Annotated in this window: 108 protein-coding genes, 1 other RNA gene and 8 pseudogenes; 75 read left to right on the plus strand and 42 right to left on the minus strand. The window is 36.6% G+C overall.

What is annotated here, in order from left to right; genetic code table 11:
* The first annotated feature begins 755 nt into the window (after positions 1-755).
* The 6 genes from ACQKKK_RS15480 (at position 756) to ACQKKK_RS15505 (ending at position 6,654) form a co-directional block, all read left to right on the plus strand.
* Entirely contained in the window at positions 756-2,342 is a 1,587-nt protein-coding gene (locus ACQKKK_RS15480) for a phosphodiester glycosidase family protein (RefSeq protein ID WP_427617075.1), read from the plus strand.
* A 123-nt stretch (positions 2,343-2,465) separates the two neighbouring features.
* Positions 2,466-2,687: a hypothetical protein gene (locus tag ACQKKK_RS15485; RefSeq protein ID WP_427617076.1), complete on the plus strand. Its 222-nt coding sequence runs from the start codon at positions 2,466-2,468 to the stop codon at positions 2,685-2,687.
* 1,204 nt (positions 2,688-3,891) lie between these two features.
* Complete coding sequence (locus ACQKKK_RS15490) at positions 3,892-4,086, plus strand: toxin C-terminal domain-containing protein (RefSeq protein WP_427617443.1); 195 nt, start codon at positions 3,892-3,894, stop codon at positions 4,084-4,086.
* Between the two features lie 7 nt (positions 4,087-4,093).
* Positions 4,094-4,600, plus strand: coding sequence for a hypothetical protein (locus ACQKKK_RS15495; RefSeq protein ID WP_427617078.1), 507 nt, complete (start codon positions 4,094-4,096; stop codon positions 4,598-4,600).
* Positions 4,601-4,827: 227 nt separating this feature from the next.
* Entirely contained in the window at positions 4,828-5,079 is a 252-nt protein-coding gene (locus ACQKKK_RS15500; RefSeq protein WP_427617080.1) for a hypothetical protein, read from the plus strand.
* Between the two features lie 1,062 nt (positions 5,080-6,141).
* On the plus strand, positions 6,142-6,654 hold the full coding sequence (locus tag ACQKKK_RS15505) for a DinB family protein (RefSeq protein ID WP_427617082.1): 513 nt from the start codon (positions 6,142-6,144) through the stop codon (positions 6,652-6,654).
* Positions 6,655-6,971: 317 nt separating this feature from the next.
* Here the strand turns inward: ACQKKK_RS15505 and ACQKKK_RS15510 are convergent.
* A pseudogene (locus ACQKKK_RS15510) lies at positions 6,972-7,097 on the minus strand (AAA family ATPase); the annotation flags it as partial.
* 266 nt (positions 7,098-7,363) lie between these two features.
* Here ACQKKK_RS15510 and ACQKKK_RS15515 point away from each other — a divergent pair.
* From ACQKKK_RS15515 to ACQKKK_RS15555, 9 genes are all read left to right on the plus strand, one after another.
* Positions 7,364-7,750 (plus strand): VOC family protein, encoded by a 387-nt coding sequence (locus tag ACQKKK_RS15515; RefSeq protein WP_427617084.1) that lies wholly within the window; start codon positions 7,364-7,366, stop codon positions 7,748-7,750.
* Between the two features lie 134 nt (positions 7,751-7,884).
* Positions 7,885-8,772 (plus strand): virginiamycin B lyase family protein, encoded by an 888-nt coding sequence (locus ACQKKK_RS15520; protein WP_427617085.1) that lies wholly within the window; start codon positions 7,885-7,887, stop codon positions 8,770-8,772.
* Positions 8,773-8,797: 25 nt separating this feature from the next.
* A complete protein-coding gene (locus tag ACQKKK_RS15525) occupies positions 8,798-9,451 on the plus strand; it encodes a Vat family streptogramin A O-acetyltransferase (protein WP_427617087.1) in 654 nt (217 codons plus the stop codon).
* Positions 9,452-9,600: 149 nt separating this feature from the next.
* The gene (locus ACQKKK_RS15530; protein ID WP_427617088.1) at positions 9,601-10,146 is read left to right on the plus strand and encodes a DUF1697 domain-containing protein; all 546 of its coding nucleotides are present in this window, start codon (positions 9,601-9,603) and stop codon (positions 10,144-10,146) included.
* A 327-nt stretch (positions 10,147-10,473) separates the two neighbouring features.
* Complete coding sequence (locus ACQKKK_RS15535; RefSeq protein WP_427617089.1) at positions 10,474-11,031, plus strand: recombinase family protein; 558 nt, start codon at positions 10,474-10,476, stop codon at positions 11,029-11,031.
* Between the two features lie 411 nt (positions 11,032-11,442).
* Positions 11,443-12,138, plus strand: a complete 696-nt coding sequence (gene vanR / locus ACQKKK_RS15540; protein ID WP_427617091.1) for a vancomycin resistance response regulator transcription factor, VanR-F/VanR-M family — start codon at positions 11,443-11,445, stop codon at positions 12,136-12,138.
* A complete protein-coding gene (locus tag ACQKKK_RS15545) occupies positions 12,131-13,228 on the plus strand; it encodes an ATP-binding protein (RefSeq protein WP_427617093.1) in 1,098 nt (365 codons plus the stop codon). Before vanR ends, ACQKKK_RS15545 begins: the two co-directional genes overlap by 8 nt.
* A gap of 117 nt (positions 13,229-13,345) precedes the next feature.
* Positions 13,346-14,209, plus strand: coding sequence for a VanY-A/VanY-F/VanY-M family D-Ala-D-Ala carboxypeptidase (gene vanY, locus ACQKKK_RS15550; RefSeq protein WP_427617095.1), 864 nt, complete (start codon positions 13,346-13,348; stop codon positions 14,207-14,209).
* A gap of 57 nt (positions 14,210-14,266) precedes the next feature.
* A complete protein-coding gene (locus tag ACQKKK_RS15555; RefSeq protein WP_427617097.1) occupies positions 14,267-14,896 on the plus strand; it encodes a VanZ family protein in 630 nt (209 codons plus the stop codon).
* A 561-nt stretch (positions 14,897-15,457) separates the two neighbouring features.
* Here the strand turns inward: ACQKKK_RS15555 and ACQKKK_RS15560 are convergent.
* Positions 15,458-15,997 (minus strand): ECF transporter S component, encoded by a 540-nt coding sequence (locus ACQKKK_RS15560; RefSeq protein ID WP_427617099.1) that lies wholly within the window; start codon positions 15,995-15,997, stop codon positions 15,458-15,460.
* Positions 15,998-16,206: 209 nt separating this feature from the next.
* Here ACQKKK_RS15560 and ACQKKK_RS15565 point away from each other — a divergent pair, with 209 nt between their 5' ends.
* Together ACQKKK_RS15565 and ACQKKK_RS15570 are read left to right on the plus strand one after the other, a co-directional pair.
* On the plus strand, positions 16,207-17,055 hold the full coding sequence (locus ACQKKK_RS15565) for a pyridoxamine kinase (RefSeq protein ID WP_053346497.1): 849 nt from the start codon (positions 16,207-16,209) through the stop codon (positions 17,053-17,055).
* 318 nt (positions 17,056-17,373) lie between these two features.
* Positions 17,374-17,577, plus strand: a complete 204-nt coding sequence (locus ACQKKK_RS15570) for a hypothetical protein (RefSeq protein ID WP_427617101.1) — start codon at positions 17,374-17,376, stop codon at positions 17,575-17,577.
* A 119-nt stretch (positions 17,578-17,696) separates the two neighbouring features.
* Here ACQKKK_RS15570 and ACQKKK_RS15575 read toward each other — a convergent pair whose 3' ends face one another.
* Entirely contained in the window at positions 17,697-17,930 is a 234-nt protein-coding gene (locus ACQKKK_RS15575) for a helix-turn-helix domain-containing protein (RefSeq protein WP_061463132.1), read from the minus strand.
* A gap of 408 nt (positions 17,931-18,338) precedes the next feature.
* Between ACQKKK_RS15575 and ACQKKK_RS15580 the strand changes: the two genes are divergently transcribed.
* From ACQKKK_RS15580 to ACQKKK_RS15590, 3 genes are all read left to right on the plus strand, one after another.
* Positions 18,339-18,899 carry a DUF6037 family protein gene (locus tag ACQKKK_RS15580; protein ID WP_427617103.1) on the plus strand — a complete coding sequence of 187 codons (561 nt, stop codon included), beginning with the start codon at positions 18,339-18,341 and terminating at the stop codon, positions 18,897-18,899.
* 229 nt (positions 18,900-19,128) lie between these two features.
* On the plus strand, positions 19,129-19,401 hold the full coding sequence (locus tag ACQKKK_RS15585) for a hypothetical protein (protein WP_289316513.1): 273 nt from the start codon (positions 19,129-19,131) through the stop codon (positions 19,399-19,401).
* A gap of 73 nt (positions 19,402-19,474) precedes the next feature.
* Positions 19,475-19,924, plus strand: a complete 450-nt coding sequence (locus tag ACQKKK_RS15590; protein ID WP_412992315.1) for a hypothetical protein — start codon at positions 19,475-19,477, stop codon at positions 19,922-19,924.
* Between the two features lie 76 nt (positions 19,925-20,000).
* Here ACQKKK_RS15590 and ACQKKK_RS15595 read toward each other — a convergent pair whose 3' ends face one another.
* Positions 20,001-20,441: a hypothetical protein gene (locus ACQKKK_RS15595; protein WP_427617105.1), complete on the minus strand. Its 441-nt coding sequence runs from the start codon at positions 20,439-20,441 to the stop codon at positions 20,001-20,003.
* A 267-nt stretch (positions 20,442-20,708) separates the two neighbouring features.
* Positions 20,709-21,828 (minus strand): annotated as a pseudogene (locus ACQKKK_RS15600) (IS3 family transposase).
* Between the two features lie 182 nt (positions 21,829-22,010).
* Between ACQKKK_RS15600 and ACQKKK_RS15605 the strand changes: the two are divergent.
* Positions 22,011-22,583: pseudogene (locus tag ACQKKK_RS15605) on the plus strand (hypothetical protein); the annotation flags it as partial.
* 642 nt (positions 22,584-23,225) lie between these two features.
* Here ACQKKK_RS15605 and ACQKKK_RS15610 read toward each other — a convergent pair.
* A complete protein-coding gene (locus ACQKKK_RS15610) occupies positions 23,226-23,465 on the minus strand; it encodes a helix-turn-helix transcriptional regulator (RefSeq protein WP_331261503.1) in 240 nt (79 codons plus the stop codon).
* Between the two features lie 196 nt (positions 23,466-23,661).
* Between ACQKKK_RS15610 and ACQKKK_RS15615 the strand changes: the two genes are divergently transcribed.
* Positions 23,662-23,922, plus strand: coding sequence for a hypothetical protein (locus ACQKKK_RS15615; RefSeq protein ID WP_061463133.1), 261 nt, complete (start codon positions 23,662-23,664; stop codon positions 23,920-23,922).
* 511 nt (positions 23,923-24,433) lie between these two features.
* On the opposite strand, the gene ACQKKK_RS15620 is transcribed toward ACQKKK_RS15615, so the two are convergent.
* Complete coding sequence (locus tag ACQKKK_RS15620) at positions 24,434-25,495, minus strand: DUF3900 domain-containing protein (RefSeq protein WP_427617108.1); 1,062 nt, start codon at positions 25,493-25,495, stop codon at positions 24,434-24,436.
* Positions 25,496-25,883: 388 nt separating this feature from the next.
* Here ACQKKK_RS15620 and ACQKKK_RS15625 point away from each other — a divergent pair, with 388 nt between their 5' ends.
* Positions 25,884-27,182: a protoglobin domain-containing protein gene (locus tag ACQKKK_RS15625; RefSeq protein ID WP_427617110.1), complete on the plus strand. Its 1,299-nt coding sequence runs from the start codon at positions 25,884-25,886 to the stop codon at positions 27,180-27,182.
* Between the two features lie 315 nt (positions 27,183-27,497).
* On the opposite strand, the gene tatA is transcribed toward ACQKKK_RS15625, so the two are convergent.
* Positions 27,498-27,704, minus strand: a complete 207-nt coding sequence (gene tatA, locus ACQKKK_RS15630; RefSeq protein ID WP_427617112.1) for a twin-arginine translocase TatA/TatE family subunit — start codon at positions 27,702-27,704, stop codon at positions 27,498-27,500.
* A 340-nt stretch (positions 27,705-28,044) separates the two neighbouring features.
* Here tatA and ssrS point away from each other — a divergent pair.
* The 3 genes from ssrS to ACQKKK_RS15645 all read left to right on the plus strand — a co-directional run bounded on the left by ssrS (position 28,045) and on the right by ACQKKK_RS15645 (position 29,173).
* Positions 28,045-28,232: non-coding RNA, 6S RNA (gene ssrS, locus ACQKKK_RS15635), on the plus strand.
* Between the two features lie 527 nt (positions 28,233-28,759).
* Entirely contained in the window at positions 28,760-29,002 is a 243-nt protein-coding gene (locus tag ACQKKK_RS15640; RefSeq protein ID WP_427617113.1) for a hypothetical protein, read from the plus strand.
* Positions 29,003-29,173 (plus strand): hypothetical protein, encoded by a 171-nt coding sequence (locus ACQKKK_RS15645; RefSeq protein ID WP_427617115.1) that lies wholly within the window; start codon positions 29,003-29,005, stop codon positions 29,171-29,173. It abuts the gene before it with no gap.
* A 970-nt stretch (positions 29,174-30,143) separates the two neighbouring features.
* On the opposite strand, the gene ACQKKK_RS15650 is transcribed toward ACQKKK_RS15645, so the two are convergent.
* Positions 30,144-30,470, minus strand: coding sequence for a YnfA family protein (locus tag ACQKKK_RS15650; RefSeq protein ID WP_427617117.1), 327 nt, complete (start codon positions 30,468-30,470; stop codon positions 30,144-30,146).
* Between the two features lie 279 nt (positions 30,471-30,749).
* Between ACQKKK_RS15650 and ACQKKK_RS15655 the strand changes: the two genes are divergently transcribed.
* On the plus strand, positions 30,750-31,697 hold the full coding sequence (locus ACQKKK_RS15655; protein ID WP_427617119.1) for a DMT family transporter: 948 nt from the start codon (positions 30,750-30,752) through the stop codon (positions 31,695-31,697).
* 319 nt (positions 31,698-32,016) lie between these two features.
* Here the strand turns inward: ACQKKK_RS15655 and ACQKKK_RS15660 are convergent, their stop codons facing one another.
* Positions 32,017-33,102 (minus strand): MBL fold metallo-hydrolase, encoded by a 1,086-nt coding sequence (locus ACQKKK_RS15660; RefSeq protein WP_427617121.1) that lies wholly within the window; start codon positions 33,100-33,102, stop codon positions 32,017-32,019.
* Between the two features lie 296 nt (positions 33,103-33,398).
* Here ACQKKK_RS15660 and ACQKKK_RS15665 point away from each other — a divergent pair, with 296 nt between their 5' ends.
* On the plus strand, positions 33,399-34,145 hold the full coding sequence (locus tag ACQKKK_RS15665; RefSeq protein WP_427617445.1) for a type II toxin-antitoxin system SpoIISA family toxin: 747 nt from the start codon (positions 33,399-33,401) through the stop codon (positions 34,143-34,145).
* Positions 34,142-34,321, plus strand: coding sequence for a hypothetical protein (locus tag ACQKKK_RS15670; RefSeq protein ID WP_427617123.1), 180 nt, complete (start codon positions 34,142-34,144; stop codon positions 34,319-34,321). Before ACQKKK_RS15665 ends, ACQKKK_RS15670 begins: the two co-directional genes overlap by 4 nt.
* Before the next feature lie 284 nt (positions 34,322-34,605).
* Here ACQKKK_RS15670 and ACQKKK_RS15675 read toward each other — a convergent pair whose 3' ends face one another.
* On the minus strand, positions 34,606-35,565 hold the full coding sequence (locus tag ACQKKK_RS15675; protein ID WP_427617125.1) for a sensor domain-containing diguanylate cyclase: 960 nt from the start codon (positions 35,563-35,565) through the stop codon (positions 34,606-34,608).
* Between the two features lie 624 nt (positions 35,566-36,189).
* On the opposite strand from ACQKKK_RS15675, the gene ACQKKK_RS15680 reads away from it, so the two are divergent.
* On the plus strand, positions 36,190-38,757 hold the full coding sequence (locus tag ACQKKK_RS15680) for a DEAD/DEAH box helicase (RefSeq protein ID WP_427617127.1): 2,568 nt from the start codon (positions 36,190-36,192) through the stop codon (positions 38,755-38,757).
* 83 nt (positions 38,758-38,840) lie between these two features.
* On the opposite strand, the gene ACQKKK_RS15685 is transcribed toward ACQKKK_RS15680, so the two are convergent.
* Complete coding sequence (locus ACQKKK_RS15685) at positions 38,841-39,047, minus strand: YqaE/Pmp3 family membrane protein (protein WP_427617447.1); 207 nt, start codon at positions 39,045-39,047, stop codon at positions 38,841-38,843.
* A gap of 307 nt (positions 39,048-39,354) precedes the next feature.
* On the opposite strand from ACQKKK_RS15685, the pseudogene ACQKKK_RS15690 reads away from it, so the two are divergent.
* Positions 39,355-40,001 (plus strand): annotated as a pseudogene (locus tag ACQKKK_RS15690) (hypothetical protein).
* A gap of 93 nt (positions 40,002-40,094) precedes the next feature.
* Here ACQKKK_RS15690 and ACQKKK_RS15695 read toward each other — a convergent pair.
* From ACQKKK_RS15695 to ACQKKK_RS15705, 3 genes are all read right to left on the minus strand, one after another.
* Positions 40,095-40,409, minus strand: a complete 315-nt coding sequence (locus ACQKKK_RS15695) for a hypothetical protein (protein WP_427617129.1) — start codon at positions 40,407-40,409, stop codon at positions 40,095-40,097.
* Positions 40,410-41,056: 647 nt separating this feature from the next.
* Complete coding sequence (locus ACQKKK_RS15700) at positions 41,057-41,248, minus strand: DUF3934 family protein (RefSeq protein ID WP_427617130.1); 192 nt, start codon at positions 41,246-41,248, stop codon at positions 41,057-41,059.
* Positions 41,249-41,497: 249 nt separating this feature from the next.
* Positions 41,498-42,829 (minus strand): oligosaccharide flippase family protein, encoded by a 1,332-nt coding sequence (locus ACQKKK_RS15705; protein ID WP_427617132.1) that lies wholly within the window; start codon positions 42,827-42,829, stop codon positions 41,498-41,500.
* 399 nt (positions 42,830-43,228) lie between these two features.
* Between ACQKKK_RS15705 and ACQKKK_RS15710 the strand changes: the two genes are divergently transcribed.
* Positions 43,229-43,495 carry a hypothetical protein gene (locus tag ACQKKK_RS15710; protein ID WP_427617133.1) on the plus strand — a complete coding sequence of 89 codons (267 nt, stop codon included), beginning with the start codon at positions 43,229-43,231 and terminating at the stop codon, positions 43,493-43,495.
* Positions 43,496-43,750: 255 nt separating this feature from the next.
* Here the strand turns inward: ACQKKK_RS15710 and ACQKKK_RS15715 are convergent, their stop codons facing one another.
* The 4 genes from ACQKKK_RS15715 to ACQKKK_RS15730 all read right to left on the minus strand — a co-directional run bounded on the left by ACQKKK_RS15715 (position 43,751) and on the right by ACQKKK_RS15730 (position 47,809).
* Complete coding sequence (locus ACQKKK_RS15715) at positions 43,751-45,187, minus strand: amino acid permease (RefSeq protein WP_427617134.1); 1,437 nt, start codon at positions 45,185-45,187, stop codon at positions 43,751-43,753.
* A 385-nt stretch (positions 45,188-45,572) separates the two neighbouring features.
* Positions 45,573-46,526 (minus strand): arginase, encoded by a 954-nt coding sequence (gene rocF, locus ACQKKK_RS15720; RefSeq protein ID WP_427617135.1) that lies wholly within the window; start codon positions 46,524-46,526, stop codon positions 45,573-45,575.
* Between the two features lie 732 nt (positions 46,527-47,258).
* Entirely contained in the window at positions 47,259-47,504 is a 246-nt protein-coding gene (locus tag ACQKKK_RS15725; RefSeq protein ID WP_427617136.1) for a hypothetical protein, read from the minus strand.
* A 62-nt stretch (positions 47,505-47,566) separates the two neighbouring features.
* Complete coding sequence (locus tag ACQKKK_RS15730; protein WP_427617137.1) at positions 47,567-47,809, minus strand: hypothetical protein; 243 nt, start codon at positions 47,807-47,809, stop codon at positions 47,567-47,569.
* A gap of 181 nt (positions 47,810-47,990) precedes the next feature.
* On the opposite strand from ACQKKK_RS15730, the gene ACQKKK_RS15735 reads away from it, so the two are divergent.
* The 11 genes from ACQKKK_RS15735 (at position 47,991) to ACQKKK_RS15785 (ending at position 61,154) form a co-directional block, all read left to right on the plus strand.
* Positions 47,991-48,869, plus strand: a complete 879-nt coding sequence (locus tag ACQKKK_RS15735) for a hypothetical protein (protein ID WP_427617139.1) — start codon at positions 47,991-47,993, stop codon at positions 48,867-48,869.
* A 288-nt stretch (positions 48,870-49,157) separates the two neighbouring features.
* Positions 49,158-50,777, plus strand: coding sequence for an amidohydrolase (locus ACQKKK_RS15740; RefSeq protein ID WP_427617141.1), 1,620 nt, complete (start codon positions 49,158-49,160; stop codon positions 50,775-50,777).
* A gap of 101 nt (positions 50,778-50,878) precedes the next feature.
* Positions 50,879-52,111 (plus strand): Zn-dependent hydrolase, encoded by a 1,233-nt coding sequence (locus tag ACQKKK_RS15745; RefSeq protein WP_427617142.1) that lies wholly within the window; start codon positions 50,879-50,881, stop codon positions 52,109-52,111.
* 135 nt (positions 52,112-52,246) lie between these two features.
* Positions 52,247-52,447, plus strand: coding sequence for a DUF3311 domain-containing protein (locus ACQKKK_RS15750; protein WP_427617143.1), 201 nt, complete (start codon positions 52,247-52,249; stop codon positions 52,445-52,447).
* Positions 52,444-53,928, plus strand: a complete 1,485-nt coding sequence (locus tag ACQKKK_RS15755; protein ID WP_427617144.1) for a sodium:solute symporter family protein — start codon at positions 52,444-52,446, stop codon at positions 53,926-53,928. Before ACQKKK_RS15750 ends, ACQKKK_RS15755 begins: the two co-directional genes overlap by 4 nt.
* A gap of 73 nt (positions 53,929-54,001) precedes the next feature.
* Positions 54,002-54,868 carry a carbon-nitrogen hydrolase family protein gene (locus ACQKKK_RS15760; RefSeq protein WP_427617145.1) on the plus strand — a complete coding sequence of 289 codons (867 nt, stop codon included), beginning with the start codon at positions 54,002-54,004 and terminating at the stop codon, positions 54,866-54,868.
* Positions 54,869-55,385: 517 nt separating this feature from the next.
* Complete coding sequence (locus tag ACQKKK_RS15765; RefSeq protein ID WP_061463166.1) at positions 55,386-55,703, plus strand: DUF3870 domain-containing protein; 318 nt, start codon at positions 55,386-55,388, stop codon at positions 55,701-55,703.
* Positions 55,704-55,901: 198 nt separating this feature from the next.
* Positions 55,902-57,062, plus strand: a complete 1,161-nt coding sequence (locus tag ACQKKK_RS15770) for a DUF819 domain-containing protein (RefSeq protein ID WP_427617146.1) — start codon at positions 55,902-55,904, stop codon at positions 57,060-57,062.
* Between the two features lie 15 nt (positions 57,063-57,077).
* Positions 57,078-58,160: a dipeptide epimerase gene (locus ACQKKK_RS15775; protein WP_427617147.1), complete on the plus strand. Its 1,083-nt coding sequence runs from the start codon at positions 57,078-57,080 to the stop codon at positions 58,158-58,160.
* Positions 58,161-58,185: 25 nt separating this feature from the next.
* Positions 58,186-59,187 (plus strand): NlpC/P60 family protein, encoded by a 1,002-nt coding sequence (locus ACQKKK_RS15780; RefSeq protein ID WP_427617149.1) that lies wholly within the window; start codon positions 58,186-58,188, stop codon positions 59,185-59,187.
* Positions 59,188-59,354: 167 nt separating this feature from the next.
* Positions 59,355-61,154, plus strand: a complete 1,800-nt coding sequence (locus tag ACQKKK_RS15785; protein WP_427617449.1) for a S9 family peptidase — start codon at positions 59,355-59,357, stop codon at positions 61,152-61,154.
* A gap of 317 nt (positions 61,155-61,471) precedes the next feature.
* Here the strand turns inward: ACQKKK_RS15785 and ACQKKK_RS15790 are convergent.
* Positions 61,472-61,600, minus strand: a pseudogene (locus ACQKKK_RS15790) (formylglycine-generating enzyme family protein); the annotation flags it as partial.
* A 374-nt stretch (positions 61,601-61,974) separates the two neighbouring features.
* On the opposite strand from ACQKKK_RS15790, the gene ACQKKK_RS15795 reads away from it, so the two are divergent.
* Entirely contained in the window at positions 61,975-62,772 is a 798-nt protein-coding gene (locus tag ACQKKK_RS15795) for a DUF2935 domain-containing protein (RefSeq protein ID WP_427617151.1), read from the plus strand.
* Positions 62,773-62,971: 199 nt separating this feature from the next.
* Positions 62,972-63,205, plus strand: a complete 234-nt coding sequence (locus ACQKKK_RS15800) for a hypothetical protein (RefSeq protein ID WP_427617153.1) — start codon at positions 62,972-62,974, stop codon at positions 63,203-63,205.
* Positions 63,206-63,303: 98 nt separating this feature from the next.
* On the opposite strand, the gene ACQKKK_RS15805 is transcribed toward ACQKKK_RS15800, so the two are convergent.
* Entirely contained in the window at positions 63,304-63,459 is a 156-nt protein-coding gene (locus ACQKKK_RS15805) for a DUF4021 domain-containing protein (protein ID WP_427617155.1), read from the minus strand.
* Positions 63,460-63,769: 310 nt separating this feature from the next.
* On the opposite strand from ACQKKK_RS15805, the gene ACQKKK_RS15810 reads away from it, so the two are divergent.
* On the plus strand, positions 63,770-64,333 hold the full coding sequence (locus tag ACQKKK_RS15810) for a lysozyme family protein (RefSeq protein WP_427617157.1): 564 nt from the start codon (positions 63,770-63,772) through the stop codon (positions 64,331-64,333).
* Between the two features lie 607 nt (positions 64,334-64,940).
* On the opposite strand, the gene ACQKKK_RS15815 is transcribed toward ACQKKK_RS15810, so the two are convergent.
* From ACQKKK_RS15815 to ACQKKK_RS15830, 4 genes are all read right to left on the minus strand, one after another.
* Entirely contained in the window at positions 64,941-65,492 is a 552-nt protein-coding gene (locus ACQKKK_RS15815; protein WP_427617159.1) for a DUF402 domain-containing protein, read from the minus strand.
* A gap of 345 nt (positions 65,493-65,837) precedes the next feature.
* Entirely contained in the window at positions 65,838-66,245 is a 408-nt protein-coding gene (locus tag ACQKKK_RS15820) for a hypothetical protein (protein ID WP_427617161.1), read from the minus strand.
* Positions 66,246-66,822: 577 nt separating this feature from the next.
* The gene (locus ACQKKK_RS15825; protein WP_427617163.1) at positions 66,823-67,236 is read right to left on the minus strand and encodes a VOC family protein; all 414 of its coding nucleotides are present in this window, start codon (positions 67,234-67,236) and stop codon (positions 66,823-66,825) included.
* 94 nt (positions 67,237-67,330) lie between these two features.
* Positions 67,331-67,795, minus strand: coding sequence for a DinB family protein (locus ACQKKK_RS15830; RefSeq protein WP_427617165.1), 465 nt, complete (start codon positions 67,793-67,795; stop codon positions 67,331-67,333).
* A 387-nt stretch (positions 67,796-68,182) separates the two neighbouring features.
* On the opposite strand from ACQKKK_RS15830, the gene ACQKKK_RS15835 reads away from it, so the two are divergent.
* Together ACQKKK_RS15835 and ACQKKK_RS15840 are read left to right on the plus strand one after the other, a co-directional pair.
* Positions 68,183-68,365: a hypothetical protein gene (locus ACQKKK_RS15835; protein WP_427617167.1), complete on the plus strand. Its 183-nt coding sequence runs from the start codon at positions 68,183-68,185 to the stop codon at positions 68,363-68,365.
* Between the two features lie 248 nt (positions 68,366-68,613).
* Positions 68,614-68,994 carry a VOC family protein gene (locus ACQKKK_RS15840; RefSeq protein ID WP_427617169.1) on the plus strand — a complete coding sequence of 127 codons (381 nt, stop codon included), beginning with the start codon at positions 68,614-68,616 and terminating at the stop codon, positions 68,992-68,994.
* Between the two features lie 108 nt (positions 68,995-69,102).
* Here the strand turns inward: ACQKKK_RS15840 and ACQKKK_RS15845 are convergent, their stop codons facing one another.
* Positions 69,103-69,423, minus strand: coding sequence for a 2Fe-2S iron-sulfur cluster-binding protein (locus tag ACQKKK_RS15845; protein WP_061463177.1), 321 nt, complete (start codon positions 69,421-69,423; stop codon positions 69,103-69,105).
* Between the two features lie 311 nt (positions 69,424-69,734).
* Between ACQKKK_RS15845 and cdaS the strand changes: the two genes are divergently transcribed.
* The 23 genes and pseudogenes from cdaS to ACQKKK_RS15960 all read left to right on the plus strand — a co-directional run bounded on the left by cdaS (position 69,735) and on the right by ACQKKK_RS15960 (position 93,748).
* Positions 69,735-70,355: a sporulation-specific diadenylate cyclase CdaS gene (gene cdaS, locus ACQKKK_RS15850; RefSeq protein ID WP_427617171.1), complete on the plus strand. Its 621-nt coding sequence runs from the start codon at positions 69,735-69,737 to the stop codon at positions 70,353-70,355.
* 346 nt (positions 70,356-70,701) lie between these two features.
* Positions 70,702-71,448: a type I methionyl aminopeptidase gene (gene map / locus ACQKKK_RS15855; protein WP_427617173.1), complete on the plus strand. Its 747-nt coding sequence runs from the start codon at positions 70,702-70,704 to the stop codon at positions 71,446-71,448.
* A 234-nt stretch (positions 71,449-71,682) separates the two neighbouring features.
* Complete coding sequence (locus tag ACQKKK_RS15860; RefSeq protein WP_427617175.1) at positions 71,683-72,435, plus strand: PadR family transcriptional regulator; 753 nt, start codon at positions 71,683-71,685, stop codon at positions 72,433-72,435.
* A 110-nt stretch (positions 72,436-72,545) separates the two neighbouring features.
* On the plus strand, positions 72,546-73,793 hold the full coding sequence (locus ACQKKK_RS15865; RefSeq protein ID WP_427617177.1) for a GTPase: 1,248 nt from the start codon (positions 72,546-72,548) through the stop codon (positions 73,791-73,793).
* 117 nt (positions 73,794-73,910) lie between these two features.
* Positions 73,911-75,053, plus strand: a complete 1,143-nt coding sequence (locus ACQKKK_RS15870; RefSeq protein ID WP_427617179.1) for an acyl-CoA dehydrogenase family protein — start codon at positions 73,911-73,913, stop codon at positions 75,051-75,053.
* A 767-nt stretch (positions 75,054-75,820) separates the two neighbouring features.
* Positions 75,821-76,162 (plus strand): metal-sensitive transcriptional regulator, encoded by a 342-nt coding sequence (locus ACQKKK_RS15875; RefSeq protein WP_427617451.1) that lies wholly within the window; start codon positions 75,821-75,823, stop codon positions 76,160-76,162.
* 21 nt (positions 76,163-76,183) lie between these two features.
* Positions 76,184-76,390: a copper chaperone CopZ gene (copZ, locus tag ACQKKK_RS15880; protein ID WP_427617181.1), complete on the plus strand. Its 207-nt coding sequence runs from the start codon at positions 76,184-76,186 to the stop codon at positions 76,388-76,390.
* Between the two features lie 120 nt (positions 76,391-76,510).
* Positions 76,511-76,750 (plus strand): copper chaperone CopZ, encoded by a 240-nt coding sequence (gene copZ / locus ACQKKK_RS15885; RefSeq protein ID WP_427617183.1) that lies wholly within the window; start codon positions 76,511-76,513, stop codon positions 76,748-76,750.
* A 93-nt stretch (positions 76,751-76,843) separates the two neighbouring features.
* Positions 76,844-79,264 (plus strand): heavy metal translocating P-type ATPase, encoded by a 2,421-nt coding sequence (locus ACQKKK_RS15890; RefSeq protein WP_427617185.1) that lies wholly within the window; start codon positions 76,844-76,846, stop codon positions 79,262-79,264.
* 29 nt (positions 79,265-79,293) lie between these two features.
* Positions 79,294-80,172, plus strand: coding sequence for a hypothetical protein (locus tag ACQKKK_RS15895; RefSeq protein ID WP_427617186.1), 879 nt, complete (start codon positions 79,294-79,296; stop codon positions 80,170-80,172).
* Positions 80,173-80,193: 21 nt separating this feature from the next.
* Positions 80,194-80,526, plus strand: coding sequence for a (2Fe-2S) ferredoxin domain-containing protein (locus ACQKKK_RS15900; RefSeq protein ID WP_427617187.1), 333 nt, complete (start codon positions 80,194-80,196; stop codon positions 80,524-80,526).
* Between the two features lie 157 nt (positions 80,527-80,683).
* A pseudogene (locus ACQKKK_RS15905) lies at positions 80,684-80,893 on the plus strand (Lrp/AsnC ligand binding domain-containing protein); the annotation flags it as partial.
* Positions 80,894-81,092: 199 nt separating this feature from the next.
* A complete protein-coding gene (locus ACQKKK_RS15910) occupies positions 81,093-82,364 on the plus strand; it encodes an ATP-binding protein (RefSeq protein ID WP_427617188.1) in 1,272 nt (423 codons plus the stop codon).
* A 106-nt stretch (positions 82,365-82,470) separates the two neighbouring features.
* On the plus strand, positions 82,471-84,459 hold the full coding sequence (locus ACQKKK_RS15915) for an acetoacetate--CoA ligase (protein ID WP_427617190.1): 1,989 nt from the start codon (positions 82,471-82,473) through the stop codon (positions 84,457-84,459).
* A gap of 227 nt (positions 84,460-84,686) precedes the next feature.
* Positions 84,687-85,679: a thiamine pyrophosphate-dependent dehydrogenase E1 component subunit alpha gene (locus ACQKKK_RS15920; RefSeq protein ID WP_427617191.1), complete on the plus strand. Its 993-nt coding sequence runs from the start codon at positions 84,687-84,689 to the stop codon at positions 85,677-85,679.
* A 22-nt stretch (positions 85,680-85,701) separates the two neighbouring features.
* Positions 85,702-86,736 (plus strand): alpha-ketoacid dehydrogenase subunit beta, encoded by a 1,035-nt coding sequence (locus tag ACQKKK_RS15925; protein ID WP_427617193.1) that lies wholly within the window; start codon positions 85,702-85,704, stop codon positions 86,734-86,736.
* Between the two features lie 109 nt (positions 86,737-86,845).
* Positions 86,846-88,075 carry a dihydrolipoamide acetyltransferase family protein gene (locus ACQKKK_RS15930; RefSeq protein WP_427617195.1) on the plus strand — a complete coding sequence of 410 codons (1,230 nt, stop codon included), beginning with the start codon at positions 86,846-86,848 and terminating at the stop codon, positions 88,073-88,075.
* Between the two features lie 17 nt (positions 88,076-88,092).
* The gene (lpdA, locus tag ACQKKK_RS15935; RefSeq protein ID WP_427617196.1) at positions 88,093-89,475 is read left to right on the plus strand and encodes a dihydrolipoyl dehydrogenase; all 1,383 of its coding nucleotides are present in this window, start codon (positions 88,093-88,095) and stop codon (positions 89,473-89,475) included.
* Positions 89,476-89,512: 37 nt separating this feature from the next.
* Entirely contained in the window at positions 89,513-90,289 is a 777-nt protein-coding gene (locus tag ACQKKK_RS15940; protein WP_427617198.1) for an acetoin reductase, read from the plus strand.
* Positions 90,290-90,557: 268 nt separating this feature from the next.
* A complete protein-coding gene (locus tag ACQKKK_RS15945; RefSeq protein ID WP_427617199.1) occupies positions 90,558-92,444 on the plus strand; it encodes a sigma-54-dependent Fis family transcriptional regulator in 1,887 nt (628 codons plus the stop codon).
* A gap of 64 nt (positions 92,445-92,508) precedes the next feature.
* Complete coding sequence (locus tag ACQKKK_RS15950; protein ID WP_427617468.1) at positions 92,509-92,691, plus strand: hypothetical protein; 183 nt, start codon at positions 92,509-92,511, stop codon at positions 92,689-92,691.
* A gap of 16 nt (positions 92,692-92,707) precedes the next feature.
* Positions 92,708-92,830, plus strand: coding sequence for a hypothetical protein (locus ACQKKK_RS15955; RefSeq protein ID WP_427617453.1), 123 nt, complete (start codon positions 92,708-92,710; stop codon positions 92,828-92,830).
* 765 nt (positions 92,831-93,595) lie between these two features.
* Complete coding sequence (locus ACQKKK_RS15960; RefSeq protein WP_427617200.1) at positions 93,596-93,748, plus strand: YfhD family protein; 153 nt, start codon at positions 93,596-93,598, stop codon at positions 93,746-93,748.
* A 1,289-nt stretch (positions 93,749-95,037) separates the two neighbouring features.
* On the opposite strand, the pseudogene ACQKKK_RS15965 reads toward ACQKKK_RS15960, so the two are convergent.
* The 4 genes and pseudogenes from ACQKKK_RS15965 to ACQKKK_RS15980 all read right to left on the minus strand — a co-directional run.
* Positions 95,038-95,422: pseudogene (locus ACQKKK_RS15965) on the minus strand (recombinase family protein); the annotation flags it as partial.
* 24 nt (positions 95,423-95,446) lie between these two features.
* A complete protein-coding gene (locus ACQKKK_RS15970) occupies positions 95,447-95,731 on the minus strand; it encodes a nitrilase-related carbon-nitrogen hydrolase (protein ID WP_427617455.1) in 285 nt (94 codons plus the stop codon).
* Between the two features lie 68 nt (positions 95,732-95,799).
* The gene (locus ACQKKK_RS15975) at positions 95,800-96,711 is read right to left on the minus strand and encodes a VanW family protein (protein ID WP_427617202.1); all 912 of its coding nucleotides are present in this window, start codon (positions 96,709-96,711) and stop codon (positions 95,800-95,802) included.
* A gap of 26 nt (positions 96,712-96,737) precedes the next feature.
* On the minus strand, positions 96,738-97,628 hold the full coding sequence (locus tag ACQKKK_RS15980) for a hypothetical protein (protein WP_427617204.1): 891 nt from the start codon (positions 97,626-97,628) through the stop codon (positions 96,738-96,740).
* Between the two features lie 329 nt (positions 97,629-97,957).
* Between ACQKKK_RS15980 and yjcZ the strand changes: the two genes are divergently transcribed.
* A complete protein-coding gene (yjcZ, locus tag ACQKKK_RS15985) occupies positions 97,958-98,080 on the plus strand; it encodes a sporulation protein YjcZ (RefSeq protein WP_427617206.1) in 123 nt (40 codons plus the stop codon).
* Positions 98,081-98,599: 519 nt separating this feature from the next.
* Here yjcZ and ACQKKK_RS15990 read toward each other — a convergent pair.
* From ACQKKK_RS15990 to ACQKKK_RS16015, 6 genes are all read right to left on the minus strand, one after another.
* Positions 98,600-99,256 carry a DUF2238 domain-containing protein gene (locus ACQKKK_RS15990; RefSeq protein WP_427617208.1) on the minus strand — a complete coding sequence of 219 codons (657 nt, stop codon included), beginning with the start codon at positions 99,254-99,256 and terminating at the stop codon, positions 98,600-98,602.
* Between the two features lie 155 nt (positions 99,257-99,411).
* Positions 99,412-99,534 carry a hypothetical protein gene (locus ACQKKK_RS15995; RefSeq protein WP_427617210.1) on the minus strand — a complete coding sequence of 41 codons (123 nt, stop codon included), beginning with the start codon at positions 99,532-99,534 and terminating at the stop codon, positions 99,412-99,414.
* A 498-nt stretch (positions 99,535-100,032) separates the two neighbouring features.
* On the minus strand, positions 100,033-100,842 hold the full coding sequence (gene blaOXA, locus ACQKKK_RS16000; RefSeq protein WP_427617212.1) for a class D beta-lactamase: 810 nt from the start codon (positions 100,840-100,842) through the stop codon (positions 100,033-100,035).
* A 145-nt stretch (positions 100,843-100,987) separates the two neighbouring features.
* Positions 100,988-103,054: a peptidoglycan D,D-transpeptidase FtsI family protein gene (locus ACQKKK_RS16005; protein WP_427617213.1), complete on the minus strand. Its 2,067-nt coding sequence runs from the start codon at positions 103,052-103,054 to the stop codon at positions 100,988-100,990.
* Between the two features lie 257 nt (positions 103,055-103,311).
* Complete coding sequence (locus tag ACQKKK_RS16010) at positions 103,312-105,339, minus strand: penicillin-binding transpeptidase domain-containing protein (RefSeq protein ID WP_427617214.1); 2,028 nt, start codon at positions 105,337-105,339, stop codon at positions 103,312-103,314.
* Positions 105,340-105,355: 16 nt separating this feature from the next.
* Entirely contained in the window at positions 105,356-105,538 is a 183-nt protein-coding gene (locus tag ACQKKK_RS16015; RefSeq protein WP_427617216.1) for a hypothetical protein, read from the minus strand.
* A gap of 578 nt (positions 105,539-106,116) precedes the next feature.
* On the opposite strand from ACQKKK_RS16015, the gene ACQKKK_RS16020 reads away from it, so the two are divergent.
* On the plus strand, positions 106,117-106,503 hold the full coding sequence (locus ACQKKK_RS16020) for a BlaI/MecI/CopY family transcriptional regulator (protein ID WP_427617218.1): 387 nt from the start codon (positions 106,117-106,119) through the stop codon (positions 106,501-106,503).
* A gap of 1 nt (position 106,504) precedes the next feature.
* Positions 106,505-108,304: a BlaR1 family beta-lactam sensor/signal transducer gene (locus tag ACQKKK_RS16025; RefSeq protein WP_427617220.1), complete on the plus strand. Its 1,800-nt coding sequence runs from the start codon at positions 106,505-106,507 to the stop codon at positions 108,302-108,304.
* Positions 108,305-109,111: 807 nt separating this feature from the next.
* On the opposite strand, the gene pssA is transcribed toward ACQKKK_RS16025, so the two are convergent.
* A complete protein-coding gene (pssA, locus tag ACQKKK_RS16030) occupies positions 109,112-109,603 on the minus strand; it encodes a CDP-diacylglycerol--serine O-phosphatidyltransferase (RefSeq protein ID WP_427617222.1) in 492 nt (163 codons plus the stop codon).
* A 188-nt stretch (positions 109,604-109,791) separates the two neighbouring features.
* Complete coding sequence (locus tag ACQKKK_RS16035; RefSeq protein WP_427617223.1) at positions 109,792-110,385, minus strand: DedA family protein; 594 nt, start codon at positions 110,383-110,385, stop codon at positions 109,792-109,794.
* A gap of 216 nt (positions 110,386-110,601) precedes the next feature.
* Between ACQKKK_RS16035 and ACQKKK_RS16040 the strand changes: the two are divergent.
* Positions 110,602-110,760 (plus strand): annotated as a pseudogene (locus ACQKKK_RS16040) (helix-turn-helix domain-containing protein); the annotation flags it as partial.
* 397 nt (positions 110,761-111,157) lie between these two features.
* Here the strand turns inward: ACQKKK_RS16040 and ACQKKK_RS16045 are convergent.
* The 4 genes from ACQKKK_RS16045 to ACQKKK_RS16060 all read right to left on the minus strand — a co-directional run bounded on the left by ACQKKK_RS16045 (position 111,158) and on the right by ACQKKK_RS16060 (position 115,203).
* Positions 111,158-111,844 (minus strand): MBL fold metallo-hydrolase, encoded by a 687-nt coding sequence (locus ACQKKK_RS16045; protein WP_427617225.1) that lies wholly within the window; start codon positions 111,842-111,844, stop codon positions 111,158-111,160.
* 226 nt (positions 111,845-112,070) lie between these two features.
* Complete coding sequence (locus ACQKKK_RS16050; protein WP_427617227.1) at positions 112,071-112,988, minus strand: DMT family transporter; 918 nt, start codon at positions 112,986-112,988, stop codon at positions 112,071-112,073.
* Complete coding sequence (locus ACQKKK_RS16055) at positions 112,978-113,676, minus strand: GntR family transcriptional regulator (protein ID WP_427617229.1); 699 nt, start codon at positions 113,674-113,676, stop codon at positions 112,978-112,980. The genes ACQKKK_RS16050 and ACQKKK_RS16055 overlap by 11 nt, the downstream gene beginning before the upstream one ends.
* Positions 113,677-114,372: 696 nt before the next feature.
* A complete protein-coding gene (locus ACQKKK_RS16060; RefSeq protein ID WP_427617231.1) occupies positions 114,373-115,203 on the minus strand; it encodes a methyltransferase domain-containing protein in 831 nt (276 codons plus the stop codon).
* Positions 115,204-115,343 lie beyond the last annotated feature (140 nt).

The raw sequence follows: 115,343 nt of genomic DNA on the forward strand, positions 1-115,343 counted from the left end.
TTACCTTGATTATAAAACAAAAAAAGGTAGATTTCCTCAGAATAAACTGAGAAAATCTACCTCTATTGGCCCGAAGGGACTTTTTCAGTGCCCTCAAAAAAAATGAGGGCTTTTTTTGTTTGAATGAAAAATGATTTTTATAATAGCAGTTTTTTAAAAGTAAATATCCCAATCGTTTAAGAATCGAAGTATAAGAAAAGTAAGAATACATATAGGGACAAGAAATGTAACCGCATTTATGATATGAAAGTACTTTAATGCGGAATGCTTTATACCCTTTACTTTAATCACTAAATAGAAGAATGATAAGGTTGCGATAATTGGGCATAGCAAGCCAAAATCAGTTAAGACCCTTGAAATTGGAAAGTTCATAGTACTAAGTCCAATGAGGAATGAAGCAAGGCAGATTACATTGATAACCGACAAAATGGCTGGTATTAACAATAAGTTCTTTTTTACTGTCTCCATAAATTTCACCTCCAAAGTGATGATCCCACTCGATATCTTATAATATCCACTCTTTAGGCAGCAAAGCAAGGCTAAGGCTTTGTTAATAGTAAAGGTTGATTTACTGAGTACAAAGAGAAAATAACCAAAAAAATTAGTCCTTTCACAAATGTGAATTGTAATATTTATCGAGTATATAGGCTCATTTTTATTTACCTAAAATTTATTGAAATATTATAGTCCTTTTAATTTTCCATCATCTTTAGACAATAAAGTTAAAGGAGGACATAAATTTATTGGAGGAAAAAATGATGAAAATGTGGAAAAATCCTTTTTTACCTATCGCTTCTATTAGTCTAACTGCTGTGATGATTGTAAATGCCATTCCAGAAACTCCAGTTCAATCACAAGTGCAAATGAAAAATCATGTGCTTCCGCTTGGAACACCTAATTTGCATGAGCAAAGAACTTCTATGAATCCAGCACCAGGAGTGACATATACCAAAATTAATCGTGGTGAAACATCTTCTAAAGACTTTTACACAGTGGATGTGGCATTTGTAGAAACACAGAAACAGGCAAAGAAATTGTTGGAAAATTTAAAGAGAGATGGTTTCAAAAATGCTCGTATTATAAGAGAACCGGATCGGGCATTGGATGACCGGGAAAAAGGTCCACTTGGATACATTGTTCGTATTGGCCAATATCAGCTGGAAGCGGATGCAACCGAAATGAGAAAACAGTTATCGGCTAAGGGATATACGGGTCTACGGAATGTGTATACGGGTGAGGACGGAGAGAAAACAACAGGACCATGGGTAGTAAACGTTCTAGAAGTGGATCAGGATCACTTTCAAGGGCATGTGGTGCCTGAATTAGCAAATGATGCAGTGACAGGTAAAGAAACATTGACCCAAATGGCTGACAGAAATGTTGCCATTGCAGGAGTTAATGCCGGATATTTTGTTGTAGGAGAGAATGATGGAACACCGGGCGATCTTGCCGGTATATTCTCCAGCAATGGTCAACTTGTAAGTGAAGCGATTAATGGCCGTTCAGCTCTGATTTTATCTTCTGTTGATGAGAAGGCAAACATTGCCTCTGTTTCCACGTCAATTCAGGCTACTTCATCTGATGGTGCGGTTAGGGAAGTGGATGGATTAAATCGAAAGCCAGGATTAATCCGCAATTGTGGCGGTGTTGGAGGAGATATGACAACAGAACGGCCGAAACATGATTTTACTTGTAAGGGTGAATGTGAACTTATCCAATATACTTCCATATTTGGAGAAAAGACAGAATCGGGCGACGGTGTGGAAGTGGTAGTAAATCATGCCGGAGAAGTGGTGGAAATTCATAACCAGCGTGGGGGAGACATTCCAAGCATTGGTTATGTTCTTGCAGGAACGGGGGAAGCAGCAGAGTGGCTTCATGACCATGCTCAACAAGGGATGAAGATTCAGGTGAAGAGTGAAATCATCGGGGATGGAAAGCAATTAAAATTAGACCAAACCACAAGCATAATTAATGGAGGTCCTCGATTATTGGAAAATGGAGATATTGCCATTAATGCCGTAGAGGAAGGCTTTCACTGGGAAGAAGATCCTGGGTTTTATTATCGTTTTGGGGAACGCCGTAATCCTAGAACGCTTGCTGGAATAAAGGAAAATGGCAATCTATTATTTGTCACGATCGATGGACGCGCACCCGGATGGAGTGTAGGGGCTAATTTTGAAGAAAGTGCAAAAGTCATGAAGTCATTAGGAGCCGTCGATGCTATCAATCTTGATGGCGGCGGATCGACGACCATGACAGTTGGGGATGATCGAGTCACAAGACCATCTGATGCAGCAGGTGAACGTCCAATTGCCGACGGAATATTGTTAATAGAATAATAGATGGACAAATACAGGAGATTATTTTAGGAAATAATTTTAAGCAAGCTGACTAAAAATTACTGATTCATGATTTTTTGGTTACTCTCTTTATTGATTTTAGAGGGAAATGGTCTTTCTTCCGTGAACTTTCAGAGTTTATTTGTAGGTATTGTATTTTCACCGATTTCTATCCAAACAAATCAATCGCTAGATTATGCTAAAGAAAATGGTCTATCGACTACCGAAATTAATAATCTCCAACAGGCACTTATTGAAATTTCATCAGAGGATTTAAATGAAATTGAAAGTGCAACAGAATTATTAAGAAGGAACTACTTAAACAAGACGATTTTATTCAAATAGACGAACTAAAAGCGTCAGCTATTAGAGACATGCTGCACCGCCTTCAGGAATGTATAAGGTTTTAAAACTTGTATTTGGGGCTGTTGTTGGGATGACTGTTGCTACTTTAATAGATCAAGAACGGTATAAATTAGGAGGTTATTCTACTTGCCACAAATGGGGTAAAAAGAAACCTAAAGTTAAAAAGGCGTGTAAAACACTAGGATACTTGTAAAATATCCGAAACTAAAGGGGGAAACTCATTGTTTGACATACCTGACTTTTCGAGAATAAAAATGCTGAAATTTTTTTCAATTATCGTTGATAAAAGAATTAATTTAAATTTGTTTTTTATTCCAATAATCATAGTTTTTTGGGTTTTGATAGCAATTAAAAAACCAACATACCAAAAATAATTTCTGATTAGGAGTCTGGGCACAATGCTCAGGCTTTTTGTATTTGTGTTTCATTGAATCAATTCATGCATGACTTGATCCATATGACAAAGTAGAGAAGCTATTATATTATTGGTGTTTATGGTTAGGGCCAGTACTAATGGTGCAGTGTAACGCATGGATAGTTAAGTGAAGACAGACACATCCTCTCAAAAATCATTGTAAGGACTTAACTAAATTGTTTCCATGAAACTATACTAACTCCACTTACCATTTAATCTATGACTTCAGAAACTCGACCCCATTTTTTTTACAATGTCTTAAAATTGAATCACAAGGATTTGAGTAACTAATGTTTTGGCTACTGTATTAGCCGGAAAATACTATTTACCAGCAACAACTAAAATCTCTTATGCACCAAATGCAATTCAATTTTTTGGGGGGATTCTATAAAAACCTACCTTTTCAATCGTTGGTAATATTTGTATAATGTAAATAAAAACCTTATTTTGATTAGAATGGAGGTTTAAAGCATGAATAAAAAAGAATGGTACATTATCGGTATACTCTCCGGCATAGTTTTAATTGCATTCTCAAGAAGAAATATTATTGTAACTATTAATAGAACAATTAATATAAATTCTAAAGATTGATATAGTTACCGAAAAATTTTAAAAAATAAACAGCATCATTTAACAAAGACTTAATTTTACTATTTTTATAGAAACTTTATGTAATAAAAAAAAGCAATAAAAAAATGGGGACCTTTTAGTTAAGTCAATGCTAAAGAGTTCTGTAGCAGTTGCAAAAGTATTTGGGAAAGACTTGGGATATGCTCCAACCAGTCATCTTCTAAGAAAGCAGTTGTATATTACAATAGGAAAGGAAAGCCGAATTATATAGTTAGTGGCAGGGATAGTCACATTGGAGGCTCATGTAAGGGCGCATCAAAAGTGGAAAATCTAGGAAGTAAGAAAACTAGATCTGGAACATATAATATAGATTTAAAGAGAATAGGAGACTAAAATCTTCATGGAAAGAATTCAACAATTCAATGTTAATTTTAAGGACGATGAAACCCCGTTTTTTCAGGTAGATACAAATCACAGAATAAGATTTGGAATGGATGAAATAAGCGGAATTCTTCTTAAAACTATTCTTAAAGACGTATTCAAAACCAATGAAAAGGTAGATATGTCTTTTATTATAGGAAATATAACAAATAATAAAAGACATCTTGAAAAAAACAGGATTGGAAAATCAATCAAAATCAAAAATTGGAAAGAAACCATAGTTAATGATGAAGACTTGGATGCTGAAATAATTTACGCTACAGTAAAAGATGTAAATAGTTTAGATGTGTATAATTATTGTAAAAAAGTCCACCAAGGACATCGAGAAGCTTATATTGTTTTTTATACTGAGAGGTTCCTTACTTATGTGAATAATGATGTTCTCGATATTATTTCTAATGATAGTAATTTGGTTCGAGAATTGAAAGATAAATACGAAAAACATATTAATGAGTATTACGTATAACACTACATTATAATACTGCAATTTTTTAATCATAGCGACTCCCTTATACAGTCAGAGGTTTCGCTATGGTTTTTCTTTTTTTTTAGGAAATATGTACAGTGGTGACAATCCACAATTTAAGATAGATGGGCGTTTGTTTCACTATTATTAGTTGGAGTGTTACGTTTAGTAGTATTAATATTTCTTATGAAGAAGAAACAGATTGGGATTGGGCGGAGTTTGAGAGATTGAAATTATTAGATACCATTAAATTTTATGGATTTGATATACTTCAAGAAGAAGCCGCATTCGAAAAAGGTGAGATTATTTATACTCCCATGTATGAAGATGGAACAACTTTGGATGTAAAGTTAATGGTTACCACGGATATTAACGGTAATATAACAACTGTTGATTCAGAATCATCATTAATGACAATGGACATTCTTAAAAAAAGAAGCCAAAAAATCCAAAAACCAAAAAAATGCTGTACCATATAAATTGAATGGGGGATCAACAAAGCGAGCTTTATTAATAAGCATGCGTACAATAAGCACAAATATAATTCTAAGATAAAATCATCAGCTAAGGCTACTCAATATGGAAAAGATGTTGATGTGAAAAAATTAAGAGAATGTTGTAGTTAACAAAACTAAATAAACTAGGAGTACTCAATATCCCTTATCCTTTAAAACTAGGAGTGAAGAAAATGAAAATTAAAAAAAACAAAAATTCGTACAGTTAGACGTAAGGAATTGGGATAATACAGAGTTAGTAGAAAGTTTATATGAGATTTGCGGGACTAATAAAGAGTATGAAAATGATGAAGTAGAGGTTCATCAGGTTGTGGATTTAGGAAAACTTAAAAACGAGTGGAGATATTTAATCATTCTTAATATTTCACAAGACTTGGATAACCTAGGAGCCCCAGTAGACCATTATTAAAATTTATGACCACCAGTCATTTAAGATTGGTGGTTTTCTTCTGTTTTAACTAATTCAATTACATCTTCAATATTGCATTCAAGGTATTTATAAATTTTACAAATGAATCCAATATTCACAACCTAGAGTATTTTGATAACTACAAAAAGAAGAAAGAAAAGCGTGAACTCATTGATCTAATGCTTCAATCTGATAAACGTTATGATGTAGAATTTGCAACTATATATGGCATTGATAATAAATATCTGAGCAAGAGGCGGAGAATGGTAATTTAACTATTAATATTGTCACTTTAGACGTTATTTTGCACCTATTTTAGTCGCTATTTTGCACCATTAAAAACAAAAAAGCTATCGTTTGGATGATAGCTGAAAAGTTAAAATAAAGTTCTTCAATTTAAAATAAATTGGTCTAAAACAACAGCCATGTTATTCCATAAAAGGGCCATTTAATGAAATAAGGCTTATCAGCTAACTTGCAGTTAAGTTGTAAAAGGATTTTTGTAATTAAAGCAGAATAATTATATTTACCTCCAGAATTTATAAACAAGTTATTTATCATTAGGTATCAATTAAAAAATACAAGATAATGAAAAAAGGAGGAAATTTAAATTTAAAATGGCGTATCCCACATTAAAAATGTACGACTACCACGCATGGGCAAATGGAGTTATAATTGATCGTTTAAAAGAACTTCCGCAAGACATATATCATAAGGAAATTCAAACAGGTTTTTCTTCAATATCAAAGGTGTTGTCTCACATTTATGCCTCAGATTACACATGGTTTGACATTATTTCAGGTAAAAGCATGAATGAAGCATTGGCGCATGAAGATCAGTTAAGAGAACAGGCGGAAACAAAAAGTATTGAGGAAATGAAAAAGATCTTTTTAGACTTATCTGAACGTTACAAAGCACTTCTAAACAGTCAAGAAGATATCGACAAGGTAATTGTAGTTGATAACCCCTATGCTGGGTTGCTTGAAACTTCTGTTTCTGAATTGGTGCTACATGTTGTCACTCACGGATCTTATCATCGTGGGAATATAGCTACCATGTTACGGCAAATGGGACACACCTCCGTGATGCAAGATTATGGACTTTACCTATTCATGCCCCAAACTTCATGATTACTTATCCGGGGGTCTTGTATATTTTTATAAAAATTCTTCAATTAAAAGAGTGCTAATGAAATAAGGTGTGAACACGTTTCAACGACCTGAGTAATTCTGGAATAGGGCGCTTTTCTGAAATATTCGGCTCTAGAAATAAAATGCCACCTTTTAGTTTAGCTGAAGGGTGACATTTTTCTTGTGTTAAGAATCTCAAAAACGATTGTTTTTGAGATTTTTTATTTTGAACAATTTTTAAACTGTCACTTTCGGCGCTATTTTGCACATCCAACTTTAAAACCCAGCTATCTTCACAAGAGAAGATAAGCGGGGTTTTAAAGTTTACGTCCAATCACTAAGCTAGTTCGTGCAGCTTCTACGACTTCAGTGGTAATGGAAGTCAGATTATTAATTTTGAGAATACGTTCAATTTGAGTAAATAGCCGATGAATGAGTCTAAATTACGAGTTTTGGAACAAATTCTATAAAAAATAAAATTTTATTTATGAAATACAATAAAAGATAGCAAGTCTGTGTTTTTATTAATTTTGTTCAGCAATCGGGCCTTTTCTTGAATTAGAGAAGGGATAATTCGTAAGTATATCGAAGTTAAATCAGAAGATGTTATTTAGTTTATGGTAACTAGAAATGTAGATTGTCTACAGTTTTAGTTTACATAAAGGTTTTTTATAAATGAAGAGAATTATATTATTAGGAGGAGATTGAATTGAAGTTATTACAAATCAGACTGTTGGTTAATGATTTTAAAAAAAGCTCCAATTTTTACAAAGATATATTAGGACTTTCAATAAGTTGGTACGAGGAAGAAATGGAATATGCACTTTTCAATAATGGAGAAACGAAAATCGAGCTTTTATCCCGAAAAGCCATGGCAGAAGTGGTCGGAGAGGAAAATAATTTTTTTGAAGGGGAATCTCAATCAAAATTTTTACTTCAATTTGAAGTAGTAGATGTTGATAAGACTTATAACCGTTTAAGAGAAAATGGGATTGAATTTATTACTAAACCACACGATCGTAAAGAATGGAGATCACGTATTGCACATTTTCGAGACCCAGATAGGAACCTTATTGAAATATATAAAATGCTGTAATTGATTAGGAATTTTTCAACACAAATAACTCCGCTTCAATTTATTCGAACGGAGTTATTTGTGTTAACTGAAAATGCACCGTATACAAAACGAATTACTAGAATAATTTTATACAAAAAAAAGGAGGAATTAACGTGAGAATAAAAATTGAAGAATTTGAACTTCCTCATATAGATTCAGGTCCTTATGGAATTACTAGGGGAAAAGATGGTGCCCTATGGTTTACACAACATAAAGCGAATCAAATAGGTCGAATGACTGTTGATGGTAAAGTGACTCATATTGATCTTCCTACTTTCAATGCAGGTGTGCTATCTATCACTTCTACAGATCAGGGTGATATCTGGTTTACTGAAAATAGGACAAATAAAATTGGTAAACTAACAGTAACAGGTGAAATTACTGAATATACGCTACCTAACAGCGATTCAGGACCTTTTGGAATCACGCAAGGACATAATGGAGACATTTGGTTTACAGAATTGAACGGAAATAGAATAGGGAGAATCTTATCATCAGGTGAAATTATTGAGTATAGTTTGCCTGTTCCTGATTCTTATCCCTCTTTTATTGTGGCTGGATCTGATTATGCTCTATGGTTTACTCAGAATCAGAGTAATCAAATAGGTCGGATTACGATAGACGGGGAAGTGACTACATATAAGTTACCCACAAAACAGGCTGGTCCTGTAGGAATTACAAATGGACCGGATGGTGCACTTTGGTTTGTAGAAATTAACGGAAATAAAATTGGAAGAATTACTACTTCTGGAATAATAAGTGAGTTTACCATTCCTACTCCGAATGCTCGTCCACACGCAATTGTAACCGGCCCTGATCGGGCTTTATGGTTCACTGAATGGGGAAGTAATCAAATAGGTCGAATTACAATAAACGGTGAAATTACGGAATATCCTATTCCTACGAAAAATGCGGAGCCACATGGTATGGTAGTAGGACCTGACAAGGCCTTGTGGTTCGCTGAGGAATGCAATAAGTTAGGCCGGTTAAGCTTTGGATAAAAACTTTGAAAGGTAGTGACTACCTATGGAATCAAATAAGCAGCATGGACCGAATCCTACAGATAAATATCCGATTAAAGGAAATAATATTTTACAATTTATTAAAAATACAATTACTAGACCAAATATTATTGCAGGTGAATATTCTTATTACGATGCAAAAAATGGAGAATCCTTTGAAGATCAAGTGTTGTATCATTACGAATTTTTTGGTGATCGACTTGTTATAGGGAAATTTTGTGCCATAGCACCCGGTGTAACGTTTATTATGAATGGAGCTAATCATAGGATGGATGGCTTCTCCACTTATCCGTTCAATATTTTTGGACAAGGTTGGGAGAAATACACACCAGCGCTAGATCAATTGCCGTTTAAAGGGGACACGATAATTGGAAATGACGTCTGGATTGGGATGAATACGGTCATTATGCCTGGAATCAACATAGGTGATGGTACTATTATAGCAGCTAAATCAGTTATTACTAAAGATGTAGAACCATATACAATTGTTGGAGGAAATCCTGCAAAGAAAATTAAAACCCGTTTCTCAGCAGAAATCATTAGCAAATTGCTAGAAATAAAATGGTGGGATTTAGATATTGAAGTTATTTCTAATCATATTGGTTTGATAGTAAATGGAGATATAGACAATCTAGAATACCTGAAAAATAAAATATGACAAAATTACAACTGCCTATAACTCGTTATGGTAACAAAAAAGGTTAGATACTTTTTTAGATATCCAACCTTTTTTGCCGATAAGACACTTTATGAAAGTTCTGTAATAAACACCAGTTGAATTAAATTAATCGATCTAGGAGGATTATCATGGTCTATGTCGCACTGCTTAGGGGAATCAATGTTGGTGGGAAAAATAAAATTGACATGAAGTTGCTAAAAAAAACTTTTGAACGAGTAGGTATGAGCTCTGTAGTTACATATATCAATTCAGGTAATATTATTTTCACAGTGAATGGCCAATCAAAAACAACAACATCCTATATTTTGGAAGAGGGTATACATACAAACTTCGGATTACAAATCAAAGTTTTAGTCCGTAGTTTTGATGATTTTAAAAAAATCATACACTCCCTTCCAGAGTCATGGACGAACGACCAACAGATGAGAAGCGATGTGCTGTTTTTATGGGACGAAATTGATGATGAGTCAGTGCTTAATAAGCTGGTCATCAAACCAGAAATTGATACGGTAAAATACGTTCCTGGAGTCATTCTATGGTCGGTTGAAAAAAAAAATATTAGCAAATCCGGTATGACTAAACTCGTTGGTTCAAAGCCATATCAACAAATAACAATCAGAAATGTAAATACGACTCGCAAAATATACGAACTTATGCAAGCAGCAGAGGCGTGAATTACATGATACTAGCAAGAACTATTTTCTAGTAATTGGAAACTATCTGACGGATTAGAGCAAGAACCCTGTCACTGGGCCTATTAGGCGGATCCGAATAGTTCTATAAATGATTGGATGTAAATAATTAAGAAACCCAGCTAATCTTCTCATGTGAAGGTAGCTGGGTTTTATAGTTGGATGTGCAAAATAACACTTAAAATATACGCAAATTATCGATCAAAGTGACATATTAATATTAATCTAAATGTTTATGTGAAATGTCTAAAAGTTAGTATATAATTAAATATATAAAACATATTAGTCTTTTAGACAGAGGTGCTTTAAATGGCTTTAATTGGGTACGCTAGAGTTTCAACTGTTGGACAATCACTTGAAAATCAAATTGAATTACTTCAGGGATATGGCTGTATTAAAATCTTTAAGGAAAAACAATCTGGAGCAAAATCAAATCGAAAAGCTCTTCATGGAGCATTAGAGTATTTGCGAGAAGGAGATAAGCTTATTGTAACTAAAATAGATAGACTTGCTCGCTCAGTCAAAGACCTACATAACATTGCTAGTCAATTAGAGGATAGAGGCATTGGCCTTGTTTTTTTAAAAGAGCAAATAGATTTCTCAACTCCATCAGGGAAATTAATGTTCACAATGCTAGGAGCAATTGGTGAATTTGAAAGGGACTTAATTAACGAAAGAACAGCAGAAGGAAGAGCAAGGGCCATAAAGCAAGGAAAACATATGGGACGACCAGGTCAACCAAGGAAAAACTTAGAACGTGCATTGGATCTCTTTGTTAATCGAGAAGAAAATAAAATCAGTGTTAATGATATTGTGAAGATGACAGGTGTCCCGAGGAGTACCATCTATGCAAATGCTAAAAGATAGGTAAATTGTATAAGTAATATTTAGAAGGTGGTCATTCGAAAATAGAAAGAGGGTTAAAAATCTTAAATTCACTTTAATCTTGGATATTTAAAGCTGTAACATTTTCACCTTAATGATTGATATTACTTTTTTTAACAAATTTGTTAACGATAAACCAACCTCCAAAATTCGTTTTGGGACCTTGTGTGTAAATGATACTCCCTCGTTTATTTAAGTATTCGTAGCTTTTTTTCTGAACAGGTAGGCGGATACTAAACTTGAGGTATTGCGTTACGAACTACAAAGACTTTGGGCAGCTTGTGGAATATACAAGTGATTTTTTGAACTGGGCAAAAACAGCTGTTTTTTTATAATACAACTTCGTATGACTTATTGACGATTATTGATAACTTTTGTCTAGGGGTGGAATAAATGAAAAATATAACGATATTAATAGCTGATGATGATGTTGAGATTGCTGATTTGGTTGCTATACATTTAGAGAAAGAAGGCTATCGTGTCATTAAGGTATCGGATGGGCAAGAAACCATTGATGTTATCCAGACCCAACTAATTGATTTACTTATTTTGGATATTATGATGCCGAAAGTGGATGGATATGAAGTTACACGTCGCATTCGCGAAAAACATAATATGCCCATTATTTTTTTGAGCGCTAAAACGTCTGATTTTGATAAAGTGCAGGGACTCGTGATTGGAGCAGACGATTATATGACGAAACCATTTATACCCATTGAATTGGTAGCTCGGGTAAATGCACAGCTACGGCGCTTTATGAAGTTGAACCAACCTAAAACCAAACAAAACTCAAACTTGGAATTTGGAGGATTAACGATTTCTCCTGAACAACGTACAGTTATTTTATATGGGGAGAATATTGAGTTAACACCGAAAGAGTTTAAAATTTTATATTTATTAGCCAGTAATCCAAATAAAGTTTATAGTGCAGAAGATATTTTTCAGAAGGTATGGGGGGATGCATACTATGAAGGTGGGAATACCGTTATGGTTCATATTCGTACTTTGCGGAAAAAACTTGAAGAGGATAAACGAAAAAACAAATTGATAAAAACTGTATGGGGGGTAGGTTATAAATTCAATGGGTAAAATACTACGAAGCTTTCGTTCAAAAATGATAATGTTGTTAGGTTTAAGCATGTTGTTGTCTAGCACCATAACATACCTACTCTTTAAAGTACTCCAATTGTATTATTATACAAATGTTAGTCGTGGAGATACACTAGCTTATTTTCGCAGTATCATACAAAATATTGGAGACCTTAACGTCTTTTTACTGTTATTTATCACGCTTTCGATATTATTTTTCTTTTTACTTACAAAACCCTATTCTGCCTATTTCAATGAGATTTCAAAAGGAATTCATTATCTCGCTCAAGGTGACTTTAAGCATCGAGTTCAAATATTGTCAAATGATGAATTTAGTGATATTGCCCAAGGCATTAATCTGGCAAGTGAAAAATTGGAACAAGCCATAGAAAGGGGTGACTTTTCGGAAAGTAGTAAAGAGCAGTTAGTAGTAAATTTGGCTCATGATTTGCGCACACCTCTTACCTCTGTTTTAGGTTATTTAGATTTAATCCTTAAGGATGATAGCTTGACTGAAAATCAGATCAGCCATTATTTAACGATTGCCTTTACCAAATCTCAACGCTTAGAAAAGTTGATTGATGAATTATTCGAAATAACTAGGATGAATTATGGCATGTTACCAATTGAAAAGAAACAAATCGATTTAAGTGAGCTACTTATTCAATTGAAAGAAGAGTTGTATCCTGTCTTCGAGAAAAACGATTTGATAGCAAGAATGAATATTACTTCTCCTTTATCAATTATGGGTGATGGAGAGTTATTGGCACGTGTGTTTGAAAATCTTCTGATTAATACAAATCGCTATGGGTATGAGGGGCAGTATGTAGATATCAACGGTTTTATTGGTTCAGAGGAAGTAGTTATTCAGGTTATCAATTATGGGGATGCCATTCCTCCAGATGAACTGCCTCATATTTTTGATATGCTTTATACTGGTGACAAAGCACGAACTCATCAAGAAAATAGTACAGGTCTCGGTTTATTTATTGCGAAGAATATTGTAGAGCAACACAATGGGACAATAACTGCCGAAAGTGATTTAATACGCACTATATTTGAAGTCCGATTACCAATGGCGGATTCCTAAGAAGATTAATAATAAAATCCAAGTAAAAATTTAAGAAAAATTTAATATTTACCCCACTTTTTATTTAAAAAGTTTTTCCTATCCTATTAACAAGTTACATCAAGGAGGAGACTAAAAATGAAAAAGTGGGGATTTTTATTGGTTTTTGCATTATTTCTAGTTTTTATTTTTAAAATATTACCGATATCCCAAGGTAAAGTAAAGGATCAAATATATGAACAAAATGATAATACAGCTACTGAAAATTCCCAAACAATTGAGATTACAGAAGAGCAAATCTATCAAGGGAATCTGCTTTTGGTTAACAGAGAATATGCTGTTAACCAAGAGAGTATAAAATCGGATATCATAAATTTAATTACACACAAAGAATTAACAACCGGATACCAGTTACTTAATAGTGAAATAAAATTATCGGAAGAAATAACTGGGGAATTTTCGGAGATGATAGCTGCGGCTAAAGAGGATGGGGTTAGTAATTTCTTAATTAGCAGTGGTTATCGAGACTTTGATGAGCAAAACAGACTGTACGAGGAGATGGGGGCTGACTATGCTTTGCCAGCTGGTTATAGCGAACACAACTTGGGGTTATCGCTTGATGTAGGATCTACTCAAACGACGATGGATAAAGCGCCTGAAGGAAAGTGGGTAGAAAAAAATGCTTGGGAATACGGCTTTATCTTACGCTATCCCTCGGATAAAACGGTTGTTACAGGAATTCAATATGAACCTTGGCATATTCGCTATGTCGGTTTGCCTCACAGTGCGATTATGCAGGAAATGAATTTAGCTTTGGAAGAATATCTGGATTATTTAAAAGAAGAAAAGAGTATTTCTGTTAGTAATGATGGGCAAAAATATACGATTTCATATTATCCGATTTCTCAAAACGAGACAATTTACGTTGAAATACCAGCGGACGAACATTATGAAGTATCTGGTAATAATATAGATGGAGTGATTGTGACCACCCGTTCTTGAATTATGTTCTAAAAATGACAAAGTCATAGATTAAAATGTAAAGTTAGGAGATTCTATATGCATACAGGAGTTTTGATTAGTTATTTGTATACTTATTTTTTTACTATTATTTTTTGTATTGTGTTTCAAATTGGATTTTATTTTAAAGCGCAAAAAAATATATCTATTCGGCATTTTCTATGGGTGTATGTTTTTCTGTTCTACCTTTCGCTAGTGTATAAGGTGACACAGATAGCGACTGTATGGGATATAAGAAGATATGAAACATGGATTCGTGCAAGTGAAATCAACTTGATTCCTTTTGCTTCTGAAGGTATTACTACGTATGTTTTGAACATTTTACTGTTTATGCCGTTAGGTTTTTTATTGCCGACTATTTGGCCGCAGTTTAGAACAATGAAAAATACCGCATATACTGGATTCTTCTTTTCATTGGCTATTGAGTTAAGCCAATTGCTAAATAATAGAATTACAGATATTGATGATTTATTTATGAACACCCTGGGGGCGATTATTGGGTATTTATTATATAGAGCTTTATTTAAAATGATATATAAAAGAGAAGAAAAAAAGCTTGATAATAACTCTTCTCTAGTAATAAAATACGAGGCTATTTTTTATTTAGTTTGCTCACTTGTAGGTATGATGTTAATTTATTATCCATTTTTATTTAGAAAAATTATCTAAATGAACATTTACAAATCCAAGTATTACCGGTTGATAGAAGCAGACTATTGCATGTATCGTTTCTAGCTTTTTTGAAAAAAAGAACCTAATAAATAAAATATTTAAATAGATTTACATAAAAAAGAGCAACTAATACAACATTTAATTGACAAATGACGAACCAGGGCATATGTCAATACCGGTTTACTTTTCCCCATTTTCATCGGAAAAAAAAATCCCCATTTCTATCGATTAATTAGGCTAAGGCGTTTACGGAACTATACTTTAGTTTTACTAAAGGTGGATCTGGAGATGTAGAATTCGACAAATTAGGCACGATAGCTTTATTTTCTGCATTGGCAAATGATGAAGAAGGGAAACAAAAGGAATTAGATAAAATGAGAGCTCACGTTAAAAGACTTAAGAATGAAAAAAAGAAATAGATAAAGTCTTGTCGTGGTCATCTAGTTTACCCTCTGCATGCAGAGTACCGATAAAAAGGGAAGTAAACAAAACATAGCCCCCAAATACACCATCCATGTAGTATTTGGGGGCTACTTGACGTTTACCTTTATAGCGAATTTACTTAAAATAAGGAACCTTTTTCAAAGCTACACAAACTGGAACGGCAACGATAATTCCTAATATATTTTGAACGAGATCCCCAGGTATCGAAGCTAAAGGTGCAATCCAATTACTGTATAGAATCCCTTCACCAATATAATAAACGGCTAACATAAATGGAATTGAAACGATTGTTGCTATTACATTGAAAGCAATGCTAGTACCGTTGCGACCCTTTGACCAAGCTATTTTACCAACTATATATCCTTGCAAACCACGCGCCACAATGGTGATAGGTGCCCACAATGTCCACCCTCCAACTATATCAAATAACCCCATTCCTATCGCACCAGCAAGAGCTGCTTTTTTAGGACCAAATAAAATAGATGCAATAAAAAGCATAGCTGTTCCTAGATGAACTAACCCTCCCTTTGCGGCAATTGGCAGTTTAATATTCAAAAAGAATGTAGATAGGAACACAAGTGCAATCAACATTGCGGTAATAATTAAATTCATAGTTTTTTGACTTGACCTTGAATAACTTTGTGTATTTTGCATATCTGTAAACCTTCCTAACTAGAATTTTCCTATGATTTTAGCAAAAGACTGGTGTCTATAAAAGTGTCAATTTATTAAAAAACTATGAGGTCAGTTGATAAAAAATACAGATATTATACGTATTGAAAAGAGAGAGGAGATGACTGTTTTTAGCTGATTTATGATAAGATAAATAAAGTTTAAAGTGGTTAGGCCATATGGAGGTTATTATGAAAAAAGTTGCTGTACTACAGGATTTATCATCTTTTGGAAAATGTTCATTAACAGCTGCAATTCCGGTTCTTTCGGTCATGGGCGTGCAGGCATGCCCTTTACCAACGGCCATATTGACTGCGCAAACCGGATATCCAAGTTTTTTTTGTGAAGATTTTACATCCAAAATGAAATACTTCATAGAAGAATGGAGCAAGCTTAATGTAACCTTTGATGGAATCTATACCGGCTTCGTTACTGGTGAAGAGCAAATTAATAATATTTTCCATTTTTTAGATAAATTTTATACAAAAGAAACCATTTTACTTGTTGATCCAGTAATGGGGGATATAGGAGAAGTCTATAAACTTTTTACCGATGAATTACTGGTACTTATGAGAGAACTGGTGAAGCGTGCAGATGTCATTACACCAAATGTTACAGAGTGCTGTTTATTAACCGGATTGTCTTATGAAAAGCTGCATAGCTATTCTAACGAAGAGGACTATATTAAAGCGATAGAAGAAGCAGGGAATATGTTGCAGCAAGAAACGGGAGCTCAGGTTATCATCACTGGAATGAATCCACCGTCAGCAGATTCAGAGAAGCAGTTTATCGGAAATATGTATTTGGACGGAAGTAGAACCTTTTATAGTGCGACGCAGTATAACGGTGAAAGCTATTCAGGTACTGGTGATTTATTTGCATCTGTGATTATGGGAAGCATGATGCGTGGAGAGAACCTAGAAAAATCCGTACAGCTCGCAGTGGCATTCCTGACAGAGGCTATCAATGATTCCTCCTTGGAGCAAATTCCTAAAGTAGAAGGAGTTAACTTCGAAAAATATTTACGAATGTTATTATGAATGCTTTAAAAAATGGAAAAAATAGAGTAACAAAAGCTCGGCTTTTTGACTAACCGAGCTTTTTGTATAAATCAAATAGTACTTATATTTTGCTGAATATTGTAAAAAATCACTTAAATAATAAGGGAACTTTCTATTTACCTCACAACAGCCAGTATTTATGTTCGTTAAAGTTTGAAAATATTTAACTTCCATAGACCTTTACAAAGATTAAGAAAAATTACTTGAAGAAAAAACAATATTATCTATTTATTATCTACAATCGAGGAATTAGAAGCTCTATTTCCTGATAAGGATAGATCAGAAATTATAAAGAAAATGCGTCAATTAGGTTGCTTAGAATTAAAAAACGCAAAAATTCCATGGAGTGCAAAAACAAATAAAGAAGAAAGACCGCCTTGTAAAATTACTTATGCTAATGAGCCTAATATGGAATTAATGGCTAAAGCATTCACTCACCTATATTATGAACTATTAAAAAAGGGTAAACTTAACGATAAACCTTGGCTTGAAGAGGAATGAAAAAAGCTAAGGAATATACCTCAGCTCAGTTAAGGGGAATTAATAAAGAAAGAAAAGCTAGTGATAATAATATTTTTTGCAATAAATTTCCTGTTTATACAAAAGACCACCAGTAATTGCTATTGGTGGTTTTCTTCAGTTTGAACTAATTCAATTTCAAATAAATCTTCTATAGATATATCTAATGCTCTGGATATTAAAACTGTATGAGTATCCTTATGACTTTCTAATTTATCAAACCTTGAAATGTTTCCTTGAGGGATTCCTGTAAGTTCACTCAATTTAACTTGTGTCATTCCTCTTTCCTTCAATACTTTACCTAATCTTGGAGTGACCTTTACTGTAGTTTTCATTCTCATACAACCCCCTTTTATTTACTTATATAATTATACTATATCCTATATCGTCTAGAATATAAAAAGATAATTCGGAAAAACTGTAATTTATTTTTGATATAATATAGTTAACTTATCAGCCAGACGGACAACGAAAAAATCCAAACAAAAAACAGCCGAAAGGCAAAAGGGGGATAAATTGAGGTTAAAAAGGTATTCGTATCTGACAACCAAGAGCAATGGATAGTATTTGAAGAAGAAATGCAAGCAGGATTCCAATAAGTAAGTAAAAGAGATATTGCTATAATCTGAAATTATAAACAAGATGAATTAAGAAATTATGACATATTTTGAAACCTATTTGAAACGTTTGCGTATTAGATAATATATACAATAGAGGAGGTTTTTGTCATAAAGTTAAGCGGGTTGAAAAATCTTCATCAAAGCATGAGAGAGCAGAAGATAAAAAGAACTAAATTTGATTTTAAATTTAATAAAGCTGAGTTTAAGTGTCTATTTTTCATTGACGAAAATCCATATTGGCTAGTACTAGCGATAAAAGGATCTAACTTTTTCATTAAGCTAAATGTTGAAGTGGGATATGTAATAAATCCTATACTTGAACCAAAGGATTATTTTAAATTAAAAGAATTGTTAGGGCTTAAATCAAGTAAAGAAAAGTTTAGTATTAAAGGCTTCTTTGAAACTTTCAATGGTAAAATCCCTAATACAGTTCGTAATAGCAGCGTGATATTGCCGTATGAAACAGCCCCATTCTTTGAATATCCAGAAAAAACAGACGGAATGTATTTTGTCGGGTGGATTAATCATGATGGGATTAAATCGAATGCCCAGTCATCAAATTTAGAGAAAACAAAAACATTAATTGGCAAAGAAGCATATCAGATATGCAAGAAGAAAAATATATCCAGCAGATGGTCTGATAAAGAAAAATACAAATTTAACGTTCCGCAATTCCCTAATTAATATGGTTATAGTTTACTAAAGATAATAATGGTCTAATTATAGTTAGGCCAATATAAAAACTTAATTCGCAGAAATGGAGGCTGTTTAAAAGAATGTTTAAAAGAATGTTTAAATTTCAAACAATTTTTTCTGATGGAGAAAAGCGAATTAATTGAATACATAAGCAGGACTTTTGTCACTCTTGTCGAATATTGTTAAAGTGGTAAAAATTGGGTGAGGAGTGGTAGACATGAAGCTAGATAATTTGATTGAAGAAGGAGAATCCTTAAGAGATAGTTCGGAATTGGATAGTTGGGGAGTTAGTAAAATTCTTAAGGGTGAAGGCTTGGAAATTTGGGGTTCGAAATGCGTTATTTACATGGATGAATATTCAGATAGCCTTTTTCTGATTGAAAAAGTAAAAGAAAATGCAAAAGATTTAACTAAGGATGGCTATGAGAAATGTTTAGCTATCCTCGGAGTTTTAAAAGCTATTAAAGAGTCAGTGAATATAAAAAATTGATTAACTAAGCATCCGAGTAATCGGGTGTTTTTTGTAGGAAGATTATTCAAAAAATAATCATAGAGGTGAAAATATGCCCAAGCTTAAAAAGACAGAATTACAAATTATTGAAAATGATCTTATTAAAAACCCTAACATTGATAGTTATACTTTTGGAAAAATTGTAAAATCATTATCGAAACTTCCAGAAGAAAAAATAAAGATAATCGTTTCGCAAATAGGTAATTTTTCTCAAATGGTAAATGATTATATGGGATATTTAAACGAATCACTAAAATACAATAATCAAAGGGTAGCTGATTACCAAAAAATACTTTCAGAGCAGCTAAAAAATGAAAATGATCCAGAAATCCGAATGATTATTATTGAAGATTTAAAGGACTTACATAAGTCTGTAAATAAACAAATTTTATTAGATAAATTACATTTAGATAAAGTAGCAATGGGTGGTGCAGCTATAATTAGTGCATTAATTTTTGCAATTGCGAGTAAGGACAATTCAGACCATGACAATAAAAATTAAATAATAAAAGTAAAAAGCACTTAACCAAAATGGTCGAGTGCTTTTCTATGTATTTAAAGTTAGTTTTATTACATCTTTATGCCCAAATTAATTTCATAAAGGATTTAAATTCATCATTCGCACCGTTATAAACCATAAAAATATGTCTAAGTATTAGTGAGGGATCAAAATTCGTTTCCGTAAAATCTAAAGCTGAAGAAAGAGTGATGGAATCGTTGTCATTAATTGTGAATTTAGTGTATCTATAATTAAGGTTTAGGTTATTCAACAATTTTAATACCGATTCTTTTTTTAGAGGGTCTTTAACTTCGGCAATATTAAAAGCGTAAATATCTACACTTGGAAATTCATTTGAAAATGCAACTACAATTCTTATGTTTGCTCCATTTTCTGTTCTTTGTTCTGTTGAAAAGAATGAACTTCCGTCAGAATTTTTATTTTCTTCCATATAAAAGTTTTCAGATTGCAAATGGTTTTTAAAACTATTGATATTCTTATTGATAACTACAGTGTCCATTTTCGTTGCCTCCAATTAGGTATAATGAATTATTACATTACAAGTATAAACCAATGAAATAATATTTACTAGGTAATAATATCTAAAAACTCTATGATTTTGTGAAAAGGTTAAGTTTTTTTGAAATTTCCTCATTTTTCAATGAGGATTATATACCTATTAATCTGATAAGTGTAAAATATACTTATTTGGGAGGTAGGATATGGAAAAGGACGTGCAAGCGAAGATACACATAACTGAGGAGTACATTGGATTGTCAACACTAAATTAAACAACTTTTTTAAGGGATAATTTTTTATATTCTAGAGGACTTAAGTAGCCAAGAGTTCCATGAATTCTTAGCTTATTAAACCAGTTCACGTAGTCTCCAAATTCGAGAGTTAGCTGGGATAAGTTCGCAAATGTTTTTTGATTGGCGAACTCAGTCTTAATGATTTTAAAGGTCGCTTCCGCGACAGCGTTATCATATGGACAACCTTTCATACTAAGTGAACGGCCAATTTTAAACGTGGTTAACGTTTCATCAATTAGCTTGTTTTTAAATTCATTCCCTCGATCTGTGTGGAAGAGCTGAATATCATGAAGGTTTCCTTTGATGGATGCAAATGCGCGTGCCACAAGCTGGGCGTCCTTATTAGGTCCCGTACTAAAGCTAATAATTTCACGATTAAAGAGATCGACAAAGACACATATGTAATGCTATTTATTTTTGACTTTGACATATGTTAAGTCGCTGACCACTACTTTTTTCTCTTCTTCTTGTTGAAATTCCCGATTTAATTCGTTAGCCAGGACTGATTCGTTACATGAGGATTGCTGCGGTTTGTATTGGGCGACTGTATAAGATGATACAAGCCCCTGTTCTTTCATAATCCGGCCAATCCGGCGTCTGGAGACCGTGAGGTCGAGCTTCATTAACTCTACTTTAATCTTACGTGTTCCGTATACCTTACGGTTCTTTTCAAATATTTCTATAATGGCGTGTGTGACATCGTCTTCTGAGTTTCGTTCTTTTGATTCGTAGTAATAGGTGCTCCGCGATAGCTTCAGGACGTTACACATGGCTGATACCGAGTATTTGTCTTTGTTTCGTTTAATAACATTTACTTTCGTCCTAGTATCAGCGCTGCTTGCTTTAAAATATCATTCTCCATTTGTAACTGTTTCAATTCTTTTCGTAGTTTGATAAGCTCCTTTTCCTCGGGAGAACGGTTATCTTTTTCCTTAAAGGAACCTGTGTTTTCATTCTGTTGAATCCACCGATCTAAAGAAGAAGGAGTAAGTTCATATTCTTCAATAGAGCCTTTCGTGTTTTTCCGCTTTGATAGAGTTGAATCATCTGTTTTTTAAATTCGGAAGTGAATGTACGGCGTTCTCTTTTCGTCATTTTGAATGCTCCCTTATCTGTAGTAAGTTAAGTGTAGCTGCCCTTAAAATATCTGTCCAGATAAGTGTAGACGATTCACACTATAGGTAGTTAGTGTATAGATAATTTTTAAAAAAACAATACAAAAGTATTAGATTAATATGGTAAAATTGCAAAATATGTGAATTTTAGGGGGGATATAAATGAAAAAATTATTATTAACTGGTTTAGTTGTATCTGTAGGTTTATTAGCAGGATGTGGGGAAGAAAAACCAACTGATACAGTTGACGAGTTTTTAACAGCATTCCAAAAAAGCGACTTTGAAAAAGCCGGGAAACAAATAGATGAAGGGTTGGAAGAATTACAATCAGAAGAAGAATCCATGAGCAGTGAGAAGTTTCTAAAAGCAATCGGAAAAGATTATAAGTTCGAGAAGCCTGAAGAGGTGTCTAGTGAGGGAGATAAGGCTAAGGTTAAGGTTGAAATTACATCAGTTGATATCGGAGTCGCAGCAACAGCCGCAATTGCTGAAGTAATGCCAGTAGCGTTTGCAACTGCATTTGATGAAGATTCAGAAAAGGCCGATAAAGCTATGGAAGGTTTAATGGAATCATCGATGATTAAACATATAAAGTCAGAGGATACACCAAGGGTTACTCGTGAGGTTACGTTAAACCTTAAGAAGAATAAAGATGGCGAATATAAGATCGTATCTGATGATAACTTTAAAGAGGCTATATTAGCGAACTTTGATCAAGTTGAGGATGCTTTTGGGGACGGTGCAGAAGAAACTGAAGCTGCTGAGAATCAACCAGAACAAAAAGTTGAAGTGTTACGTGAGATAGCTAAAGACAAAGAGTATGATGCAAATCCAATTAAATTTAAAATTGAAGAAATCTCTTTTAAAAAGGTATCTAATGTGAGTGTTGATGAGCAAGATAGAATCTCCATGTATACGGAAAAAGAAGTCGGAGATGAATTTCAATATCTATATATTAAATCACATGCTGAAAACACATCTGATGAAGACTACAGCTTCCAAAACATTCAAGAAGTTACTGTATTCGCTAACGGTAAACAAGAAACAGTAGATTCATTGAACTATGATTTTATCGATTCTGATGAAGGTGAAGATGATAATTATTATGGTAAGGTCAATAAAGAAAGTGAAGTAGGAGTGATTTTTAATACTCCTATAGAGGATATTGAAAAGATTAGACTTCAAATCAGTCCATCAAACGATGAGAACTTTGAAAATGGAGTAGATCCTCAAGTAGCTGAATTTGAAGTAAAGTAAACTAAACAAAACAATGGAATACACCTTAGCTCAAAAGAGGGGAAATTCATGAGTTAAAACGCAAGCTACAATTGTATTATTCACAATAAATTACCTTTTATACAAAAAACCACCAACAGTTTATTTTGATTGGTGGTTTTCTTCTGTTTGAATCAATTCAATTTCAAATAAGTCTTCTATAGATATCCCTAACGCTCTAGAAATTAAAACTGTATGAGTATCCTTGTGACTTTCTAATTTATCAAACCTTGAAATGTTTCCTTGAGGGATTCCTGTAAGTTCACTCAATTTAACTTGTGTCATTCCTCTTTCCTTCAATACTTTACCTAATCTTGGAGTAACCTTCACTGTAGTTTTCATTCTCATACAACCCCTTTTATTTACTTTTCTAAGTATACTATATCCTATATCGTCTTGGGTATAAAAAATAATTTTGAAAAGTTGTAATTTATTGTTTATATATTATATACTATATGGTATAGTTAGATTATCGGCAAGACGGACAACGAAAAAATCCAAACAAAAAACAGCCGAAAGGCAAAAGGGGATAAATAATATGACAACTCAAACAATTGAGGTTAAAAAGGTATTCGTAACTGACAACCAAGAGCAATGGATTGTATTTGAAGAAGAAATGCAAGCAGGATTCCAATACAAACTTGCTACTATTGACGACCTTCACGATTATGTAGCTGGAACTGGCGAAGTGTTTACATACAACGTAGAAACATCAGAGGGTGTGGTTCAATGGCATGAAGAACACTTTTCTTATGATTCTCCAGTTGACTACATCTGTGAATACAGGGTGATCAACTAATGAATAACTGATATCTTCCTTCCATTACTCTCGCCAATGATGTCCTCCCAGAAATTATCACAGCCACTGAGTTAGAGATTACCGAGTTAAAGAAGCAACTTGATAAATACGAAAGGAAAGGTAATAAAGAAGCTGCAAAAGTCACGGTGGAAGTGTTATTCGCTACAATGAGGAAGCTAACATCTTATGAGAAAATTCAAAAGAATCTTCCTAAACGTGGCAGGCAAGGGGATATTTATAACTTTGGAATACCAGAACGTGAAGTTGTATGAAAACAAGTTCTATAAGAAAAGAGCCTAAGTAGCAGTATTTACTTAGGCTCATGATAAGCATGCATTTCTAAAAAATATATTTAACTTCTTTATTGAAAATAGGACTTAGAAAAAATAAACAAACTGGAGAAACTACTAACAAAAGTTAGTAGTTAGATTTAAGAGTATTAATAGTATTTTAAGGTCTAAAATTGATCACATACTGCTCACATTTTTGCTCACAAAACTCGGACTATTTATCAACTTTTATTTATGATTTTTTCGATTAGTATTTGCAAATCATCCGGCCTATGAAACTCAATCGGCGAAACGCCTTTATCGAACTCTATCGTATCGGATTCTATCATTAATACATACTTCCCATTAATCTTGCCTAAATGGATGCTTTCGCCAAAATCAGCTAATAGTCCTTTAACAGATGTACTGCCAAGCTTCATTCGTAATTCGGCTTCAGGTGTATGCTCGACGATCTGGGCTGTGGCTTCGACGACCTGGTGGGTTTCAAGGCGTTCCTGAATTTCGCGTTTTTCGCTCGTTTCCCAGATTTCCAGGTCCTGTTCGAATTTCTGCAGTTCGTCACTGTTTTCTTCGAATTGTGCGGATACATGTTCATGGACCATGTGGATGACCTGGTTTTTCATGATTTCCGGCATCGATTCGCCATATTCGACGAATTTCAAGAAGTCCTCGAAGTAGCGGGCATGTGAGGCCTGGTGGATTTTCAGTTCGGCTTCTTCGACCATTCCTTCTTCGGGCATGTAGGGGTATTGAATGGATTTCATATTTTTAGTGGTGATTGCCATTTCAACGTGCCTAATCAGGGTCCGTTCATCCGAAATGGAAGCAACTTTCGGCTCGAAATCACATTTTAATAAGAAAACGAATGGTTCATCGAGATATTTCGATAATTTAGCCGATGCGATTATGAAGACACCGCCACGGACGGCACTTGTATCAATATAAGACCGCGTGAATTGTTCATTTTCCTCTTGGAATTCTTCTTTCGTTTTAGCGTATCGAACTCGGTTAAATACATTGTAATTAGGGTTGGAATCAAGTGCATGTCCTTCTTCGACAATGAAAGAACCGATTTTCGTCGGTATTTGTTCAGTTTTTGGATGACGGTCCACTTTTCGTTTGGAAATCTTCATCAATTCCCCATCCAAAAAATCCTTTAGAGGACTTTCTTCGTATTCTTCAGTATCAAGGGTTTGAAAATGTTTAAAACGTTTATCAGCCTGATCGCCTTTTCCTTCGACTTGGATTAAATAAAAAGACAGATAGGTAATAGTAAAATCCATGAATGTCACCTTCTTCAATTATTAAGCATAATTCCCGTACTTTTTTAAGACTTAATAAGTATAGATATGTACGGTGATTCCGTCAAACTATTGGCGTGGAATAATAGAATAATTTTGGTATTTTATTTCAAAATAATACTTATAGAAAAATAGGGTTAATAATGTTAAAAATTCTACAAGACCAAAATAAAGGATTACAGGAAACACTCCAACATTCACTTTTAATAGATAATGAACTACTAAAGGGACTGCTGTTTTTATGTGAAAGAGTTCATACGTCATGTCTGATATTAGGTTTAGATAAAAATATATTTAAAGTAGTTTAAGATTAACAGCCTTTATGTCGAAATAGTATATATGGGTAGATAAATTGGAGGGCAATTCAATCATGAAAAGTATATGGAGAAACAGACAAAAGATAGATGCTATAGACTATATGCAATTTAAGGAACAAGTCGGTATAAATATCACTGAATTTCCGAGTGTATTGACTCAAGTGGACATGATTCATTTGACGATCGGGGATTTATGTATTATTCGGTCTTTACAAGATGAAGTAAAAGAACATTTGAGTCAAATTATAGAAAATTTTTATAAAAATCTAAAAAATGAATCTTCTTTAATGAAAATCATTTCGGACAATAGTTCTGTTGATAGGTTGAAAAAGACGCTGCATCGTCATATGTTCGAAATGTTCAGTGGTACAATTGATGATGCGTATATCAAACAGCGTTATGTCATCGCACAAGTACATGTGCGAATTGGGCTGCAGCCAAAATGGTATATGAGCGCTTTTCAAGATTTACTGCAATCATTAATCATTCATGTAATTTCCAATATAAAAAATACTGAGCAATATCAGGATAACATTCTGGCTATCACCAAAATTTTCAATTTAGAGCAGCAAATCGTTTTAGAGGCATATGAGCTTGAAAATGAAAAAGTTCGTATAAAAAACCAAGAAGAAAAAGAAACGATTAAAATTCAGGTGAATCATAATGCAGAAGAATTGGCAGCAATCAGTCAAGAGACAAGTTCAGCGACTCAATTTATGGCAAATAAGGTAGTCGAAATTCATGATTTCACTCAAACGGGTTCGGACATTGCGATACAGGCAGAGGGAAAATCAAATGAAGGCGTTGAACTGTTACAAGGATTAGAGAAAAGATTGGTAAAAACACAGGAGCAAATGACGCTCATCTCAAAAGATATGGAACAGCTATCCAATACATCAAAGGAAATCGGACGAATTGTCACGATAATCACTTCAATTGCAGAACAAACGAATTTGTTGGCATTGAATGCAGCCATTGAAGCTGCTAGAGCGGGTGAAAATGGTAGAGGATTTGCGGTTGTAGCCGGTGAGGTAAGGAAGCTTTCGGAAAATACCAAAGAATCAATTTCGGAAGTAGTGAAACTCGTTAATGGCATTGCTCATTTTACCAATGTTATGAATACATCTATTTCAATTGTTAGCGGGGAGATTACTAAAGGCACGGAACAAGGAAAAGAAACGAGCATATTTTTTACCGATATAGCAAAGGCCATGCTTTCGGTAAAAGAACAGAATATTAAAATCACCAAGGAAATGACTGAACTGAATGTTATTTTCGATGAAATTAATGAAGCGTTCAATCAAGTGGCCGTTTCCTCGGATCAATTGACTCAATTGACGATGAACTTGTAGGGAGTTCAAAAGGTTTGTTTGAAGGAACGTCTTAACGTGACTTATGTGATAGTATTTTATATTTTAATAAACAACTCGATAGAATATTTTGATCAAAAAGCCTTAAAGCGATTATGGAATAAGGGGATCATTTCATTACTTATCCGGCTGTTTAATTAATCTCTTGAAATAATATAAGTTTAATGTTATATTAATAAAGCGATGAGCTAATTTGTGTAAGCCGAAGAACAAGCTTTTAGCTAAACGTCGGGATGTGGCCTGACGGTTCTACGCCTCAAACGCATCAAAGACGCCTGCTGCGTGCAGGCGTCTTTTTCATTTTTGCGATTCTTTTCTTGCAGCTTGAACGTCATCCTTGAATTCCTCTTGAATTTCTTCTGTTATTCCCTTTGTTGCATCCTTGAACTCCCGAAGCGATGTGCCAACTGCCCGTCCGATTTGAGGAAGCTTATTCGGTCCAAAAACAATTAAAGCTAAAATAAAGATTAAAATTAAACCGGGAAAACCAATGTTTGAAAGCATTACTATTCACTCCAATCAAATCTGATAGTTAATATTATAGACTCCTGACAAGTATTTGCAAATGTTATCTACTATTTATTGTAATGTTCAACATCATAAATTAGACGTCCGTAAGGCAAGCATTTTAAATTTATTCTTTCCTATTTTAACTTGCTCATTAAATCTAATATATTTCCTACCTACCTTAGCCAATGCCATATATAATTTAATTTGTGTAGAGTGCCGCTATTGGTTTTTGCTCTATAGGACTGCAGCTAATTTCGCTTGTGTAACATGAAAAATTTTATTGCTTGGAAATGATTAAACTTGCAAGATTGAAGATATTTAGGTATTATAACTATACAAGCTGCGTTGTTCGTAATGATAATTAAGTTTTAACCTTTAAGCTGTAATAGGGAGTTTTACATTGAAACAGGAATGTTATGCCTCGTCACTGACTTGGACAACAGGATTTTTTCTGCAAACACCCACTTTGAGGAGTGGTGGTTTAAAACTTTCTTACTTGAATACGGCAATAGCGGCTTATATTTTTAAAATTAGAAACCAGTTCCGATTAGGGGCTGGTTTTTTGCTGTTTTTACTAATGTTCGGAGCGTTGTAGATAGTTGCACTTATGGTTATTATCTTAAAATGTAAGGATCACGCATTTATGAATAATATGTGAAAGATTTTATTCCTGATAATTAGCTATTATAATAATAATTAGATAACTAAGTTCATTATTAATATAAAATGATGGTGAGTCGATATTTTTAAAGGAATACGTAAGCGCTTTCATTCAGATGGAATTACTGCAGTCACCTAGGGAGGAGTATATTTTACGGCTAGTATTAACACAACCGAGGTAATTAGCAACAGTAAATTTAACCGTTTGCATTTCAGGTTGCTGGCATGGTGTTTTATAATAATCCTTTTTAATGGCTATGATCTTGTCGTTTACGGAACGGGCGTCCCGGTATTGACGGAGGAGTGGAACCTAACTTCCGTGGAAAGGGGGAGCTATCATAGGCACGCTTGTCATCGCTAAACTTTGTGATCGTTATGGATCCAAGAAAATGCTTGTGCCGATGTATGCGCTAGGGGCAGTTAGTTTGACGCTATTGGGAATGGGCAGAAGTTCCTTCGTGATTTACACATTGGTAGCGATTGCAGGTGCCAGTACCATTGGTGCCCAAAACCTTGTACAAGCCTATGTTTCCCAGTACTATCCACCAAATATTAGATCGACTGCATTAGGGGTGGCATCTGGAATCGGAAGGATCGGCGGTATGCTTGGACCTATACTCGGCGGATTTTAATTGTCCATCTCGCTGCCCATCCAATTGAATTTCATTGCCTTTGCCATTCCAGGTCTGATTGCAGCGGTTGCTTTATCATTCGTTCCAGTGAAAATGGCTTATTACAAAAATAGTCATTCGGAACGAAATGAAGAAATAGTGGTAGAATCCGATAAAATAAGTGCCTTGTAAAAGTTAAATGCATGAAATAGAAGTGCGGCGATACCCTCACTGTCATTTCATGCTTATTCGTTTTAAAGGGCTTTCTGTTGGGGGAGTCATGATTCCGGTATTTACACGTTTTATTGTCGATTTTGGTGGAATTGTTCGACCTGACAACAGAGGGATACGATCGAAAGGATAAAGTTTCTTAAATGTTCATAATTTCGCAATGCGAGTCATTCCATTATATAAAGAATAAATGTTAGAATGATTATACGGATAATTAATTCCTCCTTGAAGTGGAGCGAACTAGAAATTAATCTCATCTTTTGAGAGGAGTCATTACTTTGAAGTTTTTAAAACACATAATTTTTTGGTTATGCATTATAGGGACATTATTCTCTATGATATATTTCTTCGTAGCGGAGATTCCGTTATATATTAAAATATTAGGCGCAGCAATCATCCTTTATCTTGGTTATGATCTAATAACAGAATCAAGAAAAAGAAAACGTAAGGAAGCCTTGGATTCTTAATATTATACTGGATGCTTAATATTATAATCGTAAACGCCCTCTTTTGATTAGAGGGCGTTTTTTATGCACCCAAGAAGGTGTCGGCAGAGTTGGGGAAATACTCACTCCTACTTTCTGCGGTGTCCTGCTTGATATGAAATTGTCATTGCAAGTTAATTTTTCAGCATCTGCCTTTTCATACATTATTTCAGCAGTGGCGATTTGGTTCAAAACAAGATAATTTCAGCAAAATAACTGCAAGCAAGCAGGAAAAGAAATTGCTCCAACGAACACCCAACTGAAATCAGCTAATAAGCTTGCTTTAAGGCATGAGAGAATTCTACAAAAAGGCGATCTAGCCTATAGGGTTGGGTGAAAAATTATTGAAGGGAGAAGGTTGGTAAAGATACTTGGATATAAGTAAAACGGTCAAACGCCTGGTGAAGATTTTTAGTGAGGAATTAAAGGGCATATGGCCATTTCACTTACTGTCTAGGACCCCATATAATCACTGAAACCCCGACTAAACAGATTGCAGCTCCAATCCAATCATACAGATCAGGAGTTTTCTTATCGATGCCCCATCCCCATAAAACCGATAAAACAATGAAAACCCCGCCATATGCAGCGTATACCCGTCCAAATGTAGGGAACGTTTGGAAAGTTGCAATGATACCGTATAACACCAGCCCGAACCCTCCGGCTAACCCCAGATAAATGGATTTACCCTCTCTTAACCAAATCCAAATTAGGTAGCCACCACCGATTTCGGCTAGGCCTGCCATAAGGAATATTATTGTAGTAACTAACATTTATGTATACCTCTCTTTCTCGTTGAATTTTATCATACTTAGCAATGTTCTAAAGTGTAGACTTTTGAAGAAAAGGTAAAAAATGACTCGAAAGTTACATGGGTCATCACCGTTAAAGCATGAAAATGATCCTTCTTTAATAAGATATTGTTATGCATGATTGATCTTTAAAGAATTTAAGCCATCATCATCTTTTAACTCTAACTTGGGTTGCAAGTCAGATGCAAAGGGTACTATACCTAAAAGGAAATATAGTAATCTAGTAGAGGAGTTGCATCCATGACATCCCGAACTTTTGCATACATTTTAGCCATATTTCATTCAAGTATTGTCGGCCTATCTTTCTTATTCACGAAAATGGCGATTGCAGAATCTAATCCGCTTGATACTTTGGCGTTCCGATTCACGGTTTCTTTCGTCATCATTTTATTCCTGGTCGCCTTTAAAGTCATTAAGGTGAACTATTCCTGGGACTCGGTTAAAAATCTGGTCCCGCTATCTTTGTTATTCCCCACTCTTTTCTTTGCCTTTCAAACTTTCGGACTTAAGTATTCGCAATCCACCGATGCTGGAATTCTGTCTGCCGTCATCCCAATTCTAACATTGATGATAGCTGGATATTTCCTAAAGGAGAAAACATCTTTATATCAAAAACTTTCGATTGTCTTGTCGGTAGTTGGGGTCATTTTTATTTTTGTGATGAAAGGGAGCACGATCAATTTTTCCGACATGCTTGGGATGGTGTTGATCCTGCTATCCTGTATTGCTACTGCATGTTATACAACGATGACCCGTTCGCTTGCCAAGGATTATACACCAGGTGAAATGTCCTTTTTCATGATGGGAACAGGCTTTGTCATTTTTAACGTTACCGCGCTTGTTACCCATTTAAAACAAGGAACGATGGCGGAATTCTTTACACCATGGTCAAGCATGGAATTCATCAGTTCCATTTTGTATTTGGGAATATTGGCTTCATTGGTCACTTCGCTATTATCCAATACGATTTTATCAAAAATCAAAGCATCTCAAATGAGTGTGTTCGCAAATCTTTCCACTGTTATCACGATTGCGGCAGGAGCTCTCATTCTAAATGAAAAGATTACAATCTACGATATATTGGGGTCGATACTAATCATTTTAGGTGTAATAGGCACGAATTATTTGGGTGTGAAGAAAGAGCATTCAATAAAAGTGAAGCTTGAATATAATGAGGGGAAAATGTGAAATGAATAAAAATGGTCCTTCTTAGTAGGAATGGATCATTCAAACTGTAGACAAACTCGAAAATCGAGTTTGTCTAAGTTTTTTATGGCTTGTACAATCAAGCACTCGCTTTCTGCGGACGGTCCGCCCTCGGAAAGCAAGTCCGGGGTCTTCTTAGATGCGCTTTTTTAAACAGGAGTCTCGCACACCCGTTCCAATCAATTTTGTTACAAAATTTAGGGGTTGAGGGTATTGCTTTGAGTCAGTTGGTTCGGAAACATCATTTGATGAAAGATACGTTTTCCGACCCCCTTTTTTCTACAAACCGAATGGATCATTTTCATTTCCACCATATTTTTTGAGGGAAATCTGTTGAACCGATCAATACTTGCTCGCCCAGTTGAGGTGTGCAGACTTGGACGCCAAGATCATTGGCAGCTTTTGTTACCCGTTCTATCGGATCTGTCCAATCATGAAAAGACAATGTGAACCCAGCCCAATGAATGGGAATCATCAGTTTTCCTTGTACATCGATGTGTGCTTGAACAGTTTCCTCAGGTATCATATGGATGGTTGACCAGCGCTCATCATATTGGCCGCATTCCATTAAAGTTAAATCAAAAGGACCGTATTTTTCGCCGATTTCTTTAAAATGGCTACCATATCCACTATCGCCGCTGAAAAATACCTTTTCACGTTTTCCGTTCATTACCCAAGAACACCATAGTGTCGCATTGCCATCGGTTAAACTCCGTCCAGAAAAATGCCTTGCAGGTGTACAAACAAATTTCAAATCCTTGAATGAAACTTCATCCCACCAATTATGTTCCTGGATCAGTTCTTGTTTAATGCCCCATCTTTCAAGGTGTCCACCGACCCCCAGTGGAACAATGAACTGACCGACCTTATCTTTTATTTTCTTTATTGTGAAATAGTCCAGATGATCGTAATGGTCATGTGAGAGCAGGACGGCATCGATAGGAGGCAGTGAATCCAAATCAATAGGCAATTCCCCGCTAAAGCGCTTGTTCCCAAACCAAGGAAACGGAGTGGGTGCTTTACCAAACATCGGATCCACTAAAATGGTTTTCCCATCCAACTCCAACATGAATGCTGAATGACCAAACCAGGTGATTTTATTGGAATTCACAGATACAGGTTCTTTTGTTTCAATTCTGATTGGATGGTCTGGCCTCCTTTTTGGGTTGCCTTTTATGTAATCCCGTAAAATGGAAGCGGTATGTTTAAGACTCATCGCTTGACTAGCAGGGATCTGATTGTGGAATTTTCCATTGGCAAAATTCTCTTTAGTAGTGAAACTTCGCATTTTTTCTTTGTTTGTCCGCCTTCCTAGCGGAGGATAGAGGTTAAGGACGAGTAACACTAATATAAAAGAAGAAATGATGACCTTTATAATTTTCAGCATGAATTATGTTCCTCCCATATTAATCAGACCTTTCGTTAACTTATCATATCACAGAATTTGTATGGTTATTTACTAACGATATCCCACAAGAAAATGATATAGATTTACCCTCCTGGCGAAATCGGTGATCCATATAGTGGAAATTCACTTTTGAAGGAGTGTTTTGAAAACTCATGACAAGTGTTTAAGTTTCACCCGTCCCAGGCAGGGAAAAGGGGGATATATAATGAATAATATAGAGAGCGGATACGGGATATAACAGCCGTATGAAGGGTAGGGGGATAATACGATTGTTAATGTTTTTCAGAGTCTTTGTATGGGTAGTATTTATTGCTTTATTAGCATATGTCATTCTTTCTTGGAAATATAAAGATAAGGTAAGCAAAAGGATTGAAGCGATTCGAAAAACCTGGTATGTCATTTTTATACTAGGAGCATTGATTTATTGGAATTTCTATCCGATGAGTATATTTAACGAATGGAAAAACTTCTTGATTATGGCTATTGTATTTATCCTGATTGATATGTTTGTGTTCCTTAGCATGTATATATCCAAAATTGGCGATAATGAACTGTCCTATGCAACAAAAGCCGTTGCGGAAAGTGACAAACTTTTAACGGATAATAGGGAAAAGGTCAAGAATATGTTTCACCTCCTTAAAAAAGAAGGGATTCCTGAGTATTATCAAACGAATAAGGAATACTTGGCTTATTTGAGCATTCTCCTTCAAGCTTATGCCGCAAAAGAAGGGATGAACGTGAAAATTCTCCCTTTCAAAACGGAACAGGACAAGCAATTGGTGATAAATGGGCATCCGAACTTGAATGGCAGTACCATTCGTGCTACATTGGAAAGAGAAGATACGTATTATAATGATGAAGAAAAAATGGCTCTGCAGCCAGTAAGTATATTGATGGAACCCTATATCCTTGACGTTAAATCAGAAAGCTTCGTTTCAGAAGTCGATTGTTTATTAATAGCATTATTAATCATGATGTTCGATATGGTCATAAAACAAAACCCAGGTGGTGAAGATAAATGAGCATTTATGATAAAGCTGGCAGTGAAGTGTCAGTTGCCGTAATCAAACCACAGGTGAAAATACCCGATGTAGGTTTGAGTCCCCATACTAAAAAGGTGATGAAACAAAACGAACGCATTATCTTGAAACAAAAAGAAAAAGCTGCACGCTTCTGCCGCTTAAAAAGTGTTTTATAAGAATCAGGGCAGAGGTTTTCCTTTGCCTTATGATATTTAATGGAAAGCCCGCATATACTATTCAAAATAAAAGAATAGGAAGGGTCTTTCAGGATATGAACAAAAAACCCGAGAGAGTTAACATCCCGGCCCCCTCGGCTTCACCATCCGAGAAACGGATACATAAGGAAAATGCTGATCTGCTCAAGCTTTTGCAAAGGCTGAAAGCTAAACGTTGGATTTTTTTAAGGTAAAAGTCAAAGCCAGTCTCTAAGGAGAACTGGTTTTTTTATTTTTCAGGAAAATCACAGCGGGTGAAAGTATTGAATATTCTTTCGACCTAACTCTTTAGCTGTATACATCGTACGATCAGCTTTTTTCAAAAGTGACTCCATTTCCGTACCATTATGAGGATAAAAGCTTATCCCTATGCTAGCTGAAACAAAATAATCATTTCCTATAATGGGAATGGGCATTGTGGATAATTGGTTCAATATTAATTCAGCGTTTTGCTGTGTGCTTTTCATTAAATTCTCACAATGCGATGGATGTAATAATACAATAAATTCATCTCCACCGATACGTGCCACATGACTCCCGCGGGGGACGGTTTGCAAAAGACATTCAGCCGCTTTTTTAATAACGCCGTCTCCAGCATCATGACCAAAGGAATCGTTGAAAAATTTAAAATGATCAAGATCGATGTAAAGAATGGCCATTTCATCGTTTGTTTTATCGTTATGAAAATCAAAATAATTAGAAATGAAGTGCCTATTATAAAGACCTGACAAAGGATCTCTGATTATCCCATCTTCAAGAATGAGGGTTTGACTAATCAAAGCTGCCAAAGACTTAATGAGTATCCGATCATACTCCTCAAAATCATAAGGTTTAATGTCGAATGCACATAATGTACCAATGATTTCACCCTCATTTATAAGGGGTGTTCCCATAAAACACCCATTCTCGATAAACTTCGTTACGGGGTGGCCACTAGTCAAATCATGTTTCTTTAAATTCGGAATAACGAGTGGTTCCAAGCCATTCTCAACAACTAATTTGCAATAAGCCATATTATAAGGAAGGATGTCACCTTCACAAATTAACTTTGCATTTCTATTGAAGGATTTGATCATAAAACTCTGTGTGGGATTCAATATCGAAAGAAAGAATGTATTGACATCAATGGTTTGGGCTAATAGCGCTAATACTTCTTTAGCCATGGAGTCAAAATTTTTATAATAATTGATATCTTGCTGAATCATTTTCAGGCTCCTCTTTTATCTTTAGTCTTTTTAGGTTTCTGGATGTTATTTCTCATATTGAACTAGAAAGACACAAAAGCGGAATCTGAATACCGTGACAGTCGCCAGGATTTCCACTAAACTCAATTAAGGGGTTGGATTCGTTTTATTGATGGATAATGTAATCGATAAGCTGACCGTTTAATGAGCTGTTTCTATTTTTCTTAGTTCAGTATGATTATCAGTCAGTTAAAAATTGACCCTTATTTTATTTTCGGCTATTTTTTAATATCATTAAATATCTTTTACCTGATTTCCAAATGGCTAATCGGTGTATTAGTTTCTGTATGCCGGTATGGGTATCACCTAATAACTAATATTTTCCTTTAAGTCAATAATCAGTCTATCTAACATGTATTATACTGTACGTGAAATGGCAAGAGTACCATTTCACGTACAAACTTAGTATCATTTATCATATTTAAAGGGTAAAGCAGCTTGGCATTTCTGCTCCTTGTCATGATTAAAGAAGCAAATGAATTACCTAGATAAAACGAAGAGTATCTCGCTCATTTAAAAAAATGTTTTGGAGAGGATAAAAGGTAAGAATAAAGTACATACAGGATAATTCAAAAGGGGATCATTATGGGAAAATTAGAAAGTATATATCCTATTGCTATAGACAATACAAAGGAAAAAATAATCCAGGATATGGATTATTATTTAGAGAATCAAGAGACGATGCCTTCGTTTGCAACATATATATCAGACAGGGTTTCTTTTATTGAGCAAATTTGGATCAATGTTTGGTTAAATAAAGCATCAAACGATGTGCCCAGGAAGGAAAAAAAGGTGTTTCTAAGCGAAAGGGGATTTGTAACGGAAGGTTCAGATCATAAGCTGATAAATAGCATGTTCCGGAACGAATTAAAGAAGTATCGTCCCTTTGATGCCTTATCGTGGATAAAAAAATCCTTTGCTGAAAATCAAGATGATTGGGAGAAGAGATATAAAAATGCAAGGGATAACTTTTCAAAGCGACAAAAAGAACAGTGGCTGGCTAAGCAACGATGGAAGATACGCGTTAGGCTTCAAGAAGAGGCCAATACTTTTTTTGAAAAAAACTCACTGCTTTTATATTTACATGTCAGGTATAATATTGCTGGAAATTTGGCAGCGGATCTTAATAATAAACCTAAATTCCAATATGTCGATCCATACTTGCTTGAAGAACGATTGATTGAAGCGGGGGGATTTTTAGCATCCGAATACCTAATGGTCTCTGATTTTTTTGAAGAGCTGACAGGCGATATCCACTCGTTACTCGATTGGGGAAGGAACCATTTTGAGTATGAAAATTACTTCTACCGGTATGAAAGGTTAGTTTCGGATTTCATTCTGAAATTAGCCCCAGAAAAATACTTGAACCAATTACCTGTTGCACTGCATCATGATTTTTTGGAGTCATATGGGGAAAGGCTAACGGTTGAAGCCCTTCAAGGTATACTAAGGGATGAATTGGCTGATTTATCTCAGGCCTGTTTTGATGAACTTCAGGAAGAATACCTTTCTGATTTACTGAACCTTGTAGGAATTCCTTTTAATGAAACATTGCACGAAGAAATATTTGAAAAGGACGAGGCGAACAGAGAAAGAAGAAAAGCGGAAGTATTGGCAGAGCAGGCAAAGAAGCTGGCTGAAGAGCAAAGGATGATTGATGATATTATCGGAAAGGCCTATACTCCATCATTAGGGAAAAAAGTTAGATATGTTTTGCATATCGGAGAGACTAATACCGGGAAGACACATAAGGCCCTACAAAAAATGAAAGAAGCGGAAAGCGGTTTGTATCTGGCGCCCCTTAGACTGCTAGCCCTCGAAGTGTTTGATAAATTAAATGCGGATGGTGTTCCTTGTTCATTAAAAACCGGTGAAGAAGAAAAGGCAGTTGCGGGTGCTAATCATGTTTCCAGCACAGTCGAAATGTTTCATGAAAAAGACTACCATGAGGTAATCGTTATAGATGAAGCACAAATGATTGCCGATAAAGATCGAGGCTTTTCGTGGTTTAGGGCAATCACACAAGCAAATGCGAAAGAAGTACACATTATCGGAAGCAAGAATATCAAAATGATGCTTTTGAACCTTCTGAATGAAGCAGATTTAGAACTCCACGAATACAGACGTGAAATACCGCTCGAGGTGGAACAAAAGGAATTTGGATTGAAGTATACCAAAAAAGGGGATGCGCTCATTTGTTTTTCAAGAAGGCACGTACTGGAAACCGCATCCCGTCTAAAAGAGAGTGGACATAATGTCAGCATGATATACGGCAGTATGCCTCCTGAAAATAGAAAACGGCAAATAGAGCTATTCAATCGCGGTGAAACATCAGTGGTTGTAGCCACAGATGCAATAGGAATGGGATTGAACTTGCCAATCCGACGCATCGTCTTTCTTGAAAATGAAAAATTCGACGGGACTCGAAGAAGAAGATTGACTTCTCAAGAAATCAAACAAATCGCAGGCCGAGCAGGGAGAAAAGGGATTTATGATACTGGTAAGGTGGCATTTACAGCAGAGATTAAAATCATGAATAAGTTGCTGGAACAAGTAGATGAGCCAGTTCAGACCTTCACTATTGCCCCAACTTCGGCTGTGTTTGAACGTTTTCAAAAGTATTACAGGAATCTAGGAACATTTTTCGAAATGTGGGAGAGGTTCGAGCCTCCTAAAGGCACGAAAAAGGCATCACTTTCGGAAGAAAGGGAGCTTTACGAGCTTATACGGGATACTGAAATCGAAGCGCGTTTTTCCTTAATGGATTTATATGGATTCTTGCATATCCCTTTTTCAGCGAAAGAACCAAGTCTGATCAGGCAATGGCTGGAAACGGTCGAAGCGATTGCCGAGAGCAGTGATCTTCCTGAACCAATCATCAAGACCAGAAATCTGGAGGAATTGGAGCTTTCTTATAAAGCGATAGGCCTTCATCTATTATTTTTATATCGGATGGGTAAGAAGACTGAAACTGTTTATTGGGAGCGTATCCGTGAAGAAATCAGTGATGGCGTTCATGATCAGTTAAAAGACGAAATGTTGAATTATCAAAAAAAATGCAAGCGCTGTGGAAAAAAGTTGCCGGATGACTCTCGTTTTCATATATGTGATGCTTGTTACCACAGAGGCAGGAAGTCACAGAGATTCAATTAAACTGAAATTTTCCCAATATTGAGCAACCCGAATAAAGAACACATTGGTGTCGTTATTCGGGTTGTAGTTTGTTGTATATATACTCAGTCATTTCGTTTCGCTTTAGCAATAAGTGATGCTTGCTGCTTCATACGTTTATCAGCTTTTTTATCATGCACAACTAAAATGGCATGAATTAAACCGGGGACGTAAAAAATTAGTGTGAGGATTAAATTTAACACAGCCTGAATGGGTTTACCCACTAATAATACGGCTAAGGGCGGGAAAAGAATCGCGATTAAATATAAGATAATAAACACTCTCCAAAAATAATGATTTTCACCTGTTTTACGACTTGATAATCTACAAATACTTGCTTTACTTGAAGTATAAAGCAATGCGCTCCATTTTTCTAATGATCCCCCTTGCTATTGCCTTGATAAATATATGCTCGAGTGCCCGATTCATACCAACCGACATTCTGACTTGAGATATATTTTTTGAGGGATTCTTTATTTGGGATTAAGCATGAGGGATGGCTTAGGAAAAAGGAAATTATCGTTTTGGCTGGTAGTGGGCAATGTAACGCTGATTTTTTTAGAATAATCAGAAAACTAATTGAAATGTTTGCATGCACACCATAAAAATACAGAAAAAGCATTCTCGAATTTGATATTGAATGGTTTCATTTTGTAGATCCAGGCTTGCATAGGGTTGCATCGGATGTAAAGTTTAAGTATTCGGATGCTCAAAAAGTGGTTAAAGCACAAGTCGAATAAATTGCCGAATGTAAAGTGGATGCCATCCTGATAACCTGTACGAATTACATCGCCTTTTTAAACGAAGAACAACTCTCCATGACCATGCCTATCATTAAAATCGATGAACCATATTTTGAACAAATTTGCCAACTGCAGCAACCGCAAGTCATATTATTCACGAACCCTGCTACTGTTGAAGGAACTGTCAAACGTTTAAATGCACATGCTGAAAAATTTGAGGGTGTGGATTTTGAAGTAATCATCATCGAAAATACGTTTGAATTCATTATGCAGGGATTGGGTGAAAAATATAACCAGGTAATCGTTAATTTCCTGCACCACTTTAATAACGGGAAAAGACCGCTGTCCGTGGCTCAATTATCAATGGTTGAAGCAGCTAAGCGTTATGAGTTTCAGACAGGAAATATAATTTTAAATCCATTGCATTCATTAGTGGATACAATCATCGATCAACTAAAATTAAGTTCATTGAATGGTATTTGAATCAGGGATTTCTAGTGAATCCCTTTAATTGTTAAATTAAATGAAATGTGTCTTCCTAAAGAACTCCCTGTATGAACATAATGCAGGTTTTTTTTATTTTTCCTTAGTCCGGATTTGTTCACGTATGGTTTCAAGCTCTTCAAGGGATAGATCGGTCAGAGAATTTTTTATTTCTTCTTCGACCCTTTTTCGATCAAGCTCCCTATATTCGCTCCACCAATCCCGCAACCCTTCGGTATTTTCAAGAAGATATTCAATATCAATTTCTTCTTGTTCATCATCTGATAAATATCTCATGACTGCACCTAATAAACGGTTTAATTTGACTATTTCGCTTTCCTTATCACGTGAAGCAAAGGTATCCTTCACTTCAGAATCATCTTTAGCTGGAACATTCCGAGGCGTCATGGGTATCCTCCTGTTTTTAATAGTAGTTTGCCTTAAAAGGACCGGTTTCAATATATGTTTTTTGCAAAAAGGTTTTTAAAATATTTTTGTTAAGGAGGATCTCAACAAAATGATTAATTATAATTTCAACATAAACCTCGTTAGAATATATATTTGTTATCATCACCATTTAAAAGGTTTAATAAAAGTATGCCGTAAGTAAGGGGAGCATAGAAAAAGGAAGCACACTAAGCCATATGCCTTGCACCATTACATCATCAACATGTTTACATGCTTCTTTCAGCAAGCTTAGTAACAATGAAACAAGCTGTCATTATTGGATTCAGCTTAGGATGTTGGTGAAGCGATACATTCAGTTACAGACTCTGTTAAAAAAGCCACTAACGGCTTCCGGACAGAGTTTTCCTAGAAAAAATCCAAAACCAAAAGCCAATTTAGATAATAAGAACATATTAAAAAGATGAAAGACACTGCCGGATAAGGAAGTGTCTTTTTTGATGGTATGTATAATAATAGCCGTACTCTTAGGCTTCATCTGGATATCGCCGTTATTATCTATTAGACCCATTTCTCTCATACAGATCTCATTATACCCTGTATGAGAATATGGAAAAAACCTAAATTTTGTATGGATTTAAAACAAGCTATTATTTTTCGGTCTTGTCACCTGTAGACTGGCCGGAAGTTTTTGATTCATTGGAATGTTTGACGCCTTTACTTACATATGGTTTGGCGCTTTTTTTCTTGTTGGCACTAGTTTTCCAACGATTCCAGCCCTTCTTGCCCGTACCTGTTCCCGTACCTTTACCCGTACCACTCTTAGCCTTAGCTTTACTCATGAAATCACTCCATTACTATTGTATGGTTAGATTAAACCATTTTACTTGATTATTACCCAAGTATGTTGAAATATACAGTAACCGCGATGATATGTACAGGGAAAGGCTCAATATTTTTTATCTGAATCTTTATAAACCAATAAAAGTAAGGATTTTTTGGATGGAACTTACTTATTCTTACTTATTGTTCCAATGATTTGCTGTGTTCATAAAAACTTAGTGGAGCAAAGTGGATGGACCTGGTTATAGTCATTTTATCGATATGGACCTGGTTTTAGTCAAAAAGATACTTATTCCAATTTTTTTGCAAATGGTCAAGTAGTGCATGAAAGTTAATAATACAGCGCCCGTATTCATTCCTAAAATGATGCCTCCCATATTAAGTGAAGCTTGGGACCCTAGGATATACATCATTAAAAATGCAACGATGTGGGACCATACTGTATGGATGAAAGCATCTTTCACTAAGCCCAGTCCGATGAGATAGGCTTGCATTGGAATGACAAAAAAGTGAAAAAGGAAATAAGGGCATAATAATTTTAAATAGTATGAGGCAGATGTTGAAGAAAAAAAGAGAGAGGTCAAAGGTTCCGCAAAGAAATAAATGAAGAACACAGCTGGAACCCCGTATAATACGGTAAAAGTCATCGATTTTTGCAATAAAACCCTCAATTTTTCCTTATCCTGTTTCTTGTGCGCATTCGAAACATTCGGTATGAGCATGATCATTAAGGAATGTGCGATAAAGGCAGGAAAGAAGCCGATTGTCATCGCTACTCCAGTGAGCATCCCAAAATGCTCTGTAGCCACAACCGCACCGAATCCTGCTGAGAGAAGGGCAGTATGGATCAAAAAAGGTTGAATGGCATTTGTTATGGCATGAAAAATCCTTAACCCTAAAGTAGGCAGCGAAACTGCCAATAACTTTTGTCGTGCATGTTTACCGGTTGTTCGCGAGTTTGTACCGCGTTTCATGATACGCATTTGAAGGATCAAAAGGTTTATCAAGTATAGAAAAACGAGGAACTCACTGCCAATCAATACAAAAAAGGCCATCAACAATGATTTTTCTTGGTTAAAATGAAATAAGTTAAAGATGAGGAAAAGCAAACCAAATTGAATGATATCTTTCAAAAAGTTGGAAAAGGCAATCTTCCCCATTTGTTGGACACCCATGAAATACCCTCTTGCAATCGACGAGAATGCAACTATTGGGATTAAAGTGATGAGCAGCCATTTAATATAAGGATGATATCTGTCCATTATGGATGAGAAGGAAAGTATGAAAGGCATGACTACGCACATGACCAACACGATGACTGCAGCCATTTTAAGTGCATGGATGACAAGATTATAATGCATTGTCTGTTTATTTTCAGCAACGAATTTTGAAATGGAAATATGTAATTCAAGGCTGGCAATCACATATATCAAAAAGAAAATTGGCAATATGGACATATAAAGCCCCATGCCCTCTTCCTGTAATTCCCTGGCTAGGATCATGTTCACTAAAAATTCAATACATTCACCAAAAAACGCTGCGACAATCAAAATGAGCGTTCCCTTATAAAAAGACTTCATGTTGGACCACTCCTAACAAGGTGTTTGTATAAAGATATGAGACATGCCTTGGAATATTCATAAGGAACTCCACAAAGCGATGATACATAATGTGGATATGGCTAGGGGGAATACTGATTGATCTTTGTTGGAAGATAATAAATAAAATCAAGTAAGGATGGAAAAGTGGAAGAAATCGATTGGTTAATGTAATTTCTTACGGAGAAATATTTACCCAATCCTTCAGCATCAAAAGGGTTCATTCAAGTGATGGTTTGCATTTATTTCATTCTTCTGATCAGGGCAGGTTCCATTTGGGCAAAAGTATCGGATGAATTATGAAACATTAGTCGAAGCCTTGATTTTCACTTTGTAATTCATGCATTATTTTGCTATCCTTTAGCAGAGGGGATGATCAATATGAAATTCACATCTATTAGTCAATCAAACATAGATGAATTGTGCATTGCGTTTGAAAGTTGTCTTACGAAACATGACATTACATTTAAATATGTAGATATGAGGGAAGATAACGGAATCTTATCGTTTATTTTTTGTAATGACCCGGATAAGGCTAGATCGGTCGAATTGGAAAGTGAACGCTTCATTGGATTAGATACTGAATACATAGCCAAGGAAATTTTAGTGCCAATCTTGCCTAGATTAAAAGAATATGCACAAAAATAAAATCATCGATTAAGATGATTTTTTTGTGATACCTTGTTAAATGTCATGAGATTTACTTTCCCTATATTCTATAGCTTAAATAGAGCTTTTATCCAGTTGGCAAAACTGAAATGCAACTTCCAATTATTTATGGTTAAGTATAAAAAATACCCTGGGTATGAAATCATCCAGGGTATTTTTTCTCTATACTGATTTTATCGGAATCGAAGATTGCTTTCCGTCGCTTTACTCTTTTCCACAGCAATCCGGATAAGATTAAATGACCATTTTTTTACCGGCATTTAATTGAACTTCCTGCTTAGGAGTTTCTGCTTTCTTGTTTTGCTTCACCTTAAAATGATAAAACGCATAACAACCAAGGAAGAATGTTCCTCCGCAATAAAGGGCCATTCGCTGTTCAGGAACAAACGCTAGACTGATCATGACTATGCAGTTTGCTATTAAAGCAAGAATGGGGATGATTGGGTATAACGGTACTTTGAATTTCAGATTTTCTACCTTTCCGCCTTGGCGGGTATATGATTTTCTAAAAGCAAGAAGGCAAGCCGCTATGGCGATCCACCCAATTTGTGCTCCTAATCCTGCAAGGGAGAGAAGAAAGACAAAAACTGTTTTTGCAGCTACAACACTTGAAAGTAAAGACAAACCGGCAACTGCCAGGGTGATAAGTAAGGCATTAAGCGGAATCCCTCTCTTATTTACCATACCGAGCTTCGGACTTGCCATTCCTTCCTTGGAGAGCGAGTAGAGCATACGAGTCGCAGCATAAAGGCCGGAGTTCGCAACTGACAATAGTGCTGTAAGAATGATGAAGTTCATGATGTCAGCGGCATACGGAACACCGATACTATCTAGAACAACAACGAATGGACTTTCAACGATTCCAGCTTTTTCCCTTGGAATCATCGCTGAAAGTACAGCGACAGAAAGAACAAAGAAGAAAAGGGTCCGCCAAACGGTTTGTTTGATGGATTTAGGTATGACCTTTTCTGGGTTTTCACTTTCTCCAGCGGCAATTCCGATTAATTCTGTGCCCTGGAATGAAAAGTTCACTGTAATCATTGTGATAAGCAGGGCAGATATCCCATTGGGAAAGAGACCTTCACTTAAAAAGTTGGAGAAAAATGGAGCTTCTTGTCCACCTTTCATATCAATGATGCCGAACATAGCAGCACTGCCAACTATGATGAACAAAATGATGGCCAATACTTTTATGCTGGAAAAAACAAATTCCGATTCTCCAAATGCCTTTGCTGATAAGGCGTTTAGTAAAAATATGAGAAAAGCAAAGATTGCACACCACATCCAAACGGGTGATTCAGGAAACCATCTTTGCATAAGCTGTCCTGCTGCCAGAAACTCCAAGGCAACTGTAACGGCCCAACCTAACCAGTAAAGCCATCCAATGGCAAAGCCGGTTCCAGGACCGATGAATTTTGTCGCATATGTCTGAAACGAACCGGAAACAGGCATGGCAACCGATAGTTCACCTAGACAAAGCATCGTTAAATACATGATGAATCCGCCTACTATGTAAGAGAGGATAGCACCGATGGCCCCTGCTTCATGAATGGTGTAGCCTGAACCAAGGAAAAAGCCGGTACCAATACATCCCCCTATTGAAATCATAAATAAATGTCTAGCTTTCATGCTCCGTTTTAATTCATTTGGTTGATTATCTGCTGTTTTCATTGAAAGACTCCTTTACCTGATGGGTGCAAACGGTTTCATTTATGTTGGGACGTTATTAGGGAATTTGTGTTCATTCACAAGTCTAAAAGCTTCGTTTTGAATCTTAGGTGATGCCGAATTCCCTCGGAATAGAGATTACTTCTGCATGTAAGAAAGATGTGACAATGAACATATGTATCCATGCAGAATAAATTTCGATAGCGCCGCTTAATAAAGAAAAGGAAGCCAAGCGTCAGGAAACCAGGGATGTGAATTGATTCATGTCGATCATCCGCAAATGGGGAGAGAAGCACCCTGATGAATTATGGGATTTTTCCAATGAAGCATCCATTAGTGAACTCTCTCTATATTTCTATCTATAAGTGTCATTCCAATAGAGTTCGATTTATTTTACATCTACCAGTAAACCTGAAGTGATAAGGTGATCTTCCGCTCCATAAAGCAGTTTTTCCCCAAGCAATGAGCCCATTAATGCGACAGCAACTTCAGCCGTTTTATTATGCTCGTCCAATATTGGATTTATCTCTACAAACTCTGCAGATGTAATGATATTAGCTTCAGCTAGCATTTCCATGGCAAGATGGCTTTCACGATAACTAATACCTCCCATTACAGGCGTTCCGACCCCTGGTGCATCATCTGGATCAAGGCCATCAAGGTCAAGGGATAAATGTACAAGTTCCGTACGTTCTTTCAGGTAGGCAATCGATTCTTCCATCACTCTTGTCATACCCATTCTATCAATCTCATGCATAGTATAGACTTTAATACCTTTTTCCCTAATTAGCTCTTTCTCACCTTCGTCTAAAGAACGAGCCCCAATAATGACAATATTCTCTGGTTTGACTTTTGGGGAATAGCCGCCAATGTTAGTCAGTGCAGGGTGGCCAAGGCCTAAACTTACTGCAAGGGACATACCATGGATATTTCCTGATGGGGAAGTTTCGGATGTGTTTAAATCGCCATGCGCATCATACCAAATTACCCCTAAATTTTCAGAATGCTTTGCTAAACCGGATAATGTGCCGATAGCTATACTGTGATCTCCCCCCAATACTAAAGGAAACCTATTTGATTGGATGACTTCATCCACTTTTTGACTTAATTTTTCATTACCTTCTGCAACATCCTGCAGATTCTTTAAATTTGTGTCGCTATCACTTTGTGCTCTTTCTTTTATCTCTACTATAATATCACCTTCATCACGGACAGTATAGCCAATGTTCTCAAGTCTTTCACTCAATCCTGCATATCTGATGGCACTAGGTCCCATATCCACTCCTCTTCTAGTTTGACCAAGATCCATAGGAACACCAATTATTGAAATTTCTTTTTTCATGTAAAATTCTCCCCCTTCAATTTTTCTTCCCTAGTATAAGGGTAAAAGGCTTGATGACTCAACTCGACATTTTTTTGAATATTTATACGATTGAAAAAAGGGTTAAAGTCCTGGGTTAAAATTCCTATTGACGATTGGTGAAGAATATAAAATCATTACCGTGTAGGGTATGTGAAGTAATTAAAAAAGGTGGGTGGAATACCTGTAAAATCTATACTCTGATGATGTTTCGGATGAGAGTGGGAGCTCGCCGGATTAAAATCTCCCGTCAAGGATTCCATCGAAAGCATTGAATGTTCTTATTAGATAAATTATTCAGGAAATGGAGCGGCTACTAATATAAATCATGGAAGGGTTTTTCGGTTTCATATTGAATAGTATATGTTTCTGACCAGAGAACCAAGAGCTGTTCGCCAAATTGAGGTTAACTGCGAGAAACGAAACATAATTAGTCCAACATGTCGGCATATTCTATGAATCTTGGATTGTTCATCTTTAGTATGGTTTTTGTACTAGTGGCAAAAGTTTGATAGGGAAAGCGGGAACTGCAGCTTCGAATTCATATTGGATATAAAGGTTTGCTGCTGGAAAACAAAAAAGGTAAAGTGCGGCAGGCTATGATTGCTGCTCCTTTCGCTTTGTTAAAAAATATGAGTGCCTTTAAAATGATTTACTCCATTCCTCATCTATATTCTACTATCATATATCCATGTTTAAGCCCTGCATCATTTTTTAGTGCAGCGATAATTTCAGTAAAGCGGTTTTCATCTGCATCCTGTTTCTTACCTGAAAGGGTGATCGAATGGTTGGGGCAACGTCATAATCTTTATAGCTTGCTGGTTTATTCGGATCAATCTTCAATTCTTTCCCGATCCCCTCATCAAAGACCAAGAATAATTGATAATAATCGCCTATTTCTTCCTGAATCTCATTCCACTCTTCACTATCTGCAATATCTCCCATATCCTTGGATATCAATACGTCCCCCAGCTCATATAAGGCCTAATTTCTTTTTCAGCATCATCTTGCCATTTTTCAGATTAGAAAGTATCTTTCATTTCCCCTGTTTCATCATTAAAGAAAACTAGAGATTGTGTACCATATTTTTCATGTTTCACTTTAGCTGCATATTCAAAATGGTTCCGATTACCCTTATTATCATGTAGGGCATCATATATTTCGGTTTTATCTTCAAAGTTTTTCACTAAATACCGTTTAGCTTGAATTCTAACCTTTTTTTCTTCATCAGGATCTGGTTTAATACTCTGTGTGAATGAAAACACAAGTATCACGACTCCAGCCATAATCAGTAAGAAAATAGTTAGTAAAGTCAGTAAAACCTTTTATGTTTTGCTCAAGGAACACCCTCCCGTTATCTCTGCTAATAAATTACTTGCAATCTACAATATCGGGATACTTTGTTACAATATTTATATGGATAGTACCCTAAAGGGAGAGATTTATTTGGAAACCTTTCAAAGAGAAATGAATCATAACCGAGATGAATTCAGAAAGATGAGGTGGAAACAGCATCGTTTACAAGTTACAGGGTTATTCGATGCCGTTTTTTCGAAAAAAGAGATTGTTGATAAAGTGGCTATCGTTGGTGCAGGGAATTGTGATGATTTGGATATAGAATATCTGGCAGCTAAATGCAATTCCATATATTTATTCGATATTGATATGGAAAGTATGGAAAAGGGTACAGAGAATTTGCCTGAACATACACGAAAAAAAATTCAGCTTGTTGCAATCGATGTTACAGGCCTCGATAAAATGGAGTTTGATCACCACCTATCTTCCATGCTGGATCGTGGTGAAAAGGCAGAGGAAATTATTCAGTATGTAAAGGATACCGAGAATCGGTTAGGCCAGCTTTCTGAAAGTGTTTTTGCCAATCATTATAATGGTTTTGATGTTGTAGCAACTTCCGCCATTTATACTCAACTTTTTTATAATTGGGCCAAGGAACTGCTTTCTGATTACTCAAACCAATATCAAAATCAAGACGCAGAAGAGATAAAGAACGGACTTTTAGATTTAAGGGATGAAATAGTACGTACGTTGAATCACTCTATTTCTAAATGTATCAAGGAAAATGGATTCTATATTACATGGACTGATATCTTAAAAATCGAACCTGAGTATATGGATACCATTAATGAAGGGCTGAGTTCCATCTTTGCCTTAGCTTCAAACGTGGGTTATGGGGCAGCATTGATTGGGATAAAGTCTTTTATTGAAAAAGTGGGTAAAAGTGAATTATCCCTTCGGTATTGGCCATGGGATTTTAATACAAATAAACAGTATTTAACCATTGGAATTATAGGGAGATTGAAATGATTGTAATATAACCGAAAAACGGAATGGAAGGGATAGGTAAGCATATCAACTGCTTTACCTATCTTTTTTTTGTCCCTTAGGAATATTTTTCATCAATTTCTAAGGGGAGATAAAGGGGACTTTTCTCAAGGAATCAAAAATCATATGAAAAGTGTAAAAAAACGATAAAATTTTTGACTATTTGTCTAATGAAATTACAAACTGGTGTAGATATAATGAAACTGTTGAAAACAGAATATTCCAACAAGTTAAAGTAGGGACAACAAAAGAAAAGGAAGTGGTGAGTGTTTGAAGGCTGATATCGTATTCATAAACGGCGAGGTCATAACAGTGGATCAAAAAAATTCAATCGCAGAAGCCTTGGCAGTTAAAGGAAACCGCATCTGGGCAGTCGGAAAGAATCATGAAATGAAGGGTTTTATTGGAGAAGAAACAAATGTGATTGACTTACAGGGAAAGTCATTACTGCCTGGGTTTATAGATTCTCATATTCACCTTATATTGTACGGTGTCAACCAGTTGGCAATAAGTTGTAAAGCTGAACATATAGAATCTGTAAAAGATTTGTTAATCGATCTGAAGAAGAGAGCTTCGACAATCCCTAAAGGTGAATGGATCCGCGCCTGGGGCTTCAATGAAACCGCTATTAAAGAAAAACGTTATCCAACAATTGCAGAGTTGGATGCGATTTCAACAGACCATCCCATTATGGTAACCCGTACATGCAGCCATATATGTGTTGTGAACAGCCGGGCGTTAGAGCTTGCCCAAATTGATGAAAACTCAGAGAATCCAAAAGGCGGGATTATTGAAAAGGATAAGGCGGGGAGGATTACAGGCAAACTAATTGAAACAGCAAATATGATAATGGCCGAGATTGCAAGTTATTCAGAAAGTGAACTGTTGAAAGCAGTGAAAATTGCGTCGGAGCATTTCATTGCCGCAGGCATAACAAGCATTCATGAAGCTGGTGCTTATGGTCCTGAAAGTTTCCGTTTAATGCAGCAAGCCATTAAAAGTAAGGATATACGTGTTCGCATCTATGCGATGGTAGGTTCATTGAACAATTCGCATGAATTTGTAAATAAAGTGGTATCTTCTGGAATCGTAACCGGAACTGGGGACGAAAGATTTAAAATTGGACCGGCTAAATTGTTTACGGATGGCAGCAGCACCGGTCCAACGATCGCTACCCGTGAGCCATATTCGAGTGATTCTGGCAATTTTGGCATTCTTTATTATAAAGAAGAGGAGATCTATCAAGTATTAGGTAAGGCACATAAAAAAGGCTATCAGATCACAGTCCATGCCCAAGGCGACAAAGCGATTGAGATGTATTTGAATTGCGTGGAAAAGGCTTTGAATGAATCGCCCAGAATAGATCATAGACATAGAATTGAGCATGCTGGAATTTCTTCGCCAGATTTACAAAAAAGGATGAAAGAACTTGGAGTCATCCCAATCCCCAACCCCCCATTTCCTTATGAATTCGGTGATATATATATTGAACACTATGGCAATAGGGTCAACCACATGTATGCCGCCCGTGATTATATTGATAATGGCATCCTGGCCGCAGGTGGATCTGATGCTCCCGTTACTGATCACGACCCTTTATTAGGCATACATGTTGCTGTTAATAGAAGAAGCAGATCCGGTACGAAAATAGGTACGGTTCAATCGATTAGCGTATTGGAAGCAATTAAACTATACACATGGAATGGCGCCTTTGCGAGTTTCGATGAGGACGTCAAAGGCAGCTTAGAGGTAGGGAAGCTGGCCGATCTAGTAGTATTGAATGATAGTATATTGAAAGTAAATCCTCAAAATATTAAGGATTTAAAAGTTGAATCAACGATTCTAAACGGAGAGATTCTCTATCATAGAGAAACATTGGTGGAAATATAATCGATAGGAACTATTAAACGACAAAAACCTTAAACTTCAATTTTTTGCTTAAGCCAACGTATGTAGAATTTAGCAGGTTATCTAAAAGGGGGATATACATTATGAAAAAGCAAAAGTTATTAATTAATGGTGAGAGACTGAGTCATACGCTCGAGAAATTTGCGGATTTTGGACGCACAGAAAACAACGGAGTTACACGATTATCCCTGTCCGAAGAAGATCGATTAGTCCGTGATTACTTTTGCTCTTGTTGTAAAGAATTGGGGATGAACATTAAGGTTGATGACATGGGGAATATTTACGCTACTTTAGCGGGACTTGAAGACAAACCGCCAATTGTTATGGGATCACATATGGATACCGTGAAAAAAGGCGGGCGGTTTGATGGTATCTTGGGTGTAGCTGCAGGCTTGGAAGTCGTGCGGACTCTGGTGGAAAATAATATCCAGCCTAAAATTCCGGTAATGATCGTCAATTTTACGAACGAAGAAGGAGCCAGATTCGAACCTTCCATGATGTCATCGGGAGTTCTTTCAGGTAAATTCGAAAAATCCATCATGCTGGAAAAGACGGATAGTGAAGGAACCACTTTCGAAAGTGCCTTGAATGCCATTGGATACGCAGGAAATAAAGAGTCCCGTTTAAAAGAAGCGACGGCATTTCTAGAATTGCATATTGAACAAGGGCCCATTCTTGAACGTGAATCATTAACGATCGGTGTCGTTGAATGTGTCCTTGGAATGGTGTGCTATGAGATAGAAGTTACTGGAGAATCCGATCATGCGGGAACCACCCCGATGAATATGAGAAAGGATGCTTTCTTTACTGCGAATAGCTTGATTATGGAGGCTCGTCAGAAATTAGGCATGCTTGATGACGATTTGGTTTTTACGATGGGGAGGGTAAATGTGTTTCCTAATATCCATACGGTTATCCCTAATAAAGTGGTTTTTTCGCTAGAAGCGAGACATAAGGATTCCAATGTCATCGAAAAGGTGGAGGAAGTCATTGAAAGTCTTACAACTACAGGTTTAGAAGGCTGCTGCGACATACAAGTGAAAAAATTATGGGATAGGGATACCGTTTGGTTCGATAAATCCATTTGCAATTTGCTTGAGCAATCGAGCAATACATTAGGTCTACCCTATAAGAGAATGGTAAGCGGTGCTGGACATGATGCGCAGTTTATTGCCAGTTATATACCGACTGCCATGGTTTTCGTACCAAGCATCAACGGTAAAAGTCATTGTGAAGAGGAACTTACTTCTTGGGAAGATTGTGAAAAAGGCGTCAATGTAATATTGGAAACTGTCCTTGCCATACAGTCCAGTTAAGGAGAATATATGTTTTGTTGAAAGAAGGAAATGTCTATAACCAACGTTGATGCTATCAAACCATCAGTTTTGTTTGTAAGTCGACTTGACTGATGGTGATTCCATGTTAAGAGCCTAATTAGGGGAGGTTATAATTTGAAAGCTATTAAGCTATTGCTTTTTGTTCCATTTATAGGGTTCTTGGGTTTATTGCCCTATGCAAATAAAATAGAACCGTACATATTGGGAATGCCTTTTTTGTTATTTTGGGTTGCATGTTGGATGGTGTTGGCTTCAATTATCTTAATGATTGTCTATAAGTTCGATCCTGATAATAAAGGGAGTGATCCTGAATGAATATCTCATTACTCATCGTTTTCATTTTCTTGGTGCTAGCACTTTATTTAGGAATAAAAGCAAGAAAAGGGAAGGATATGGATATGGAGCAATTTGCCGTAGGGGGCAGGGGCTTCGGTACATTCTTCATTTTTCTCCTGATAGCAGGTGAAATTTACACAACTTTCACATTTCTAGGCGGAAGTGGGTGGGCTTACTCAAAAGGAGCGGCTGCTTATTATGTTCCCGCCTATATATTCTTAGCCTACGTCCTATCATATTGGCTTGTACCTAAAATATGGAGGTACTCCAAACGCCATTCCATTATCTCTCAGCCGGAGTATTTTGCATCTAAATACAAGAGCAGGTCAATGGGGATGATCGTGGCCATATTGGGAAGCCTGGCTCTCGTTCCGTACATAGTCATACAGCTCAAAGGATTAGGCATCATTGTTTCAGAAGCATCTTATGGAGTGATTTCACCAGTTGCAGCGAGTGTGATAGGTGCTGTGGTCGTAACTACTTATGTAATGATTTCAGGCATTCATGGGTCAGCATGGACAGCCATACTAAAAGATTTCATGATTTTGGTAGTCGTTATCTTTTTGGGGATTTACATCCCATTTCATTACTTTGGGGGCATACAGCCAATGTTCGAGACAGTCCAAGCGGCAAAACCGGAAATGTTAGTTTTGGCGGACCAGGGATTGAGTCAGTCCTGGTTTGTGTCCACCGTTTTGCTGAATGCACTAGGATTTTATTTACTGCCACAAACTTTCATGGTCGTTTTATCGTCGAATGGTGAAAGAACCCTCCGCAAAAATGCCATTGCTTTACCCTTATACACACTGTTACTGCTTTTCGTCTTTTTCATAGGATATGCAGCCATCATGGAAATCCCGGGTTTACAAGGAGCAGATGGAGATCTATCACTGTTAAGGCTGGCGATTCAAACATTCGATCCATGGGTGATAGGGTTTATTGGAGCTGCAGGTTTATTGACGGCCCTTGTACCGGCTTCAGTCATGCTAATGGCTGCATCGGTAGGTCTGACTAATAGCTTTTTCAAAGTTCTGGTCCCTTCTGCGACTGAAACACATCAATTGATCGTCTCAAGATTAATTATTATTGGTATCTCAATAATCGCTTTAATTGTTACGGTAACAGGCGGCGAAGCTTTGGCCATCTTGAATATCATGTCATATAGTTTAATAACCCAACTGGCACCTTCCTTGTTTTGCAGTTTACCAAAAAACAATATAATTAATAAGTATGGGGCGATGGCAGGAATCTTGGCAGGCGTCCTAATCGTTTTATATGCGACAATTGCAGATGTGAAGGTTGCAACATTCCTACCGGGGACACCGCATGTAATTAATGATATCAGTACAGGTGTCATAGCTTTGTTAATTAATATACTAGTAACATTCGTTGTAAGTGCACTGACTAAACATATCACTATGCAAGGGAATGAAATGAATGATTTGAATAAGATTTCCTGATTCCGTTTAATCAAGTTATCCATTGGGATCACTGACAGGATGAACTGGTAAGGCATGATTTGGGAGGGATTTTGTGAAAATTAACATAACGGCTTGCCAATTCCGTGTAGAAAAAGTGTCAACTTTCAATGAATTTCAGAAACAAGTGGAAGAATTGATCAACCAAGTTCCCGAAAACTCGGATTATATCATTTTTCCTGAACTGTTAACTATCGGGTTATCAGCGACCTTTGGAGTACAGGATGCTTCATCCGATATCAGGATTGATGAATATACCAATCAATATAAAGAACTTTTCAGGTCAATTTCAAGAAAAAGAAAGCAGATCATTATTGCGGGCACGCATCTGGAACGCCGCGATAATGAATACTTCAATATTGCATACATTTTTGATAGAGATGGATCATACGTTGAGCATAAAAAAACTCATATCTTTCCTGCTGAAGCAAATTGGCGTACCTCTGAAGGCGATGATTTGGAGGTTTATTCCATAGGACCGGTTAAGATTGGAATAGCGATATGTTATGAAGCGGAGATACCTGAAATTTCAAGAATATTATCAGTGAACGGGGCCGACATCATTTTTTGTCCATCATACACGTTTACAGAGGCTGGTTTTTGGCGAGTTCGCCATTGTGCACATGCACGTGCAATCGAGAATCAGGTATATTTTGTTCATTGCCCTACAGTTGGTGAACCAGGGACACCCCTGCCGAACGGATACGGTCGTGCCGGTATACTTAGCCCCTGTGACAGCGCTTGGCCAGCAAATGGTATAGTAGTTGAGGCTAAAATGAATGAACATACCATTATTACCGGTACGGTCGATATGGACGAACTTTATGAGAATCGAAAAAGTGGTGCAGCAACCACTTTCAATGATCGTAATCGCCGAAAAGATATGTATGCGAAATATGAGCCATACGAAGGGCTGAAATAATCTGTTGGCAAAAACACTGTTAATACAAAAGTGTTCAGTTTGTAGACAAAAGGAGTTCTATCCAAATTTTTAAACATAGTTTATTGGAGCGGGTGTGCGAGACTCCTGCGGGAATAGCGAGTCAAAGGGAGACCCCACAGGCGCAAGTGCGCCGAGGAGGCTCCCACCGCCCGCGGAAAGCGAGTGCCCTACGTTCCATCAACGTCCAAATTTGTACAAGCAAAAAAACTGTAGACAAAAGTGTTTTTCCTCTTTTACCTTCCAAAATATAGATATAGAGGGAATAATAACATTCTAGTTTAGGATTTGCATAAACTTCCGTTCGATGGGCGAATTAGCTATAGAACTTATCTATTCTCTTGCGCAGAAATCGGGAATTAACTTAATATACGAAATATATTGTCAAATGTATATTGCATATAATAGAATATATGTAACCATTTCATATTGTAATAATATAGATAGACACCCTATTTATACCTGTTACGATGTCTGTAATGGCAGGAGGCACAAAAGTATGTTTCATCAGAATACAGTATATATAGTCGGCGAATCGAAGGCAGCTTCTAATAACCCTATTACACAGCAATTCAACTGCTTTTTTATCGGGTTCGTCATTGATAGTGATACACATGAAATAGTGGATGTGGAATGCTCGACTACGATATCGCTTACATCAAGGTTCATTCAATCCATGTTAGTAGGTAAATCCATTCTTCGACCCGATGAATTGGAGAAAGAAATTGAGAAACGTTACTTTGGTTCATCTCAGAAAGCACTGGCCGTCGCTCTAAGAAATGCGAGCATTAAATATCATCAACTTTATAAGTTATAGCTGCTTCTTTTGTTATTCGCAATTGAAATCCAGCTGTTAAAGAGTGTGTAGGCGCTCTTTAACAGCTGGATTTTTTTATGTAGGGCTTCGTTAGACTTCACTGTCGAATTTGATTTCTTCTGCTTATTGTCTTTTTACCGAGGATGAAAATGACATTTTAGTTTAACAGAATCCCTTAAATATAAGGAGGTATGGGAAATGATTCAAGATGGTGTGATGTTTGTCTGTTTTTTATTAGCATTCACTGCCGTGATTGCCGTAGCAGAAAAAAAAATAGGAGGAAAGTTCTTCAAGTATGTTCCTGGTATTGTCCTTATTTATATTGGAGCGGCTCTGATGAAAACATTTGGGGTCTTTTCTGACAGTGAATCAGTCGAAAGTGCATATGGCACCATCCGAGGACTCCTGCTTCCTGCCATGCTGATGCTCATGCTTTTGCAATGTGATATGCGTAAAATACTCAGCCTTGGACCAAAGATGCTTTTAACGTTTTTTGCCGCATCATTCAGCATCATTGGAGGGTTCACTCTTACTTACGTTTTAATGAATGGTTTTTATGCGGAAGGAACTTGGAAGGCATTTTCTGCTTTAAGCGCAAGCTGGACTGGGGGATCTGCCAATATGGTGATCTTGCAAGGCATACTCGATGTACCTGAAAATATTTTTGGCTATGCGTTGATTATGGATACAGTCAATTATTCCATTTGGGTCATGTTCTTGTTTTGGCTGGTGCCACTTGCAGGAAAATTCAATATTTGGACTAAAGCGGATACATCTTTCATTGAACAAATGACTTCCGATCTTGAAGCGGGGGAAACTGCCAAAACGGAATTTGGATTTGTGGAATTGATCGGTTTCTTGGCACTTGCTTTAATTGTATCAGCAGGGGCAACCAAAATTGGGGAAAGCCTGCCAGTACTGGGTGCCGCAGTGAATGCGACCACTTGGACCATCATCATCGCTTCGACCGTAGGTTTAATTCTGGCAGTCACGAAGGTAGGCCGTATTGCCGGTTCCATGGAAATTTCCAAAGTCATGCTTTATATAGTCATTGGTTTAATTGCTTCCCATGCCGATTTTTCACAGCTGTTTCAAGCGCCTGTGTATATTTTATCCGGATTTATGATTCTATTCTTTCATGGAGTGATCATGGTCATTTTGGCTAAAGTCTTTAAGTTGGATCTATTCACTATGGGAGTTGCCTCATTGGCCAATATTGGCGGTGTGGCATCAGCTCCTATATTGGCAGGTGCATTCAACCGTGCGCTAATACCGGTCGGGATTTTGATGGCTGTACTCGGCAGTCTTCTGGGTACCTATTTTGGAATTCTAACATCATATATACTCTCAAGCTTTTAAGGAAGGGTTGTTAATATGAAGATTGAAAGTTTACAAGTTTCAGTGGAAACCTTGCCGCTCGTCAAGCCATTCAAAACTGCATTACGAACAGCAATGGAAATTGAAAATATCATGGTTTCCGTGAAGCTGGAAGATGGAACGGAAGGTTTGGGGGCTGCAGCCCCTACGGTTGCCATAACAGGTGATTCTGCAAATGGGATCATGACCATTATTGAAGAAGTGATCACGCCACATATAATTGGCCGCGACATCGAGAATATCAACGTATTGTCTCAGCTAATCCAATTATCCTGTGTAGGCAACACAAGTGCAAAAGCTGCTGTTGAAATCGCCTTATATGACGCAGTCAGCAAACGATGGCGGCTCCCTTTATATCAATATCTGGGTGGTAAATCAAATGTACTGAAAAATGATATGACAATCAGCGTTGATCAACCCGAAGTAATGGCAAAAGCGGCATTGTCCCTCATCGATTGCGGATTCTCAACAATGAAGATAAAGCTGGGGAAAGACTGGAAGAGTGACGTGGAGCGGGTTGCCTGCATTCGTGATGCTGTTGGCGATCAAGTTATTATCAGGATTGACGCAAATCAAGGGTGGACAACAAAACAAGCAATTTCAATCCTTCATGAATTCGAGGAAAGAAAGCTTAACGTTGATTTGGTGGAGCAACCCGTGCAAGCCCATGATATCGAAGGTTTAAAAGAAATAAAAAGGTGCGTCCAAGTGCCGATCATGGCCGATGAAAGTTTGTTTTCCCCTCGTGATGCAATGAGGCTCCTGAATGAACATGCTGTTGATTTCCTTAATATTAAATTAATGAAAACAGGAGGCATTCGCCGCGCACTTCAAATTGCGGATATGGCTGAAGCAGCCGGGGTGGAATGCATGATCGGCAGTATGATGGAATCATCCGTGAGCGTAGCAGCCGCAGCACATCTGGCAACCGCCCATCCAAATATAACGAAGATTGATTTAGATGCACCACTATGGATTAAGAATGAACCATTTGAAGGCATTCAATTTATGAAAGATCAACTCCTCATTGCCGATCGACCTGGACTCGGGGTCAAGAGGAAATCCTCTTTTACTCAATAAAAACTATTTTGAAAGGGTGATTATTTTGAAAAGGTTAACCGTTTTAGTACTATCTTTATTTATGCTCAGTATTTTAGTATTCAGTCCCAATGAAGCCAATGCAAAAGAAAAGGAGAGAATTGCCTATGTAGATGTAACCGTGGCAACTCTTTGGACTGAGCCGGGCTTATTGAGGGAAATCGATGCCCCTTCAGCATCGAATCCCGTTGATTTGAATGCCTGGATCTCCTCCATGAATTATGAAGACAAACTGTGGCTTGTAGGTAACCTGGAAACACAAGCGTTATATGGTTCTAAAGTGACCATTCTTGAAGAGCGGGGTGAATGGGTGAAAGTTGCTGTTGCCAATCAGCTGACACCCCGTAATGATGCAGGTTATCCTGGCTGGATGCCAAAAGGGCAATTGAAATCAGGAAAATCCTTTGAGAAGCAGTTTAATAGAGGGTTTGCCCTTGTAACTGCTCCAAAGACTTGGCTTTATTCGGATTCGAAACATCGGTCGAAATTCATGGAGGTCAGCTTTGATACACGCCTTCCCCTATTACAGGTGAAAAAAGATAAAGTGAAGGTGATGACACCAAGTGATGGAGCAAAATGGATAGAAACGAATGACGTGTCCGTTTATCAAGACGAAAGTCAAATTCCAGTTCCAACCGGTAAGGACATTGTAGAATCAGGAAAAGTATTTTTAGGACTTCCTTACCTATGGGCTGGAATGTCCGGTTTTGGATTTGATTGCTCTGGCTTTACCTATACCATGTACCATGCTAACGGAATAACGATCCCAAGGGACTCTTCCATTCAGGCGCTACATGGTAAAAAGGTGGAACAGGAAAATCTTCAACAAGGCGATTTACTATTTTTTGCCTATGATAAAGGGAAAGGAAAGGTCCATCATGTTGGAATGTATATTGGTGACGGGAAAATGATCCATTCTCCAAACACCTCTACACATGTGAGGATAGATGAAATAAAATCATCGGGATACGGAGAGGAATATGCCGGAGCAAGAAGATATATCGATTGATTTAAAAAAAGCCTAAGAGCACCGTGCTCTTAGGCATTTTCGTATTTAAATAAAATAACTTGAATTGGCTACTACCTTAGGTTATTGAATACATATATTAACAAGGTAAAATATGGTATAATCAATTACAGATTTTTCATTATATTTAATATAAGGAGTTGCAAATGATGATCACTTTTCCCAAACCTGATGTTGAGCAATTTTTACGAACTTTTTCCATTGCTGATTTTGCAGTTAGTCCAGATGAGAAACAACTGGTGTTCAGTACGAATTTGAGTGGCAAGTATAATTTATGGGGAATGGATCTGCCAAACTGCTTTCCTTATCCGCTTACATCCATTGATCAAAGCTGTCAAGAGCTGGTATTTGATAAACAGAGCCGGTTTATAATTGCTGGTTTCGATCAAGACGGCAATGAAAATACCCAGTTTTATGGAATTCCCCTAAAAGGCGGGACAATGAAGGAAATCGTCCATCATGAAAACACACGTAATTTCATGCCGATCTTATCCAATGACAGTAAAAAGCTCTACTACACGACATCAAGAGGAAACCCTTCCTTTCTAAATTCCTATTGTTTAGATTTAGAATCAGGACAGGAAACACTGGTCCTGGAGGGGAAGGATGCAGCGACCTATCTGTTTGGCTTTAGCCCTGATGAAGGAACCCTACTTTACTCTAAACATTTTGCTAATACAAATTCCCTTCTCTATGCAAAAAGGGGGAACGAAAATATCCTGCTTACCCCGCCTACTGAGAAACAACACACAGTGAATGATGGTGTTTTTGTTTCAGATTCGATGATATATTTATTGACTGATTATGATTCGGACTTTACCTATTTGGCTTCATATAACCTTGAAACAAACCGATTCAGTAAAGTTAAAGAATTGTATAATGAGAGTTTTAGTGCCATGAAATATAGTAAAGAGAACCAATTATTATATATAACCAGTCAAAAGGGTGTAGAGGATCAATTATACGAATTCAATCTGCAAAATGAAAATTGGAGAAATATCCCTGTCCCGTGCAGCGTCATCGGAAAACTTGATGTTGCTGCATCAGGCACGCTTTATTTATTTGGCATGAGTGCAACCAAGCCTCATAATATTTATAAAAAATCAGGTGAGGAGTGGGTATCATTAACCAAATATACTGTCCCTGGCGTCGATTCTAACAAATTAGTTGAACCGGACATCATTACATACCCTTCCTATGATGGCCTGGAGATCGAATCGTTATTTTTTAGGGCAAACAAAGAAAATGATAATGGTGAAGTCATTTTTTTGCCTCATGGAGGACCTCAGGCGGCCGAACGGAAATTCTTCAGGGCTTCTTTTCAATTTTTTCTGAATCATGGTTACAGTATTTTTGCGCCAAACTTCCGCGGTTCTACTGGCTATGGTTTGGAATTCATGAAAATGGTAGAAGGTGATTGGGGAAATGGACCACGCCTTGATAATGTAACCGGTCTTGATTGGCTGATTGAACAAGGGCATGCACAAAAAGGTAACATTTTATTGATGGGTGGCAGCTTCGGAGGGTATATGGCACTACTGCTACACGGACGCCATGCGGATTACTTTAAGGCAGTTGTCGATATTTTTGGACCATCTAACCTTTTCTCATTTATAAATTCCGTTCCAGAAGACTGGAAGCCGGTTATGGATCAATTGGTAGGAAATCCGGAAAAAGACAAGGGGAAATTAATCGAGTATTCACCTATCACCTATTTAGAATCCATGACAAAGCCAATGCTTGTCATTCAAGGGGCAAACGATCCCCGTGTCGTCAAAGAGGAATCAGATCAAATCGTTCGTGCTTTGAAAGACAAAGGAAGAGATGTCGAGTATATGCTTCTAGAAGATGAAGGCCATGGATTTTCCAAAAAAGAAAATGAAATTGCCGTCTATCGAAAAATACTCTCATTCTTGAATCAATTCGCAGGTGTAACAGAGAAGGTATAAACTGCAACGAATATTCTGGAGATTTACAATTGAATTATCACCCTGCCATTTACTTTCAGAGTGATGAGGCAGGGTTTTTCATGTTGGAAAACTGGAAGTTTTTTTCAAATAAACCTTACTTGACTCCAAGATTTATCGATATGTCATTCCGATTTGTTTGAAGATTTATAATCATTCGGGGTGTGTCAAGCCTTCTGTTAATGGCTACACTTTGTTATCCATTAATATGACAGCAGAAACCAGGTTAAGGACCCTTTAAAATTCACGGAGCGTTTTTTGTATATCGGTGAAAGCAGTTTTTGTAGAAGTTATAAAGGCCGGGCAAGAAGAAAAGGTCTTATATCAGCTTTCCACTTGATTTTTATTCTATCGTCTCTTAATTCTATTTCTCCTCCTGGAATTTCCACCATTGGATAGTCAAAATAACTCTTTATTTCATTTGACAATTATCCTCCCTTCTAATAATCATAATTTTTCAAATTTTACCACAATCAAACCCATTGAAATTACCTTTATTTTTGCAATAAACAGCGAAAGTCAAGCTTCAAAAACCTATTAAAGTATTTAGCAAAGACGGTTCACAATATTTTGAATAACATCACTTTTTGAAAGCGAAAAAAAGGAGGGTTGCACTCGTTTGACTTACTCACTTTCTTTAATAGACGGGATTTTTGAATCAATTTGGATTGTAGAACATTAATTTTCTTGGTATATGCAACTTTAATTTCGCCCTCATTCAATTAATATTAATAAGTATGTAGGTCATGGAATACAAATTATAAGTGAAGTTTCGATACTTTTAAAATATGGGGGAGAGCAAATGAACGAGCTTTTGGAGAAAACAGCAAGGTTCGAGCACCGGTTTTGGCTGCAGATCTTAGGAGACCATTCCAGATTCATCCATGAGTCTTTAGCTCCGGACGAAGTGGAAAACATTGAAATTGCTTCAGAATTCATTCAAGTTTTTGATACTCTCCTTGGTAAAGCCAATTCGGAAGAGATTTCTCAAATTACTGTCATGGCAGAAGAGGAAGTTTTAAGATTTCGGGAGTTTAAGCTTAGCCTTTTAAAAGAACATCTGGTAGGGAAAATTAAAATACATCTTTCACCTACTTTCATTAATCATATGGTGAACGAATTGGAAGAATATTTAAGATTATTGAAATACTTCAATTCAAATCAAATGCCGCCGGTATTTCACGAACTCCATCATCATTTGGTTTGGCTGTTAGATGCAGCAGGGCATGCAGGTGCAATATCATCCAACATGGACGATGTTGAAGCAAGATTAAAAGAGAAAAGTGACCAATATAAAAAACATTTTAATGATTATTATTTAAAAGCAGTTGAAATGGCTGGATATTTACGAACAAATCTGTCAACATTCCCGGCATTGGAAAAAATGAATACGGACGTCAAATTAGAAATGAAACTCTTTCAGCACTTTCTGCTTGAATTGGAGGAGCTTGAGCTTAGTGCGCAGGCTCTTGGAACGTTTTCCCCATTAATGGCAGATCATATGTGGCGTGAAGAATGTTATTATTTAACGAAACTCGCAGAATCGACAAACACGGAAAAGCCAAACTGCAATCCAGCCAAACCTAGGATAGAGGATTAAAAAACATGGAGCCCTTCTTTAAGATGGGGCTCCATATATTCATTGAATCAAACAGGATATGTATAACTCTTTGAAGAGGTAGGTCGCAGTTTTTTTTGCAGGGGATGAATCGTTTTGGATAAATTTAGCTAATGCTCCTATACGCTCCTTCCAGCTTGTAAAATGAAAGATGAACGCATAAAAAAAAGAAGTCATTTACGTGAAAAAATCTAATACAGACGGAATTACGGTTATAGATAGCGGAAAAATGGAAATATTCGATTGGGAAATAATTGTCCAATTCGCCACCCTTGCGATTGTATTTGTAAGGGAAAATCAAGCTGTTTGGACCATTTCATTGAAAGAAAGTTTTGTAGTCCATTCAGAAGCAGGGCTTCCGCAATCAGGTGAAATCAGTTTATATGAAGCTAAAAGGAAAACAATAAGGAAATGACGCTCCATTACGCACTTTTAAATAGATTCAAATGTAACAAGTAAACAAATGGAATTCATAAAAAAAACGCCATACAAGGCGCTTAACAAAATAAATCGTTATTTTTCTTTATCGTGAAGCTTATCTTCATAATCAGTTTCCAACATACCATACAGACCATTCATCTCTTGTTCATCTGGATCTGCTCCAAAGTCGTTCGTGGATTTTTTCTTTTTGTCGTCAAGGATTTCCTCTTTATCATTCTTTTTATCCATACCTAACACCTCCAACTATTAGGGTGTCTCATTGTACAAATAAATATACTAAAGTGACTCAGGTACTCTTAGGGTTTCTTGCGGCTAAGTTCAGAGATTGCAGATAGAATACCAATTCCAAATAGTAGAAATCTCGTTTTCCTGAATATTTAATGGTATTCTAAATAGTTATTACTCTTACTATTTGTTAAGATATAAATATATAACCTAGAGATAACGGAGAGAGATTGTGAAGAAGAAACGAAAGAGATCTAAGAATATTTTTGTCATTTTTATACTGATTTTTGCATTTTTGCTTATAAAGGAGATCATGAAAACCCCATTTTCCGAAAATGTTTCCACATCAGTAAATCCGCTTGATTCTTTTGCGAACGTGAAAAAGTATAGTACACTTCTCCGTGACGAGCTTTCTAAATACGGACTTGAGGAGCATACTTCGACATTGATTGCCTTGATGCAGCAGGAAAGCCGAGGACGGGGCGGTGATCCAATGCAGGCATCTGAGTCGGCGGGGCTTGACCCGAACACAATCACAGATCCAACGGAGAGCATTAAGTATGGAGTGAAACATTTCAATAGGATCAATGAATATGGTAATAAAAAGGACGTGGATTTTGCTACGATCATTCAAGCTTATAACATGGGAATTGGTTATATTGATTTCGTTGCAAATGAAGGGGGCAAGCATACTGAAGAGCTTGCGAAAAAGTTTTCCCTGCTTCAGGTCGAAAAAAACCCCACCCTATATGATTGCGGCGGAAACAAAGAGAATTTCCGATATCCATATTGTTACGGTGACTTCTCATACAGTGCAAAGGTAACGAAGAATATCGATGAGCTTGACAGTATATCGGCTCAAGCCGATGGGGAGTGAAATAACAGGTGCACCTTCAATTTTCTCCATTTAAAAGCAAGCCAGTATCTAGCTGTTAAAATCGATTTTAACAATAAAGAATAAAAACATTTAACATCCACGTATGCTTCATGAAGTGATGATAAAAAGCCTATGAAAATCGTAGGCTTTTTGTTTTTAAAATGAAGTGATTTTTCAACAAAAGAAACAGTTTAGTTTAACAAGAGATGATGACCTGAGATTATTACGCCATTGTGAAGGGTGAACTTTTTATGTTCGGAATTAAAAATTACAACCCCAAAATAAATGTATATTGATCCATCCAATATAATAGAAGACCAAAGAACTGCACTTGAAAAATTAAGAAATATGGGTTGCTTGGGAACAACAACGGGTCTTTATCTTTTTCTCCGATTTTTTTTTGCTTTTCTATGAGCTGATTTTCCGGCGGTTCTTCTAAAGATAAAAAGGTTTCATCACTCTCGACAATACCTTCTAATTCTTTTAATCCAATACTACCTATCCCGCTTAAAACGGATTATATCAACGTTTACTTTCGTATGTGAAAAAAACCAACAATTTATATGAAAACAGCCTTTTGGGCAGAGTACAAAGAACAAAACCTATGTTATCTGTTTTTCAACCATGGAAGAAGGTCTTTATGTTTATAGGATTTCTCGGATTCTGAAATGGTTTGGGAAAGAAGACTATCAATGGAATCCAGTAAAGAATTCAGAGTTTGTTTAACAGAGCCTTTCTCGAATTGCTCTAATGGCACAGGTAATTCTTCCTCGTCTAAAATAAAGCAGTCCCCATCCGGAAGCACCATAATATCAATGATCAAATCCTCAAAGGAAACCAACTTATCCGTCATATCTGTATTTTTTACAATATTAAAATAGGATCCTAAATATTTCCCTTCATAATCTCTCCAAATGTATAGATTATAAGGGCGGTCTTTCCAATAATAGGCAATCGTATAACTGCCTATAGGAATGGTCAATTTTGTAGGGCCTGCTACCATCGTGAAGGAATCCATTACTTTATGAAATAGCACGACATTTTGATTTTGTGATTTTAACAACAAACAGTCATGTTCTACAACAACCGAGTCGTATCGGATTTTTCTTTCTATTATTTTATCGCAACGTTGAATGGCTGGTGTAATTAAATGATCCATGGTTTAATATCTCCTATCTAATTATGTTCCGCAGTCAAAAATGATATTTTTTCGATTATAAGCAGTGGGCTAGCCGGTTTTAAGAAGATGAGCTATATGTTGAGGTATTTCGGACTTTTGTCAATTCTCCCCTGCTGTTAGCTGTTAGATGTAATGATAAGTTCCAAAGTTTTGCAATCCAATAGGACTAATAACTTTTGTCAGCATCAACATGCCATGAAGGTAATGCAATATCTTGACCATATAAACCATTATAGCTATGAAATATTATTTATTCTAATAGGGGTTACTGCCCAAGTCGATGAAATTGTGAAAAGAAAAACCTAAAAAAAGTAACTTTGAAATCTAATAGAAATGAACATCTTGGTTTTTGAAGTAGAAGGGGTGAATTAAAATGGACATTCGAAAAATATCTTTTTCATTTATAGCTTTAATATAATGTCCGTTTGACACTTCAATAGCAATAGATTTACTTATATCAGTATCAGAAATTTTAAAAATATTTGTTCCTACTTCATAATAATTTGAGAAATTATCTTTATTTGAATCTCCCTCTTTGTCAGAGTGATGTTTAATGGACCCGACTTTCTTTTCAACCTTTTCTACAACTTCATCTTGGGTCACATAAACGTTTCCTTTAAAAACGATAGATTTTTCATAAGCAAAACTTGCAGATGTTCCGTTTGATATTTCATTATTACTACAACCAGATATTACGAGTAGTAACAGAATGACTCCTAAAAATTCTTTCAATAGTTATCCTCCTTTTATTTGTTTTATTCTTAATACGATATCTATTCAATGTAGACGTATGTATATCCCAATTTGTTAGAGATTGGAAAGTATTTATCCACCTTTTAAATTATTTTATCCAATAAATGGTGTGTATATGTTATACATTTTCAGTAATTTGTTGTATTTAGGAGATAAAGAAAAATCGAGGAAACTTTGAAAGTTTTATTTATTAATGCAAAACCATTACTTAAAGATTTTCCAATAGCCCTTTTAGGGCTATTTTTTTATATATTTCCTAGTTAACTAATTTGGTAACCTAATGTATGATCAGAGGTTCTGCAAGAAGAGTTCATTGACTGAAGCATTACCACATCAAAGTAAAGTTAGGTCTCCCCCGGAAACCAGGGACGGTAAAGGAACCGAATATGGGAGGACATTTGAGGAATTAGCAATGATTATTGGTCAAATAAAATATATGGATGCACCATATAAGCTTTAAGGGGATGGAAAAACAAAAAGGATATAGAAACTTTTCACCAGTGAAAAGCCCTATATCCAAATTGAAGAGAAATCAAAAAAGTTTCATGTCCATTTCTCAGCTCTCGAAGTTAAATTGCCATTGGATTCCGAATTTATCCGTTAACTGACCGTAAATTTTACTCCAAAAGGTTTCTTGGAGCTCCATCCCAACCTTACCGCCTTGACTAAGTTTATTAAAGGTCGATTTAATTTCATCCAAATCCTTACTAACAAATGCCAAGCTGATATTATTTCCTTCGACAAAAGGCATGCCAGGAAAAGCATCGGAAAACATGACATTGCTCCCATTAATATTTAGCCTTGTATGCATGACTAAATCTTTCGCTTCTTCTGGAAGAGTAAATTCCGGATTAGGCGGTGTTTCCCCAAAGGTCATGATGTTAGGTGATGCCGTTCCAAAAACCTCTGCGTAGAACTCTACTGCTTCTCTACAATTCCCATTAAAATTAAGATATGCATCAACTGACATTTGTTTCACTCCTATTATTTATATTTTTTGGCCACAAGATTCATACACCTATTGTATTAAGTGTTGTTAAATTTTCTTGCCAATAGATTTCCTTTCACCGGACGAAAAATTCCGGTGGTTCAATCCCAAGTGTTCGGAGATAAATATATCCCTGTCCTCTGTGATGGATCTCATTTTCGAGGGCATATTGAAGTCTCTCAAAGTGGCTTTGTGAGGGTCCGAAAAAGGGATCCTTTTCAACCGATTCAAGTGTTTCCTCGGTAATTTCCTCCCACAGTTTTCTAGTATCTTGCCTTACTGCTTCGCTTGCTGATATTAGTGCTTCTTTTGTAGAAAGTGCAGCAAACGAATCAGGAAACTCCCATACACTAAGTGCAATTCCACGCATATACCCAGTCTCAATGTTCATGATTTCTTTAACCATCTCGGCGAAAGGGCGAAGCTTCTCGGCCGGTGTATAGTGAAATAATTCTTCTTCAGGGAAGGCTTCTATCACCCGCATTGTCAATCTCCTGTTGCCTTCTAGTATATTTAACAATCCTTCTTTCGATAGAAACATTATTTACCTCCTTTGATAGACTCTGTATAGAAGTTCTGTGAAAAATCGAAAAGTCCTGCAAATTCCAGTATTTAAAGATTGCTCGGTTTTTTAACTACCTGGGCAGATTCCTCTAAAAAAATATTTAATAACCATTAGATTAAAGGCATAGCGGAATTAATGTATCAGGATGTGTCAAAAGATACATGGGATCAAGAAAACCTAACAAAGGGAAATTTAGATTTCACTATTGAAAGTATTCGCTATATGGATGCTTATTCGAAAAGATTAATGACTACTCTAAGGGTATAGCACTTTTAAATGATCATTTTGCTACTTTTGTGGAAAGGATAGGTGCATAAATTGGTAAAGTTATAAAAAGGAATATCATTCAAGATTATTAATGGTATGAGTATGATTCTGTATATCATTTTTCTTGATGGAGTGCTGGGGGCATTAAAAAAAGACGGTTCTTTATCCAAAAAGAGAGATAAAGTTATATTACCATTAATTGTGGTAGCGCAATTAATGGTAGGTCCACATACAAATTTCTTAGAAGATGTAGAAGAAATAATTAAACAAAATTCGTAAAATATTTGACTAATGGAGTATGTTCAAGGTATCCTCTTTTCTTAAGAGGTTGTACAGCTTTCAAAAACAGAACATGGTTGTTTTTAACTTTATTTGACTTCACTTCACAAAAGCGGAGATATTGAAGTTGGGTGAATATTGCTTAAATCTTACTTATATTATACGATTTAAGTAGTTATATGTTTTCAATATGCTTAAAAGGAAAGAATATCAATAATAACGGAACCATCAGAAATGGAGAGAAGCAAATGATTAATAATGTCGGTCAAATTATGTTATATGTAAATAACCAGGATGAGTCATTGAAATTTTGGACAGAAAAATTGGGGTTTAGCGTAGTTTCTGAAGAAGATAACGGCCAAGGATTGAGATGGATTGAAATTGCCCCAACAAAGGAAGCGCAAACGAGTATCATCCTGCATAATAAGGAATTCATTGCTAAAATGCAGCCTGAATTAAATCTTAATACACCCTCGTTAATGTTTTACTCGGAAAACCTTGATGAATTATATAAAGACTATTCAGAGAAGAATATCAAACTCGGGGAACTTGTAAAGATGCCTTCTGGAAGAGTATTTAATTTTGCTGATAACGAAGAAAATTACTTTGCGGTCATGGAAAAAAAGTGACTCACATAGCAAAAGATTAAAAACACCAAAACGACTATGGAACCTTTAGTAGTCGTTTTGATATTTCATGACATCATGTTATATCTTTGAATAAAGTATTGTTCCTATTTAGTCAGCAGGCCGTGGCCCAGCGGCAATTCCAGAGTTTTCAACAGTCATGATCGGTCGAATGGTTATATCTCCATTCACGTAAATTTGACAGGATAAACGCAAATGATCCTCCATTCCTTTTTCCTCAAAGACCTTTTTTTCTTTATTTGTGACCTCCAAAAAATCACCTGCCAATATTTCCACTCTGCAAGTTGTACATTTGGCCTTCCCTCCACATCGGTGGAGAATATTTATACCGTTATCTTCCAACGCTAATACTAACTTTTTCCCCATTTCAACTTCAAAAGTTCCTTGGTCAAATACAGTTACGTAAGGCATTTTATACCACCTCATATTATAGGATATCTTCCAACTGGTATTAACATATTTATTCTCTTACCTTGTCCATATGACAGAAAAAAATGTGAAATCATTACTGATTGATAGTAAAGATGAATGGAGAGATGTTACAACTCATTCGTTAAACAACGTGCCTATCTCATTTGATGAATAATTAATTATCTTGAAGACAAACTTTAAGTACATTGAAAATTATAGATTTAACAAGCCCCAAATAGATCCAAAAAGTACGAAAATACTTATGGTTTGTCTAAAAAAAGAGTGGAAAAATAAAGGGGAGGTGCCTGTCTGTGAATAATGGTAATTGTGATTTTTCACCAATGAAACAAATTTTAAAAGAGGATATTCGCCAAGTAATAACGGCATTACAGGATAACTTAGAAGCAATGGGTGATGAAAATTATTGTCTTCTTGGAAATTTTGAAAAAATTAAAGAAAAATTTGTATACATCGATATGAAAGCTGCAACTTTTTATTTAAACTGTTATTTGTCTCCGTTTACGGACAAATATCCGGAATTATCTATTTGCGTACAAAACATGTCAAATCTTAGACATGGGGGATTAATTGTGATTCAACGGGGGAATTCAGTTGATTCTTTGATTCAACCCGGTATTCCAATAGGTGCAGAGTTAACCCATTCATTATTGGAATCAATTTTTTTTCCTGGAAATCCACTGCATGATGGTGCTGTATTGGTAAGTCATAATCATATTGAATCCGCAGCAAATGTCCTTCCACTTTCTGACAGACCAACAGGGGGGAAAAAACTTGGAACCCGCCATCGCGCTGCTTTAGGTTTAACAGAACGAAGTGATGCCCTTGTATTGGTAGTATCTGAAGAAACAGGCAGAGTTTCATTTGCCTTAAACGGGAATCTTTACCCAATTAATACGCATGGGCCTCTATAAAAATTCGAATTTAGTCGAGGCAGGCAATATCCTGGCCGATTATGGTGTATGTGGTAATTCTGTACTGGAATTTGAACGAGACATCATTGAGAAATTAAAAACGAAAAACGATTGAACTATTGGCAAGTGGTGGTTAAAGAACATGGATTGGCTTCTCCCCTCTAAAATTCTGGATCGTTTTTTACTTCAAAAGTTTAATTCCGTGAATACAGAAACGGAAAAGGTCATGGATTTATTAAACCCGGTGATTTTTACCGGGTTTTTGGTTGCTTTTTATATAAAAAAAGGCATATGATAAATAAGGAGATTAAATCAGAAAAGATATAAAACGAAAGAGGATTTTTAAATGATAACTATTAAGAGTGAACGAGAAATACATTTGATGCATGAAGCTGGCAAACTTCTTGCTGCGACGCATAGAGAAATCGCTAAAATGATAAAACCAGGCATCACGACTTGGGAAATCGAAGAATTTGTCGATAAATACTTGGCAGAGCATGGTGCGACACCTGAACAAAAGGGCTATAACGGCTACAAATATGCAACGTGCGCATCTGTGAATGATGTAATTTGCCACGGATTTCCGCAAAAGAAAGCCTTGAAAGAGGGAGACATCGTAACGATTGATATGGTGGTGAACCTTAACGGCGGTTTGGCCGATTCAGCTTGGACATATGCAGTCGGCGAAGTTGCAGAAGAGGTTCAGCGTTTGATGGATGTAACCAAGAATGCACTATATAAAGGCATCGAGGCTGCACGGGCAGGAAATCGTCTCGGGGATATTGGCCATGCAATTCAGTCATATGCAGAAGGTGAAAAGTTTTCTGTTGTCCGCGATTTTACAGGACACGGTATCGGTAAAACCATGCATGAAGACCCAACCGTTTTACATTATGGTAAACCAGGTAAAGGCGCCCGTCTAAAAGAAGGTATGGTCATCACGATCGAGCCTATGTTGAATGCAGGAACATGGCATATGAAAATGGATCAAGACGGCTGGACGGCGAGAACGGCAGATGGAAAGCTTTCCGCTCAATATGAACATACCCTCGTCATTACAAAAGAAGATCCGATTATTTTAACTGAACAATAAAAAAGAAACGGCCTAATCGTGGGCCGTTTCTTTTTGTTTTAACAATTTCACAATGAACCTCGACGGAATATTCTGAATAATATCACCGTACAATAGATCAAATACATAAAATTAGTACTAGGTAATTAGGCATTAAAAACTTTACTATTATGTGGCAGCACAGGATAATAAGGGAGAAGGAAGAAATATTTAATTAATGAGTTCATAAAACTAGATATAAAGGGGGTTTTGACAGTGAAGAAAGGGGAAAAACTGTCTACAACGGTTGAATCGGTCGGGTTGAGCCAGCGGGAATTTTTAACTATTTTTTTACTTCATTCTTTGAGGATTAAAGCGAATTATCCAAGGGCGATTCATCAGGACCTAAAAAATACGTTTACTGGAAAAGTGCATAGCTATGACTATTTATGTAAAATATCCAATACGCTTGTCGAATCCAGCCATTTATCATTATATACGAATAAGGGAAGGAATTATTATCAGGTAACTGAAAAAGGAGAAGAACTTTACATATGGTACCAAGAGAATTTCCTTGAACGGTTTTCCGAGGTGAAAAAGGTCATTGACCGGTTCATGTACGATTTAAGGGGATCTGGTGAAAATCCCCCGGTTCTTAATGAACTTCCTGAAGAATACAGGTCATATTTCTCGAAAATAATATCGGTAAAGGACCTTGTACGCTATGTTACTTTAAAAGCCGCTTTCACTAAGAAGCCCATTTACATGGGGGAAATTGGCGATCTGCTTAAAAATCAGTTCGGTTGGATAGCATCAAACGGCTATTTATATGATTTATCTCATGAAATGGAAGAGAACGGCCTTCTTGTCGGCAGGTGGGAAAGTGAAAAACGAACAAAACGATATTTACGAATCACCGACGAAGGGCAGCATCATTACAAACAGATTGCGGATTCGGCCGCTTTTCAAGTCCAGGAAATCCAAAAATACATGGCTAGTGTCGTTATGTTCTTAAAAGAAAAGTCTTAAAGGAAATAAGGCCCCTTAGGTTTGTAAGGAAATTCAAGTTATATGCTTAAATTGACTCGATCAAGGGTAAATGTTACTTAAAAACACTTCTTAACAAGGGGGAATGCGTGATGGGAGAAAAACACGATGAAATGGGAAGTATATTCAGTTTCATTAAAGGCCAAGTAGATAAGCTTCCCATTTCACAATCGAAAAAGAACAAAATGCTCGACCAGCTCTTAAAGCTTAAAACGATGACAGTTGATGCAAGGGAACCGCGAATTGCCCTTGTCGGAAGGCGCGGTTCTGGAAAATCATCACTGATCAATGCGATGTTTGGTCAGGAAAGGCAATATGTCAGTTCTGTTAAATCTGGAACGGGTAAGGGAAAATGGCTTTGGTACCCGAGTGATGCTGAGCCCAAAATTCGTTTGCTGGACTCCCGTGGCTTGGGTGAGAGTGAAGCTCCTACGGAAGAATATGAAGAAGAAACACCAATGGATGAATTGATAAAAGCTGTAACCGAAGAACAGCCTGATGTTTTTCTTTTCTTGATTAAAGCAAAAGAAACGGATTCACGGATTGAAGAAGATCTGCAAGAGTTGAAAAAGCTGCGCAAGATCGTAAAAGAGATCCACCATTATGATGTACCCGTCATCTGTGTGGTCACCCAAGTGGATGAACTAGATCCACCACATTATAAACAAGCACCTTTTGATGCCAATCCTAAGAAAAAAAAGAATATTGATGAAGCCATAGCTTTGATGTCCAAGCGATTTAATGAAAGTGAAATCCCACTATTGGACATTATTCCGATTTGCTCATATATTGACTTTGATGAAAGTGGAAATATTGATTATGATATGCGTTGGAACATCGATTTGCTTTCTGATTATTTGATCGAGGCCTTACCCAGTGAAGCGAAGCTAAAGACGGCCAAAGCGATTCAGAGCCAATTCGTTAAGAAGAAATTCGCGCGGACGATTGTGGGAACGTTTACGGCAATCACCGGATTAATAGGTGCAGAGCCAATACCTTTTGCCGATTTCCCCATATTGACCGGCATACAAGGGTTGATGATTGTGGTAATTGGTTTTATCGCGGATAAAGACATAAATACAAAAACGGCAAGTGAATTCATTACAGCATTAGGGATTAATGTTGGAATCGGTCTTCTTGTCAGGGAAGGCGTCAGGGCTGCAGTACGTTTCATACCAGGTGCTGGTCTAGCAGTTTCAGGCGCGGTAGCCGGCGCAGTCACGTATGGAATCGGGCAAGCTGCGATTGCTTACTTTATCGAAAACAAAGATATTGACCAGGCGAAGAAAGCATATAAGAACGCTAACAAAGAATATAAAAATGAAGACATTGACTCTTAACGGGCAGATTCAAACCATTAACTACACTAAGGTGATATGATAAAGTGGTGTTTTGGCGGTTACTGTTTCTGCTGCTGAATGGTTCAGGATTTCTTTACTAGAGGAGGGATGATCTTCATGTCGTTTTTTCAGTCACAAAAGCAAAAAGAATATATTCAAAAATTAGAGGAAGTGATTCAGCCCTTTTCCAGTCGATCTGAAGCACTAGATGATTCAAAGGGTTTTCCTTTTGAAAATATCCGGGAGTTAAAGGAATTCGGATATCCTAAATTAACTTTAGCAAAAGCGGATGGGGGAAATGGCGGTTCCTTATATGATTTTCTCCTATGCCAAGAAAAAATAGCTCAGTATTGTGGCCCAACAGCCTTAGGAATAGGTTGGCATGTCGGAACGGTCCTATCCTTAACTGAGAAAAGACCATGGGAAAAAGGAGTCTTGAATGAATTGTTTGATGAAGTGTCGAAAGGCGCTCTCATCAACACGGCAGCATCGGAGGCTGGAACAGGAAGCCCAACGCGTGGAGGCCGTCCGGAAACGCTTGCTATCAAAAAGGATGAACACTGGAATTTGAATGGCAGAAAGACTTTTACTACACTCTCTCCCGTCCTTAATATTTTTCTTGTAACGGCATGGGTACCCGAGGATGAGCGGCTAGGCACATTTTTAGTTCATCGTGATTTAATGGGTGTAAGCATAGAAGAAACTTGGGATATGATATCCATGCAGGGAACAGGAAGCCATGATTTGGTTTTAAATGATGTCAGCCTCCCTGAAAAGTATTATGTCATGAAAAGCAATCCTGGTGAAAAAAGGAAACCTGAAGCGTGGCTTTTACATATACCGGCTTGCTACTTGGGAATTGCAGTGGCAGCCAGAAATTATGCAGTTGAATTTGCTAAAACCTATTCCCCCAATAGCCTACCAGGACCAATCAGGGACCTTCCGAATGTTCAACGGACAATTGGAGAGATAGAACTGGAATTGAGCGAAGCACACCATTTCCTATACTCTGTCGCAGAGAAATGGGAGCAGCACCCTGAAGAGCGAGATGAATTATCCAAACAATTGGGTGCTGTTAAGCTATCGGTCGTTAACAAATCGATTTCGATTGTCGATAAAGCGATGCGAGTAGTCGGAGCCAAAAGTTTACAACGGAAAAATCCCTTGCAACGCTACTATAGGGATGTACGTGCAGGCCTTCATAACCCTCCGATGGATGATGCGACAATTACCATGCTCGCAAAATCCGCTCTTTATTAAGTGCGTATTCGAATATTCCTTGTTTGCACTGAAATGACTTCGTCGTTTCAGTTTTTTTCTGTTCATTTTTTAGCTATTCACCTTTGGTATCACTATGCTTTAGCTCTTATAAGAAATCAATGGGAAGTTTAATGAAAAATCATCTTAGTCAGGGAATCATCAGAAAGGTGTTTATTTAGCATCCATTCTTCTTACACGTAAAGAAAAGCAGCGACGACAATACTACTTAAAAGAAAGACATATTTATATTAATAAGGAAAGGACAGTTACGATGATGGCATTGTAACTAACATGCCTCTCTCTGTAAAGTTATGCATAAAAATCCTCTCAAATGTGAAACCGTATCACATACTCTCCCAACGAAAAGCCTATTAAGCAGTAATTCAAAAATTTGTCCATATGGTTCTTGGAGTGAGCGTAGCTACAATTCACATTCCGTAATAATTGGTCACTGTTAATATTTAATGGAATGTGAAAAAAACCTTATCCATAGGTAAGCGATGGTCACCGGTCACCGCCCCTTCTTCAAAACGATTCAGTTTTGCATGAGGAGAGAAACTGAAATTCCATGCCAAATCATTGAACAAGAAACCTTGCGGACGATATATTAAGACAAAAAAGGTGGGAATGGATCTAGTTCTTTGCTTATTTATAGGGAATCATCCAAGTGTTATAAAAACACTATGTCCACTTATAAATAAAAAGAGCTTTACATACCTTAGGGGGGTATAGTATTATTTCGTTAAAGGAGTTGAGAAAAATTGTCAATGAATTCAGATGGTCTTGATAATATTGTTGAAATCGATTCATGTTGCTCATCAGAAAGTAAAAGGAAAAGTCACCATTCAGATAAAGTGAAAAAAAATTTAGTAACAAGATTAAATCGGGTTGAAGGACAAATCCGGGGAATAAAAGGGTTAATTGAAAAAGATACGTACTGTGACGATGTAATTACACAAATTGCTGCGACCCAATCAGCTTTAAATAGTGTTGCCCGAATTTTATTGGATGGTCATTTGAAAAGCTGTGTTCTTGAAAGAATTCAAGAGGGAGATACAGAGGTTTTAGATGAGGTACTGGTTACATTTCAAAAATTAATGAAAAAATAGAAGGGGATTGAGTCATTCATTATGGTAAAAAACAATTTAAATGTAAAGGGTATGTCTTGTGGACATTGCATTAGTGCGATTGAAGCTAGTGTAGGGAAATTTCCTGGAGTTACCTCTGTGAAAGTAAATTTGGATTCAGGGACCGTTGAAGTGGAATTTAATCCAGATGAAGTAACCCTTGACTCTATTAAGGAAACAATTGACGACCAGGGTTATGATGTACAATAACATTTAATAAAAAACGTGCGAATTGAAGCACGATTTCTTTTAGAATAACATATACCATACCAGGGTATGGTTTAAAATATTGAAATAAATCATCTAACATAAATTAAGGAGGACAAAAGAATGGAGAATGTAATATTAGCAGTGAAAGGAATGTCATGTGGGCATTGTATAAATTCAATTGAAGGGAATGTGGGAAAATTAAACGGTGTACATTTTGTAAAGGTTCACTTAAATGAAGGAAAAGTGGATGTATCATTTAATTCGAAAGTGGTTTCTTTGAAGAGGATTACTGACATTATAGAGAACCAAGGTTATGTTGTAGAGCTAAGTAAATTACCTATAGATCAAAGTTGTCACTAAGGAATTGAAAGTAAGTGCTTTTTCGCCCCGGTACGTTTTCTTTCCTAAAAAATATACTCCACTGAAAGTATGTGGTGATAGGAGTGTAAGATTATGAGCGATAAAAAAGAAACAACACTTCAAATAGCTGGCATGACGTGTGCTGCCTGTGCAGTGAGAATAGAAAAAGGTCTCAAAAAAATAGATGGAGTAGAGGATGCAAGCGTAAATTTTGCGTTAGAAAAATCAAAAGTAACGTTTGATCCATCCAAATCAAGTGTTAACCAACTTAAAGATAAAGTTGAATCCTTAGGGTATAAAGTGGTTAGTGAAAAAGCGGAATTTGATATATCTGGTATGACATGCGCAGCATGTGCTAACAGGATTGAAAAACGTTTAAACAAGTTAGATGGAGTTCAAAATGCAACTGTAAACTTCGCCTTAGAATCAGCCCTTGTAGAATATAATCCTGATGAAGTTTCGGTCCCGGATATGAAGGATGCCATTAAGAAATTGGGTTATCGTTTAGAACAAAAGCAAGAAACTACAGGCGAAAAGGTTGATCATAGACAGAAGGAAATTGAAAAACAAACAGGTAAATTCATATTCTCTTCTATTTTGTCCATCCCTTTACTTTGGGCAATGGTCAGTCATTTTGAATTTACATCTTTTATTTGGCTACCAGAGATGTTCATGAATCCATGGGTGCAACTCGCACTAGCGACTCCTGTTCAATTTTTAGTAGGAGGTCAGTTTTACGTAGGCGCCTTTAAAGCATTAAGGAATAAAAGTGCAAACATGGATGTTTTAGTTGCACTTGGAACCTCTGCAGCCTATTTCTATAGTGTTTACTTAAGCATTCTGTCAATAGGGTCCGAAGCTCACATGGTTGAATTATATTTTGAAACAAGTGCTGTGCTAATTACACTAATAATATTAGGTAAGTTATTTGAAGCAAAAGCAAAAGGGCGTTCATCCGAGGCCATAAAAAAACTTATGGGTCTGCAAGCCAAAACAGCCACAGTTCTAAGAGACGGTCAAGAAATGAATTTATCTATCGAAGAGGTAATAGCTGGAGATATCGTTTATGTTAAACCAGGTGAAAAGGTACCTGTAGACGGAGAAATATTTGAAGGGAGATCTGCCCTAGATGAGTCAATGATTACAGGTGAAAGTATTCCTGTTGATAAAACAGTAGGAGATTTAGTAATTGGCTCAACCATTAACAAAAACGGGTTTCTGAAGGTTAAGGCAACAAAGGTAGGAAAGGATACCGCCTTAGCTCAAATTATCAAAGTAGTCGAAGAAGCACAAGGATCAAAAGCTCCTATTCAACGCTTAGCCGATGTCATCTCAGGAATATTTGTCCCTATTGTAGTGGGGATAGCAATTATTACGTTTCTTGTGTGGTACTTTGCTGTAAGTCCAGGAGAGTTTGCAGTAGCTCTTGAAAAGTTAATTGCCGTATTAGTTATCGCATGTCCATGTGCTCTAGGCCTAGCTACTCCGACGTCCATTATGGCTGGATCAGGTCGCGCAGCTGAATATGGGATATTATTTAAAGGCGGGGAGCATCTTGAAACGACTCATCGAGTGAATACAGTGATTCTTGATAAAACGGGAACTGTAACAAATGGAAAACCAACACTTACAGATGTTATTCTCTCAAATGGGTTTGAAGAAAAGGAATTTTTAAAGTTAGTAGGTGCTGCAGAAAGAAATTCTGAACATCCGTTAGCTGAAGCAATTGTTGAGGGCATTAAAGAAAAAGGGATAGAACTAGGAAACTCTGAACATTTTGAAGCTATTCCTGGCTTTGGTATTGAATCTACAGTTGAAAACAAATCCTTATTAATTGGAACACGCCGTTTAATGGCCAAAAACAGGATTAATATTCAAGACATATTACCACAAATGGAATACTTAGAGAAACAAGGCAAGACTGCAATGCTAGTAGCCGTTGATAATCAATTCGCTGGAGTGATTGCTGTCGCAGATACAATTAAAGAAACCTCTCAGAAAGCAATTGAAAGGTTAAAAGAGATGGGTCTGGAAGTCGTCATGATTACAGGTGATAACAAGCAGACAGCTCAAGCAATTGCAAATGAGGTCGGAATTGACCATGTTATAGCAGAAGTCCTGCCTGAAGGAAAGGCAGAGGAAGTTAAAAAGCTTCAAAAAGCTGGAAAGATAGTGGCAATGGTCGGTGATGGAATTAACGATGCTCCAGCGTTAGCCACTGCTGATATTGGCATGGCCATCGGTACGGGTACGGATGTAGCGATGGAAGCTGCTGATATCACCTTAATCAGAGGAGACTTAAATAGTATTGCCGATGCCATCTTTATGAGTAAAATGACGATTCGAAATATCAAGCAAAATTTATTTTGGGCCTTTGCTTATAATGCTATAGGAGTTCCAATTGCAGCCCTAGGCTTTCTGGCACCATGGCTGGCAGGAGTAGCGATGGCATTTAGTTCAGTTTCAGTTGTTTTAAACGCACTCAGATTACAAAGGATTAAGTTAAAAGGATAATCTATCTATTTAAAAGAGAGGATTTTTTCATGAAACAAAAAAACATGTTGGCCTGGGCGGTTTCAGCCATTGTGTATCTTGGATTAGTAATTGGTGGATATTCCGTATCTGCAAGCTTGAACGGTAATAACAATCACACGGATACCCATGCGGCAAAAATAAATGGTAACGAGGAAAAAGAATCAATTAATGAGCAAGCACATAATGATAATCATACAAGCCAAAAAAGTGATGGTGAGGATTCAGGGCATTCAGATCATATAGCTCATTCAAAAAGTGAAGTGGTCACAAACGTAAAGTATGAAGAAGGCTTAATTACAATCGATGTGAAGGATAAAGATCAAAATTCACCTAAATTAGAAATATCACATGAAAAGATTATGCATTTAATTATTGTAAGTGCCGACTTGGAAGATTATTATCATCTACATCCTGTGAAAAAGGGAAATGGCATGTATACTCAGAAATTCGCCCTTCCTGAAAACTTTTATAAAGTGTTTGTTGATATTAAACTAAAAAATCTTGCCTATCAGGTTAATCCGATAGAGCTGCAGGTGGGTAAAGGTCATGGTGAACATGAGGAAAGCTCACTAAAGGTTGATACAAAATTAACAAAAACAATCAATGAAAAGACAGTTGAATTAACAACTACAGAGCAAGGGATAAACAAAGATGTGACGTTAAACTTTGATACGAAAGGGATTACTCCAGAGCCCTATCTGGGGGCTCTAGGCCATGTTGTTATTTTGGATGATAAGGGTGAAAAATTTGTTCATGTGCACCCTACATCAGAAGAAAAGACACAATTTGAAACAAAATTTGATAAGCCTGGGATCTACAAAGTGTGGGGAGAATTTAAATTTGATGGTAAAGTCAATAGCTATCCATTTGTTATAGAGGTCAAATAAAAAGGATAAAGGGGAATTTTTATGAACTTAGATGGGGTTAGCAAACATCTATTAATTTGCAACGGGAAAACATGCACGAAAAATGGAGCAGAAGAAGTAACAGAGACCATTAGGGGAGAATTGAAAAAATTAGAGCTACAAAAGGAGATTCACACAACAAAAACATTATGTAACGGCCAATGCAAGCATGGTCCGATCGCTGTTCTATATCCAGAAGGGACCTGGTTTAAAGAAATGAATCAAACAAAAAGTGAGGAACTTATTCGTCAATTAAAAGAAGATGACAAAGTTCATTTAGACTCTGAACTTTATTACCATGATGGGAAGACATTTAAGAACCATGAGAGTGAATGAACTGTAACGTCTTACTTCTATAGCTAAAAAAGGTTTCTTTTCAGGGCGCTTTTCGAATCAGAAAAATTTTTGGACGGATCATCTTATCGATCAGTCCATATTTCCATCAATAGGGATTACTTCTCCCCATAAATACTAATTGAAAAATTGTTTTCTTGAAAAAATGGAATTATTGGAAAAGGCATTAGCGTCCATGTAAGAAGTATTAGAGTGTCATTGTTTAATAGGTGAGTATGATTATCTTTTAAAAGTGGCTAACAAAGATCAGAAAGAATGGGAAATATTCATTAGAAAGGTAAATAAACTCGGAATTATAACTAGACTAGCTCATAGAGAAATTAAATATACAACAGCTTTTCATATATAGGAAAAAATACCCGTTTGTAAAAGTACACTTTTACGAACGGGTATTTTTTTATAACATTACCTCAAATTCTTTCCTGGATATCGGAAGAGGAACCTTTTAAGTTCCCGCATGGAAATTTCACTAGCTTATCATTCTCTATCTTGTTATGATTTATATACCTTTTTAAATATTCGAAAAATATCGAAAGTTCGGTGTAAAAATGAATCTTATGACAAAAGATTTACTGATTAACTTTTTAATTATCATTTTTCCGCTCTTTTTATTGCAAATGAGCTATCTAGTAAAGTACGTATACCGTATAGATGCATTAAAAGGATCGTTCTTAACCATTTTCCCTATTCTTTCACTTGTTCTATGCATGCTATTCCCAGTGGTCATAGAAGACGATTTTGTTTGGGATCTTCGATGGATCCCTTTTCTCTTAGGCGGTTTATATGGAGGCTATAGGTTAGGTATCATATTAATAGTCATCACTCTTCTTATCCGTTATTTTACAGGGGGGGAAAATGGATTTTATATATCATGCATCTCTTTTCCGCTAATGGGAGTTTCCCTGTTTTTTATATCTAAATACTATCTCAAAATGTCTGTCGGTAAAAAAATCCTCATCGGTATATCCTTAATCTTTATTGTTCACACTCTCACACAGTTTATTTCAACACAAGTATTTGAACTTACTATTGGCATTAGTCTATGGAAACAATATTTCACGATCCAAGTCATCGGAATTGTTGTTGTAATTTTATTATGGGAAGTCATCCTCACTAATTTTCAGGTTCTCGAGAAATTAGTGAAAGCGGAAAAATTGCAAATCGTTAGTCATTTGGCTGCAAGCATTTCTCATGAAGTCAGAAACCCTCTAACAGTTACTAGGGGATATATACAAATGTTAAGCGAAGACGTTTCTTCACATACAAAGGTGCAGTATGCAAATATCGCGCTTAAGGAATTAGATCGGGCCACGGATGTCATTAATGATTATTTGACGTTTGCTGCCATAAGCCCTGAAAACAAAGAACGATTAAGCGTATCCGAGGAAATTCAGCATGTCGTCAACAGCATAAAACCCTTGGCTAACGATAATGGAACGGGATTGAAGTTGTCCCTATTTGAAGAAGAAACATATTATATCATGGGTGAAAAGAAGAAATTTCAACAGTGCCTGTTCAATATATTAAAGAATGGCTTAGAATCGATGCAAGATGATGGCGAAATATACATACATTTAATTCCCGACGCAACCAACATCCAAATTATGATTCAAGATCAAGGGATTGGAATGACGCAGGAACAAATTTACCGTCTAGGTGAGCCTTACTTTACAACAAAAAATAAAGGAACGGGATTAGGCCTAATGGTTTCATATAGCGTTATCAAAAGCATGGATGGAACAATACATGTGTCAAGTATTCAAGGGAAAGGTACATGCTTCTCTATTAATCTGCCCATTCATAGATATGAGTCTATTTGAGTGTAGAATAAATTGACGGTTTTATTCTTATACATTACAATTTATTTAAATTTCCAATTATTATGAAATATTAATGATGCATTTGATACCTAAGGGAGATGATTAAATGAAATCGCTTACAGACGGACAAATCATTTGGGAACCAACAAAAGAACAAATCGAGCACACGGTATTGACTCAATATGTGAAATGGTTAAAAGAAAAGAAAGGTTTATCATTTCATGATTATCATGAATTATGGAAATGGTCGGTTGATGAACTGGAGGAATTTTGGGCTTCAATTTGGGATTATTGTGATATAAAAGCCGCAAGGAAATATGACAGGGTTTTAGCGGAGCATTCAATGCCAGGTGCGAAATGGTTCGAAGGGGCAAGGCTTAATTATGCTGAAAATGCATTATTGAATGCTCAAGAAGAGAAAACGGCGATTTTTTTTCGTTCCGAACATATCAGGCAGCAAGAGGTTAGCTGGAAAGAGCTGAAAGAAAAAGTGGCTTCTGTCGCCCATTCATTAAGGGAACTTGGTGTGAAACCGGGTGACCGCGTTGTTGCCTATATGCCAAATATACCCGAAGCGGTCATAGCTTTCTTGGCAACAGTAAGTATAGGTGCCATTTGGTCCAGTTGTTCTCCTGACTTTGGTGCAAGAAGCGTCATTGATCGTTTTAAACAGATTGAACCGGTGTTATTACTAGCGGTTGATGGATATCAGTACAATGGAAAAGTATATGATAAAACATCCGTTGTTTCACAGCTTAAACAGGAATTGGATACTGTCAAGCATACCGTTTTGGTTCCTTACATAGAAAAAAAGGTTGTGGAAGTGAATCTTGCAGATACAATCCCTTGGGATGACCTATTAAAAGAAACGGCGGAATTATCTTTTGAAAGTGTTCCGTTCGATCATCCGCTTTGGATTCTCTATTCATCAGGTACAACCGGAATGCCAAAACCAATTGTACAAGGGCATGGCGGTATATTATTGGAGCATTTTAAATCAACAAGATTGCATCAAGGCATGACTTCCGAGGATACGGTATTCTGGTTTACGACAACAGGCTGGATGATGTGGAATCTACTAATGGGAGGTTTGCTTAATGAAGGGACGATCGTTCTTTATGACGGCAGCCCTTCCTTTCCGAATATGGATGCCCTTTGGGAATTGGCTGAAGACACAGGCATGACTTTCTTTGGAACAAGTGCACCTTTCCTTACGAATTCCATGAAATTAGGAATCAAGCCAATGGGAAAATTTGATTTAACGAAGTTGAAGGCTCTTTTTTCCACTGGTGCTCCTTTGTCAGGTGACGGATACAAATGGGTGTATGAGAATGTCAAGAATGATATATGGCTCAGTTCATCTAGTGGCGGAACCGATGTATGTGCCGGATTTGTAGGTGGTGTTCCAACATTACCTGTAAGAATCGGGGAGATACAAGGAAGGGCATTAGGTGTTAGTGCAGAAGCCTTTGATGAACAAGGTCAACCATTGATTAATGAAGTCGGTGAATTAGTCATTACTAAACCGATGCCGTCCATGCCGCTTTACTTCTGGAATGATCAAGACGGTTCAAGATACTACGAGAGTTATTTCGATACGTATCCTGGCATATGGAAACATGGAGATTGGATAAAAATCGACGACAAGGGCAGTTGTGTCATTTATGGACGTTCCGACTCGACCATTAACCGTTCTGGTGTACGGATGGGAACTAGCGATATCTACCGGGTCGTCGAAGCGATCGATGAAGTTATGGAAAGTCTTGTCATTGATAGGGAAGTGCTTGGCCGCGGATCTTCCTTGCTGCTGTTCGTCGTCCTTAAGCCTGGTAAAATCCTGGATGCAGCATTGTCAGCGAAAATCAACGAACAAATCCGAGGACATGTGTCCCCTCGTTTTATTCCAGACCGAATCCACGTCGTTGAACAAATACCTAAAACCTTGAACGGAAAGAAAATGGAAGTACCGATACGTAAAATGTTGCTAGGTTTCGAGTTTGATAAAGTGGTGAATGCAGATTCCATGGGGAATCCTGAATCGCTTCAGTTTTTCAAAGAATTAGCCATGAAGTTGAATGAGAGAAAAATATTCTAGGATTCAGGCGGAGCAAAAAGCTCCGTCTTTTTTTACGTTTGGATTGTGCCAATAATGCCATCGTAATAATGGGGTAGTAAAACGAGACAAAACGAGACAACAATCTCATTTTGTCTCGTTTTGTTTCGACTGAAAATAGAAAAAGTCCTAATTTTACCGAACTTCCATTTTGGCACACTATTTGCAATATAGATCATTGACTCATTATTAAGATTGGGGGCTGGAATATGGAAACGATTCAAACTAAAGAAATTCAATTATCACAGGACAAGGCTTATTGGATGTACAAAAAAATGCTAGAGATTAGAAAATTCGAAGACCAAGTTCATGAATCATTTGCTAAGGGGATTTTACCAGGATTTGTTCATTTGTATGCTGGGGAAGAAGCGGTGGCAGTAGGAGTCTGTGCTCACCTTAATGAAAAGGACAGCATTACAAGCACACATCGGGGGCATGGCCACTGTATTGCTAAAGAATGCGATCTTAATGGGATGATGGCTGAAATCTATGGGAAAGTTACAGGGCTCTGTAAAGGAAAAGGCGGTTCCATGCATATAGCCGATTTAGATAAAGGAATGTTAGGGGCAAACGGTATTGTCGGTGGTGGTTTTCCACTTGCTTGTGGTGCAGCATTAACTGCCAAGTATAAAAAAACTGATCATGTAAGTGTATGTTTTTTTGGAGATGGTGCTAATAATCATGGCACTTTTCATGAAGGGATTAATCTTGCGGCTATTTGGAATCTACCTGTTGTTTTTATTGCTGAAAACAATGGTTATGGTGAAGCGACACCTTTTAACTATGCTTCTAGTTGTAAAACGATAGCGGATCGTGCAATAAGCTACAATATCCCCGGAGTTCGAGTGGACGGGAAAGATGTAATAGCTGTTTATCAGGCAGCAGAAGAAGCAGTTCAAAGAGCTCGCAGAGGAGAAGGTCCATCTTTAATAGAATGCGTAACCTATAGAAATTATGGACACTTTGAAGGCGATGCTCAGAAATATAAAAAAGAACAAGAAAAGAAAGAACATAAACAAGAAAAAGATGCAATTGCTCAATTTAGAAAATACTTACTGAATCAGAATCTGATAGCTGAAAAGGAATTGGTTTCCCTCGAGAATTCAGTTGAAGAGGCAATTAAACAAGCTGTCAAGTTTAGTGAAGAAAGCCCTTATCCAGAGGCATCCGATTTATTAAACGATGTTTATGTATCTTATTAAACAATAAAAGGAGGAGTTTGGGATGAGTAGAAAAATCAGTATGTCACAAGCAATAAATGAAGCAATGGCGCTCGCAATGAGAAAAGATGAAAATGTCATTCTTATGGGAGAGGATGTAGCCGGTGGAGCAGAAGTTGATCACCTTCAAGATGATGAAGCATGGGGTGGAGTTTTGGGGGTTACAAAAGGATTAGTGCAAGAATTTGGTCGTGACCGCATTTTAGATACTCCTATTGCCGAAGCAGGTTATATGGGAGCAGCCATGGCAGCTGCTTCTACGGGATTACGTCCTATTGCAGAGTTAATGTTTAACGATTTTATTGGGAGCTGTTTAGACGAGGTTTTAAATCAAGGGGCCAAGTTCCGTTATATGTTTGGAGGAAAAGCGCAAGTTCCTGTTACGATTCGTACGATGCATGGTGCAGGATTTAGGGCAGCAGCTCAGCATTCACAAAGCTTATATGCCTTGTTTACAAGTATTCCGGGACTGAAAGTAGTTGTCCCATCTTCCCCTTATGATGCAAAAGGGCTGTTACTCTCAGCCATCGAGGATAATGATCCAGTTATCTTTTTTGAAGATAAAACACTATATAACATGGTAGGTGAGGTTCCAGAAGGTTATTATACGATTCCAATCGGAAAAGCAGAAATAAAGCGGTCTGGCTCAGATTTAACCATCGTTGCTCTCGGTAAACAAGTTCATACCGCAATGGATGCTGCAGAGCAACTTGCTGGTAAAGGCATTGAAGTTGAAATTGTTGATCCAAGGAGCTTGTCACCGCTGGATGAAGAATCGATTCTTTCATCCGTCGCGAAAACAAATCGGCTTATTGTGATAGATGAAGCAAATCCAAGGTGCAGCATGGCCACAGATATTGCAGCATTGGTCGCGGATAAAGGGTTTGATACGCTTGATGCGCCAATAAAAAGGATTACTGCACCACATACGCCTGTACCTTTTTCTCCGCCACTAGAAGATATCTATCTTCCTACACCAGAGAAAGTAATTAAAGTTGTATCAGAATTGTTAGGAGAACCATCTAATCTTGGGGTGTAAGAAAAAATGAAAAAGGCTCCACCTTTTTGGCAGTTGTCATCGAAAGCTGGAGCCTTAAGCAAGAAAACGATGATAGGTAAAGAAACAATGCTGAAGGGAGAAAAAAGATATGGCTGTAGAAGTAGTAATGCCGAAATTAGGCATGGCAATGAAAGAAGGTATTGTTTCGGAATGGAGTAAGGGAGTCGGCGATACTGTAGAAAAGGGCGAAGCAATAGCCAGCATTAATTCTGAGAAAATAGAAATGGATATCGAGTCACCGTCAGAAGGTACAATACTAAACATAGCTGTACCAGAGGGACAAGGCGTCCCTCCTGGAACAGTTATCTGTTATATCGGAAATCCCAATGAAAGCCTAACGGTTAATGAGCCTGTTGCTGAAGAAATCCAGCCGGAAAACCACAAAAAAGAAACAACGGAAAATATAGAGCCCCCTATTTTGCCAATGAGTAAAAATAGAGATCGTGTGATGATTACCCCAGTTGCACGTAAAATGGCACAAGCAGCTAATCTTGAAATTGAAAAAATTCAAGGCACTGGACCAGGTGGAAGAATTACTAAGGATGATGTACAGAAAGCAATTAAGATACCTGAATCAATGCCTGAAAATAAAGAAGAAAGTATCTTAATCCCTGAGCAATCTAAAGAGAAAACACAGGGGATTCCTGTAAACGGAATGCGGAAAATTATTGCCACACGTATGCAGGATAGCTTACAAAGTAGTGCTCAATTGACTCTTACGATGAAAGCAGATGTAACCGATTTAATCAAATTGCAAAGACAAGCTACAGAAATAATACAAAAACATGATGAGGGTAAATTGACGATCACAGACTTTGTTGCAAAAGCTGTTGTCCTTTCATTAAAAGATCACCCTAAAATGAACAGTGCATATGTAGAAGATAAAATTCATTTGTTTGAGCATGTACATCTTGGATTAGCTGTTGCCTTGGAAAAGGGGTTAGTTGTTCCAGTTATAAGAAATGCGGACGCCTGTACACTAAGGCAGTTATCGAAGAAAGGTAAGGAACTAGCTAAGTTTGCTCGTGAAGGTCAATTGCCTTCTGAAGAAATGAATGGTTCTACTTTTACAATAAGCAACCTGGGTGCATACGGTGTAGAACACTTCACACCGATTTTAAATACCCCGGAAACAGGAATTCTTGGAATGGGCTCTGCTTATGATACTCCGCTCTATATTGAAGATACGTTGGAAAGAAGAACTATTTTGCCACTCAGTTTAACCTTTGATCATCGTGTCTTAGATGGGGCTCCCGCTTCAGCCTTTTTACAAACAATAAAAAGGTATTTAGAAGAGCCAATGACCATGCTTTTATAGAAAAAGGAGGAAAACTTTTGAATCGTATAGCTATTATCGGAGGAGGTCCTGCTGGGTATGTAGCGGCTATTACTGCTGCCCAGCAGGGAAAAGAAGTGACATTGGTTGTCGAAGGACCACTTGGAGGAACCTGTTTAAACGAAGGATGCATGCCAACGAAGTCCTTGTTAGAAAGTGCTGATACGTATGAATTGGTGAAAAATGCAGGCGAATTAGGGATACGTTTTCCATCTAACTCTATTGAAATCGATTGGGAGGTGGTGCAGAAACGAAAGAAAGGTATTGTATCGACACTTGTCCAAGGCATTCAATATTTAATGAAAAAAAATAAAATAAAAGTAATTCAGGGAAGAGCTTCTTTTATAACGAGTCACCGACTTCGGATAGAGAACGAAGATAAATATGAAGAGATTGAAGCAAATAAAGTTATTATTTCTACAGGTTCCGAACCGATTCCTTTACCATTTGCCCCTTTTGATGGTAGTTGGATTATCCATAGTGGTCAAGCCATGTCACTCCCCTCTATTCCTTCTTCACTTTTGATTATCGGAGGGGGAGTCATTGGATGCGAGTTTGCAAGTATTTATAGTCGAATGGGCACCAAGGTCACAATCGTTGAGATGGGAGAAAAGCTGCTTCCAGGGGAAGATGAAGATATCTCAGCAGTCCTACATAAAGAATTGAAAAGCTATGGTGTAATTGTCCATACCTCCACATCTGTCAAAGACATGAATACTAATAATAAGAAGGTATATTTAGATAAAGGTAATGGCAGTTTTGAAGAGTTTCGTGCTGATTACGTACTTGTTTCAATAGGGAGAAAGCCGAGAGTAAGCGGAATGGATCTAGAGAATATTGGTATTGATTTTTCCAGACATGGAATTTCTGTAAATAATCAAATGCAAACAAGTAATTCTTCGATTTATGCTTGTGGTGATGTGATTGGTGGAATCCAACTTGCCCATGTAGCTTTTCATGAGGGAAGAGTAGCTGCTCTGAATGCATGTGGACATTTGTCTAATGTAAATTACCGAGCAATACCACGCTGCATTTATACTTCTCCTGAGATTGCCAGTGTGGGCTTGACGGAAAAAGAAGCTAGAAATAAATATGGTGATATTAAAGTTGGGGAATTTCCTTTTTCCGCAAATGGAAAAGCTGTCATTTCAAACAAACAGATTGGAAAGGTCAAAGTCGTAGTAGATCCTCAATTTAATGAGATTCTTGGATTTTCCATAGTTGGCCCACACGCGACAGAATTAATTGGTCAAGGAACGGTCATGCTTCATACAGAAATAACGACAGATATTATGGAAGACCTAATATCAGCGCATCCATCCTTGTCGGAGTCCATACATGAGGCATTATTAAGCGTTAGTGGCCAAGCAGTGCATACTTAAATGAACTGAAGCCAATTGAATAAAGGGGGTATTTTGTATGGTTATTAGTCATCGAACAGTGATTGTCACTGGTTCAGGTCGTGGAATTGGACGTGCCATTGCTTTACGACTAGCTCAAGATGGATTGAATGTGGTGATTAACGACGTCAATTTGGATAGCGCCGAATCGGTCGTAAACGAAATTAAGGAACTTGGACGTGAAAGCTTTGCAGTGAAAGCTGATGTAAGTAAAAGAAATGAAGTATTCAATATGGTTGATCAAGTTGTTGATCAGTTTGGACAACTTGATGTTATGGTTGCAAATGCAGGAATTGCCCAAATTAAACCATTGCTTGAAGTGACTCAGGAAGATCTTGAACAGATTTTTAATATAAATGTAAATGGTGTGCTTTTTTGTCTGCAAGCAGCGGCTGAGCAAATGAAAAAGCAAGAAGGCGGGAAAATAATTAGTGCTGCCAGTATTGCTAGTTACAAAGGGTTTAGCCTACTAGGAACTTACTCGGCTACTAAATTTGCTGTTAGAGGCATTACACAAGCAGCAGCACAAGAATTGGCTCAGTTTGGAATTACGGTAAATGCATACTGTCCAGGTATCGTCGGTACACAAATGTGGGATCTTATCGATGAAAAAATGGGGCAATATATGAATCTGGGAAAAGGAGAGGCATTTAAAAAGTTTTCCGATTCTATTACCTTGGGACGACCTGAGACCCCAGAAGATGTTGCGAAGTTTGTATCGTATCTCGCCTCACCAGATTCTGACTATATGACAGGACAATCTATCATGATTGATGGAGGCGTCATTTTTTCATAAAGATAAGCACCATAGGAATAGGAAATATGCATAAATGATTAATAAGTAAGCTTCACGTGAATGATCATGTGAAGCTTTTATTGTGAAGTTTTTGTTAATTTAAATCAAAATATTGTAAGCGTATACATTATCTACTATAATAAAATGAACCTCGATTAACAGCCTTTTTATTACTCCACGGTATTATTTCTCTTAATTGAAAAGACATGCTTTTATTTTTCAAATGAATGTTGAAAATGTTTAAACCAGATGATTAGAGGAGGATTATATGTTATCCACTAGTTGTTATCTACGTACATGGGAACGTTTTGTTAGTGAGGGGGTTCTCGATTCAAATCGTTTGGACAAGCGAATTAAGGAATCTTGGCATCGTTGTAAAAAAGAACAGGTCAACCCGTATCTAAATAAAGGTAAGCATGTGTTAACAAATGATTTATTGATCCTTCAAAGAGAAAAAAACTCTTTACTTCTAGATGTAGCATCGCCCCAATTATCAAGAATGAACCAAGCGATTAAAGAGTCTGGAATGATGGCTTTGTTAGTGGACCCTGATGGATATGTTCTTTCCCTCTCAGGAAACGAAAAAATTCTGGATGAAGCAGGTAAAATAAATTTTGTGGAAGGCGTACGCTGGACGGAGGGGGAAGTCGGTACAAACGCTATTGGAACCGCTTTGAAAACGGGGGAGGCAGTAATGATACAAGGCACCGAACATTACTCTATTGCCTCACATAAATGGAGTTGTTCTGCAATGCCTATTTTTAATGAAGATGGAATGTTAATGGGCGTTTTAGATATATCGTGTCCGGTTGATTATTTTCATCCATCAATGCTAGGTATGGTTGCTACTCTGGCGTATACGATTGAACAGGAGATGGGGGTTCGCTCCTATAAAAGAGAGTTGGCACTAACTCAGCAATCTATTGAGCTAGCAGAAGCTTATCCAAACCGCCCTTTTATTGTTTGTAATCATAAAGGAATCATCATTTCCGCCAGCAAACAAGTTCGTCAAAAAATTTCTCAATCTATTGGAATGCGACTGTCTGATTTTTTAAACTATGGATACCAAATTGAAAAGGAAACTCCTCTTTTTTCTGAAGAAGATAAAAGGGTATCTGGAAAGTGTTTATTTTTATCAGAAGGTCTTAGTCATACCCAAAATTGGCTTTTTCCAACTTCTTCGCCATCTAAAGTGTTTAATTTCAAGGGTGAAATTGGTATTAGTGAAGCGTTTCAAAACACTTTACATAAAGTAAAGCTTGTTGCACCAACAGAAGCTAATGTTTATATATCTGGTGAAACAGGGGTTGGAAAAGAGCTTGTTGCCATGTCTATTCACGAAAATAGTTCTCGTAAAAAAGGACCGTTTATCACCATAAATTGCGGGGCCATCCCAAAAGATTTAATGGAGAGTGAATTATTTGGTTATGTCGAAGGCGCATTTACAGGGGCTAAGCGTCAAGGGCATAAAGGGAAATTTGAGCAGGCTAATGGAGGGACCATTTTTCTCGATGAAATTGGTGAAATTTCACATGCGATGCAAGTGGCCTTATTGCGTGTACTTCAGGAAAGAAAAATCGTACCGATTGGTGGTACAAAAAGCATTTCTTTAGACATTCGAATTATTACAGCAACACATCGTAATCTTGCAGAGCTTGTAAATGAAGGATCTTTTCGCCAAGATTTATATTATCGTTTAAATGTTTATCCTGTATTTGTACCACCTTTAAGGGAAAGGAAAGATGATATTCCGTATCTTGTCCGCTATCTTAGTCAAGTGAATAACTGGAATATTCCATTAACAGAAGAGTTATTAAATAGTTTAAAGGGTTACAATTGGCCAGGGAACATAAGAGAACTACAAAATGCTCTGCAACGCTTGTCTATCTTGCTTCAAGATGGACTAGTAGATTATGAACAATTATTAAATTCTATGCATTCACTAGCGATTACGCATCAAGCGGATTGCCAGTCTGCAAAGGAAATTGATAAAAATTGTATTACAGGAAATGATCTGACTATTCGAGAAAAAATACAAAAAGATTTAATGCTAGAGGCTTTGCAAAGGACACAAGGAAATGTCACCGCAGCTGCAAAATTGATAGATATTCCCAGAAGTACATTTTACAAGCGGCTTCATAAGTATGGTTTATAGACAGGGCAATGTACATTATGTAAGAAAAGATTAAGGGAAATCCCTGAAAATTGAAAGGGGTCAATTGAAAACCAGAATTACTGAATTATTGGGGATTGAATACCGATTATATGCGGATGTTATCGTAGGGAATGAAACGGGCGGCCATCCTGGCATGGGGGATTTAGGAACGCTTGTAATGCTCCCTAGAGTGGTTGATTCTGTTAAAATACCCTGTACTAGCAAGCGGAGGCTTTTCAGTCGGTAGAGGCCTTATCAGTGCATTGGCACTCGGTGCTGAAGGGATTGTTATGGAAACTCGCTATATGGCCATGAAGGAAGCCCCTATTCATGATAAGGTAAAGAACTGGATGGTTTCAGCAATGAATCGGATACTATCGAGGTAGACCGACTAGAAAATGAGGGAGCCACTATAGAAGAATTAATCCCGCTAATAACGGGACAAAGAAGTAAGGCGTATACTTTGAAGGGAATTTAGACGGAGGGATCTTGTCATGCGGTCAATCAGTGGGTTTAATTAAGGAAGTCAAAACAGTTGATGAAATTATTAAACAAATCGTTCTTGAAGCTAAAGGTTCGTTGGAATATATCCAAAATCGAGTCGAATCGAACTTGATCAACCAATAATAAAAGGAAAAGAACCTGAATACAATTTTGCTGTTGTATAAGGGCACACAGAAAATTATCCAAAATTCGGGTGGAAAAGCATCTTTATAGGGAATAAACACCTTTCGAAGTACAAGAAGAGGCATTTATGACATTGGAGTTGAAAGAAAATGCTCTTTATTATGTTTCTGGAGTTGTTGAATATCCAAGTGCATTTTTTTAATAAAGGAATACCTAAAGCCTAAAGTTGCCATCATTGCTCTATAAGAATGGCTATGTTAAACATAAGTGTTGATTTTTCAAACTATGTTGATTGGAGCGGAAGGCATGAGACTCCTGTGGGAGTAGCAGGACAGGGTAGCCTCCTCGGCGCTCTGTGCCTGGAGCGGAAATCAACAGGCAAGTTTAACACAGCCTATTAAATAAGAAGGAGGTGTCCTAAAAACTGTTGATAAAATTATTTGTTCATGAGCAAGTCTAAAGATATATAATTGTGATTCCTAGCCATACTAATAAAGATTAAAAATTCGTTAGGAGGCAATATTATGGGAAGATCAAACAATCAAAAATCATCTAGCAGAAAAAAATCATTACCTCAGACTCCCAAAAACTTAAAAATAGAACCGGATCGAGTTAATGAAGAGTTTTCTTGTGAGCTAGGTGAAAGTGCGAAAATAAGAGCTACAAGGCCTAAATAAGATACGGATTGATTATTTAGTAAAACAGATACAAAAGGGGCCACAAATAAGTGGTCCTTATTATTTGTTTGAAAATCAACATTAAGGTTTAAAAATCCATACGTTAAAAAGATTAGAGTGATTTCATATTCGGTAACTTATTTTACCTTAAAGCTATTTTTAATCACGTAATATGCGAAAGGCTTCTCTGATCGCTGAACCTTTGAATTTCGAATCCTTTTCTCGAAAGGCTTAGTTTTTTAGTGATTTTTTAGTGCATTACAGAATACGACTTGAAATGACTTAATAGCTATATGAACATTATTATGTATTTAAGTTTGCTCATATAAAGGCGGAACCCTTTCCTATATTCCCCAGTGCGCCTAATTAGAAAGGTCAATTAAGTCAGCATTAAACTGCATATAAGCGGATTTAATATTTGATTAAAATGTTTGATATTAATTAACATATTTCTGATAGTTATTTAATCTAATCGTTGCTTTAACAGCTTCAAGCACAACTTTGTTTAAGTAGCATTAGCATTAAATAGATAACTAATAATAAAGCATTTTAACGGTATTATGAGAATTAAGTGGGTAGTGAGAAAACCATCTTATGATTTTTTATTGGTAAGCGGAACTTATGATATTTGAGTTCGAATGTTTGAAGGACTTATTCAAATCACATAAGGAATTTTCGTTTTTTTTGCATATAAATTATTGTTATATAATTTTTTCGAGGTGTTAACCCGTAATATTTCTCATTTTGTTGATAATTATATATATCAGAATAATAAATTCTGCGTTTTAGTTCTTTTAGTCTTTAACACTGAAGAATACCTATGTACAGAGCAATATATTTGCTGAATTCGTAAGAGCTTTTACAGAAACAAATCGTGAGCAAACATTCTGATAATTAAAACTGGATTTAATTTGGGGAAAAATCAGGAAAACTACGGATTAATTAAATAAATATATCCGGGTAAAAATATAGATTAAAATCATTTATGTAAGCAGCAGATGAAATTAGCAGGTAATTATTGAATTTAAGATAAATTAAATAACATAAGAAATAAATGATAAATGATAAAAATTTTAACGAAATTATGAAATAGGATATTTACTTGATTTTTTACTAATTAGCATATAATTTCTAAAATTAAATAAAACAGTTTTAAATTATAAAATCTGAGTTTCCGTCTCACTTAGTTAAGTATTCTTAAGATATGAGACAATATTTATAATTAAAATATAACTTCCTATAATATATATTATGTAAACTAGATAAATTGTAAACTACATAACGGGAATCTAATGACTACTCTTTATGTACGATACAGTGTATACTTCCTCGCTGGATAACGCTTTCCTTTCTAGGTAACGATATAAAGTTGTTACTCCAATCCCTGGTGGCTGCTTTTATTTGAGATAAGGAGTAGTCTTTGCTTTCATACATTTACGATCACAATTTTTTTTGATTCAACCTTAGGTCTGCCCCCTTTCTTTCCCTTGCTCTAGCACCCGTCAACCCATCTTTCGGTCTTTCGCTAATGATATCTCGTTCTAATTCAACTATGCTGGCCAACATTCTGAAGAAGAATCTTCCCATAGCAGTTGTCGTGTCAATTCTGTCTTGAATTGATACAAAATGAATATGAACACCCTTTGATTCAAAATGTTCTATAAGCCCAATTAGCTGATTGTTTTGATTAATGTGCATTCACCCTTTTTTTATGATCATGCTTTCTGCATCCCAAAAACGGACAATTTTGTCTTCGCCAGTACGATTACAGACAATTACGGGCAGTCCTGTTTCCAATGACCTTTGTTCCCATTCTCCCTCTGGACCATGTAATCCGGGACCCCAGGAAGACGGTGCATTTAATATTTCCGCTCCTTTTTCAAATAAGTTGTAAGCAATATCTTTGGTATATGGGTCTGCACAAATCATAATGCCAACCTCAAAATACAATCTTCTAAGAAGAATATAGCGCCTAATACTTATACCTGTTACTTGGTGAAATTTAAACGATCAATAATAAGGGGAATATCCCATATAATAAGATAGTTCATCTAATGAAGGTAAATTTGTTCTTTTGATATCTGATTTGAAGCGGCGGGTACTTTTCGTGTCTTATAATTAATCATTTCTGAAGAGTAAACCATAATACTTACCATTCCTCCTTGCGTTGTAGCTCGGATTAGAATAGGTTGATTGTACTTGTTTTTAAAACTAAAATCAGGACCATACCAGCTTACTGTAGCATCGCGGCCAGATGGAACATAAGGAACGCTCCTAGTATGGGAATAGCGTTGAGTTGTTTGTAACCCTGCATTATCGATAGCGTTAAACAGGGTGGATGACACCTGACAAATCCCTCCACCAATCCCTTCAGAAAACTCTCCTTTAACGATAACTCGAGCGAGCAAATATCCTTTATCTTCTGATCTCTTGCCAACGGCTTGGTTAAAAGAAAACACCTCTCCTGGAAACACGACATAATTATTAATGGCTTCTGTAGCAAGTGAGATATTATTTGAACGATTTTTGTTGTTCACATTAAAATATGTTCTATATTCACCTATCTTTTTTTCACGAATCTCCGCAAGTAATTCGCTGTCAACTTTTGGATGAATAGCAAGCAAAGGAACTTCTAGTTTGTATACTCTACTACTGTACAAAAAGGAATAAAATTGCTCATTAAATGCTTGATGGTATAGCTTGTAACCTACCCGCCCAGGAAGAATATTACCTTGTTTGTCTATTGTGGCATTTACAGGTTTTTGGTACACTTGTTGGTCTATTTTTTTGACAAATTGATTGTATTTATCCACGTCGATGATAGGAACATCTAGTAAGGGCATAGTAATATCAGTATGGTTGACACTGGCAATCGTTTGTCCTTGGTGGGTTACCGATAAGCTTTCAGAAATATTCACTTGTTGAACGAATAGTAAAATTCCGGCAATCCATTTTAATCTCAATTGAATGCACCCCCACACTAATATAGTTAGGATTTATCATTACTGTACCTTACTTTACAAATCCTTTTTAAGTCTTCATAGAGCGAATCTTGATCAATAAACCAACGATCAGTCAAACTTTCCCTTCGGATTATAAAATGCATAACCTTTATTTCTTTGCCTTCTCTCTTCTTATAAATAGCTGCTTGAACGGATACATCCACGAGAAAAAGCCCATTTAGTTGTTCAGGCGGTTGTCTTAAAGGGTCAACTACTCCAAAATATGTAATATCTTTAACAAGTTTATTGACACGATTAGGATGACTCGGATTTGATAAGGTCATTGCTAATAATTTCTGATTTCCTTGATTTATGGCAATGGTAAAAATACGTATAAGTTCATAGGGACTTACCGTTTGTATATAATCATCTAGCTTACCAGCCGCTTTCAATACCATTAATTTATGAGAAAGATCTTCGTTTTTCAAACGATGCGTAATGCTTCCAGAGAAATGAACACAGAAATGACCTGAAAAACCATTTTGTAGAGCACCAGCACCATGTGGCATTCCATGCATAGATGCAGCAATCATTTGATTATTGATTAATACAATAATGGCTCTTCTATTCCAACTCCATTTATTATTATAAATTTTCTTCATGATTTGAGTATCTTCTTTTGTTAGTGGCTGTACATCAGCATGATGGCTACCTGCTCTTCGTTGTACCTTAAATGATAAACCAGTTTCAATATCAATAATGGTGAAATTTGTTTTATTAGGAATAATGTTGTTTACAATCTCCCAAGGTAACATCTCAATTTTAAAGCTTATTGGTCCTTCTTCATCTTCCCATTCCATTGCATAGACCGAGTGATCGACCATTAAGACAATTATAAAAATAGCGATAATTACTTGATACAATTTATTGTTTTTCATTTGGTTACTCCTGTATTTTTTCTTATTATTTCAGGACATAATCAGTTGAATACCTTTGAATATTTGGAAATTCCTCAAATTAACTCCTCCCTGTTAATTTATGTTCTAAACACTGGGTATGGGGGAATCAGCTATAAAGGCTTAAAAAGGCTCAGTCATATTAGTGTTGATCGTCCAATAAGTACTTTTGATATCCCTAATCTGAATAACTTAGAAACTACACAAGATACCATGATTCAATCTTTGCAGAATAGCATTGAGTAAATTAAAAGCTAAAATGGATTGGTTGGATAAAAAAGAATAAAGAAACATTCTCCATATGGCAGATTGTGAAGTCGGTTTTGGATTTGTTGGAGGTTTCAACCTTTATCGTCGTATTGTTTATTCTCTTAATCATTATTGAATGTAGTTGTTCCGGCGGTGGCGGTCGTGGATATGGCGGCTTCTGCTAAATAGTATATATCCGACCTTAATTGGTCGGGCCTTTTTTATTTAATACAAGCATAATCAATATTTAGTTGGCATAAACACTCTTTAAGGAACTCATCAAAAACCCCTTGGCGGCCAAGGGGCTTTCTCCGTTTATACTGCAGCTTTGAAACAAAGTTTGATCATTTTATGTTCCTTATTTAACTACTCTTTATGTAATGTATCTCCCACCCTTCCAAAAAAATGATGTTCGAATACAAACAAGAAGAGAATGTACTTTCAGCAATATATTGTGTGGGAACTATAAAAGGAGACAAAATAAAGTATCATTTGATTTCTGCTTAATTAAAATTAAAGTGTTGTTTAAAATAACGGAGGAGCTATTTTTGGAGCTCTTTCACATTTTTCAAATTCCACAATCGGGAGCGTTTGTTGAATAGAAAAAAGAATTAAAAAAGTACAAAATATCTACAAAAATAACATCATGATGATACTCCTTTTATACCATTTGTTGTATTCGCAAACCATTCCGATAATTTCCTTCAATCACCTTCAGATTGACTTTTCCTCGACTCTCTTATTAATTCTTTTTTTAACAGCTGGTTATGTAGTTTTGAAAAAAAGAGTAACGCAAGAATCGAACCAACTAAGGCACACGACATATCCCATTGTGCATCCCAAATATCACCTTGCATACCTAAAAAGTTTTTAACTACTTTTCCTTCTTTTGTTATTTTAGTACTTAACCATTCGATGATTTCGTACAGGGAAGCGATCGCAAGCGCGATACTTATAGTGAAGGAAAATAACCAAGGGCCTTTGGTTATTGGAGTTTTTCGTAATAATATTTCTCTTATTACAATCGCAAACAAACCCTTTAGAAAATGTCCAAATCGATCGTAGTCGTTTCGATTTAAATTTAAAACATCTTTTATCCAATTAAAAAGAGGTACTTTTGAATATGTGTAATGGCCGCCGACAAACATCACAATCGCTAGAATGGCAATAATGATGTAAGAGAGAGTAGTAAGTCGAAGTTTACTGTATGTTGCAATTACGATGATTAGTCCGACAACGGCAGGACTAACCTCCAATGCCCAGTTCAAGTATCCTACTGGATTTATAACTGACCATAAAAAAACTGCTGTAACAACCAAAAGTAAAAATAGATGAATCCTTATACTTTTACCTCTTATCACTTTTTTCACTCCTATAGTGGGGTATTATTTAGTGTCGGCCTAACAATAGTTCATAACTTTTTTGTTCTTCTGAAAGCTGTTCATAACTTCGATTCTCACTATAACAACTTAGAAACTCTCTTGTATGTAATGAACTCTATTAAAATTATAGGATTTCATTTTCCTTGCCATTCATAAACACCCCCTACTGCGTTGATTTCTAGAATTACCCTCATATAAATACCATATTGCGCTCCTGGTTCCCTTCTCACTTCTACATTATTTTTATTCTTAGTCATTAGCATTTTCTCCTTTATATATACCTGGTAGCTAAACGCTAATGTATAGTATGCGTTCTTTTTGGTTGTGATCACTTCTTAAAGCAAAAAAAGACCTTACATCTTTGTACGGTTGCACCGAAAAGATTAATTTTTTATGTCACTATAATCCTTACTTAACATAAAGTGTGCTATCTATCGGAACCTAAAGGTCTGGTTCCTTTTTAGGTACCAAATCATGATTTCTTGAACCGAGTATTCTAAATGGATTCCTTTGGATAGGATTTCTAGTTGAAATGCAAAAAACGGATGTTTATTAAAAAAGAACCTGACTATAATGGTATAAGAAATGGTTGGCTCATCTGGAGGAAGAACATACCTGATTATATTGAAATCATCCTTCGAACGTTCTGAGCATTTTTCATTTTGATAGTTTGATCATTTCCTACTTATGTTGTTCCACAAAGTGCAGGTCCTATCTTTATATTTAAATTATGTTAATTATTAATTTTCCAGCCCTTACTCTGCCATTAAATAATATTTCTTTAAAATGTCTATTGTAATGTTTTTTGCGTCTGTACTTGTTCCAGCAATATTCGTAGCAAAGCTATACGCCCGATTGTCCGTTTCTATAAAACCGACAAACCACCCTATGCCTGACCCTTGACCTGTTTTTCCGTAAAGGGTATAGTTATTTCCTTCCTTCTGGATCATCATCCGTTTAACGGTTTTCAATACATCCTTATCAAATGGAAGCTTCTCTTTATACAATGATTCCATAAAATCAACTTGTTCTATTGGAGAAATTTTGAGTGAACTACTTAACCAAAACTGATCAATTCCTCCACTAATATCTTGGTTACCATAAGAAATGTTTTGAATCCATTCCTCCATTCGATTTTCTCCAATGTCACGAGCCATAGCTTGATAATACCAAACGACAGAGTTTCTCATAGCAGACCCAAGCGTGTGATCTTGGTTCCAGACCTCGATTTCTCGCTCAACACCATCCCAATATTTAATGTCGTATTCATCTTCTACAGCTCCTACCTGTAACCCAATGAGTGAATTTGGCACTTTAAAAGTCGATTGCGGTGCAAATCGTTGATTCGCGCGTTCATTGTTATAGACTAATGTTTTTTTTCTTTTCATATCACGTAATATGAACGTTCCGTCATGGTTCGTAAAAAATTCATCGACTTCGAGCTTATTAAGATTCAGCTTCCCCTTGGCAGCATTCGCTTCTCTTGGTAGTTGCACACTTGTAGTTAATAGAACAACTGTACCAATAAGTGCTAAAATAAATGATAAATTCTTTCGTTTTCTCATATTCGATTCCCCTCACTTAATTTAATCATCTCATAAACATAGAAAACTCTGAAATGTTCATTATACAATTGAACTCCCTGAAAATTTCAAGCAATAAAAAGACACAAAAGTAGCTGCCTTCTCAGCCTACTTATCCATATACTCATCATTCGTGCTGATCTTGATCATCATCTTCGAAAAATGCTTCCATGATTCTCTGCCCAATCTTCTGGCTAATTGGATGGGCGTTTGTCCTGGCATTTGGGACGACTACTGAAAAGGCGACTTCAGGATTGTCGTAGGGAGCATACCCAACCAGTGTTAGGTTGTTCGTCGGTTTATCTGTATATGTCTTTCGTAATTCAGAATCATAGTAAAAGGATTGTGCTGTCCCCGTTTTACCGGCTATTTTGTAGTTTTTGTATGGCTGTTTATTAAAGTGGGAGGCAGCGCTTCCGCCTTGTTCATGAAACACCTTGCGGAATCCCTCTTGCACGCGTTCAACCTTTTGCTTATCCATGTCGATGCGATTCAAATAAACTGGAGAGACGCTTTGGAAAATGACGGGATCTTGGTCTTTCATTTGCGGCTCGCGGATCTCCTTAAGAAGGTGAGGCTGCACCCTATATCCTCCATTAGCAATTGTCGATATGTATTGAGTCAGTTGCATGGGAGTGTAAGTATCATATTGGCCGATCGTGAAATCTAGCAAATAGCCTGGAGAGCCGCCTTGGCCGGGATATCCGCTCGCTTCGTTCGGGAGATCGATTCCTGTCTTTACCCCTAGTCCGAACTGATTGAAATAATAGCGAAACGTTTCAAAGGCATTCGAATCTAGCGGCAGCTTCATGTTTCTATAATAGGTCTTCCCAAGCATACTCATAGCCGTCTTAAACATATAGACATTGGAGGATTGCTTCAATGCAGTCAGGTCATTGACCATCCCCATCGTTCGTACTGACTTCTTGACTGGGGTACCCAGCAGATGGATTGGCTCATCCAGGAAAGACTGGCCCGGCTGGATGGCCCCGCTCTCATACCCGGAAAGTACTGTCGCCCCCTTAACGGATGATCCCATTTCAAAAGATGAATTGACAGTGCCAAGGGCATAATCGGTCGCTACCCACTTGCCTTTGACTTCTTCAATCTGTTTCCCAGCCATAGCCAGAACTTCTCCCGTTACAGGATTCAACATGACTACAAAGGCCTTATTTAGGAATGCCCCACCTCCGTTCTTCTTGGCATCAATCAGTTCAGCAGTAAGTATCTCTTCCACCTTCTCTTGTAAACCTATATCAATAGTCAGCATAAGGTCCTTACCCGGCTCACCGGCGGAGACCTCTTCGGTTCTAATAATGTTTCCTTTTCTATCCGTTTCAATTTCTGTTACGGACTTCGTCCCCCTGAGGACCTCTTCATATTGGTATTCCAACTGGCTTTTTCCTACCCGGTCATTCCTGCTGTAACCCTTTGATAAGTAACCGTCCAGCTTCTCCTTCTGAATTCCTTCCTCCCGGGATGTCGTGCTTCCCAATACGGAACGGAATAATTCCCCATACCGATAAGTCCTTTCCCAATCGGTCAAAATATCCACTCCAGGAATTTCATTCAGTGCCTCACTCACTCGTGCTAATTCCTGATTTGTTACATGTTCAACCTTAATTGGCTGAGGGGTATAGGCATAGCCTTTCTTCATTTCTCTTAAAATGGCGAGAACCTTCTTTTCACCATTTCCGATTTCTTTTAAATCGGATTCACCAATCCGGTCCAGCTGCCTCTGATAACGTTCCTTATTTGTCAGCTCTTGGTTCCGCAGTTCCTTGTCTGTCAGCTTCTTCAGTGCTTTCTTAGGGCGGGTCACGATCCAGTAGTCCTTCATGTCTCGTTCTGTAATCTTGTCTGTTTTGAACGATATATATGCGGAGAGTTTCGTAGCAACTTCCAGCAGTTCTTGGTCTGTTTCATTTCCCTTTTTAGTATAGACAATGATGTTTGACGCTTTATTATCGACAATCACTTGATTGTTCCTGTCGTATATTTTTCCTCGTGGTAGGTGATATCTCACTTCCTTCACATTGGTGCTATTCAGTTTCTTCTCGTACATTTCCCCTTCATTGAGCTGCACAATGGCCAGTCTGAAAACCAGAACGGTAAACAATACAAACACAACTGTCATGATAATATTCAGCCTGGCCGATTTCGTCCGATCATTTTTCTTCTTCTTCCTCTCCACCAACGTCCTGTCCCCTCGCTTTTTTCCTATTTTTCGTTTAGCGTCGTCAGACTGACACAAGCTATGCCGACGATGCAGAATAAACTGAGTGTAAGAGGCTGAGGAAAAATAGTGTATATCACACTACTGATAATCACCAGTAGAACACGGATGGAGCTCATTCTGTCTCTCCATTTACTCACCTTACACAACTCCTTTTTATTTAGTACCAACTAACCATAAGCTGATGAAAAAATCCGGATGACAGAAGTCTTCCTTTATTCATTCTCAGCTAAGTACTGATCCAGCACAGGTTTTATTTTCGCGGTCACATAATGGCTCCCCCCGCGATTTTTCACATCCTCCACAATGGCTGTAAGCAAGATAGATGGACTCTTTGTATCAAACACGACGACAAAGCCATTCTCCATCCCGTCTTCGCCTTTCTTGCTCTTCAGTTCAGCTGTCCCCGTCTTTGCAGCCAGTACCTCTTTTGTCGTCTTGAGATTATGGGCAGTCCCGGAATCACGCTCCACTACCTGAATCAATGCCTTTTGGATGCTTGCAGCAACCTCACTAGAAATGACGGATTTGCGGATAGGCTCCTTTTCATTCTCTATCAAAACAGGCATCACCATATTTCCGCCATTCACAAACGGTGTAAACGCAGTCCCTAAATGGACCATTGACATCAGAACCTCACCCTGTCCATAGGCAGAATCAGCGAGTAAGACTTCATTCTTGATCCCATCATTGGACAGCTGGCTCTTTTTCAAATAAATCGGCAGCTGGAAATCCTCCTGGAACCCAAATGCCAAAGCATTCTTCTCAAAATTGGCAGCTCCCATTTCCAAGGCTTCCTGAGCGAAATAGATATTATCGGAATAGACCAGTGCATCAACCATGTCCACCGGACTTGCTTCCTTTACGCGGGTGACAAAATAGCCTCCCCAGCTGTTGTCCTTCTTCCACTGCAAGCCGGATATTTCCCGTTGCTTCTCCGGGAATGTCGTTCCGACGGTGAGTCCGGAGGCGGCAGTAATTGCCTTGAAGGTCGAACCTGGTGCATATAGGCTGGAGAAACGGTTCAAGAATGGAAGCTTTGGGTTTTCACTGTATGCTTTCCACTGCTCCTCCGTCATCCCGCTCACCATTAAATTCGGATCGAAGGATGGATAGCTGACGAGCGCTAACGTTTCCCCGGTCACCGGATGGATAGCTGACACTGCGCCGGCATCTTGCTTCATCGCTTCATACATGTTACTCTGCAATGCAGCATCGATGGTCAGATTTATATTTTTACCATTGATGGCATCCACTTTTTTAAGAGTGCTTTTCTGTTTGCCTTCCTTGTTCTTTATTTGAATGATGCCGCCCTTCTTTCCTCTCAACTGCTTCTCATACACTTGTTCCAGACCGGACTTACCGATGTAATCACCTGACGTGTATTCATGGCCGGCGTCCTTTTCGAGGTCTTCACTCGTTACTTGCTTCACATAGCCAATCAGATGGGCACTGCTTTCTTTTTCGGGATAATACCTTATCCTTTTCGTTTGAAAAAATACTCCAGGTAGATCCTCATCGATACTTTCCGGCTGAAACTCTGCAGGCATAGCAGCAATAGGGACGAAGATATCTTCCGTCACCCATTTTTGATCAAGCGCCTTTTGAAAGCTTTCTTCCGGAATTTTGAAATAAGCGCTTAGCTTCTTTATTCCAGCTTCCTTGGACTCTCCAAGCTTCCCTGGGATGATCCCCATTTCATACACATCTTTATCCAGTGCGAGCGGATTTCCATTACGGTCAAGGATTTCACCCCGATGCGGCAAAAAGGACTTCACGCTGATTTTATCTCCTTTCTCCATCCCAGCGAAGATCAAAGAAGGATTCCATTTCACCTTCCATGCCTTCCCATCATCCGTCTTCTCTTCTATAAAAAAGGTTTGATAGGACGCTGTCACCTCTCCAAGAAATGTATGAATTTTCACCTTGTAGCGTCCTTCATACGTTTCATTATCCTCTTCGTAAAGCAGCTCCTTGGATAAAACTTCGATTGAAGAAGCCTCAATGCCTGAAAAAATCGCATCATATTTATCTGTAAAACTCTTTTTCGTATAATCGTAGGTTTCCAATTCCCCTTCGGAAATAAGTTTCAGCATTTCCTCGTAGTTTTGTTCAGAAAATTGTCTCACATATTCATTAAAAACTTCTTCCGGGGTTGCCTGATTCGCTTTAAGAAAATGCCACAGAAACAGGCCCCCAGCCGCCAATACTACAACCAGCACCAATATGGTTACTTTCTTCATTGTTCATCCCTCTTCCTCAAATAGGCCTGATTTGCATTTTTTCATTTTCTGAAGATAATAAAGCAAACAGCCTACCATAATCTTGTTTCGTTAACATTTGAGAAAAGTTTTCAAACCTCTCTTTTTGTTTACTTTCTTTTGAGCATCCAGATATAAATATGTAGCAAAAAATCATCATAAACGGTTTAGTCTTTTTCACTTCGTTACCCCCTATAAAAACAACTTGTTAACTCTTTCCATTCCATGCATTTTTTAAATGATAATTTATTATCTTAGTCCACTAAATGCGCTGACTTTGTTAAGTTATTGAGAGGTTGTTTACTATTTGACATTATTTAAGGTGTTAATCTTTACTTTCACATTAGTTTCTCCACTCTATCTTGCTAAATTTCCCCCTCACATTCCTTTTTGCCGGAAAAATAGTTGTCTACTGTTATTCAAGAAATACCAAGAAAAAGAGCTAGTATCATCATCTTATCCCAGTTACCACTTATGGAAATATTACATATGTAGTTTTTGAAAGTATTACATATGTAGGATTTGGAGTCAATGCTTTTATTCTTAAAGTGATAGCAATATAAATAATATAATATTACAATCGTAAGTTTTAAGGGAATGAGTAGTATACAAAATCTTTTTAAAATAAAGAAAAAAACAAGTCTCTCCTCTCTTTTTTTTAAGATCAATGTTTTTTCTTTATCCTATCGTTTCATTGACTTCTTAATATATGAACAATATAATTAAATTATTACAATCGTAAGTTTAAGGATGGTTTATATGAAAAAATTACCTCAAATTTCAGAAGCAGAATTAGAAGTTATGAAAGTAATCTGGAAACACCCTAATATCAATACCAATGAGGTTATTGAAAAGTTATCCAAAACTAGTAAATGGAGCCCTAAAACAATTCAAACAATGTTGTTACGACTAATAAAAAAAGGAGCACTGAATCATTATAAGGAAAGTCGTGTATTTGTTTATACACCAAATGTAGCTGAAAGTGATTATTTAGAAATTGAGAGTCGTAGTTTTTTAAATCGTTTTTATAATGGTACTCTTAATTCTATGGTATTAAACTTTTTGGAAAAAGATAAGCTGTCAGAAGATGAAATTAATGAGTTGTATCAAATTTTAGAAGAACGTAAGAACAGAAAGAGGGAATAATATGGGTAGCTCTTTCTTTTCTCTCTTTTTCATCAGTAATATTATATTGTCTGTGATTTTTTGCATTATCATATTCATAAAAAAAATATTAAAGATTCAAATAACTGTAAACACCCAATATCATATCAGTGTCATTTCTCTTTTGACATTGATTGCTCCTTTTATCCCCTTTCATTTTCTAAAAATAAACTCTTTTTTTGACTGGATGAACTTAGGAAGTAATTCAAAATTATCTGATATCTATTCTACAGGTAAAACGAAAGAAACAATTGTTCAAAATGCAAATTGGCTACAAGATTTTTCTATGTCAATTGAGCAATCGCCTTTCAGAATGATGGATTCTGTCTTTTTCATTGTGTGGATATTAGGAATGATTGTTATGCTTATGGCTACTATATATAGCAATCTAAGAATCGGCAAAATAAAAAAAAGCCTGCAAGTAGTTGAAAACAAAGAGTTATCAGCGCTTTTTTATACATGTAAAGAGGAAATACATTTTCATAAAAAGGTTGTCTTAGGTTATTCCTCATTAATAAAATCACCCATTACCTTCGGGATTATCAATCCATATATTGTCATGCCAAAAGATATTTCAACGCTATCTATTGACGAGATGAAATGTGTATTACTTCACGAATTGTACCATTGTAAACGTAGAGATATGCTAGTAAACTATTTCATGTGTCTAGCTAGAACTGTTTATTGGTTTAATCCTCTCGTATGGTATTTCTTAAGGGAAATGAAAACAGAGATGGAGATTTCTTGCGATTATGCAGTTTTAAAAACGCTAGATAAGGAATCACATCTCAAATATGGTGAGGTTATTTTAAAATTTGCTTCTCTTTCGCAACGAACATCCTCATTGTTAGCTGCTTCGGAAATCAGTAGCTCATACAAACAAGTAAAAAGGCGTATTGTTACAATCGGAAATTTTCAAGTAGAATCACATCTACTAAAGATGAAAAGTGGTCTAGTATATATCATTCTTCTTGCGATCATTTTGATTAGTATTCCTTCTATATCTGCATTGGCGGCTGTGAACAAAGAAACATATCCTTTATCTCATACCAATGTATTGTACAAAGATTACAGTAGCTTTTTTGATGACCTTTCTGGGAGTGCTGTACTGTATGATTCCAAAATGAAACAGTATACTATATACAATAAGAAAGAAAGCACTACTAGATTCCAACCTACTTCCACTTATAAGATATTCAGTGCATTGTTTGCGCTAGAATCTGGGATTATTACAAGGGAAAATTCTCAAATGAATTGGGATGGAACCCTATATCCATATGAGGAATGGAATCAAGATCAAGATTTATTCTCAGCAATGGAAAGCTCCTCCTCATGGTATTTTCAAAAACTTGATCAACAGGTTGGCAAAAAGAAATTGCAGAATTATTTTAAACAGATAAATTACGGAAATGGCGATTTATCTGGCAATATAACTAATTATTGGCTAGATGCCTCTCTAAAAATTTCTCCAGTTGAACAGGTAGATATTTTGAAAAAGTTTTATGATAATGAATTCGCTTTTGAACAATCTAATATTCAAACGGTGAAAGACTCCTTACTTTTAGAAGAGTCAAATGGTAATTTGTTATCTGGAAAAACGGGAACCGGAGTTGTAAACGGGGAAAATATTGATGGTTGGTTTGTGGGATATGTAGAAACTGTAGATAATACTTTTTTCTTTGCCTTTCATATTCAAGGTGAAAAGCAAGCAGGTGGAAGTTCTACTGCAAAGATAGCACTTTCCATTTTGGAGAAGGAAGGTATTTATCAATCTGATTTCTGATAGAAATGATTTTACATCTAGTTTTTCTTTTTATTTGTGACATCAGGTAATGTTGTTCGAATTACCTGATGTCACACAATAGGCATAGGTATTACTGGAGAAGAGGAACCGCAAAGTAAAATCTGCGGTTTTTTTATTTTCAACAAATAAAGGAGTGATTCCATTGCTTCACCATATTAGTAAGCATTCTTCATAGCAATCAGAATAGAAGTCACGAAGAATGAAATTATAAAAATCTTTTAGTAAATAGTTATTTGTAGTACGGAAATATTTATTGACGATTACTACATGGAAAGATGGCTACTTTTCTTCATGGATCGGATCGGTTACAAAATTAAATTCCTACGAAAAGAAAATCTTTATTCAAGATGAATTGGATTCGTTACACTCAACTTTTTTTATATTGTTGAGGTCAAGAATCATTGCAATTAACCTATGTGAAAACTGATGCGAAAGTAAAAACCCTAACTATACAACACATTCCACCGATGACCATCCAAATCAGTAAAACCGCAGCCGTACATCCATCCTTGTTTCTCTGAAGGCTCTCCATATATTATACCGCCAGCCTCTACGGCATTCTTTGTTGTCGGGCATTAACGGATAGCATACTTCCACAGCTTGCATTGTATGAACAATTACATGTCTGGTTAAGTTTTCGAAGCATGACAGGAGCATTATTATCCCGTAATTGCGCTTGATCGCTATTGCCATGTTGCTTTATCCCTTCTTAGCTTATAACCTCGGTGGTGTCCTGACAGTCCTGCCAAGAAAAGGTTACTAGCCTTTTTACAAAGGATAATGAAATTAAAGTTTTTTTACCCTAATTGGACTTACCATTAAGAGCGCGAGTATTAAGGTAATCCATGCATTGCTATATAAAAAGAATCCCATACCAGCCAAAGGTAATCCAGCAGCTGGAATAGGCAATCCTTTAAAATACCCAATGGTTGGATTAACACTAAACTTAGCTAATCTTAATGCTCCCATCGTAGGGAAAAGAATAAAAGCCAAAGACGTTAAAATTGATGGTGCTGCTATCGAATGAAATAGAAGTGCAGGTGCAACTCCGAAACTAATAATATCAGCCAAGGAATCCAATTCCACGCCAAATTCACTGTTCACTTTTAATTTTCTTGCAATCCTTCCATCAAGAAGATCTAAAAAAGCCGAAAAGAAAATAAAAACGGCGGCTACTTGCAAATAGCCACTAATAATATAGGTAATAGAGAGTACACCGCACAATAAATTTCCAATCGTAAATAAATTGGGCACAGCTTTTGCTATCTGATTGAACAAGAAAGTCCCCCCTGACGTCGAACAATCTTCGCATTTATATAGCATTTTCTATATATTCTTCCGCTATTCACAGAGGAAAAACTATCCTGTGCTCTACACAGACTAAATACAAGGCCCCTTAAAAATACATTAAACTTTTTAACGGTTTCTGGTATTTAGTTTTTTTATAGAAGCGACTTTTATTCCCTTCATAATCGATTTCTTCTCTTCCAAAAAAAATAAATGAATATTAAAAGGACCAATAAACTCGTAATTAAATAAATCCTGTATTTTGACAAATATAGTTCAACATTCGTCCAATTTTCCCCTAATATTCTTCCTAGTGTGATAAAACTAAAACTCCAAATTAATGCACCAGTATAGGCGTAAATAACAAATTTTCTAAATGGGAAGCGATTGACAGCTGCTATATACGCTGTAAGGTGCCGTACCCCAGGAATAAAATACCCAAAAAATAAAAAATAGGGTCCGAATTTCTTGAATAATTTCTTTGTTGTATTAATTTTTTGTTCGGTAATGTGGATTTTTGGTCCAAACTTTTCTAACAAAGGCACCCCAAATTTATTACCAATGAAGTAGCTAAGCGTAATCCCCCCTGTTGCTCCTACAAAGGCACTTACTATCGAAAGTAAATAAGATAATTTACTCTGATACACAGCGTAACCAATATATGTAAGGAGTACCTCGTCGGGTATAGGAAGTCCTACAATACCTCCGATTAAAGCAAATATTATTCCGAAGTACCCATAATGTTCTAGAAGGTAAGTAATATGGTTTTCCATCTTTTTCACTCCACCTTTTAGGGGATTTCTAACAATCATTTCTGATTATTTATTATCCGCAGTATTTAAAGAATAAGCTATTTTATGTTTTGGTTAAATGAACGAAAAAATTCATTTTTAGTTTTCATAAAGTTGAATATAAAAGGTAGATTCAGTTTAAACAAAAATAAAGAGGCCGCTAATCAAATAACGAGTTAGGTTTAGAATTACAAAGAAGTAACAGAAGTTTCGGAGAGAGTTGGAATAACAATGGCTAATCTTTCTATTTTGAAAAATGAAAAGGCAAAAGCTATTAGATTTTCGACTTTAGAGGCAATATGTAAGGCGTTGGACTGTCAAGCTGGTGATATACTAAAATATAGAAGTGAAGTATGAGTATATCTTTTGTCCCAATGGAGCCCACAATAAGTGGGTATATACTATTGAAAATCTACAACAATGTTTAACAAAGAATGCATATATAAATAAAAAGACCAGTCTGGTTCATCAGACTGGTCACATTTAAATTGGATATTGGTAAATCATCAAAAGCCATGGCAACTATTGCACACGTTCAATAAGAAAATAACTTTATTCAAGAATAGCGCCCTTTAATTGAACTGTTAATATTATATTGTCGCCCGTTTTATATGTTAGATAAATATCGCTTTTTGGACCCCTACTTCAATTATTTTCCCGATAGTTAATAAAGAAAAGTTGGAGTACAAATAATACTGGTCCATCTTTTAATAAACGGTTAAACTTTGCTTCAAATCGTCATTAACCCCCAAATTTATAAAGTGAATTTCCCACCATGATAACAATAGTAAGTTTCAGCTTTAAGATTTATTACCTTTCTCAAAGACTGTTGGGCTTGCTCGACATTTAAACAAAAGTTTTGATTAGCAATGATCAATTCTAGATGTTCATTAACAGCTGCATCACCTGTAATTACACTTTTTAAACTTGGAAAATACAATGAAATATGCCCTGATGTATGACCTGGTGTTGCTACTACTCTACAATTGTTATCTAAAATCATATCACCATCATTTACCTTTTCATCAATCGAAACATGCTTCAAATTCTTTAATTGCTGTATAAACCGTTTACCAAATTCGATTTCTTTATTTGGCATGTTTTCAAGCATTTCTTCGGCTTGAACCAATCTCTCTGACTTCATTTCACCACTAATGTATTTTGATTCACTTTCACTAGCTATAATGTTAATCCAAGGATACTTTTCTTTGAAATCAAATAGGGAGCCTATATGATCACCATCATAGTGAGTAATGATTATATTCTTTAAATTCTTCACTTCATATCCATTGTTTAAAATTTCATTTTCAATTAAAGGTAAGAAATTTGAATACCCTGTATCGACCAAAGTCAGTTCATTATTCAATATAATTAAGTTAGGATAAATGTGATTTTGTTGTTTATTAAATTCAAATTCAATTGGTAGCTCTATTATCTTCATTTTTCTTCCTCCATACTGCATGTCTATGAAATATTCTATGTTTTTATTATACATGATATGGAAAAAGAGGATATAAAACCTTACATATCGCCCCAATTTTTAAACAACCATTATATTTAACGACTTTATTATTTATCACACACCATTATTATTCGTGAACATTACATGGTAGTTTATTAGTTTTATTGTTTAATTTTATATATACTCCAGTTGTTGATAATTGGAACTACTTGCTTTTTGCTATCGATAAAATCGTAATTGTGCTTATAATGCAAAGTGTGCCAAGCCACTCGGCAAAACCGAATGTTACATTTAGCCAGATAACGGATATAACGGTTGCGGATAATGGCTCAATAGAAGCAAATAAACTTACCTCCGAAGCCGTGATGTATTTTGTACTTTCCAAATAAAAATAAAAGGCGATGATCGTACCGAAAATGATGATGAACAAAACCGCTGAAAAAGAAGGTAAAGTCCAATTTCCTTCAAATGCCCAAGGAGGATGGACCATACTAAAACAAATGCCTCCAATCAACATGCCCCATCCCACAACAATCATTGAACCCCATCTTGAAAGGAGTTCATGAGGTTGTAATGTATAAAAAGCCAATGCAAAGGCTGATGTTACTCCCCAAAATACTGCCCACCCGGATATGGAAAGTGTACGTATGCTTCCTCCCGTCACAAGCAAAAAAGTGCCTAAAATCGCTATGATCACAGCTGCACTCACAGTAATGGTCGGAAAACGTTTAGAACGAATGGCTAAATAACAAGTGATCAGGGCCGGCGCTAAGTATTGAAGGACAGTGGCAGTGGCTGCGTTGCCATGTTCAATTGCTGCAAAATATGTGTATTGAACGGCGAGCATTCCCAGAATGGCAAAAAGGATAATTTGAAGCGCATCTTTTTTAGTTTTCCAAATGCCAAAAACCTGTGTTCTTTCTTTTTTATAAGCGATCCCCAATAAGATTACGCCTGAAAGCAATAAGCGTACCACCGTAAGCCATTCAGGACTGAAACCTTGCCGTTGAAAAAGATATTGGGCTGCCGTTCCTGATACTCCCCATAATACAGCGCCGGTAAGTACTAGAGCGATTCCTTTATTTCTTGAAGGTGATACATCGACTAAAGTATCATTGCTCATTTTTTTCTTCCCCACCTTTTACACGATCCATATGGGCTTGAATCCTAAAATAACTTTCTTTCCAATTCTTTTCTATCATTTCAAGCACCATCGAGAGATTTCTTTGTCTTATTGCCTGTATGATCCGATCATGCTCATTACTGGAAAGATGTACATCACTTACCTGATTGAAATAATACAGTTCGATTCGTAAAAGTTTTTGTTTTAGTCCAGATAAAATCCGCTTCAATTCATCATTTACTGGAAGATTGATGTAAATGGAGTGAAAATCATTATCCTTCTGGACGGCAGTTAATTGATTTCCTTCGACAATTGCTTTTTTCACTTCCTGATTGATGACTTCCATCTCAATTAAGTGTTTTTCTTCCAAAATATCAAAAGCCTGTTCCATAGCTAACTTTTCCAGTGTCCAAACAATGGAATATATATTTAATGCCCCATCGAACCGAATAGGGGAAACAATAGTTGAACGGCTCGGTTTGGTCTCCACAAACCCCTCATCCTCGAGCCTTAAAAGTGCTTCTCTAATAGGAGTACGGCTCACTCCTAATTGTTCGGCTAATTCTTTGTCACGTAATTGTTGACCTGGCGTAAGTATTCCCTGGACAATCCAATCCCGCAAGATTATGTAAGCTTCTTCACGTACAGAAGTACGTTTAATTTTTTGAGTTGAATCTGAATGTACCAACGGCTATTTCCTCCTCAAAATATAATGGTGCAATATGCAATATATCACATATTGCATGCCGTTGGAATGAATTTAGGAAATTTACCTATGTTCATTTTTTTCAATGTTTATCTAAATATAATTCAAATGGTTGTCCTTAGATAAAACATAGACAAAGCTTATTTCGCATGATAAAGTGACCCCACCCATAGAAAAGCCATTCCTTTTCCAGGGGTGTTATCCCCGCTTTTCCCATCAATCGTCGAAACCTTGTGCTTTAAATGAGCCCCTGTATAAACTAAGATCGATTTTCGTTTATATCCGTAGTATGGAATGAATACCTTTTAATTTATTCTATTTCTAAAGTCTTAGAACCTATCTGCACTGAGTCCTTCATTAATTGAAAACTTTCCACCAATTGGATCAATGAGTAACTTCAAATTGATTGGAATATTATTAAAAAAATGTTTTGAAAATCTCCTGGTGCCGACTGCATTCATTACATGAATATTCTATTTCTAATGCATCTTCCCTTACTGTGTGCACTGTGTCCTTTTTACATGTTTCACAAAATCTCTTTTCGGATATTTCTTTCATTTATCAATCACTCTCCGAATTTCTTTGGTTTTTTTTGGGCATGTTCAGTATATTTTGCGAATATCTAACAAAAAAATACCTTGGACCCCAAAAAGAGAAAAAACAATAATACTGGATTACTCAAAATTCCTTAGGATTCCAATACATCAAAGCTGCATGAAACGGATATTCGTATTCAAAAAATCCTTCTTTTTCCACCACATATTTATTAAGGATTGTTTTTACTTCATCATAGGAAAATTGTTCATCGAGAATTTTTGTCGTATTATCACGAATCATTTCTTCATATGTGGAATAGACTTTTTTACTTTTCAATTTCACGATCTTGCAGTCCGCCAGTATTCCTAGTTGGTACAATACATTCAAGATGTGTATGTAATCCCGCTTTCTTAAATTGATTGTATATCCTCGTTTCTCCAATTCCATATAATGAGGTTTTTCTGGCCCTGTCGTCATACCGACTATCACTAAACGGGTTGCTGACTCATTCATTTTTAATAAGGTGTGACCGATATCGATCATACGGTAATAACAATTAAAACCAAATACTACATCATATTTATCCCTTTTCGTCTTATTTTCCCACTTATCATGAATCAAATTCATGTTCTCGATACCTTTTTCGTTCGCCTGAGATGCCAAAAAACTGATAATGCTTTTAGAACTATCAATACAAGTTAGCTTCCTGACCTCTTTTGCAATATCAAAGGTGTAATTGCCCCAGCCAGGACCGATTTCCAATACATGGTCTTCACGATTTAATAATGGCAGTAACTCTTGGTGCACATGTTTTGCATAAGGGTCAGCTTTATGTTGTTTTTTCCTTTCAACCATGGATGACCAAAAAGCTTCTTCTGCTGCATCATCTTTTAGTCGATTCGGCATGTTGCCATAATGATCTACCATGGATTGTCTCCAAAGTTCAATATAATCAAAATTATCAGTCTTCATTTTTTCTCTCCTCAAATTATATAATTTATGTATAATAATTTTCTTAAACTATTCAACCCCATTGTTGCAAAAGAAAAAGAGCTGCAAATCAGCTACTGATAATGAACAAAGCCTTTTTCTATTATAATCTCTCAACATAT

The sequence above is a fragment of the Peribacillus sp. NPDC006672 genome (assembly GCF_050274955.1).
Classification (GTDB): domain Bacteria; phylum Bacillota; class Bacilli; order Bacillales; family DSM-1321; genus Peribacillus.

Bases quoted from the DNA above. Each gene is read 5' to 3' on its own strand.
- map (WP_427617173.1), top strand. From the start codon at position 70,702: ATGATAACTATTAAGAGTGAACGAGAAATACATTTGATGCATGAAGCT.
- ACQKKK_RS15995 (WP_427617210.1), bottom strand. From the start codon at position 99,534: ATGACTAAGAATAAAAATAATGTAGAAGTGAGAAGGGAACCAGGAGCG.
- ACQKKK_RS15940 (WP_427617198.1), top strand. From the start codon at position 89,513: ATGGTTATTAGTCATCGAACAGTGATTGTCACTGGTTCAGGTCGTGGA.
- ACQKKK_RS15590 (WP_412992315.1), top strand. From the start codon at position 19,475: ATGCCCAAGCTTAAAAAGACAGAATTACAAATTATTGAAAATGATCTT.
- ACQKKK_RS15715 (WP_427617134.1), bottom strand. From the start codon at position 45,187: ATGAAAACAGCAGATAATCAACCAAATGAATTAAAACGGAGCATGAAA.
- ACQKKK_RS15980 (WP_427617204.1), bottom strand. From the start codon at position 97,628: ATGAAAAACAATAAATTGTATCAAGTAATTATCGCTATTTTTATAATT.
- ACQKKK_RS15525 (WP_427617087.1), top strand. From the start codon at position 8,798: ATGGAATCAAATAAGCAGCATGGACCGAATCCTACAGATAAATATCCG.
- ACQKKK_RS15835 (WP_427617167.1), top strand. From the start codon at position 68,183: ATGAGTATGATTCTGTATATCATTTTTCTTGATGGAGTGCTGGGGGCA.
- ACQKKK_RS15815 (WP_427617159.1), bottom strand. From the start codon at position 65,492: ATGGATCATTTAATTACACCAGCCATTCAACGTTGCGATAAAATAATA.
- ACQKKK_RS15825 (WP_427617163.1), bottom strand. From the start codon at position 67,236: ATGTCAGTTGATGCATATCTTAATTTTAATGGGAATTGTAGAGAAGCA.
- ACQKKK_RS15765 (WP_061463166.1), top strand. From the start codon at position 55,386: ATGTTTCATCAGAATACAGTATATATAGTCGGCGAATCGAAGGCAGCT.
- ACQKKK_RS15575 (WP_061463132.1), bottom strand. From the start codon at position 17,930: ATGAAAACTACAGTAAAGGTCACTCCAAGATTAGGTAAAGTATTGAAG.
- ACQKKK_RS15625 (WP_427617110.1), top strand. From the start codon at position 25,884: ATGAAAAGTATATGGAGAAACAGACAAAAGATAGATGCTATAGACTAT.
- ACQKKK_RS15620 (WP_427617108.1), bottom strand. From the start codon at position 25,495: ATGGATTTTACTATTACCTATCTGTCTTTTTATTTAATCCAAGTCGAA.
- ACQKKK_RS15640 (WP_427617113.1), top strand. From the start codon at position 28,760: ATGCTTGTGCCGATGTATGCGCTAGGGGCAGTTAGTTTGACGCTATTG.
- ACQKKK_RS15785 (WP_427617449.1), top strand. From the start codon at position 59,355: ATGATCACTTTTCCCAAACCTGATGTTGAGCAATTTTTACGAACTTTT.
- ACQKKK_RS15570 (WP_427617101.1), top strand. From the start codon at position 17,374: ATGCGTCAATTAGGTTGCTTAGAATTAAAAAACGCAAAAATTCCATGG.
- ACQKKK_RS15705 (WP_427617132.1), bottom strand. From the start codon at position 42,829: ATGAAGTCTTTTTATAAGGGAACGCTCATTTTGATTGTCGCAGCGTTT.
- ACQKKK_RS15840 (WP_427617169.1), top strand. From the start codon at position 68,614: ATGATTAATAATGTCGGTCAAATTATGTTATATGTAAATAACCAGGAT.
- ACQKKK_RS15505 (WP_427617082.1), top strand. From the start codon at position 6,142: ATGGCGTATCCCACATTAAAAATGTACGACTACCACGCATGGGCAAAT.
- ACQKKK_RS16060 (WP_427617231.1), bottom strand. From the start codon at position 115,203: ATGAAGACTGATAATTTTGATTATATTGAACTTTGGAGACAATCCATG.
- ACQKKK_RS15830 (WP_427617165.1), bottom strand. From the start codon at position 67,795: ATGTTTCTATCGAAAGAAGGATTGTTAAATATACTAGAAGGCAACAGG.
- ACQKKK_RS15670 (WP_427617123.1), top strand. From the start codon at position 34,142: ATGAGCATTTATGATAAAGCTGGCAGTGAAGTGTCAGTTGCCGTAATC.
- ACQKKK_RS15960 (WP_427617200.1), top strand. From the start codon at position 93,596: ATGGGAAGATCAAACAATCAAAAATCATCTAGCAGAAAAAAATCATTA.
- ACQKKK_RS15770 (WP_427617146.1), top strand. From the start codon at position 55,902: ATGATTCAAGATGGTGTGATGTTTGTCTGTTTTTTATTAGCATTCACT.
- ACQKKK_RS15910 (WP_427617188.1), top strand. From the start codon at position 81,093: ATGAATCTTATGACAAAAGATTTACTGATTAACTTTTTAATTATCATT.
- ACQKKK_RS16050 (WP_427617227.1), bottom strand. From the start codon at position 112,988: ATGAGCAATGATACTTTAGTCGATGTATCACCTTCAAGAAATAAAGGA.
- ACQKKK_RS16010 (WP_427617214.1), bottom strand. From the start codon at position 105,339: ATGAAGAAAGTAACCATATTGGTGCTGGTTGTAGTATTGGCGGCTGGG.
- copZ (WP_427617181.1), top strand. From the start codon at position 76,184: ATGGTAAAAAACAATTTAAATGTAAAGGGTATGTCTTGTGGACATTGC.
- ACQKKK_RS15895 (WP_427617186.1), top strand. From the start codon at position 79,294: ATGAAACAAAAAAACATGTTGGCCTGGGCGGTTTCAGCCATTGTGTAT.
- ACQKKK_RS16045 (WP_427617225.1), bottom strand. From the start codon at position 111,844: ATGAAGATAATAGAGCTACCAATTGAATTTGAATTTAATAAACAACAA.
- ACQKKK_RS15930 (WP_427617195.1), top strand. From the start codon at position 86,846: ATGGCTGTAGAAGTAGTAATGCCGAAATTAGGCATGGCAATGAAAGAA.
- ACQKKK_RS15610 (WP_331261503.1), bottom strand. From the start codon at position 23,465: ATGAAAACTACAGTGAAGGTTACTCCAAGATTAGGTAAAGTATTGAAG.
- vanY (WP_427617095.1), top strand. From the start codon at position 13,346: ATGAAAAAGTGGGGATTTTTATTGGTTTTTGCATTATTTCTAGTTTTT.
- ACQKKK_RS15595 (WP_427617105.1), bottom strand. From the start codon at position 20,441: ATGGACACTGTAGTTATCAATAAGAATATCAATAGTTTTAAAAACCAT.
- ACQKKK_RS15925 (WP_427617193.1), top strand. From the start codon at position 85,702: ATGAGTAGAAAAATCAGTATGTCACAAGCAATAAATGAAGCAATGGCG.
- ACQKKK_RS15920 (WP_427617191.1), top strand. From the start codon at position 84,687: ATGGAAACGATTCAAACTAAAGAAATTCAATTATCACAGGACAAGGCT.
- ACQKKK_RS15660 (WP_427617121.1), bottom strand. From the start codon at position 33,102: ATGCTGAAAATTATAAAGGTCATCATTTCTTCTTTTATATTAGTGTTA.
- ACQKKK_RS15700 (WP_427617130.1), bottom strand. From the start codon at position 41,248: ATGAGTAAAGCTAAGGCTAAGAGTGGTACGGGTAAAGGTACGGGAACA.
- ACQKKK_RS15890 (WP_427617185.1), top strand. From the start codon at position 76,844: ATGAGCGATAAAAAAGAAACAACACTTCAAATAGCTGGCATGACGTGT.
- ACQKKK_RS15560 (WP_427617099.1), bottom strand. From the start codon at position 15,997: ATGCAAAATACACAAAGTTATTCAAGGTCAAGTCAAAAAACTATGAAT.
- ACQKKK_RS15775 (WP_427617147.1), top strand. From the start codon at position 57,078: ATGAAGATTGAAAGTTTACAAGTTTCAGTGGAAACCTTGCCGCTCGTC.
- ACQKKK_RS15495 (WP_427617078.1), top strand. From the start codon at position 4,094: ATGGAAAGAATTCAACAATTCAATGTTAATTTTAAGGACGATGAAACC.
- rocF (WP_427617135.1), bottom strand. From the start codon at position 46,526: ATGAAAAAAGAAATTTCAATAATTGGTGTTCCTATGGATCTTGGTCAA.
- ACQKKK_RS16025 (WP_427617220.1), top strand. From the start codon at position 106,505: ATGGGTAGCTCTTTCTTTTCTCTCTTTTTCATCAGTAATATTATATTG.
- ACQKKK_RS15565 (WP_053346497.1), top strand. From the start codon at position 16,207: ATGAAAAAAGTTGCTGTACTACAGGATTTATCATCTTTTGGAAAATGT.
- ACQKKK_RS15810 (WP_427617157.1), top strand. From the start codon at position 63,770: ATGAAAACCCCATTTTCCGAAAATGTTTCCACATCAGTAAATCCGCTT.
- ACQKKK_RS15480 (WP_427617075.1), top strand. From the start codon at position 756: ATGATGAAAATGTGGAAAAATCCTTTTTTACCTATCGCTTCTATTAGT.
- ACQKKK_RS15695 (WP_427617129.1), bottom strand. From the start codon at position 40,409: ATGACGCCTCGGAATGTTCCAGCTAAAGATGATTCTGAAGTGAAGGAT.
- ACQKKK_RS15875 (WP_427617451.1), top strand. From the start codon at position 75,821: ATGAATTCAGATGGTCTTGATAATATTGTTGAAATCGATTCATGTTGC.
- ACQKKK_RS15555 (WP_427617097.1), top strand. From the start codon at position 14,267: ATGCATACAGGAGTTTTGATTAGTTATTTGTATACTTATTTTTTTACT.
- ACQKKK_RS16020 (WP_427617218.1), top strand. From the start codon at position 106,117: ATGAAAAAATTACCTCAAATTTCAGAAGCAGAATTAGAAGTTATGAAA.
- ACQKKK_RS15795 (WP_427617151.1), top strand. From the start codon at position 61,975: ATGAACGAGCTTTTGGAGAAAACAGCAAGGTTCGAGCACCGGTTTTGG.
- ACQKKK_RS15535 (WP_427617089.1), top strand. From the start codon at position 10,474: ATGGCTTTAATTGGGTACGCTAGAGTTTCAACTGTTGGACAATCACTT.
- ACQKKK_RS15650 (WP_427617117.1), bottom strand. From the start codon at position 30,470: ATGTTAGTTACTACAATAATATTCCTTATGGCAGGCCTAGCCGAAATC.
- blaOXA (WP_427617212.1), bottom strand. From the start codon at position 100,842: ATGAGAAAACGAAAGAATTTATCATTTATTTTAGCACTTATTGGTACA.
- ACQKKK_RS15675 (WP_427617125.1), bottom strand. From the start codon at position 35,565: ATGATTCAGCAAGATATCAATTATTATAAAAATTTTGACTCCATGGCT.
- ACQKKK_RS15655 (WP_427617119.1), top strand. From the start codon at position 30,750: ATGACATCCCGAACTTTTGCATACATTTTAGCCATATTTCATTCAAGT.
- ACQKKK_RS15805 (WP_427617155.1), bottom strand. From the start codon at position 63,459: ATGGATAAAAAGAATGATAAAGAGGAAATCCTTGACGACAAAAAGAAA.
- ACQKKK_RS15915 (WP_427617190.1), top strand. From the start codon at position 82,471: ATGAAATCGCTTACAGACGGACAAATCATTTGGGAACCAACAAAAGAA.
- vanR (WP_427617091.1), top strand. From the start codon at position 11,443: ATGAAAAATATAACGATATTAATAGCTGATGATGATGTTGAGATTGCT.
- ACQKKK_RS15665 (WP_427617445.1), top strand. From the start codon at position 33,399: ATGTTTTTCAGAGTCTTTGTATGGGTAGTATTTATTGCTTTATTAGCA.
- ACQKKK_RS15845 (WP_061463177.1), bottom strand. From the start codon at position 69,423: ATGCCTTACGTAACTGTATTTGACCAAGGAACTTTTGAAGTTGAAATG.
- ACQKKK_RS16035 (WP_427617223.1), bottom strand. From the start codon at position 110,385: ATGGAAAACCATATTACTTACCTTCTAGAACATTATGGGTACTTCGGA.
- ACQKKK_RS15680 (WP_427617127.1), top strand. From the start codon at position 36,190: ATGGGAAAATTAGAAAGTATATATCCTATTGCTATAGACAATACAAAG.
- ACQKKK_RS15710 (WP_427617133.1), top strand. From the start codon at position 43,229: ATGAAATTCACATCTATTAGTCAATCAAACATAGATGAATTGTGCATT.
- tatA (WP_427617112.1), bottom strand. From the start codon at position 27,704: ATGCTTTCAAACATTGGTTTTCCCGGTTTAATTTTAATCTTTATTTTA.
- ACQKKK_RS15545 (WP_427617093.1), top strand. From the start codon at position 12,131: ATGGGTAAAATACTACGAAGCTTTCGTTCAAAAATGATAATGTTGTTA.
- ACQKKK_RS15900 (WP_427617187.1), top strand. From the start codon at position 80,194: ATGAACTTAGATGGGGTTAGCAAACATCTATTAATTTGCAACGGGAAA.
- ACQKKK_RS15865 (WP_427617177.1), top strand. From the start codon at position 72,546: ATGGGAGAAAAACACGATGAAATGGGAAGTATATTCAGTTTCATTAAA.
- ACQKKK_RS15530 (WP_427617088.1), top strand. From the start codon at position 9,601: ATGGTCTATGTCGCACTGCTTAGGGGAATCAATGTTGGTGGGAAAAAT.
- copZ (WP_427617183.1), top strand. From the start codon at position 76,511: ATGGAGAATGTAATATTAGCAGTGAAAGGAATGTCATGTGGGCATTGT.
- ACQKKK_RS15870 (WP_427617179.1), top strand. From the start codon at position 73,911: ATGTCGTTTTTTCAGTCACAAAAGCAAAAAGAATATATTCAAAAATTA.
- ACQKKK_RS15585 (WP_289316513.1), top strand. From the start codon at position 19,129: ATGAAGCTAGATAATTTGATTGAAGAAGGAGAATCCTTAAGAGATAGT.
- ACQKKK_RS15945 (WP_427617199.1), top strand. From the start codon at position 90,558: ATGTTATCCACTAGTTGTTATCTACGTACATGGGAACGTTTTGTTAGT.
- ACQKKK_RS15755 (WP_427617144.1), top strand. From the start codon at position 52,444: ATGAATATCTCATTACTCATCGTTTTCATTTTCTTGGTGCTAGCACTT.
- ACQKKK_RS15615 (WP_061463133.1), top strand. From the start codon at position 23,662: ATGACAACTCAAACAATTGAGGTTAAAAAGGTATTCGTAACTGACAAC.
- ACQKKK_RS15745 (WP_427617142.1), top strand. From the start codon at position 50,879: ATGAAAAAGCAAAAGTTATTAATTAATGGTGAGAGACTGAGTCATACG.